Origin of the sequence: Polynucleobacter sp. MWH-Creno-3A4 (assembly GCF_018881885.1) — a bacterium.
In the GTDB taxonomy this organism is placed as follows: domain Bacteria; phylum Pseudomonadota; class Gammaproteobacteria; order Burkholderiales; family Burkholderiaceae; genus Polynucleobacter.
In genome coordinates this window covers 1,144,204-1,259,546 of record NZ_JACXSA010000001.1, presented here as the reverse complement: position 1 = coordinate 1,259,546, position 115,343 = coordinate 1,144,204, and the positions used below count along the sequence as shown (strand labels likewise).

The 115,343-nt window shown below is 46.2% G+C and carries 118 protein-coding genes and 1 tRNA gene (2 of these 119 only partly in view); 48 read left to right on the top strand and 71 right to left on the bottom strand.

Features of this window, described 5'->3' with window-relative positions:
* Positions 1-144 carry the 3' end of a selenide, water dikinase SelD gene (gene selD / locus IEN92_RS06480; protein WP_216161730.1) on the top strand. Its footprint begins 918 nt before the window's first position, so 144 of the gene's 1,062 nt are visible here — the last part of the coding sequence; its start codon lies beyond the left edge, outside the window; the stop codon is at positions 142-144.
* 14 nt (positions 145-158) lie between these two features.
* Here the strand turns inward: selD and mmsB are convergent, their stop codons facing one another.
* The 3 genes from mmsB to IEN92_RS06465 form a co-directional block, all read right to left on the bottom strand.
* The gene (gene mmsB / locus IEN92_RS06475; RefSeq protein ID WP_216161727.1) at positions 159-1,043 is read right to left on the bottom strand and encodes a 3-hydroxyisobutyrate dehydrogenase; all 885 of its coding nucleotides are present in this window, start codon (positions 1,041-1,043) and stop codon (positions 159-161) included.
* 100 nt (positions 1,044-1,143) lie between these two features.
* Entirely contained in the window at positions 1,144-1,332 is a 189-nt protein-coding gene (locus IEN92_RS06470; RefSeq protein WP_011903187.1) for a hypothetical protein, read from the bottom strand.
* 209 nt (positions 1,333-1,541) lie between these two features.
* The gene (locus tag IEN92_RS06465) at positions 1,542-2,591 is read right to left on the bottom strand and encodes a fumarylacetoacetate hydrolase family protein (RefSeq protein ID WP_216161725.1); all 1,050 of its coding nucleotides are present in this window, start codon (positions 2,589-2,591) and stop codon (positions 1,542-1,544) included.
* Between the two features lie 136 nt (positions 2,592-2,727).
* Between IEN92_RS06465 and IEN92_RS06460 the strand changes: the two genes are divergently transcribed.
* Together IEN92_RS06460 and IEN92_RS06455 are read left to right on the top strand one after the other, a co-directional pair.
* Positions 2,728-3,042, top strand: coding sequence for a hypothetical protein (locus IEN92_RS06460; RefSeq protein ID WP_216161722.1), 315 nt, complete (start codon positions 2,728-2,730; stop codon positions 3,040-3,042).
* 20 nt (positions 3,043-3,062) lie between these two features.
* Positions 3,063-3,284: a TIGR02450 family Trp-rich protein gene (locus IEN92_RS06455; protein ID WP_216162263.1), complete on the top strand. Its 222-nt coding sequence runs from the start codon at positions 3,063-3,065 to the stop codon at positions 3,282-3,284.
* Positions 3,285-3,335: 51 nt separating this feature from the next.
* Here IEN92_RS06455 and IEN92_RS06450 read toward each other — a convergent pair whose 3' ends face one another.
* Positions 3,336-3,878, bottom strand: a complete 543-nt coding sequence (locus IEN92_RS06450) for a hypothetical protein (RefSeq protein ID WP_216161719.1) — start codon at positions 3,876-3,878, stop codon at positions 3,336-3,338.
* A gap of 104 nt (positions 3,879-3,982) precedes the next feature.
* Between IEN92_RS06450 and IEN92_RS06445 the strand changes: the two genes are divergently transcribed.
* The gene (locus IEN92_RS06445) at positions 3,983-4,378 is read left to right on the top strand and encodes a group II truncated hemoglobin (RefSeq protein ID WP_215375996.1); all 396 of its coding nucleotides are present in this window, start codon (positions 3,983-3,985) and stop codon (positions 4,376-4,378) included.
* A 112-nt stretch (positions 4,379-4,490) separates the two neighbouring features.
* The gene (locus IEN92_RS06440) at positions 4,491-5,270 is read left to right on the top strand and encodes a TerC family protein (RefSeq protein ID WP_216161715.1); all 780 of its coding nucleotides are present in this window, start codon (positions 4,491-4,493) and stop codon (positions 5,268-5,270) included.
* A 1-nt stretch (position 5,271) separates the two neighbouring features.
* Here IEN92_RS06440 and IEN92_RS06435 read toward each other — a convergent pair whose 3' ends face one another.
* From IEN92_RS06435 to IEN92_RS06425, 3 genes are read right to left on the bottom strand one after another with little or no spacing between them, the layout of a single operon-like run.
* Positions 5,272-6,489 (bottom strand): aminoacetone oxidase family FAD-binding enzyme, encoded by a 1,218-nt coding sequence (locus IEN92_RS06435; RefSeq protein WP_216161711.1) that lies wholly within the window; start codon positions 6,487-6,489, stop codon positions 5,272-5,274.
* 14 nt (positions 6,490-6,503) lie between these two features.
* The gene (locus IEN92_RS06430) at positions 6,504-7,016 is read right to left on the bottom strand and encodes a hypothetical protein (protein WP_216161708.1); all 513 of its coding nucleotides are present in this window, start codon (positions 7,014-7,016) and stop codon (positions 6,504-6,506) included.
* A 40-nt stretch (positions 7,017-7,056) separates the two neighbouring features.
* Positions 7,057-7,914, bottom strand: a complete 858-nt coding sequence (locus IEN92_RS06425; RefSeq protein ID WP_216161706.1) for an LOG family protein — start codon at positions 7,912-7,914, stop codon at positions 7,057-7,059.
* Positions 7,915-8,122: 208 nt separating this feature from the next.
* Between IEN92_RS06425 and IEN92_RS06420 the strand changes: the two genes are divergently transcribed.
* From IEN92_RS06420 to IEN92_RS06410, 3 genes are read left to right on the top strand one after another with little or no spacing between them, the layout of a single operon-like run.
* A complete protein-coding gene (locus tag IEN92_RS06420; RefSeq protein WP_215375983.1) occupies positions 8,123-8,326 on the top strand; it encodes a hypothetical protein in 204 nt (67 codons plus the stop codon).
* A gap of 60 nt (positions 8,327-8,386) precedes the next feature.
* Positions 8,387-9,121 (top strand): ABC transporter substrate-binding protein, encoded by a 735-nt coding sequence (locus IEN92_RS06415; RefSeq protein ID WP_370623882.1) that lies wholly within the window; start codon positions 8,387-8,389, stop codon positions 9,119-9,121.
* Positions 9,122-9,164: 43 nt separating this feature from the next.
* Entirely contained in the window at positions 9,165-10,055 is an 891-nt protein-coding gene (locus IEN92_RS06410) for an NAD(P)H-hydrate dehydratase (protein WP_216161703.1), read from the top strand.
* A gap of 108 nt (positions 10,056-10,163) precedes the next feature.
* Here the strand turns inward: IEN92_RS06410 and IEN92_RS06405 are convergent, their stop codons facing one another.
* The 3 genes from IEN92_RS06405 to IEN92_RS06395 all read right to left on the bottom strand — a co-directional run bounded on the left by IEN92_RS06405 (position 10,164) and on the right by IEN92_RS06395 (position 12,720).
* Positions 10,164-10,430 carry a protein tyrosine phosphatase gene (locus tag IEN92_RS06405; protein ID WP_215375978.1) on the bottom strand — a complete coding sequence of 89 codons (267 nt, stop codon included), beginning with the start codon at positions 10,428-10,430 and terminating at the stop codon, positions 10,164-10,166.
* Between the two features lie 109 nt (positions 10,431-10,539).
* Positions 10,540-11,688: an aminotransferase class V-fold PLP-dependent enzyme gene (locus IEN92_RS06400; RefSeq protein WP_215375975.1), complete on the bottom strand. Its 1,149-nt coding sequence runs from the start codon at positions 11,686-11,688 to the stop codon at positions 10,540-10,542.
* 126 nt (positions 11,689-11,814) lie between these two features.
* On the bottom strand, positions 11,815-12,720 hold the full coding sequence (locus IEN92_RS06395; protein WP_216161700.1) for a DMT family transporter: 906 nt from the start codon (positions 12,718-12,720) through the stop codon (positions 11,815-11,817).
* 131 nt (positions 12,721-12,851) lie between these two features.
* Between IEN92_RS06395 and IEN92_RS06390 the strand changes: the two genes are divergently transcribed.
* The 5 genes from IEN92_RS06390 (at position 12,852) to IEN92_RS06370 (ending at position 15,823) form a co-directional block, all read left to right on the top strand.
* Positions 12,852-13,997, top strand: coding sequence for an alpha-hydroxy acid oxidase (locus IEN92_RS06390; protein ID WP_215375970.1), 1,146 nt, complete (start codon positions 12,852-12,854; stop codon positions 13,995-13,997).
* Between the two features lie 45 nt (positions 13,998-14,042).
* Positions 14,043-14,795, top strand: a complete 753-nt coding sequence (locus tag IEN92_RS06385; protein WP_216863908.1) for a hypothetical protein — start codon at positions 14,043-14,045, stop codon at positions 14,793-14,795.
* Positions 14,796-14,818: 23 nt separating this feature from the next.
* The gene (locus IEN92_RS06380) at positions 14,819-15,007 is read left to right on the top strand and encodes a hypothetical protein (RefSeq protein ID WP_216161697.1); all 189 of its coding nucleotides are present in this window, start codon (positions 14,819-14,821) and stop codon (positions 15,005-15,007) included.
* Between the two features lie 83 nt (positions 15,008-15,090).
* Entirely contained in the window at positions 15,091-15,633 is a 543-nt protein-coding gene (locus tag IEN92_RS06375; protein ID WP_216161694.1) for a cytochrome b, read from the top strand.
* Positions 15,634-15,646: 13 nt separating this feature from the next.
* Complete coding sequence (locus IEN92_RS06370; RefSeq protein WP_215375961.1) at positions 15,647-15,823, top strand: hypothetical protein; 177 nt, start codon at positions 15,647-15,649, stop codon at positions 15,821-15,823.
* Between the two features lie 45 nt (positions 15,824-15,868).
* Here IEN92_RS06370 and IEN92_RS06365 read toward each other — a convergent pair whose 3' ends face one another.
* Positions 15,869-16,969 carry an alkene reductase gene (locus IEN92_RS06365; protein ID WP_216161691.1) on the bottom strand — a complete coding sequence of 367 codons (1,101 nt, stop codon included), beginning with the start codon at positions 16,967-16,969 and terminating at the stop codon, positions 15,869-15,871.
* 153 nt (positions 16,970-17,122) lie between these two features.
* On the opposite strand from IEN92_RS06365, the gene IEN92_RS06360 reads away from it, so the two are divergent.
* Positions 17,123-17,290, top strand: coding sequence for a rubredoxin (locus tag IEN92_RS06360; RefSeq protein ID WP_215375956.1), 168 nt, complete (start codon positions 17,123-17,125; stop codon positions 17,288-17,290).
* A gap of 54 nt (positions 17,291-17,344) precedes the next feature.
* Positions 17,345-18,508, top strand: a complete 1,164-nt coding sequence (locus IEN92_RS06355) for an NAD(P)/FAD-dependent oxidoreductase (RefSeq protein ID WP_216161688.1) — start codon at positions 17,345-17,347, stop codon at positions 18,506-18,508.
* Positions 18,509-18,589: 81 nt separating this feature from the next.
* Here IEN92_RS06355 and IEN92_RS06350 read toward each other — a convergent pair whose 3' ends face one another.
* The 3 genes from IEN92_RS06350 to IEN92_RS06340 all read right to left on the bottom strand — a co-directional run bounded on the left by IEN92_RS06350 (position 18,590) and on the right by IEN92_RS06340 (position 20,625).
* Positions 18,590-19,183, bottom strand: a complete 594-nt coding sequence (locus IEN92_RS06350) for a urate hydroxylase PuuD (RefSeq protein ID WP_215375950.1) — start codon at positions 19,181-19,183, stop codon at positions 18,590-18,592.
* Between the two features lie 107 nt (positions 19,184-19,290).
* Positions 19,291-20,067 carry a 3-hydroxybutyrate dehydrogenase gene (locus IEN92_RS06345; protein WP_216161685.1) on the bottom strand — a complete coding sequence of 259 codons (777 nt, stop codon included), beginning with the start codon at positions 20,065-20,067 and terminating at the stop codon, positions 19,291-19,293.
* Positions 20,068-20,121: 54 nt separating this feature from the next.
* Positions 20,122-20,625 (bottom strand): YqaA family protein, encoded by a 504-nt coding sequence (locus tag IEN92_RS06340; protein WP_215375944.1) that lies wholly within the window; start codon positions 20,623-20,625, stop codon positions 20,122-20,124.
* Positions 20,626-20,830: 205 nt separating this feature from the next.
* Here IEN92_RS06340 and IEN92_RS06335 point away from each other — a divergent pair, with 205 nt between their 5' ends.
* Both IEN92_RS06335 and IEN92_RS06330 read left to right on the top strand, forming a co-directional pair.
* Complete coding sequence (locus tag IEN92_RS06335) at positions 20,831-22,000, top strand: acyl-CoA dehydrogenase family protein (RefSeq protein ID WP_216161682.1); 1,170 nt, start codon at positions 20,831-20,833, stop codon at positions 21,998-22,000.
* 9 nt (positions 22,001-22,009) lie between these two features.
* Positions 22,010-23,194, top strand: a complete 1,185-nt coding sequence (locus IEN92_RS06330; protein WP_216161680.1) for a CaiB/BaiF CoA-transferase family protein — start codon at positions 22,010-22,012, stop codon at positions 23,192-23,194.
* On the opposite strand, the gene cls is transcribed toward IEN92_RS06330, so the two are convergent.
* Genes cls through IEN92_RS06315 form a run of 3 tightly spaced genes read right to left on the bottom strand, consistent with a single transcriptional unit; the run spans position 23,191 to position 25,687 of the window.
* Positions 23,191-24,669 carry a cardiolipin synthase gene (gene cls / locus IEN92_RS06325; RefSeq protein WP_216161677.1) on the bottom strand — a complete coding sequence of 493 codons (1,479 nt, stop codon included), beginning with the start codon at positions 24,667-24,669 and terminating at the stop codon, positions 23,191-23,193. The two genes, IEN92_RS06330 and cls, sit on opposite strands and share 4 nt — an antisense overlap.
* The gene (locus tag IEN92_RS06320) at positions 24,666-25,418 is read right to left on the bottom strand and encodes an endonuclease/exonuclease/phosphatase family protein (RefSeq protein ID WP_215375929.1); all 753 of its coding nucleotides are present in this window, start codon (positions 25,416-25,418) and stop codon (positions 24,666-24,668) included. The genes cls and IEN92_RS06320 overlap by 4 nt, the downstream gene beginning before the upstream one ends.
* Positions 25,418-25,687 (bottom strand): hypothetical protein, encoded by a 270-nt coding sequence (locus IEN92_RS06315; protein WP_216161674.1) that lies wholly within the window; start codon positions 25,685-25,687, stop codon positions 25,418-25,420. Before IEN92_RS06315 ends, IEN92_RS06320 begins: the two co-directional genes overlap by 1 nt.
* On the opposite strand from IEN92_RS06315, the gene IEN92_RS06310 reads away from it, so the two are divergent.
* Both IEN92_RS06310 and IEN92_RS06305 read left to right on the top strand, forming a co-directional pair.
* Complete coding sequence (locus IEN92_RS06310) at positions 25,686-26,381, top strand: ABC transporter permease (protein WP_216161672.1); 696 nt, start codon at positions 25,686-25,688, stop codon at positions 26,379-26,381. The genes IEN92_RS06315 and IEN92_RS06310 overlap by 2 nt on opposite strands.
* Positions 26,374-27,081, top strand: a complete 708-nt coding sequence (locus IEN92_RS06305) for an ATP-binding cassette domain-containing protein (RefSeq protein ID WP_215375922.1) — start codon at positions 26,374-26,376, stop codon at positions 27,079-27,081. The genes IEN92_RS06310 and IEN92_RS06305 overlap by 8 nt, the downstream gene beginning before the upstream one ends.
* 8 nt (positions 27,082-27,089) lie before the next feature.
* Here the strand turns inward: IEN92_RS06305 and IEN92_RS06300 are convergent, their stop codons facing one another.
* The 12 genes from IEN92_RS06300 to IEN92_RS06245 form a co-directional block, all read right to left on the bottom strand.
* Positions 27,090-27,380, bottom strand: a complete 291-nt coding sequence (locus IEN92_RS06300) for a hypothetical protein (protein ID WP_216161669.1) — start codon at positions 27,378-27,380, stop codon at positions 27,090-27,092.
* Positions 27,381-27,389: 9 nt separating this feature from the next.
* Positions 27,390-28,445, bottom strand: coding sequence for a formate dehydrogenase subunit gamma (locus IEN92_RS06295; RefSeq protein ID WP_216161666.1), 1,056 nt, complete (start codon positions 28,443-28,445; stop codon positions 27,390-27,392).
* Positions 28,446-28,488: 43 nt separating this feature from the next.
* Positions 28,489-28,728, bottom strand: coding sequence for a hypothetical protein (locus IEN92_RS06290; RefSeq protein WP_216161662.1), 240 nt, complete (start codon positions 28,726-28,728; stop codon positions 28,489-28,491).
* Positions 28,728-29,384 carry a formate dehydrogenase FDH3 subunit beta gene (gene fdh3B / locus IEN92_RS06285; protein ID WP_215375912.1) on the bottom strand — a complete coding sequence of 219 codons (657 nt, stop codon included), beginning with the start codon at positions 29,382-29,384 and terminating at the stop codon, positions 28,728-28,730. Before fdh3B ends, IEN92_RS06290 begins: the two co-directional genes overlap by 1 nt.
* 27 nt (positions 29,385-29,411) lie before the next feature.
* The gene (locus tag IEN92_RS06280; RefSeq protein ID WP_215375910.1) at positions 29,412-32,390 is read right to left on the bottom strand and encodes a formate dehydrogenase subunit alpha; all 2,979 of its coding nucleotides are present in this window, start codon (positions 32,388-32,390) and stop codon (positions 29,412-29,414) included.
* Positions 32,391-32,446: 56 nt separating this feature from the next.
* Positions 32,447-32,668, bottom strand: a complete 222-nt coding sequence (locus IEN92_RS06275; RefSeq protein ID WP_215375907.1) for a twin-arginine translocation signal domain-containing protein — start codon at positions 32,666-32,668, stop codon at positions 32,447-32,449.
* Between the two features lie 114 nt (positions 32,669-32,782).
* Positions 32,783-33,427: a molecular chaperone gene (locus IEN92_RS06270; RefSeq protein WP_216161660.1), complete on the bottom strand. Its 645-nt coding sequence runs from the start codon at positions 33,425-33,427 to the stop codon at positions 32,783-32,785.
* Positions 33,424-35,514, bottom strand: coding sequence for a 4Fe-4S binding protein (locus IEN92_RS06265; protein ID WP_216161657.1), 2,091 nt, complete (start codon positions 35,512-35,514; stop codon positions 33,424-33,426). Before IEN92_RS06265 ends, IEN92_RS06270 begins: the two co-directional genes overlap by 4 nt.
* A gap of 11 nt (positions 35,515-35,525) precedes the next feature.
* The gene (locus IEN92_RS06260; RefSeq protein ID WP_216161654.1) at positions 35,526-36,038 is read right to left on the bottom strand and encodes a DUF3306 domain-containing protein; all 513 of its coding nucleotides are present in this window, start codon (positions 36,036-36,038) and stop codon (positions 35,526-35,528) included.
* Positions 36,038-36,559: a DUF3305 domain-containing protein gene (locus tag IEN92_RS06255; RefSeq protein ID WP_370623881.1), complete on the bottom strand. Its 522-nt coding sequence runs from the start codon at positions 36,557-36,559 to the stop codon at positions 36,038-36,040. The genes IEN92_RS06260 and IEN92_RS06255 overlap by 1 nt, the downstream gene beginning before the upstream one ends.
* A gap of 32 nt (positions 36,560-36,591) precedes the next feature.
* On the bottom strand, positions 36,592-37,680 hold the full coding sequence (apbC, locus tag IEN92_RS06250; RefSeq protein ID WP_216161648.1) for an iron-sulfur cluster carrier protein ApbC: 1,089 nt from the start codon (positions 37,678-37,680) through the stop codon (positions 36,592-36,594).
* Positions 37,681-37,796: 116 nt separating this feature from the next.
* The gene (locus IEN92_RS06245) at positions 37,797-37,991 is read right to left on the bottom strand and encodes a heavy-metal-associated domain-containing protein (protein ID WP_216161645.1); all 195 of its coding nucleotides are present in this window, start codon (positions 37,989-37,991) and stop codon (positions 37,797-37,799) included.
* A gap of 52 nt (positions 37,992-38,043) precedes the next feature.
* Here IEN92_RS06245 and IEN92_RS06240 point away from each other — a divergent pair, with 52 nt between their 5' ends.
* On the top strand, positions 38,044-40,326 hold the full coding sequence (locus IEN92_RS06240) for a cation-translocating P-type ATPase (RefSeq protein WP_216161642.1): 2,283 nt from the start codon (positions 38,044-38,046) through the stop codon (positions 40,324-40,326).
* A gap of 12 nt (positions 40,327-40,338) precedes the next feature.
* On the opposite strand, the gene IEN92_RS06235 is transcribed toward IEN92_RS06240, so the two are convergent.
* Entirely contained in the window at positions 40,339-41,136 is a 798-nt protein-coding gene (locus tag IEN92_RS06235) for a DUF3047 domain-containing protein (protein WP_216161639.1), read from the bottom strand.
* Between the two features lie 47 nt (positions 41,137-41,183).
* Between IEN92_RS06235 and IEN92_RS06230 the strand changes: the two genes are divergently transcribed.
* The 5 genes from IEN92_RS06230 to IEN92_RS06210 are packed head-to-tail and all read left to right on the top strand — an operon-like array spanning position 41,184 to position 46,723.
* Complete coding sequence (locus tag IEN92_RS06230) at positions 41,184-42,680, top strand: glycosyltransferase family 39 protein (RefSeq protein ID WP_216161637.1); 1,497 nt, start codon at positions 41,184-41,186, stop codon at positions 42,678-42,680.
* Positions 42,681-42,729: 49 nt separating this feature from the next.
* Positions 42,730-43,773: a lysylphosphatidylglycerol synthase transmembrane domain-containing protein gene (locus IEN92_RS06225; RefSeq protein WP_216161634.1), complete on the top strand. Its 1,044-nt coding sequence runs from the start codon at positions 42,730-42,732 to the stop codon at positions 43,771-43,773.
* A 17-nt stretch (positions 43,774-43,790) separates the two neighbouring features.
* Entirely contained in the window at positions 43,791-45,050 is a 1,260-nt protein-coding gene (locus tag IEN92_RS06220; protein WP_216161631.1) for a glycosyltransferase family 9 protein, read from the top strand.
* Positions 45,051-45,055: 5 nt separating this feature from the next.
* Positions 45,056-45,847, top strand: coding sequence for a phosphatase PAP2 family protein (locus IEN92_RS06215; RefSeq protein WP_216161628.1), 792 nt, complete (start codon positions 45,056-45,058; stop codon positions 45,845-45,847).
* Positions 45,848-45,853: 6 nt separating this feature from the next.
* On the top strand, positions 45,854-46,723 hold the full coding sequence (locus IEN92_RS06210) for a 23S rRNA (adenine(2030)-N(6))-methyltransferase RlmJ (protein ID WP_216161625.1): 870 nt from the start codon (positions 45,854-45,856) through the stop codon (positions 46,721-46,723).
* Between the two features lie 11 nt (positions 46,724-46,734).
* Here IEN92_RS06210 and IEN92_RS06205 read toward each other — a convergent pair whose 3' ends face one another.
* The 12 genes from IEN92_RS06205 to IEN92_RS06150 form a co-directional block, all read right to left on the bottom strand.
* Positions 46,735-47,301, bottom strand: a complete 567-nt coding sequence (locus IEN92_RS06205) for a heme-binding protein (RefSeq protein WP_215375873.1) — start codon at positions 47,299-47,301, stop codon at positions 46,735-46,737.
* Between the two features lie 69 nt (positions 47,302-47,370).
* A complete protein-coding gene (locus IEN92_RS06200) occupies positions 47,371-48,315 on the bottom strand; it encodes an LD-carboxypeptidase (protein WP_216161622.1) in 945 nt (314 codons plus the stop codon).
* Positions 48,312-48,770 (bottom strand): tRNA adenosine(34) deaminase TadA, encoded by a 459-nt coding sequence (gene tadA / locus IEN92_RS06195; protein WP_216161619.1) that lies wholly within the window; start codon positions 48,768-48,770, stop codon positions 48,312-48,314. The genes IEN92_RS06200 and tadA overlap by 4 nt, the downstream gene beginning before the upstream one ends.
* Positions 48,771-49,235: a 6-carboxytetrahydropterin synthase QueD gene (gene queD, locus IEN92_RS06190; RefSeq protein WP_215375864.1), complete on the bottom strand. Its 465-nt coding sequence runs from the start codon at positions 49,233-49,235 to the stop codon at positions 48,771-48,773.
* Positions 49,236-49,251: 16 nt separating this feature from the next.
* Complete coding sequence (queE, locus tag IEN92_RS06185; protein WP_216161617.1) at positions 49,252-49,905, bottom strand: 7-carboxy-7-deazaguanine synthase; 654 nt, start codon at positions 49,903-49,905, stop codon at positions 49,252-49,254.
* Between the two features lie 28 nt (positions 49,906-49,933).
* Positions 49,934-50,644, bottom strand: a complete 711-nt coding sequence (locus IEN92_RS06180; RefSeq protein ID WP_216161614.1) for a hypothetical protein — start codon at positions 50,642-50,644, stop codon at positions 49,934-49,936.
* Between the two features lie 5 nt (positions 50,645-50,649).
* Positions 50,650-51,351, bottom strand: coding sequence for a hypothetical protein (locus tag IEN92_RS06175; RefSeq protein ID WP_216161611.1), 702 nt, complete (start codon positions 51,349-51,351; stop codon positions 50,650-50,652).
* A 27-nt stretch (positions 51,352-51,378) separates the two neighbouring features.
* A complete protein-coding gene (locus IEN92_RS06170) occupies positions 51,379-52,176 on the bottom strand; it encodes a ferritin-like domain-containing protein (RefSeq protein ID WP_216161608.1) in 798 nt (265 codons plus the stop codon).
* Positions 52,177-52,200: 24 nt separating this feature from the next.
* Positions 52,201-53,808 (bottom strand): glutamine-hydrolyzing GMP synthase, encoded by a 1,608-nt coding sequence (gene guaA, locus IEN92_RS06165; protein WP_216161605.1) that lies wholly within the window; start codon positions 53,806-53,808, stop codon positions 52,201-52,203.
* A gap of 25 nt (positions 53,809-53,833) precedes the next feature.
* On the bottom strand, positions 53,834-55,297 hold the full coding sequence (gene guaB / locus IEN92_RS06160; RefSeq protein WP_216161602.1) for an IMP dehydrogenase: 1,464 nt from the start codon (positions 55,295-55,297) through the stop codon (positions 53,834-53,836).
* A gap of 26 nt (positions 55,298-55,323) precedes the next feature.
* A complete protein-coding gene (locus tag IEN92_RS06155; protein ID WP_215375825.1) occupies positions 55,324-55,674 on the bottom strand; it encodes an RnfH family protein in 351 nt (116 codons plus the stop codon).
* Positions 55,667-56,098: a type II toxin-antitoxin system RatA family toxin gene (locus IEN92_RS06150; RefSeq protein WP_215375822.1), complete on the bottom strand. Its 432-nt coding sequence runs from the start codon at positions 56,096-56,098 to the stop codon at positions 55,667-55,669. Before IEN92_RS06150 ends, IEN92_RS06155 begins: the two co-directional genes overlap by 8 nt.
* Positions 56,099-56,123: 25 nt before the next feature.
* On the opposite strand from IEN92_RS06150, the gene smpB reads away from it, so the two are divergent.
* The 5 genes from smpB (at position 56,124) to IEN92_RS06125 (ending at position 60,902) form a co-directional block, all read left to right on the top strand.
* The gene (smpB, locus tag IEN92_RS06145; protein ID WP_215375820.1) at positions 56,124-56,576 is read left to right on the top strand and encodes an SsrA-binding protein SmpB; all 453 of its coding nucleotides are present in this window, start codon (positions 56,124-56,126) and stop codon (positions 56,574-56,576) included.
* Between the two features lie 141 nt (positions 56,577-56,717).
* Positions 56,718-58,130: a circularly permuted type 2 ATP-grasp protein gene (locus IEN92_RS06140; RefSeq protein ID WP_215375817.1), complete on the top strand. Its 1,413-nt coding sequence runs from the start codon at positions 56,718-56,720 to the stop codon at positions 58,128-58,130.
* 17 nt (positions 58,131-58,147) lie between these two features.
* The gene (locus IEN92_RS06135; protein ID WP_216161600.1) at positions 58,148-59,125 is read left to right on the top strand and encodes an alpha-E domain-containing protein; all 978 of its coding nucleotides are present in this window, start codon (positions 58,148-58,150) and stop codon (positions 59,123-59,125) included.
* Positions 59,126-59,140: 15 nt separating this feature from the next.
* Entirely contained in the window at positions 59,141-59,941 is an 801-nt protein-coding gene (locus IEN92_RS06130; RefSeq protein WP_215375811.1) for a transglutaminase family protein, read from the top strand.
* A 61-nt stretch (positions 59,942-60,002) separates the two neighbouring features.
* Positions 60,003-60,902, top strand: coding sequence for a peptidase (locus tag IEN92_RS06125; protein ID WP_215375808.1), 900 nt, complete (start codon positions 60,003-60,005; stop codon positions 60,900-60,902).
* A gap of 59 nt (positions 60,903-60,961) precedes the next feature.
* Here the strand turns inward: IEN92_RS06125 and ppsA are convergent, their stop codons facing one another.
* Positions 60,962-63,367: a phosphoenolpyruvate synthase gene (gene ppsA / locus IEN92_RS06120; RefSeq protein ID WP_216161597.1), complete on the bottom strand. Its 2,406-nt coding sequence runs from the start codon at positions 63,365-63,367 to the stop codon at positions 60,962-60,964.
* A 106-nt stretch (positions 63,368-63,473) separates the two neighbouring features.
* On the opposite strand from ppsA, the gene IEN92_RS06115 reads away from it, so the two are divergent.
* Positions 63,474-64,301 (top strand): pyruvate, water dikinase regulatory protein, encoded by an 828-nt coding sequence (locus IEN92_RS06115; RefSeq protein WP_215375802.1) that lies wholly within the window; start codon positions 63,474-63,476, stop codon positions 64,299-64,301.
* Between the two features lie 16 nt (positions 64,302-64,317).
* Here the strand turns inward: IEN92_RS06115 and IEN92_RS06110 are convergent, their stop codons facing one another.
* The 16 genes from IEN92_RS06110 to rpsB form a co-directional block, all read right to left on the bottom strand.
* Positions 64,318-65,142 (bottom strand): RNA methyltransferase, encoded by an 825-nt coding sequence (locus IEN92_RS06110; protein ID WP_216161594.1) that lies wholly within the window; start codon positions 65,140-65,142, stop codon positions 64,318-64,320.
* A gap of 3 nt (positions 65,143-65,145) precedes the next feature.
* A complete protein-coding gene (gene rnhB, locus IEN92_RS06105; RefSeq protein WP_216161591.1) occupies positions 65,146-65,739 on the bottom strand; it encodes a ribonuclease HII in 594 nt (197 codons plus the stop codon).
* Positions 65,736-66,941 (bottom strand): lipid-A-disaccharide synthase, encoded by a 1,206-nt coding sequence (gene lpxB / locus IEN92_RS06100; protein WP_216161588.1) that lies wholly within the window; start codon positions 66,939-66,941, stop codon positions 65,736-65,738. The genes rnhB and lpxB overlap by 4 nt, the downstream gene beginning before the upstream one ends.
* Positions 66,942-66,949: 8 nt before the next feature.
* Positions 66,950-67,747: an acyl-ACP--UDP-N-acetylglucosamine O-acyltransferase gene (lpxA, locus tag IEN92_RS06095; protein WP_216162257.1), complete on the bottom strand. Its 798-nt coding sequence runs from the start codon at positions 67,745-67,747 to the stop codon at positions 66,950-66,952.
* Entirely contained in the window at positions 67,747-68,196 is a 450-nt protein-coding gene (fabZ, locus tag IEN92_RS06090) for a 3-hydroxyacyl-ACP dehydratase FabZ (RefSeq protein ID WP_215375791.1), read from the bottom strand. Before fabZ ends, lpxA begins: the two co-directional genes overlap by 1 nt.
* A gap of 48 nt (positions 68,197-68,244) precedes the next feature.
* Entirely contained in the window at positions 68,245-69,303 is a 1,059-nt protein-coding gene (gene lpxD, locus IEN92_RS06085; protein ID WP_216161585.1) for a UDP-3-O-(3-hydroxymyristoyl)glucosamine N-acyltransferase, read from the bottom strand.
* A gap of 5 nt (positions 69,304-69,308) precedes the next feature.
* Positions 69,309-69,836, bottom strand: coding sequence for an OmpH family outer membrane protein (locus IEN92_RS06080; protein WP_216161582.1), 528 nt, complete (start codon positions 69,834-69,836; stop codon positions 69,309-69,311).
* Between the two features lie 17 nt (positions 69,837-69,853).
* Entirely contained in the window at positions 69,854-72,196 is a 2,343-nt protein-coding gene (gene bamA, locus IEN92_RS06075) for an outer membrane protein assembly factor BamA (protein ID WP_370623905.1), read from the bottom strand.
* 5 nt (positions 72,197-72,201) lie between these two features.
* Positions 72,202-73,332: a site-2 protease family protein gene (locus IEN92_RS06070; protein ID WP_216161579.1), complete on the bottom strand. Its 1,131-nt coding sequence runs from the start codon at positions 73,330-73,332 to the stop codon at positions 72,202-72,204.
* An 8-nt stretch (positions 73,333-73,340) separates the two neighbouring features.
* Positions 73,341-74,531, bottom strand: a complete 1,191-nt coding sequence (gene ispC / locus IEN92_RS06065) for a 1-deoxy-D-xylulose-5-phosphate reductoisomerase (RefSeq protein WP_216162253.1) — start codon at positions 74,529-74,531, stop codon at positions 73,341-73,343.
* Positions 74,532-74,536: 5 nt separating this feature from the next.
* Complete coding sequence (locus tag IEN92_RS06060) at positions 74,537-75,364, bottom strand: phosphatidate cytidylyltransferase (RefSeq protein ID WP_216161576.1); 828 nt, start codon at positions 75,362-75,364, stop codon at positions 74,537-74,539.
* Positions 75,365-75,393: 29 nt separating this feature from the next.
* The gene (gene uppS, locus IEN92_RS06055) at positions 75,394-76,167 is read right to left on the bottom strand and encodes a polyprenyl diphosphate synthase (protein ID WP_215375775.1); all 774 of its coding nucleotides are present in this window, start codon (positions 76,165-76,167) and stop codon (positions 75,394-75,396) included.
* Positions 76,168-76,193: 26 nt separating this feature from the next.
* Positions 76,194-76,754 carry a ribosome recycling factor gene (frr, locus tag IEN92_RS06050; protein WP_215375772.1) on the bottom strand — a complete coding sequence of 187 codons (561 nt, stop codon included), beginning with the start codon at positions 76,752-76,754 and terminating at the stop codon, positions 76,194-76,196.
* Positions 76,755-76,765: 11 nt separating this feature from the next.
* The gene (pyrH, locus tag IEN92_RS06045) at positions 76,766-77,476 is read right to left on the bottom strand and encodes a UMP kinase (RefSeq protein WP_215375770.1); all 711 of its coding nucleotides are present in this window, start codon (positions 77,474-77,476) and stop codon (positions 76,766-76,768) included.
* Between the two features lie 186 nt (positions 77,477-77,662).
* Positions 77,663-78,547 carry a translation elongation factor Ts gene (gene tsf, locus IEN92_RS06040; RefSeq protein ID WP_215375767.1) on the bottom strand — a complete coding sequence of 295 codons (885 nt, stop codon included), beginning with the start codon at positions 78,545-78,547 and terminating at the stop codon, positions 77,663-77,665.
* Complete coding sequence (gene rpsB / locus IEN92_RS06035; protein WP_071467757.1) at positions 78,547-79,296, bottom strand: 30S ribosomal protein S2; 750 nt, start codon at positions 79,294-79,296, stop codon at positions 78,547-78,549. Before rpsB ends, tsf begins: the two co-directional genes overlap by 1 nt.
* 268 nt (positions 79,297-79,564) lie before the next feature.
* On the opposite strand from rpsB, the gene map reads away from it, so the two are divergent.
* Together map and IEN92_RS06025 are read left to right on the top strand one after the other, a co-directional pair.
* The gene (map, locus tag IEN92_RS06030; RefSeq protein WP_216161573.1) at positions 79,565-80,401 is read left to right on the top strand and encodes a type I methionyl aminopeptidase; all 837 of its coding nucleotides are present in this window, start codon (positions 79,565-79,567) and stop codon (positions 80,399-80,401) included.
* Positions 80,402-80,405: 4 nt separating this feature from the next.
* Positions 80,406-82,994 (top strand): [protein-PII] uridylyltransferase, encoded by a 2,589-nt coding sequence (locus IEN92_RS06025; RefSeq protein ID WP_216161570.1) that lies wholly within the window; start codon positions 80,406-80,408, stop codon positions 82,992-82,994.
* A 5-nt stretch (positions 82,995-82,999) separates the two neighbouring features.
* On the opposite strand, the gene ligA is transcribed toward IEN92_RS06025, so the two are convergent.
* From ligA to smc, 3 genes are read right to left on the bottom strand one after another with little or no spacing between them, the layout of a single operon-like run.
* Entirely contained in the window at positions 83,000-85,015 is a 2,016-nt protein-coding gene (gene ligA, locus IEN92_RS06020) for an NAD-dependent DNA ligase LigA (protein WP_216161567.1), read from the bottom strand.
* An 8-nt stretch (positions 85,016-85,023) separates the two neighbouring features.
* Entirely contained in the window at positions 85,024-86,091 is a 1,068-nt protein-coding gene (locus IEN92_RS06015) for a cell division protein ZipA C-terminal FtsZ-binding domain-containing protein (RefSeq protein WP_370623878.1), read from the bottom strand.
* Positions 86,092-89,613, bottom strand: coding sequence for a chromosome segregation protein SMC (gene smc / locus IEN92_RS06010; protein ID WP_216161566.1), 3,522 nt, complete (start codon positions 89,611-89,613; stop codon positions 86,092-86,094).
* Between the two features lie 173 nt (positions 89,614-89,786).
* Here smc and dapD point away from each other — a divergent pair, with 173 nt between their 5' ends.
* Genes dapD through prmB form a run of 3 tightly spaced genes read left to right on the top strand, consistent with a single transcriptional unit; the run spans position 89,787 to position 92,684 of the window.
* Entirely contained in the window at positions 89,787-90,614 is an 828-nt protein-coding gene (gene dapD / locus IEN92_RS06005; RefSeq protein ID WP_216161563.1) for a 2,3,4,5-tetrahydropyridine-2,6-dicarboxylate N-succinyltransferase, read from the top strand.
* Positions 90,615-90,619: 5 nt separating this feature from the next.
* A complete protein-coding gene (gene dapE, locus IEN92_RS06000; protein WP_215375751.1) occupies positions 90,620-91,771 on the top strand; it encodes a succinyl-diaminopimelate desuccinylase in 1,152 nt (383 codons plus the stop codon).
* A 16-nt stretch (positions 91,772-91,787) separates the two neighbouring features.
* Entirely contained in the window at positions 91,788-92,684 is an 897-nt protein-coding gene (gene prmB, locus IEN92_RS05995) for a 50S ribosomal protein L3 N(5)-glutamine methyltransferase (protein ID WP_216161560.1), read from the top strand.
* Between the two features lie 4 nt (positions 92,685-92,688).
* Here the strand turns inward: prmB and radA are convergent, their stop codons facing one another.
* The 3 genes from radA to IEN92_RS05980 are packed head-to-tail and all read right to left on the bottom strand — an operon-like array spanning position 92,689 to position 96,504.
* Positions 92,689-94,053: a DNA repair protein RadA gene (radA, locus tag IEN92_RS05990; protein WP_216161558.1), complete on the bottom strand. Its 1,365-nt coding sequence runs from the start codon at positions 94,051-94,053 to the stop codon at positions 92,689-92,691.
* Between the two features lie 7 nt (positions 94,054-94,060).
* Entirely contained in the window at positions 94,061-94,552 is a 492-nt protein-coding gene (locus IEN92_RS05985) for a hypothetical protein (protein WP_215375742.1), read from the bottom strand.
* A gap of 11 nt (positions 94,553-94,563) precedes the next feature.
* Positions 94,564-96,504 (bottom strand): potassium transporter Kup, encoded by a 1,941-nt coding sequence (locus tag IEN92_RS05980; RefSeq protein ID WP_215375739.1) that lies wholly within the window; start codon positions 96,502-96,504, stop codon positions 94,564-94,566.
* A 171-nt stretch (positions 96,505-96,675) separates the two neighbouring features.
* On the opposite strand from IEN92_RS05980, the gene IEN92_RS05975 reads away from it, so the two are divergent.
* Together IEN92_RS05975 and IEN92_RS05970 are read left to right on the top strand one after the other, a co-directional pair.
* Positions 96,676-96,752, top strand: a tRNA-Met gene (locus tag IEN92_RS05975).
* 131 nt (positions 96,753-96,883) lie between these two features.
* On the top strand, positions 96,884-98,872 hold the full coding sequence (locus IEN92_RS05970; RefSeq protein WP_216161555.1) for a tetratricopeptide repeat protein: 1,989 nt from the start codon (positions 96,884-96,886) through the stop codon (positions 98,870-98,872).
* 53 nt (positions 98,873-98,925) lie between these two features.
* Here IEN92_RS05970 and IEN92_RS05965 read toward each other — a convergent pair whose 3' ends face one another.
* From IEN92_RS05965 to IEN92_RS05945, 5 genes are read right to left on the bottom strand one after another with little or no spacing between them, the layout of a single operon-like run.
* Positions 98,926-99,465, bottom strand: coding sequence for a hypothetical protein (locus IEN92_RS05965; RefSeq protein ID WP_216161552.1), 540 nt, complete (start codon positions 99,463-99,465; stop codon positions 98,926-98,928).
* 58 nt (positions 99,466-99,523) lie between these two features.
* Entirely contained in the window at positions 99,524-101,965 is a 2,442-nt protein-coding gene (locus IEN92_RS05960) for a DNA internalization-related competence protein ComEC/Rec2 (RefSeq protein WP_216162248.1), read from the bottom strand.
* Between the two features lie 55 nt (positions 101,966-102,020).
* Complete coding sequence (locus IEN92_RS05955) at positions 102,021-102,857, bottom strand: TatD family hydrolase (protein ID WP_216162246.1); 837 nt, start codon at positions 102,855-102,857, stop codon at positions 102,021-102,023.
* A gap of 20 nt (positions 102,858-102,877) precedes the next feature.
* Positions 102,878-103,573 (bottom strand): ABC transporter ATP-binding protein, encoded by a 696-nt coding sequence (locus IEN92_RS05950; RefSeq protein WP_216161549.1) that lies wholly within the window; start codon positions 103,571-103,573, stop codon positions 102,878-102,880.
* Positions 103,566-104,828 carry a lipoprotein-releasing ABC transporter permease subunit gene (locus tag IEN92_RS05945; RefSeq protein ID WP_215375731.1) on the bottom strand — a complete coding sequence of 421 codons (1,263 nt, stop codon included), beginning with the start codon at positions 104,826-104,828 and terminating at the stop codon, positions 103,566-103,568. Before IEN92_RS05945 ends, IEN92_RS05950 begins: the two co-directional genes overlap by 8 nt.
* Positions 104,829-104,895: 67 nt before the next feature.
* On the opposite strand from IEN92_RS05945, the gene IEN92_RS05940 reads away from it, so the two are divergent.
* From IEN92_RS05940 to lysS, 4 genes are all read left to right on the top strand, one after another.
* Entirely contained in the window at positions 104,896-105,873 is a 978-nt protein-coding gene (locus tag IEN92_RS05940) for a hypothetical protein (protein ID WP_255539774.1), read from the top strand.
* Complete coding sequence (recJ, locus tag IEN92_RS05935; RefSeq protein WP_216161543.1) at positions 105,870-107,627, top strand: single-stranded-DNA-specific exonuclease RecJ; 1,758 nt, start codon at positions 105,870-105,872, stop codon at positions 107,625-107,627. The genes IEN92_RS05940 and recJ overlap by 4 nt, the downstream gene beginning before the upstream one ends.
* A 28-nt stretch (positions 107,628-107,655) precedes the next feature.
* A protein-coding gene (gene prfB / locus IEN92_RS05930) for a peptide chain release factor 2 (RefSeq protein ID WP_216161540.1) occupies positions 107,656-108,760 on the top strand; the annotation gives its coding sequence in 2 pieces (ribosomal slippage) (positions 107,656-107,727 and positions 107,729-108,760; 1,104 coding nt in all).
* Between the two features lie 12 nt (positions 108,761-108,772).
* Complete coding sequence (gene lysS, locus IEN92_RS05925; RefSeq protein ID WP_216161537.1) at positions 108,773-110,323, top strand: lysine--tRNA ligase; 1,551 nt, start codon at positions 108,773-108,775, stop codon at positions 110,321-110,323.
* Positions 110,324-110,403: 80 nt separating this feature from the next.
* Here lysS and IEN92_RS05920 read toward each other — a convergent pair whose 3' ends face one another.
* Complete coding sequence (locus tag IEN92_RS05920) at positions 110,404-110,880, bottom strand: disulfide bond formation protein B (protein WP_216161534.1); 477 nt, start codon at positions 110,878-110,880, stop codon at positions 110,404-110,406.
* Positions 110,881-111,047: 167 nt separating this feature from the next.
* Between IEN92_RS05920 and IEN92_RS05915 the strand changes: the two genes are divergently transcribed.
* The 6 genes from IEN92_RS05915 to IEN92_RS05890 form a co-directional block, all read left to right on the top strand.
* On the top strand, positions 111,048-111,824 hold the full coding sequence (locus IEN92_RS05915; protein ID WP_216161531.1) for a ferredoxin--NADP reductase: 777 nt from the start codon (positions 111,048-111,050) through the stop codon (positions 111,822-111,824).
* Between the two features lie 106 nt (positions 111,825-111,930).
* Complete coding sequence (locus IEN92_RS05910; RefSeq protein ID WP_215375708.1) at positions 111,931-112,095, top strand: hypothetical protein; 165 nt, start codon at positions 111,931-111,933, stop codon at positions 112,093-112,095.
* A gap of 15 nt (positions 112,096-112,110) precedes the next feature.
* Entirely contained in the window at positions 112,111-112,905 is a 795-nt protein-coding gene (locus IEN92_RS05905) for a sulfite exporter TauE/SafE family protein (RefSeq protein WP_215375706.1), read from the top strand.
* On the top strand, positions 112,902-113,630 hold the full coding sequence (locus tag IEN92_RS05900) for a phosphoadenylyl-sulfate reductase (RefSeq protein WP_216161528.1): 729 nt from the start codon (positions 112,902-112,904) through the stop codon (positions 113,628-113,630). Before IEN92_RS05905 ends, IEN92_RS05900 begins: the two co-directional genes overlap by 4 nt.
* Before the next feature lie 39 nt (positions 113,631-113,669).
* Positions 113,670-114,593 (top strand): sulfate adenylyltransferase subunit CysD, encoded by a 924-nt coding sequence (gene cysD / locus IEN92_RS05895; protein ID WP_216161526.1) that lies wholly within the window; start codon positions 113,670-113,672, stop codon positions 114,591-114,593.
* Positions 114,593-115,343, top strand: the 5' portion of a protein-coding gene (locus tag IEN92_RS05890) for a sulfate adenylyltransferase subunit 1 (protein ID WP_216161523.1). Its footprint extends 593 nt past the window's final position; only the first 751 of its 1,344 coding nucleotides appear in the window; its start codon is at positions 114,593-114,595; its stop codon lies beyond the right edge, outside the window. Before cysD ends, IEN92_RS05890 begins: the two co-directional genes overlap by 1 nt.

Genomic DNA, 115,343 nt, shown 5'->3' with positions numbered 1-115,343 from the left:
CAAACTAGTGGTGGCTTACTCGTTTCTTGTAGCCCTGATAGCGTTCAAGCGGTACTCGAGATCTTCAATCAACATCACTTCTTGGGTGCACGCGTGATTGGGCAAATGGGCAAAGCCCAAGAGAAACCGCTCGTCGTTTCCTAGAAATTCTCAAAAACTCAATTTACTTTTTTAAGATGAAAGACGCTCGAGAAATCGAGTTGTCCATTACCGGCTTTGCTGTGGGCTGCATACAATTCTTGAGCCAACTTCCCTAAAGGAATATTGGCATCGAGGGCATCAGCATTCTCAGCTGCGAGGCCTAAATCTTTGAGCATCAGATCGACCCCAAAGCCACCAGCATAGCCTTTTGAGGCAGGCGCATTTTCCATCACTCCAGGGCAAGGGTTGTAAAGCTCTAAAGCCCAATTACGGCCAGAGCTTTTAGCCATAATGTCAGACAACACTTTAGGGTCCATGCCATTAGCAATCCCTAAACGTAAGGCCTCACTAGTGCCAAGCATCTGAATCCCTAACAACATGTTGTTGCAGACCTTAACGGTCTGCCCTGCACCGCTAGCCCCCGCATGAAAAATATTCTTACCCATTGCCTCTAATAATGGGCGGGCTCGCTCTACAGCTTTTGCATCACCGCCCACCATAAAGGTCAAGGTGCCAGCTTGCGCACCTGCAGTTCCTCCAGAGACAGGTGCATCGATCATGGCAAAACCTGCTGCCCTTGCTTTTGCAGCGACTACTTGCGCAACTTTTGGAGAGATAGTTGAGCAATCAATAAGTAGGGTATTGGAATTGGTGCTCGCTAGCAAACCTGTCTGGCCAAGATACAAAGCTTCTACATGCTTTGAGGCCGGCAGCATACTAATGAGCACCTCGACATCTTTTGCCGCAGTAGCTGCATCAGGAGCTACCAGTCCACCAGCAGCAGCAAAGGCATCCAATTGGGTTTTTACTAAGTCAAATCCCAAGACTTGATGTCCCGCCTTCAATAAATTGAGGGCCATTGGTAAACCCATATTTCCTAAACCAATAAATCCGATTTTCATAACTTGACTATTCGTGTCTGTTGATTCATTTATACAGAGATTAAAAAGAAAAAAGCCTAGCTTGTGAAAGCTAGGCTTGCGAATCTATTTTTTGTAAGAATTACTTCTTTGCTTCCATTGCTTCTTTAGTAGCAGTAATTTCTTTACGACGCTCTTTACATGCGCCAGCAATCTCTTGCAAAGCCTTGCGAGCACGTGCAGCAGATGCCTTAATACCTTTTTCAATGAATTTTTCGTTTTCAGCTTTGTATGCTTCAAAAGCAGCCAACAATGTATCGTGTTGTGACATCTCGTCTCCCAATAATCGTATAAATATTTAAACTAACAACGGAGTCAGTATATCCCCATAAAAACACCAGAAAATGCACTATTTCATCAGGGATAACGCTTAAATTGGGGTGTAAATCAGCAAATAAATCCCAAAAACTACTGGTTTATCTTTTGCTGCTGTGCCACAAAAAACTGGGCTGCTATTAGCAGCCCACCCTACTTTTTTGCTTAAGCAATCTTGTTGCGAATAATGCCGACACCTGTAATTTCCGTTTCCACCATGTCGCCTGGCTTTAAAAACTCTGGAGGCTTTCTGCTGTAGCCGACACCTGATGGTGTTCCTGTAGCAATAATGTCGCCTGGTAATAATGTCAAACCACGTGATAGCTCGGCAATAATCGCGGGGATCTTGAAGTACATCTGCTTATAACTAGCATTCTGTTTTTCAACGCCGTTCACTCGACAGATGATGCGAGTGTCTTGCAAGTTCACTCCGCCAGCCGTCACAACCCACGGACCCATCGGACCATGCCCATCCAAACTCTTACCTTTGAACCATTGACCTGACTGGCGCTTTTGCTGAATATCGCGTGCAGTCGTGTCGTTATAGGCTGTGTAACCATACACGTAATCCATAGCGTTTTCTTCGGAGATATTCTTGCCCTTTTTACCAATCACGACAGCAAGCTCGGCCTCCCAGTCAATCATGGTTGAGATGCCAGCATCATAAGGAATGGGATCAAACGGACCATTCATGGTTTGCGTGCCTTTAGTAAAGAGTACGGGCACCTTTGGATACTCTTTCACTGTCTTGTCTTCGCGGTTTTGTAGGCCTTCTTCAAAATGGTCAAGATAGTTCCAGCCCACACAATAAATATTGCTCTGTGGCTTCGGGATGGGTGACAACAAGATGACTTGATTCACATTGGCAAGATTGGCGCTGCGGTTTTTAAAGATTGCAGCCAATTCCACCAAACCACGATTACCAGAAGCCGCTAAGGAAATCATCGAGGTGGGGTCAAATGACAGCTCCATTTTTTGACGAGCGGCTTCTGTAGGAATATCCACCACAAAACCATCATTGGTCACCAAGCCTAAACGAGAAGTGGCTCCCATTTTTGGTAGATAGTTGGCGATTCGCAATCCGGCCTTGCCAGTCATTGGCTCGACCACAATTTTTTGTTGATCGCCAGGGGCGGCCATCACATTTGAAATAAACATACTGCTCACAGCAGCTGATGCACCTAACTTCAGAGCATCTCTCCGATTTGTATCCACAGCGTCTCCTTTAAAGAATCTTGATTTCTAATTTTTATGCGTTGTTTAGGCAAACAATCTGTCATAAATAGTAATACCAAATTCAAAATGGGGATGAAGTTCTGCAGAATCGGTCAATTTTGACTATGCTTGACCCATGATCCAGCCTGCCTTCCAACTCACTCGCCTCACCCTGCTTGCCATTAGCCTCCTTGTCCTGACGGCCTGTGAGCGTGAGTCCTATACGACCTGGTCCTGTCACTCGGCGACTGAGGTAAAGGCTACGATGATTCTGCGGAAAGCAGTAATGGAATTTCAAGATCTGAAATTGGATTATTGCGGCAGTCTGGGCAATCAAAGCTACTTTGATGTGCGATGCCCTGGAGTCATTCAAGAATCTAATACGAGCTTTGCCCCTGCATCAGGCTCATTGATAAATCAGGGTCAACAATATCAATGCACTGCCCTGTGATTGAGAATCCATCCGCTTCAATGAATCTGCTGAGCCCTAAAAAATTACTACTCACTAAATGGACTGCAGTCAAACCCATTGCCAAGCAAAAACATTTTTTAGTCAGCAAGGTGATTCTGCCGGAGCCTCCAAATGAAAAGATTGAGTGGGTCGAGATTGAAGCAGTCATGACAAAAAAAGTTACTCGAATTGCGTGGCGGGATCTGACGAACAGCTCGCTTTGGATTCAGGGCTGGAAATAAAAAACCGCCTCAAACTCTGAGGCGGTTTTGGTTTGGCGCTGCTCTGAGGAATTATTCGTCAGCGGACTTAGCGCTTGATTTCTTAGAGCCCGAAGACTTCTTCACTAATTCATCAATATTCTTTTCGGCAGCATCTGCTACTTCATTCACAATACGACGCCCTTCTTTGAACATATTCTGACCAGTAGTCGACATTTCATTCACGACCTTAGAAAGTTTTTCTGCATGAGCAGGCATCTTATTTTCTGCATCCTCAAGCCATGTTACCAAGGAAGCGCGTACTTTCTCAAGCTGCTTCTCAGTTTCATCAGCGGCACCCTCACCCAACTCTTTGAGCACTGATTTCACTTTCTTTTGATACATCGCTGCACGTTTAGCAGCTTCTTTTGCAGCATCAGCTTGCAAGTCTTTCAACTTTGCAAGATCATTTTTAGCAGCAGACTTTGCACTCTCTAAGGCATTCTTCATGCCCCACTCCATCTCAGCAATATGGTGCTCGCTGAGTTTTTTCGCTGCTTCTAGCAAGGTATGGGAATAATCAAATAGCTCTTTGGCTTTTTCGCGTTGCCATTTCTGTAATTCTTTTGCATCCATTTTTAGCTCCTATCCAGTAGGTGTTAATCAAATCCTTCACATCCACTCTATACCGAAATAGCTAAACTGCCAATTCCCCTCATTTCCAGCATTAAAATCCACTGATGAGTGAAAAACAGACCCAGAGTATCTATGAGGCTATTGGTGGGATCGACAAGGTCGACGAGCTGGTGGACCGCTTCTATGATTTGATGGCTCTGGAGTCCAGTTTTACCGATCTTAGAGCCATGCATCCCCAAGATCTTTCCAACTCTCGGGAGAAGCTCAAATTCTTTCTGACTGGCTGGATGGGAGGTCCGGACATCTATTCACCTAAATATGGGCACCCGATGCTGCGGGCAAGACACCTCCCCTTCAAAATTGGCCTCAAAGAGCGCAATCAATGGCTCGCCTGTATGTACCAAGCACTAGAGGACTGCGGCATTGTAGGGAATGTCGCCAAGCAGCTAGAAGAGTCTTTTTTTAATACAGCCGACTGGATGAGAAATCAGCCTAACTGATCTCGTACTCGCTATTACCCTCAGTATTTCTGCGGGCATCTGCAGCCCCATGAATAGTTCGCCGCACTTCGATACACTTCTCTAGAACCCACTTTAAGAAAATATCATCGATATGGAAAGTTTTATAGTACTCCTGAGTGATCCCCACGCTTGGATAGCATTTTTAACACTTTCAGCTCTAGAAATTATTCTAGGGATCGATAACATCATTTTTATTAGCGTCATTGCGAACCGATTACCAATTGAGATTCGTGAACGAGTGCGGCGCTTTGGTCTAATGTTCGCTTTGGTGACTCGCATCTTGCTGCTCTTGAGTCTGTCTAGGGTCATGAGCCTAACCAACCCCCTATTTACCATTACAGATCATGCCATTAGTGGCAGAGATTTGATCCTACTATTAGGTGGCTTCTTCTTAATTTGGAAAGCCTCTAAGGAAATTTATAGTGAAGTAGAAATTGGTGGGCACGATGAAGCTGGCAGGGTGTCAGGAGTCAACGCTAATAAATCGATGTTCGCCCTCTTCCTGGGCTCTGTCGTGCAAATCGGCTTGCTCGATATCATTTTCTCGCTCGATAGCGTGATTACTGCAGTTGGAATGGTCGATCACATCAGCATCATGATTGCAGCAGTGTTGGCTTCCGTACTCATGATGTTGATTGCTGCCAAACCCATCGGCGACTTTGTGCACCATCACCCCTCAATCAAGGTTTTGGCACTTTCCTTTTTAACGGTAGTTGGCGTTGTGTTGATTGCTGAGGGTATGGGTGTGCATATTCCGAAAGGCTATGTTTATGTGGCTATGGCTTTCTCATTATTTGTCGAGTTACTCAATATCCGCTCTCGTGAAAAGAAGAAGCAAAAAAGCTGCAAAAACTCGATTAAGGATTATTAGCTTAGAGTGCCTGCGCGCAAGCAAAACCGCTGGCCCAGGCCCACTGGAAGTTGTGGCCTCCTAAATGGCCTGTGACATCGACACATTCACCGATAAAGAATAGACCTGTATGTTGGCGTGACATCATCGTTTGACCATCCAGATCTTTAGTGTCTACACCACCCAACATTACCTCGGCCTTTTTCCAACCTAAAGTACCTGCAGGTTTTACAGACCAGTTGGTTAATAACTCTTTCAGGGCTTGACGATCTTTTTTCGATACCTCAGCCCACTTACGTCCTAATAGATTTTTCTGTTCTGCAAACGCTTTAGCTAAGCGTTGCGGCAAGACAGAAGCAAGAATCGTCTCGGTGAGCTTAGTACGATTGTCCTCATCAGCAAAGAGTGCATCGCAATTGAATCCACCTGCCACCTCTACCGCTCCTAGCCAATCAATATGAATGGGCTCACCCTCTACCCAATAACTACTTGCTTGCAAAACAGCGGGGCCAGATAAGCCTTTGTGGGTTAGCAATACATCTTCATTGAAGCGACAAGCTCCATAACGGTGGCCCTTGGATCCTGAAGCAATTCTGACGGGAAGGCTAAGGCCAGCTAAGTCATAGAGATCCCCAAAGGTATCTGCAGTAAAAGATAGTGGTACTAATGCGGGCCTTGGATCAACTACCGATAATCCAAATTGCTTGGCAATATCCAATGAATATGCGGTAGCGCCAATCGCCGGAACAGGCAAGCCACCTGTTGCCATCACCACGGACTTGGTTTTTTCAGAGCCTGCATTGGTTTGCACCAACCAATGCTCTTGGTCTTGTGCAATGGATTCAATCACCACTGGGTTACGAATGGCGACCCTTCCTTTAGCGCATTCTGCCATGAGCAAATCAATAATCTGCTTAGCGGAATCATCGCAAAACAATTGTCCCTGGTGCTTCTCGTGATAGTTGATCCCATAGCTACTGACAAGCTTAATAAATTCTTTTGAAGGATATCGAGCTAGAGCGCTTTTAACAAAATGGGGATTCAAAGAGAGAAAGTTTGCAGGGCTGCTGTGCAAGTTTGTGAAATTGCAACGTCCTCCTCCGCTAATGCGGATTTTTTCACCCAGTATTTCAGCATGGTCCAAGACTAGAACCTGCTTGCCTAGCTGGCCTGCCACACCAGCGCAGAATAAGCCAGCGGCACCGCCACCAATAATGATGGCATCCCATATCTTACTCATGTCTGACTCATCACTTACTTAAATCGATCAATAATTTCAGAAGCAATATTGAGTTTTTCCATATGACTCTTGGTGTAGGCCTGACGGAAATTTTTGGTCATGGAAATCATTACTGATGCAGTCCATGCAAACGCAAACATGCCTGAGAAAGCGATGATGACTGCTAACATCTTCCAGCCATCGGGCAAAATATCCTCCATAAAGCCCATCGCGGTATAAGTACTACCGCCAAATAGAATGCTTTGGCCAAGATTGGGTAGTAAATTCAGTGCGTAAATAGAAATTCCCCAAAGAATAATCTCAGTGATGTGCATCAGAAACAAGCCAAAGATACTCACATAGAAGCACAGTGTTACTTCAGAGTATTTCTTTTCCGCTAAATAGAGAAACGTTTTTACTTCATAGCGCTTACTGATTTGCAGCAATACGATGCCATGAAACACCATGATCAATAACAGTATGGCGGTACCAACCGCATAACTGGGCAGATCTAGGGAGTTGGAAATGCTGGAGCTTGTGGGATTCATATCAGTCTTTTGCCCATTTTACAACTGCCTGGTCCGCAGCCTAGCTCAATTGATAGTGATTTTGGATAATGTTCCAAGCTTCTTCTGCGGTCTCTGCAAAATGAATCACTTGCATATCTAACTCATCGATCACGCCAAACTCCACCATCTGATCAAACTTCACCATCCCGGTCCAAAACTCCCTACCCACCAGAATGACTGGGAAGCGCACCACCTTTTTGGTCTGCATTAAGGTGAGGACCTCAAAAAGTTCGTCAAATGAGCCAAAGCCACCTGGAAAGGCAACAATTGCCCGTGCCCGTAACATGAAATGCATTTTGCGCAATGCAAAGTAATGAAAACGAAAGTTCAGTCCGGGGCTAATGTAAGGATTGGGATGCTGCTCACGAGGCAAGCTGATATTGAAACCAATGGTTTTATCCCCTGCTTCAAACGCGCCCCGATTGGCAGCCTCCATCACCCCGGGGCCGCCACCAGTGCAAATATGTAACTTGTTTGACTCTAACTCTTGTGTAGCGTTATATCGAGCAACTAGACCACCAAACTCTCGGGCGGATTCATAATAGTGACTGTGAAGCAAAGCTTGCTTAGCGATCTCTTGCTCTTCAAGGGTCTTCGCGCCCCTCTCCATTTCGAGGGCTTTGTCACGACTAACAAAACGGGTAGAGCCAAACACTGTGATGGTGTGATCGATACCGTGTTCGTGCAATAAAATTTCCGGCTTTAAGAGCTCGAGCTCAAAACGAATGCCAATAGTTTCTCGGCGCGATAAAAATGCTTCGTCATCAAACGCAAACTTAGAGGATTCTTCAGAAGTTTCTTCAGAGAGTTCATGCGGCGCAAGCGTCAAGAAGTCGCTAATGGTCTGCGCGTTATTCATGGGCAGCTTTGGGCTCATTTCATTACTTTCAAGATCGGTGTTAACCCATCTTACCCTTTGGATTTGACGCTAATGGGTCAGTGATTTGACCCCAATATGAGCAGCAAAAATTAGTGTTTATACCTAATGGATCTCTAATAACAAGGACTTAGGGCTTTACGGGATTTACCCATTGTCTTGCTAGGGTTAAGATAGCCTCAATTTCAACCAAACCGAAGGAAAAGCAATGAGCAACCGTTCAATCATCATCATGGTACTGGTATTAGTTGGTGCCACAGCCTATTTACTCCTCAAAGGCGACGGTAACGTTGATATGGGCGGCGAGAAGCATGGCGCAGAGGCAACCCATGTTGAAGAAGCGAAGAAAGATGCACCTGCAGCCGCTCCTGCTGCTCCAACTGCAGCTCCTGCAGCCGACGCTAAGAAATAATTTTTTCCTAGGCACACTGAAACCGCGGTCCGCCGCGGTTTTTTTTATCACATTCTCACTATGACAATGATGAACTCTAGCACCCTCAAATCTTTTGCTCCTAGCGGCACACTGCGTGTTGGTATCAATCTCGGAAATCCTTTGCTGGCCAATGAAGACGCCGCCGGTAAATTGAGCGGCGTGACGATTGATATTGCCAATGAGATTGCGCAACGCATCAAGCTGCCCTTACAACTGATTCCATTTAAGACTGCGGGTGCAACCGTCGATGGTATTAAAAGCGGCGATATTGATTTAGTGTTTGTGGCAATTGATCCTGTAAGGGGTGCGGATATTAGCTATACACCAGCCTATATTCAGATTGAGGGTGCTTATATGGTGAAAGCCTCTTCTCCCTTGCAAAGTAACGATCAGGTAGATGTGGCCGGTAGCGAAATCGTTGTGGGCAAAGGAAGTGCTTACGATCTTTACCTCACCCGAGAAATTCAACATGCCAGCCTATTCAGAGCGGTTAGCTCACAAGCTGTAGTGGATGATTTCATGTCAGGCATAGGCAATGTTGCTGCTGGTGTCAAACAACAATTAGAAAGTGATGCTAAACGTTACGATGGCTTACGCATGCTTCCTGGGCGCTTTATGGTGATCAACCAAGCAATTGGCATTCCAAAAGCCAGGCCAGGTTTTGAAGATATAACAGCATATTTAAGCGAACTGATTGCCGAGCTCAAGCAGTCTGGATTTGTGTCGGAAGCGATGCAACATCACCATATTCAAGGCGCTAAAGTGGCAGACTAAGCCTTGTATTTCCAGACGACGTAATCAGAGCGATACTAGAAGAATGAGTCTGCAAAGTAATCCACTCAACACGCTGTCATTAGCCAAAAATTTAAGGCGCCTTCCAGCCGAACATAAAGGCAATGCCGGTAAAGCTCTGCTCATTGGGGGAGCACCCGGAATGGCGGGCGCCCTTTTGCTTGCGGGTAATGCATGCCTGCATTTGGGTGCAGGTTGGACTATTCTCGAAATGCTCGATCCAGCCTCTGCTCACGCAATGGTAGAGTCTCCTGAGCTCATGATTCAGTTAGCAAACCCCGAACCTCAAGCGGCTCTGGTCAACCTTCAGCCAGACCTCATTGCAATTGGTCCTGGACTTGGAACATCTGCACAAGCATCGCAATGGTTAAAAGCCACTCTGGCTTACCCCAAGATCCCTTTAGTTATTGATGCTGATGCCATTAATCTCATTGCTCAGTCTCCTGAGCTCTTGAATGCGCTTCAAGCGCGCAATCAAATGTTCCCAGGCCAATCTGTACTGACGCCACACCCCGGCGAAGCAGCTAAGCTTCTCCATTGCACTGCTGAAATTATTCAGATTGATCGCCTGAGTGCTTTGGAAAAATTACTGTCTCTCACGCAGTCCATCATTGTCTTAAAGGGTCAACACACTTTGATAGCCTCCCCTGGCCACTCCTTCCAGGAGTGCCAGGCAGGCAACCCTGGCATGGGAACTGGTGGCATGGGAGATGCCCTGACTGGAACTATTGCAGCAATTGCGGTTCAAGGGGTTCGGCATCAACTCAATCTATCGCAATCTACTGAGCTCGCTGTTCAACTTCATGCCACAGCTGCTGATAGTCTGGTTGCCAAAGGTATTGGCCCGTTGGGCTTAACACCCTCTGAAACGATTTTAGAAATGCGTCGTTTACTCAACCAATGGGCGCAAGAGTAGCTACAAATCAAATACAGTAGTAACTAAAGAAAAAGTCATCAACCCCAAATAAGATTGATGACTCTGGTGAAACTACTGCCCCAAAGAGTTGAGGCTTAAAAACGAGAATTACTGTGCGGCTGGCTCTGCAGCAGCCTTAGCTTTTTTCTTAGACTTCTTCTTGGCTTTTTTCTCAGCTTTCTTTTCTTTCTTGGCTTTTTTCGCAGCCTTCTTCTCGGCAGCTTTGCTCATCGGTGCTTCAGCAGGAGCAGCGGCCGGGGCAGCCATTGGAGCTGGTGCTGGCGCAGGATCAGCAGCCATCACTGAAATTGGGGAAACACCAATCGCAGCAGCAATTAGGGTGGCCAAGCTAAAACGAGCAATACGAGAAATCATGTGATTCTCCAAGAGGGTTTGTACATGCTTCAATAATACCCAAAAATTTGTCAAAAAGGCCAAAAGAAAAAGGCCATCAAAGATGGCCCTTATTCCCATAGTGAAGTACTTACGCAGGTTGGGCTTCAGCCTCAGTAATTTTCTCTAGTGCCCCAGCCAAATGACCTACGGTTCGATCGACATGAGCCAACTTCTCTAGCCCAAATAGACCAATACGGAAGGTGCGGAAGTCCGGTCTTTCGTCGCACTGCAGAGGTACGCCGGCAGCAGTTTGCAAACCGAGGGCAATGAACTTTTTACCAGATTGAATATCGGGGTCCTTGGTATAACTCACCACAACACAAGGGGCCTGGAATCCTGCAGCAGCCACAGAGTGAAAACCTTTGGATACCAAGAGCTCACGAACCTTTAAGCCTAGCTCAACTTGCTTGGCTTTCAATGCAGCAAAGCCCAATGCTTGGGTTTCTTTCATCACATTGCGCAAGATCTTCAGTGCATCTGTCGCCATAGTGGTGTGATACACATGGCCACCCTTTTCATAAGCTTCCATAATCTGCAACCACTTCTTGAGATCCATAGAGAAGCTACTGCTTTGTGTGCTTTCAATTTTCTCACGCGCTCTATCACCTAAAGCAATCAATGCGCAGCATGGTGAACTACTCCAACCTTTTTGGGGTGCCGTAATCAAGACATCAACATTGCAGGCCTTCATGTCCACCCACATGGCACCGGAAGCGATACAATCCAAAACAAATAAGCCGCCAACGGAACGAACTGCCTCGCCGACTGCCTTGAGGTAATCATCAGGCAGGATGATGCCTGCAGAGGTTTCCACATGCGGCGCAAATACTACTGCTGGCTTTTCTTTTTGAATAAAGGCGATTACCTCTTCAATTGGGGCCGGAGCAAATACACCTTGAGTGGCTGCCTCTAATTGACGACCTTTAATGACTGTGACATCACTGGTGATATTGGCTAAGTCAAAAATTTGGGTCCAACGATAGCTAAACCAACCATTGCGTAGGACTAAGCATTTTTCATTGTTAGCAAATTGACGAGCAACAGCTTCCATGCCAAAAGTACCGCTACCGGGAACAATCACTGCAGAGCTGGCGTTATAGGCATCTTTCAGGACGCTGGAAATATCGACCATTACACGCTTGAACTCTTCAGACATGTGATTTAAGGAGCGATCGGTATAAACAACCGAGAACTCTAATAAACCGTCTGGATCAACGTTGGGGAGTAAACCTGGCATAGTAATTTCCTAGGGATTTCTGTGATTAGCCCTAAATGATAACGATTTGGCACGTTTTTTGGGCAATCTGCTCAAAACCCTGTGTCCAATGTCTATTTAGACCCCTTTCTGGGCCTTTTCCCAGAATTACTGCTTCCTGGCGGAAATCACAATCCCGCCTACGATCAATGCAAATGCCACACCATGAAATAACTGCGGGGGCTCTCCCAGCATGGCAGCCGACAAAATTGCCGTAAACAAAGGGATGAAGTTGGCAAAGAAAGCAGCAACCGTAGGCCCTGCTCCATTTACACCCAATCCCCAGCAGCGATATGCAATCAGTGATGGGCCTACCGCAACAAACAGAATTAAGGAGGCTGTCCAGAGATTCAAATGCAAATACGCATCGCCAGCAGCAATCTCAAAGCCATCAAAAAATCCCGTCCACAACAAACCAACAAAAACTTGTGCCATTAAAAATTGAGCCCACGGCCATTGGCGCTCGGTACTGGTTCCGGGGCGACTTAACATCCAGCTGTAGAAGGCCCACAAGATGGTGGCCAACATGATTAAGAGATCCCCAGCAACCATCTGCATTGATAGTAAGGTGCTTAATTCACCCCTAGTTAAAACAATTGCTACTCCCAACAAAGAAACTACTGCTCCCAGCAACTGCAACGCACTAGGTTTGGTTTGATAAAAAACCGTGCCGATAAATAACATCCAAATCGGCATACTGGCACCAATCAAAGTCACATTGATTGCGGTAGAAGTTTCTAGGGCGAGATATAAGAGAACGTTATAGCTTCCAACACCAAATAGTCCTAACAGTAAAAACCGTTTCTTGTTTTGCCATAAAGCACTTTGGGGAGCAAAAACACGCCAACCCAGAGGCAATAACAGTAATGCAGCTAAACCCCAGCGAACCGCACTCAAAGTCACCGGGGAAACTGCAGCGCTAGAGACCAAAATTCGTCCCGCAATCGCATTACCAGCCCATAGGGCGGTGGCAATCAATAAATTGGAGATAGTGGCAAGGTTCAGTTGGTGCATTCAGAAGGCGGGGCTGGGGCCCCAATTACGGGACAATCTCACATTGTAGAAACAAATCGTAGGTATTGCTAAGATAGAGCTTAACTTAGTAAAAAGCGTCAAATCAAAAGCAATTATTAGAAGGGTAGCTAGTGGCAATCATTACCAATATCGAAGATTTAAGAGTGCTCCACCAAAAGCGCACCCCAAAGATGTTCTACGACTATGCAGACTCTGGCTCTTGGACTGAGTCAACCTATCGGGCAAATGAGTCTGATTTTCAAAAGATTAAATTACGTCAACGCGTTGCTGTAGATATGACTAACCGCACGACCAAAACTACCATGGTCGGCCAAGAAGTCACGATGCCAGTAGCTCTTGCACCAACTGGTCTCACGGGGATGCAACACGCCGATGGTGAAATATTGGCAGCCAAAGCCGCGGAAAAATTCGGCGTACCTTTCTGCCTATCAACGATGAGTATCTGCTCTATTGAAGATGTAGCAGAACGGACAACTAAGCCTTTTTGGTTTCAGCTTTACGTCATGAAAGATCGTGGCTTTATTGAACGTCTCATTGAGCGCGCTAAAGCTGCTAAGTGCTCTGCTCTGGTACTGACACTAGATTTACAAATACTAGGTCAGCGCCATAAAGACCTTAAGAACGGCCTGAGCGCACCACCCAAACTGACTATCGCCAATATGATCAATATGGCTACAAAGCCACGTTGGTGCTTGGGAATGGCTATGACACCACGCAGAACCTTCCGCAATATTGTTGGTCACGCGACCGGGGTAGGAAACATGTCCTCCCTCTCCTCCTGGACAGCCGAACAATTTGATCCAGGCCTCAATTGGGGCGATGTGGAGTGGATTAAGAAACTCTGGGGCGGCAAGCTCATTATTAAAGGCATTTTGGACGAAGAGGATGCTCGTCTCGCAGCAAACTCCGGTGCTGATGCCCTCATTGTTTCAAACCACGGCGGTCGTCAATTAGATGGCGCTATTTCTAGTATTGCAGCACTCCCGGGTATCGTTGATGCCGTGGGTAAAGATATTGAAGTGTGGATGGATGGCGGGATTCGTTCTGGCCAGGATGTTCTCAAAGCTTGGGCATTAGGCGCACGCGGTACGATGATTGGCCGTCCATTCTTATATGGCTTAGGTGCAATGGGTGAAGCAGGCGTTACCAAATGCTTAGAGATCATCCAAAATGAATTGGATATCACCATGGCTTTTACTGGTCATCGCGATATTCAAAACGTGACTAAAGATATTTTGTATCCTGGAACCTTTTAAATTTTTAATCTCTTAAATCACCCGCTCGCATTCTTTGCAATTGCATTGCTTATCTTTGCTATTGCAGTTTGGATTGGCAATGCAGCGCTCAGCCCTTACCGCACCAAAGATACTGAAACCTCAGAGGATCTTGGCATCATCCAGACGGCTACCCTCACTTTGCTGGGTCTCATCATTGGCTTTACTTTTTCCATGGCGATTGATCGACATGATCAACGTGAGCGTCTCGAGGAAGGTGAGGCGAATGCGATTAGCACTGAATATTTAAGGGCCGACTTATTGCCTGGGCCATCTGCGGCAGCTACTAAAGAATTACTAAAACAATATTTGGATCAACGTATTCTGTTTTACACAGTTCAGGATCCAGAGAAAATCACTGCAATTGGTCAAAAAACGGATGAGCTACAAAGCGAACTTTGGAATGCTGTGCTACCAATGGCACGCTCCAATCCAACTGCAATGACTGCGCTCGTAACTTCCGGAATGAATGATGTTCTGAACTCACAGGGATATGTGCAAGCCGCTTGGTGGAACCGCATTCCCTATACTGCCTGGACCTTAATGGGCGCAATTGCCATCTGTGCAAATTTATTGGTTGGCTTTGGAGCCAGAAATTTCCAGAAGAACATTACCCTCTTCATGATTTTTCCTTTTGTCATTGCGGTATCGTTTTTCTTAATCGCAGATATTGATAGCCCTCGAGGTGGCGTCATTCGAATTGAGCCGCGCAACCTGATTACTCTGCAAAAGTTACTGAACCCCCAAAAATCATCGGCATCATCTACCAGCAGCAATTAAGCTTCACCCTAAAGGCGGTCAATATGAAACGTGTAGTAGATGTCTATAAGAATCGTGGCCGTGAGCTTGTTTGGACCTATGTGATTGACCTGCAAAATGATGATGAATTTCATCCTGGTCAGCTTGATTTTGAGGCAGAGGCGCTCAGACTCTCCCAAGTGGACAAACGGGGGGCCTCAAATGAGCTCAGTGCCAAGATGAGATTGAATTAAGCCTCAGCATTACCCACGGCCCCATTGGTGTTTAAAAGCTTGATTATGATGAAGGTCTATTAACGCTCTATTGATTGTTTTATATGTCCAGCACTCGTTATCACCCCGCCTCCATCTTCTTTCATTGGTTTGTTTTCCTGCTAGTGCTTGCAGCACTCGCTGTTATTGAACTCAAGGGCCAGTTTCCCAAAGGCAGCGAACCGCGAGAACTGTGCAAGACCATTCATGCCTTCTTTGGGCAACTAATCTTTGTAGCAATGATTGGACGATTGACTGTGCGCTGTATTTTCGGGGCCCCTGAGCCCACTGATCCCAATCGCATTCTGCTCACCCTTGCTAAATTGATGCACTGGGTTTTATATGCCCTACTCCTCGCACTCCCAATTATGGGTGTGATTTTTCTGCAGGCAGGCGGTAAAGAGGTTCACTTTCTGAGTTGGGTTTGGCCTCAAATGATTTCACCAAACCCTGAGGTAAAAGACTTATTTAAGGAAGCCCATGAATTTTTGGGTAACGCTATCTTCTTCTTGGTTGGTATCCATGCCCTCGCGGGTTTATGGCACCATTACGTCTTAAAGGATGACACCCTACGCCGCATGTTGAATAAAATTAAAGTAAATACCTAGGAAGAATATGTACATGAAACCACTATCCAAAAAAGGCAAGTTGGTCGTCGGCTGGACTGCACTGATGACTGTGATTGGGACAGCAATTTTGCATCAATGGCAATTTTTTGCTTTAGGCATCATCTCCATTGCCCTCATTTTGATTGCGAATCAATACGGCCTGATTAAAGACTCTGAAGACAAAAAATAAACCCCACTACCGAGGTGTGGGGTTTATCTGTGAACTCGAGTTCTTTTAAAGAGTTGGATAGTCGGTGTAGCCTGCCTCTTGACCGCCATAGAAAGTAGCGCGGTTATAGGGGTTTAGGGGCGCATTCTGTTTGAAGCGCTCCGCAAGATCCGGATTTGAAATATAGAGACGGCCATAAGCTACAGCGTCAGCCAAGCCCTCTTCCAAGACCTTCTCGCCCAAGGCTTGATCGTAACCACCAGCAGTGATGAACTTGCCCTGATAAGCGGCTCTGAAGAGCTCAGAGGTAATTGGTGCTTCTTCGTTGACTTGCTCACCGCCACCTGCGCTAGTAGCTCGTGGCTCAATCATGTGCACATAAGCCAAGTTATAAGCGTTGAGTTTTTGAATCGCCGCACTAAATAGTCCAACTGGATCGCTATCACCAATATCATTAAATGTTCCGTATGGAGACAAACGCACACCAATACGATCGCTAGCGAATACCTTACTGACCGCTTCAATTACCTCGCCCAACAAACGCAGACGATTTTCAACTGAGCCGCCGTATTGATCGGTACGTTGGTTGGTTTTATCTTGCAGGAACTGATCCAACAAATAACCATTCGCCGAATGGATTTCAATCCCATCAAAACCAGCAGCCTTGGCATTTTGCGCTGCAGCTTCAAACTCTTTTAGGAGACGCGCAATATCATCCAGAGTCATGGCTTTTGGAGTCTCATAGTCGTGCAACTTCCAATCGGCGCCATAAGTTTGTCCTGCAGGCGCAATTGCTGAAGGCGCTTCTGGCAGACCTTGCTCTGGGTGTAAAGAGGAATGAGAAATACGGCCAACGTGCCACAACTGCGCAACGATTGAACCGCCTTTTGTATGGACTGTCTCAACGATTTCTTTCCAAGCAGCAGTTTGCTCTGCAGAATAAATACCGGGGGTAGCTGGATAGCCCATGCCGAGCGGAGAAATTTGGGTTGCTTCAGTAATGATTAATCCTGCACTTGCGCGCTGCGCATAGTAAGTCTTTGCCAAAGGATTGGGCGCATCACCCGCAACTGCACGCATTCTGGTTAATGGCGCCATTACCAAACGATTCTTCAGTTGAATTGAGCCAAGGCTCACTGGGGTAAACATGATTTCTTTGCCGGACATTGAAAGACCTTTATTTGGGAAGTAGTTATTAAGGATATGGGAGGCTTACTGTAACAAGAATTAGGTAATTTTGCTGATGATGAGAAATCTACCCTCGCAAGAAAAAAACTGAGAATAAATTTAAAATTAAAAGATTGATAATAAGGATCCAATATGAAAATTTGGCAATGCATCGTATGCGGTTTCATCTATGACGAGGCTCAGGGACTACCTGATGACGGCATCGCCCCTGGTACCCCCTGGGCGGCCATTCCAGAGAGCTGGGAGTGCCCTGATTGTGGCGTGTCCAAATCTGACTTTGAAATGGTTCAGGTAAGCTAATACTTTCGCCTTTAGCCATCTTCATTTTTAGCAGTCTTACTACGGGATCCCTCCTTGACTCTACATACCAATCCATCCTCCGCCATCGTCATTATTGGCAGCGGTCTAGCTGGCTACACTCTTGTTCGTGAAATCCGCAAGCTTGATAAATCTGCACCAATCACTTTAATTACTCGTGAGCCAGGATACTTTTACTCCAAGCCGATGCTTTCGACTGCCCTTGCAGGAAAAAAAGATGCTCCGCAATTAATCTCGACTAGCGCGGAAGCAATGGCAACTCAGTTAGAAATCGGCCTGCTCTCAGAAACAGAAGTCAATGCAATAGATACCGCCAAGCAAGTTATTCAAACTAGCAAGGGTGAAATTGCTTATGGAAAATTAGTATTGGCATTAGGTGCAGATCAAATTCGGATTCCATTGGAAGGAAATGCGGTAAATGAAGTACTTACAGTGAATGACCTGGAAGATTATGTAAAGTTTCGAACAGCGATAGCAGGCAAACAGAAAGTCGCTATTCTGGGTGCAGGTTTAATAGGCTGTGAGTTTGCGAATGATTTAGTGCTCGGTGCTTACGCAGTAGATGTGATTGACTTAGCCCCACAAGTATTAGGCCGACTATTACCAGAGGCTGCCGCTAAAGCCTTGCAAGATAAACTTGGTCAAGCAGGCGTGAACTGGCACTTCTCGACAACCGTTCAAACCGTCAATCGGAATGGCACTGCACTGGAAATCACATTAACCAATGGTCATACGATTACTTGTGATGTTGTACTGTCTGCAGTTGGCCTAAAGCCTAGATTAGATTTAGCGAAAGCAGCTGGGATTCAGACTGGTGTTGGCATTGAAGTCAATCGTGACCTACAAACCAGCGCCAGTAATGTGTACTCCTTAGGCGATTGCGCAGAAGTTGAGGGATTAGTACTTCCTTATGTGATGCCCATCATGCAGGCAGCAAGAGCGCTAGCACCCACTTTAATTGGTCAGCCAACACCGGTCAGCTATCCAGCAATGCCAGTGATGGTAAAGACCCCTGCCCTTCCCACTGTTGTATCACCCCCGGCCAAAGCCGCTGTTGGTCAATGGACTACGACCGCAATTGAAGGTGGGGTTGAAGCACGTTTTGAGTCTGTCGATGGCAAGCTCTTAGGATTCGCCTTAATGGGAACAGCTACTGTACAACGCGCAGTACTGACAAAAGAGCTTCCCCCGCTTTTGTAGCGCTCAATATTCTTGTTTAAGCAAGCAAAAAGGCCCGCATTGCGGGCCTTTTTGTGTCTTTTGTTTAAAACGCGGCAATGATTATGAAACGATCACAAACCAAGTTGTATTGTGTGATTGAGCAACCATCAAGAACAACATTGGAATAGAGAGCAATGTATTGAGGCGGGATGTCAGCATAGCAATGCGAGCAGATTTGGCTTTTACATCAGCATCAACAGTCACAATACCTAGGGCACGCTTCTGGTTTGGCCAAATAATGAACCAAACGTTGAAAGCCATTACCAAGGCAATCCACATACCCAAACCAATTGCGCGGAATGGTGCTTGTAATGTAAATGCTTGATGAGCATAGCCATTCACTACTGCAAGGATCAAACCAGTCAATACTGTAAAGAGTGCTGCATAACGGAACCAGAACAAGGCTGCTGGTGCAATCACTTTACCAATCGCAGGCTTTTGCTCATCCGGAATCTTTGGCATAGAAGGAATTTGTACAAAGTTAAAGTACCAGAGCAAGCCAATCCACATCACACCAAACATCACGTGCAGCCAACGGAACATGAAAGGCAATTCAGCAGAACTAAAGTTGCCACCTAAAGCGAAGATGATGAGAATGAGAAGCACAAAACCAGCCAATACGGTGCGTCCCAAAGAGGTCAAGATTGATGCCATGAATGAATCTCCAATGTGTGATGATGGGTTTAACTATAAACGATTCTAGTGAATTTGTTTGATCCAGCAAATTTTCAGAAATCCTATTTAAAACAACGATTTAGCTCTTATTGCGCGGTCCAGCCACCATCCATATTCCAAGCAACACCGCGGACTTCGGAGGCATCTGGGCCACACAGGAATACTGCTAAAGCAGCCAATTGCTCAGGGGTGACAAACTCACCGGATGGCTGCTTTTCAGAAACCAGTGCTTTCTTAGCAGCTTCATTCGAAATACCTTCGCGAGCAGCACGAGCATCTACTTGCTGTTGCACAAGCGGCGTTAAGACCCAGCCTGGGCAGATCGCATTACAGGTCACGCCAGTGTGTGCATTCTCCAATGCAGTCACTTTAGTCAAACCAACAATACCGTGTTTCGCTGCAACATAGGCCGCTTTTTGCGTGGAAGCTACTAAGCCATGAACTGATGCAATGTTAATAATACGACCCCAGTTACGCTTCTTCATTCCAGGTAACGCATGATGACTCGTGTGAAATGCTGAGCTCAAGTTGATCGCAATAACGGCATCCCACTTTTCTGTTGGGAAATCTTCGATGTTTGCCGTGTACTGAATGCCAGCATTGTTGACCAAAATATCCAATGAACCAAAGCGCTTTTCAGTTTGCTTAATGAGATCTTCAATCTCCGCAGGTTTACTCATATCTGCACCGTGATAGTCCACCTCAACACCATGTGCCTTGATCGATGCAATGGCTGCATCCTTTTCACCGAAACCATTGACCATAATATTGACACCCTGTTTAGCCAAAGCAATTGCCATACCCAAACCAATACCACTCGTGGATCCGGTTACCAAAGCTGTTTTGCCTTTTAAATAAGTCATATCAATAGTCTCGCCAAGTTAGGGAATAAAAAACGTAGCATACAACGAATGTATTTAGATCAAATGTAACCAGCGCCCCAATTGATGCCAAACACTGTCAGGTACTAAAGTGAGGAGCCACGTCATTGTCAAATAGCGCAGTAATTTACCAATAAACATGTAGATCATGCAGGGGAACCAAGCTAGGCCAAGCCAGCCTGCGGCTACGCACAAAGGATCCCCAAAGCCAGGTAGCCAAGATAGCAGCAATAGCTTTGGCCCCCATTCTTTTAGCCAAAAACGTAGACGCCCTTCGGTACTTACTTTAATAGCCTGAATTTTCTTGCTAGCCACAAACCCCAACCACCAATCCAACATTCCACCTAAAGTATTGCCAACCGTAGCAAGCAAGATAGCCGCCCAATACATCTGTGGATTAATCGAGATATATCCAAACAGGATGGGCTCTGAACCCACTGGGAGCAAAGTTGCAGAAGCAAAGGCGCTAATAAAAACTGCCGGTAACCCAACGGAAGGTAAGCCGAACCACCCAAAAAAGTGATGAAGTGCTTGGTCCATTAAGCCAACGCTCCAAATTGTTGCAAATTGGTGAGCTGGGCTTGAAGAAGGTTGATGGAGATGGCCTGGTGATTGCTTTGCATGTCAATATCGATCTGAGCTAGTGTGTAGCCTATTTTCACCCTATTTTGCCTATTTTCCAGAAATTTCCATTCTTGCTTAAACTAGTATCCAAATAAGAAGATCACTATTAATCGAGACTGTCATGAATCACCCCATTCCCAAGCCTGACCAATATCAGGATATGCGTGAGGCCTTGCGAGACCTCTTCAGCCATTTTGATTCTGCCTACTGGCAAAAAATTGATTATGAGCGGGCTTACCCTGAAGCGTTTGTGAATGCCATGACTGAAGCGGGCTGGCTAGCTGCTTTAATTCCAGAGGAATATGGTGGTTCAGGGCTAGGTTTAGCAGAAGCCTCCGTGATCATGGAGGAGATTAATTTCTCCGGTGGTAATTCTGGTTCCTGCCATGGGCAGATGTACAACATGGGGACATTACTGCGTCATGGTTCTGAGGCACAGAAAACAATGTACCTCCCGAAAATTGCCAGCGGTGAATTACGACTACAAAGTATGGCGGTTACTGAGCCCTCTACCGGAACAGATACCACTAAGCTAAAAACGACAGCAGTCAAACAAGGTGACAAGTACATTGTGAATGGTCAGAAAGTTTGGATCTCTCGTATTCAACATTCTGATCTGATGATTTTATTGGCTCGCACCACGCCGATCAATGAAGTGAATCGCAAGTCTGAAGGCATGTCGATCTTTATCGTCAATCTCGCAGATGCGATTGGTAAAGGGATGGAAGTTCGACCCATCGCCAATATGGTGAATCACGAAACCAATGAAGTGTTTTTTGATCATCTAGAGATTCCAGCAGAAAACTTAATTGGCACTGAGGGTCAGGGATTCAAATACATTCTTGATGGGCTGAATGCAGAACGGGTATTGATTGCCGCAGAATGCATTGGGGATGCCTATTGGTTTATCGATCGTGCCCGGCGCTACGCTAATGACCGCGTGGTGTTTGATCGTCCTATTGGCAAGAATCAAGGGATTCAATTTCCGATTGCGGATAGCTATATTGAAACGGAAGCGGCAAATCTCATGCGTTTTAAAGCTTGCGAACTCTTTGATCAACATCTCCCCTGCGGTCCTGAGGCTAATATGGCGAAATTCTTGGCTGCTAAAGCCTCCTGGGAAGCCGCAAACGTTTGCCTACAAACACATGGTGGGTTTGGATTCGCAAATGAATATGATGTTGAACGCAAGTTTAGAGAAACACGCTTGTATCAAGTGGCTCCGATTTCAACCAACTTGATCTACTCTTACATAGCTGAGCATGTTCTTGGCTTACCAAGATCCTTCTAGTACATCCCCATGAGCATTCGTCCATTAGATGGCATTACCGTTGTTTCGCTGGAGCATGCGATTGCCGCGCCTTTTTGCACTCGCCAACTGGCTGACTTAGGTGCACGTGTTATTAAAGTAGAGCGCCCTGGTGGTGGTGACTTTGCCAGAGGCTATGACACGCAAGTAGAGGGACTCTCTTCTCACTTTGTTTGGGTCAATCGTTCTAAAGAAAGTCTCACTCTGGACTTAAAGCAAGCTCCAGCCATTACTGCCCTCAAGAAACTGCTTAAAACTGCAGATGTTTTGGTACAAAACCTAGCGCCCGGTGCAGCAGCACGAATGGGGCTGACTCCAGAGGCATTACATCAAGATAACCCAGGGCTTATTTTGTGTGACATCTCTGGATACGGCAACAATGGTCCTTATCGCGATAAAAAGGCCTACGATCTATTAATTCAGAGCGAAGCAGGCTTTTTATCTGTGACTGGCACTCCAGAAACCCCCAGTAAAGCCGGTAACTCCATCGCAGATATCGCTGCGGGTATGTATGCCTATACCAATATTCTGGCTGCGCTATTGCAAAGAGGCAAAACCGGCAAGGGTAGCGTGATTGATATCTCGATGTTGGAATCGCTGAGTGAATGGATGAGCTTTCCACTCTACTACGCCTATCGAGGTGCAAACCCACCCCCCAGAAACGGAGCGTCTCACGCCACCATCTATCCCTATGGTCCATTTAAAGCGGGAGATGGCAAGACTGTGATGCTAGGTCTTCAGAATGAACGTGAATGGGTTCAATTTTGCGAGGTCGTATTAGAGAATACTGCACTGGCCAAAGATGAACGCTTTGACAGAAACTTTAAGCGCAATGAAAAACGGGCGGAACTCTTGCAAATTATTGATGCCTGCTTTAGTAAGCTCACTTCCGAACAACTCATCGCCAGATTAGATCAAGCGCAAATTGCGAATGCGCATCTGAATGACATGGAAGGCTTGTGGAAACATGAGCAACTGAAGGCGCGTGAGCGATTTACAGAGGTAGCCACTCCCAATGGTCCCATTGCCGCCCTATTGCCTCCAGGATTAAACGACAGTTACGACTATCGCATGGATCCGATACCTGCTGTAGGTCAGCACACTGATGCCATTCTGAAAGAACTGGGTTTAGCCGACTCTGAGATTGCCACCATGCGCGCAAGTGGCGCAATTTAGAGTAGTGGCGAGCTTAAGTGGGCTGCATTTTCTAAATAGTGCATCCAGCGTGGTCGCTTAGCCCATTGAATTGGGTCTACATAATCTGATTGGGCTAGATAGGATTCAATTAATTTCTCAAGCTTGGTACAAAAATCTACGTTGTATACCATGAGGCTAATCTCAAAGTTCAAACGTAGACTGCGTTGATCAAAATTAACGGATCCAAAGATAGCTCCTTTTTTATCTACCAGCAAGCTCTTCGTATGCAGTAATCCACCATGAAATTCAGCAATCCTCACTCCTGAATCCATCAGATCAGCGTAGTAGCTTTTACTGCTCCAAGCAACCAAGGTGGAGTCATTGAGTTTTGGCACGATGAGAGTCACTTTGACGCCCCGTCTTGCAGAGGCCATCATGGCCTGCAACAAACCATCATCGGGGCCGAAATACGGTGTTGTGATAACCAACTCTTCACGAGCATCAATAATGGCCGATAGCATTACCTGATACAAAATATCGTCACGATAAACCGGCCCTGAGGCAAGCTGTTGAGCAGTTGCTGCGCCTGCAATTGGGGTTGCAGGTGGATTGCGATCATTAAAGTGAGTGACTTTGGGGTTATCTACGCTCCAGTCAAAAGAGAAAGTGAGCTCAAACTGCGAGGCAATCGGCCCCTCGACCCTCACCATGGCATCGACCCACTTACCTACGCCTGAATCTTGCTTAAATGTTCGTGGATCCACCATATTCATACTGCCAGTCCAAACAATGGCGCCATCCACTACAAATATTTTCCGATGCAAACGCAAGTCAGCACGGCGAAACTGGAAGCGTCCAACCTGAATAGGCATTGCCTCAGTAACCTGAATTCCGGCATTACGAAAACGGGCTGGCCATTTTGACTTGAACCAATCTTTACTACCCAATGAATCCAGTAGTACCTTGCAAACTACGCCCCGTTTTGCGGCAGCAATTAATGCCTCTCCAACCAGATCGGCGTCGCCTCCTAAAGCCCAAATATAAAACTCTAGATACAAACTTTTTTGGGCTTGATTGATCTCATCAATAAAGCACTGCAATATTTTTAATGAATCGGTATGCAGCTCCAGTAGATTTCCAGCAACGACTGGAGTACCGTTTTTTGATTCTGCTAGGAGACTAATGGCCCTACTCTCTGGCGGCAACTGCTCTCGATCGCCTGCATAGGCCTGTCGCATCTCTTCAGTGATCTGAGCGTATTCATGATTCATTCGCTTGATTTTTCGAGTAAGACTACGCCCTACTGGACGATCACCTATGAGTATGTAAAGACTAATACCCAACACTGGGAATGTCACGACAATAAAAATCCAGGCAAATGCCACACCCACCGGTCTGCGCACGGAAATAATCACACCAATAAATATGGTGACTAAAATAAAATGGATGAAAAGTATGAAATCTAAATTCAACTGCAGTGTTGAAGGTAGTAAAGCGATTAATAAATTGTTCATTCGATTTCCAGTTCCGCAGTAATGCCTAAATGATCTGATAATTGCATCCACTCATGCAAAATTTGGGCAGAGTGAATTTTTAAACCGCGCACATAAATTCGGTCCATCGCTAGAATCGGTTTCATGCTTGGAAACGTTTTCGCTGGCGCGCCAGTTAATGCCTCAAAGACCTCATCAAAACCGGCCGCCTTCATTGGGGCGCTCACTCGATTACGCCAATCATTAAAGTCACCAGCCACAATGGTTGGTCCATTTTGAGCCAATGCTTCAATATATCCAATAATTTGCTCTAGCTGGCGCTCTCTCCCCCGCTCAAATAAAGCAAGATGAACGCAAAAGCAATGTATTGGCTGATCCATGCCATTGAACTGGGTCACACTGTGTAGCAATCCCCGCCTCTCAAATCGATATGCAGAGATGTCGTAATTCAAGCCCTTGTGCAATGCATACTTTGAAAGAATTGCATTGCCATGATGACCCTCTGGATACTCCATATTTTTTCCATAGTGCCAGTCATGCCAAAAATCTTCAGAAAGAAAATGGGTTAACTCTGTCATAGGCCATTGGCCATAGCGCCGCACTCGGCCACGATGTTCTTGCTGCAACTCTTGAAGAAAAAGGAGATCTGGGTAGTGATTGCGCATTTTTTGGCGCAATTGATATATGGTCGAATGTCTGTGCAGGGCAGATACGCCCTTATGCACATTCATACTCATCACCGTAAAGCGAGTGCCGCTATATTCCATCATTAGAACTGTCCTGCTGCACGTTGTCGCCGGACACGTGCCAGATAGATTTCACCCTCAACCAAATCCTGGCATTGCATGCATTTATTGCAAATAGATGCTTGCTCCCGCAACTCTTCTATCGAGTCGATAGGATGGGTGTCGAGATACTCTCGCAAGTCAACATCGAGGACCTCATTACAGAGGCAAACTACTTCAGCCATTAGTCGGAAAATACGCCTAAAAATCTCATTAAAGCCATTTTGCCATTGACTTGATAGAATCAAGCGCATGTTGACCGCTTTTCAAGACGCCTTGAACTTACTTGCCAATTTAAATGCTGGAGTATTGGGCATCGTCTTGGTTTCCCTACAGGTTAGCTTGACTGCCTTATTGATTGGTACAGTCCTTGGTCTGCCCATTGGCGCCCTCTTGGCGACCGAAGAATTTAGTGGCAAACGATGGATTATTGTGGTCCTCAATACCCTCATGGGGGTTCCCACCGTCATTATTGGTGTCATTGTTTACCTAATGCTCTCTCGCACAGGGCCCCTAGGAGCCTGGGGATGGCTATTTACTGTGAAGGGCATGATCGTCGCCCAAATCCTGCTCACAACCCCCTTAATTGCAGCCCTAAGCCGCCAGATCCTAGAGGACTCTTGGAGAATCCATCGAGATACCTTCTTGAGCCTCAGATTACCTGCTCTTGCACGATTTAAGTGGCTTATTTGGGATTGCCGCTTCTCCCTAACGATTGCCATCCTTGCTGGACTTGCAAGAGCAATTTCTGAGGTGGGTGCCGTCATGATCGTTGGCGGAAATATTGATCACTCCACTAGAACCATGACAACTGCAATTGCACTAGAGACTAGCAAGGGGGATCTTCCATTAGCGCTTGCCTTAGGAATCGTTCTCCTTGGAATTGTGTTGTGTGCCAATTTATTTACTTACGCAGTGCGACAAGTAGCGGAGCGTCGCTATGGCTAATTCAAGCAATTCATTTGAGCGCTCCATTGAACTTCGAGATGTCACCGTCCAAAGCAATGGCCGAGTGATTCTCAATATCCCCCACGCCCTCATTCCAGCCGACCGGATCACTGCTTGCATCGGCCCCAATGGAGCGGGCAAAACCACTCTTCTCAAGCTATTAGATGGGCTAATCAAACCAGACACTGGCACGGTCAGCTTTTCATTTACTCGCAAAACTGCCTTAGTTTTACATCACACTCCATTAATTAAAGCATCAACTAAAACCAATCTGGCCATCGTGCGTGATGCAGATAGCAGCATTACGGAAGCTGATATTGATAAAGTCATTCGCCAAGTTGGACTTGGACAACTACAAGACAGCCCCGCACACAAACTCTCTGCCGGTGAAAGACAAAAGCTTTGTCTGGCAAGGGCCATCTTACAAAGGCCCAACTTAGTTTTACTAGATGAGCCAACAGCCAACCTTGATCCAAATGCCACTGAACAAGTAGAAGATATGATTCGTCAATTTAATCACCAGGGATCGGATGTCATTTTTTCTTCGCACCAACTTGCTCAAGTACAAAGACTTGCACAGCACATCATCTTTATTGATCAGGGCGAAATAAAAGAAAAGGGACCCGTAGGCCCCTTCTTTTCTGATCCGCAAACACAAGCCGCTAAACGCTTCCTACATCAAGAATTATTAAACGGCTAGCTTCGCTATTACTTCGCAGCGGTTGGAGCTGCGGGTGCAGCTTGAGCAGCAGCAACTGGCGGTACAAATGGTGGCGGCGCAGTACAAGCGGCTGGAGCAGCCGTTCCGGGAACCCGATATTGATCGGCAACTTTATTTTGCGCTAAACATAACTTATAGGCGCCCACTTTATCGCCATATGCCGTTTTGGCTTTTGCCAAATTAGCAGCTTCTTGCGCCTCAGGACTCAATGGCGGCAAGGTTGCGAAAACTGCGGCCGAAGCAAATGCGCAGAGTGTAAAAGCAATGATCTTTTTCATGGCTTGTCCTTATTTATTGAGTTTGTCGTACCAGAGCTCATGGTGCTCTTTAGCCCATGTTGCATCGACATAACCAGTCTTCATACCATCAATTGAGCCCTGCATACCAATCGTACCGATGTAGATATGGCCCATAGCCATCGTCGTCATCAGGATTGCAGCAGTGCTATGAATTACGTTCGCAATTTGCATCGTGCCACGTAAATATTCCATTTGCATAAACGGCACAATCATGTCGAGTACAAAGCCTGAAGCTGAAATTACCAAACCTAGAAAGGTCATACCAAACCAGAACCAGAACTTTTCACCCATATTGAAAAACCCAGCAGGCACATGCTTACCGCTAAGCATCCCACCAAAGGTTAGGAGCCAATTTAAATCGCCCTTTTCAGGAATATTTTTACCAGCAAAGAGTAAGAAGAAAATCACAATGCTCAAAGTAAATAGTGGGCCTGTGAAATTATGAATATTTTTGCAAACCATGAGGAATGAACCATAGGCGACACCACCCATGAGCGGCATCGCAAAGTATTTGCCGTACAAAATCATCAAGCCTGTAAACGCAAGGGCCAAGAAACTAAAAGCCATTACCCAGTGAGTAAAGCGATCAAAGGCGCTAAAACGCTTCACTTTGATACCTGACAATGGCTCGTGCAACTTAATAGAACCTTTTAGGGTGTACATCGCAACAATGCCAAAGAAAGCAATTGCCAATAGCCAACCACCGTAAACAGTAATAATGCCGTTACGAATCACACGCCACTCTTGACCAGCGCGCTGAATCAAAACACCTGCCTGTTTATCTGGGATGCTCACATAGTTTTGTGGATCACTATTTGGTGCAATAAAGATGGAAGGATTGGCAGGCTGGGACTGAGCCTGAGTACCATTCGCTAAAGCGCTGGGATCGGCAGGCACTGATCTAGGAGGCACGTCTACTCCACTTGGGGAAGGTAGGGGTGCCATCGGCGCACGCTCAGCAAAGCTCATTCCACTAGCTAATGTGAGTGACAACCCAGCCGCCACTACCAAAGTGCGTAGAACTTTAGAGAATGATCGTTTCATACACATGTCCTTAAACGTTTTCGTTTTATTTATTATTGTTTAGTTAATTCTTAATACGACTGTATTCGTTCTGATCTTGATTGCGCTTATCAATCGATTCAGTCCAGCTTGCCTGATTTCCAGGCGTCCAATTTTTTGTCATAAAGCCATTGTTTGCGCCCATATAAGGAGCAACGTCAGGACGCTTGGCTTTTTTAGCTGCAATTTCTGGAGGCTCAGAGCACGCAGCCAACAAAGCGACTGCTGCAAAACATAAACCCAAGGTTTTGAAAGTCAGTTTCATTATTGAGCTCCTGGAATTTTTGCAGCAGGCGTTGGGGTCGGCGCTGGAGTATCAGGTCCGCCGTAAGCAGTATTCCAGCCAAATGCTTTGGAGCCAGGATACTTGCCGTTTTTCTCACGAGTAGCTACACGATTATTAAAGATGCTGGAAATAATATCGCTATCACCACCAATCAACGCCTTGGTTGAACACATCTCTGCGCACAAAGGTAACTTACCTTCTGCCAAACGGTTACGACCATACTTTTCGAACTCAGCAACGCTACCATTCTCTTCAGGGCCACCGCTACAGAATGTGCACTTATCCATTTTGCTACGTGAGCCAAATGCTCCTTTACTCTGGAACTGAGGCGCACCAAATGGGCAAGCTAAGGAGCAATAGCCACAACCGATACAAATATCTTTGTCATGCAGAACTACACCTTCATCGGTACGATAAAAGCAGTCTACTGGACATACGGCCATGCAAGGCGCATCTGTACAGTGCATGCAAGCTACTGAAACAGATTTTTCTTGACCAATGATGCCGTCATTTACCGTAACAACGCGGCGGCGGTTCACGCCCCAAGGCACTTCATTATCATTTTTACAAGCAGTGACACAGCCATTGCATTCAATGCATCGCTCTGTGTCGCAGATAAATTTCATTCTTGCCATTGTGTTCTCCTGACTTTATTTTTTAACTTAGGCAAATTTTTCGATTTGGCACATGGTGGTCTTGGTCTCTTGCATCATTGTGACCATGTCATAACCATAAGTAGTGGCCGTATTGACCGCCTCACCCTGTACTACTGGTGCAGCACCCTCTGGGTAGTACTTACGAATATCCTCACCCTGCCACCAACCAGCGAAGTGGAATGGCACAAAAGCAGTTCCTTGATCTACGCGTTCAGTCACCAATGCACGCACTTTGATCTTGGCACCTGTAGGTGACTTCACCCAAACGTAATCCCAGTTCTTAATGCCGCGATCTGCAGCCGCTTTAGGATTAATTTCGACAAAGTTTTCTTGTTGCAACTCAGCCAACCATGGGTTAGACCGGGTTTCGTCTCCACCACCCTCATACTCAACCAAACGACCTGAGGTCAAAATAATTGGGAACTTCTCATACAACTTGTTATTCAAGTTCTGATTTTGAACAGTCTTATACAGAGTTGGTAGACGCCAGAAATTTTTCTTGTCGTCAATGGTTGGGTACTTACGCATCATTGGTGCGTTGGTACTGTAAAGGGCTTCACGGTGAATTGGAATTGGATCAGGGAAGTTCCACACAATCGCACGCGCTTTAGCGTTACCAAAAGGATGACAACCATTTTTCATCACAACCCGCTGAATACCGCCAGACAAGTCAGTCTTCCAGTTTTTACCTTCAGCGAGTTTTTTCTCATCGTCAGTCAACTGATCCCACCAACCCAGCTTCTTCATAAATACATGATCAAACTCTGGGTAACCAGTAGTGATCGCAGCGCCCTTAGAGCAAGAGCCGTCAGCAGCCAGCAAACTCACTCCGTCACGCTCAACACCAAAGTTGGCACGGAAGTTACCGCCGCCTTCCATGACACTCTTGCTCGTGTCATAGAGGTTTGGTGAACCAGGATGCTTAATTGCCGCTGTTCCATAGCAAGGCCAAGGCAATCCATAGTAGTCGCCTGTGGTGTCATAACCAGTTACTGGATCAACGCCTCCACGGGACTTCAGTGTCTTCGGATCGAATGTCGCAACCATTCTCATGTGCGCCTTCAAGCGCTCAGGAGTTTGACCGGTATAACCAATGGTCCAGCAAGAGCGATTAATCTCGCGCAAGATGTCTTCAATTTGTGGCTCTCTCCACTGCTTGCCAGCGAACTTAGAGCTCAACATCTTGTAATTCAAAGACAGCTCTTGGCCAAAACCAAGGCGGTCTGCAAACGCTTGCATGATCACATGGTCAGGGACAGATTCAAATAATGGATCGATGACTTTTTCGCGCCACTGCAACGAGCGGTTAGATGCGGTTGCTGTTCCACAAGTTTCAAACTGCGTAGCTGCGGGTAATAAATAAACGTTGCGATTCTTATTAACGGATTGACCTTCCGCTGGGGGCATCGCTGCCATTGCCGCAGTTGCACTTGGATATGGGTCTACAACCACTAAGAGATCCAACTTATCCATCGCACGCTTCATATCGAGGCCACGAGTTTGTGAGTTAGGCGCATGACCCCAGAAGAACAAACCTTTAACGTTAGTCTGCTGATCAATCATGTCGTTCTTTTCGAGGACAGCATCAACCCAACGAGATACTGTCGTACCAGATTTCTCCATCATGTCTGGTGCATAACGACCTTTAATCCACTCGTAGTCAACACCCCAAACTGTTGCAAAGTGTTTCCATGAACCCGCTGCTAAACCATAGTAACCAGGCAATGAGTCTGGGTTAGGACCAACGTCAGTCGCTCCTTGAACGTTATCGTGACCACGGAAAATATTCGTACCGCCGCCAGACTTACCAACGTTGCCCAAAGCCAGCTGCAAGATGCACGATGCACGAACCATGGCATTACCGATGGTGTGCTGGGTTTGACCCATACACCACACAACCGTGCTCGGACGATTCATGGCCATGGTTTTTGCTACTTGATAAACCTGTGCCTCTGGAACGCCGCAAGCCTCTTCAACAGCAGCAGGAGTCCACTTCTCCATGACTTCTTTGCGAATCTCTTCCATGCCATAAACACGGTCATTGATGTACTTCTTATCTTCCCAACCATTTTTAAAGATGTGATAAAGCACGCCAAACAAGAAAGGAATGTCAGTTCCTGAGCGGATACGCACGTACTGGTCTGACTTCGCAGCAGTGCGGGTGTAACGTGGATCCACCACAATCACTTTGCAACCATTCTCTTTTGCATGCAATAACATCAACATGGAAACTGGGTGAGCTTCAGCAGCATTGGAGCCAATGTACAAAGCTGCCTTAGCATTCATCATGTCGTTATAGCTATTGGTCATCGCACCATAGCCCCAGGTGTTTGCTACACCGGCCACTGTAGTTGAGTGACAAATACGAGCCTGATGGTCTGTATTGTTTGTTCCAAAGAAAGAGACCCACTTACGGAGCAAGTAGGCCTGTTCATTGTTGTGTTTTGATGATCCGATAAAGAACATCGCATCCGGAGAGTATTTCTCTCGAATGCTCTTCATCTGAGCGGTAATTTCAGTGAGAGCTTGATCCCAAGAAATGCGTTGGTACTTGCCATCGACCAACTTCATTGGGTAGCGCAAACGATAGTCTCCATGGCCATGCTCACGCAAAGCAGCGCCCTTGGCACAATGAGCGCCCATATTAATTGGGGAGTCGAACACCGGGTCTTGACGAACCCAAACGCCATTCTCAACAGTGGCATCAACCGCGCAACCTACTGAACAGTGAGTACAAATCGATCGTTTAACTTCAATCTTGCCCTTGCCATCAAGCATTGCCTTGCTTGGCTCAGCCGATGCTTTTTGCACCAAACTTAATTGGCTAGCAGCAATACCTGCACCAACACCAACACCAGAGCGCTTCAAGAATGTGCGACGGTCCATAGTAGGCACGGCAGCTTTTAAGCCGCGTGACAAACTACCAATCAGGCGTGTTGCGGAACGACTGCTTTGTGGGGTATTTGATTTACGAGTCAGACTCATATGTTGTCCCTGAGAAAGTTTTTTATCTATTTAGTTTTTTATCAATGTAGCAACAGTTAAATCATGGTGCTTTCGTAATACTTACGCATATGGGCTGTAATAGATTGCCCATCAGCCTTGCTCTTTACAGTACTGCCAATCTCTTGAATCACAGCTTTACCAATGGAAGTTTGTGAAGCGACGGCAACAGCACCGACTGCGGCACCTGCGCCTACAAAAAACTTGCGGCGTGACGGCTTGTTCTCTTCGCTTAAAGCAGCTTTGGATTTAGTGCTCATGGCTTGCTCCTAATAAATTATTCTTGATCTTGGTCAAGTGTAATAGGAATTCGCACTTTTGACATATAGGTGTAACACTATGACGTTATTGATATTTAATATTGCGCCGCAACATTAAATCATGTCAAAACTTTGTCCTTCAATTGCCATGAATTCTCTTGTTAAAACGGCAATTGGGCGGTAGAGATGCATCTCTGGAATATCTTCAATTGCATTACAAAGATCGTCATACCAAGGGCGAATATGCTCATTGAAAAAAACCCTTTGGTTAGCAAGGTTTGATACCTCCACGTCATCTCCAGCAATGAGATAGCGCATCACTTCACACAAGGCTGAGATATGGTCTTCAGTCTCAGTCACTTCTTCTGAGGCCTCAAGACCAAATTCCTCAAGCGCCCTCCGAATATTGACTAATGGCCGCTCATTCAAGTGTCCTGCCATATAAAAAGATCCATTAAGCACCACATTCGGCTTACCCACACTAACGAAGTTGAGGTCGAATTCATCGTGCCAGGCTTTGGCGGGGTTATTTTTGGCCACCTCGACAAGATCCATCCAAGCTTTCGCCAAAGGAGCGCTGTCGGCTGCATCTTGCTGATCAGCAGTGGCAGCAATTTGATCTAGAAGCGTTTGATCTGGCGGCAAATGAAACAATCTGGCAATCAATCCATATAGATCTGCTCTTGCTAGATCCTCCGGCAAACCCACCTCACCCACTTCAGTTACTGAATTTTCTTTTGCATTAGTTGAGTCTGTCATGTTTCTTTCTTCACCATATCTACCACTCGACAATCACCACACATCTTGAGTCTATCCATCGCCGCCCCTGCAAAAGCACCATGAGCGCCTAGCTTAGCAAGCATCAGATCAATCATCTTTGAGGTCCCAAATGGTTTACCGCAACTAATGCAATGAAACGCTTGGGCCTCATTCAGCACAGCCTTTTGTTTGCGTTGCTCTACTTTACGTAAACGTGGATCTAAGGCTAAGGCCTGCTCAGGACAAGTTTTTACGCAGATGCCACATTGCACGCATTGCTTTTCAATAAAAGACAGGATCGGCTCATCAGGGTTATCCAAGAGCGCGCCTTCAGGGCAACTACTTACACAAGACATACATAAAGTGCAAGATTCCGCATTCATCGCGAGACCACCGAGCAATGAAGTTTTTGGAAGTGGCGCTCCTGCTTCTGGCAATGCTGTCTTAGCCTGTTTTTCTAGATGCTCCAAAACCGCTTCTAGAGCCTCCCGTTTTTGATCAGACAAGCCAAAGCTAGCTGGAGTACAAATCGCCTTCAAAGCACCTCGCTGGCGCAGTGAACCCATTGCATTTGAAACGGTTTGCAAGTCATCTACAGAATTTGCCATCACCAGATGAACGCGATCATCAAAGCCATAAGCCTGCAAGATGGCATTGGCTAATTGGGATTGCTCCTCCAGTGCTAAGCGGTAAGCTGGATCTTCATCGCCACTTAATAAGAGCGCTACCTCAGAGAAGCCATAACTAAGTGCACCCAGCCATAAATCCAGCCCTGTGGATGCGATGTGTTCAATGGCGTATGGAATCACAAATGCAGGCAAGCCTTCAAATTGCTTTGGCATGACATGAGCAGATCGGCCAAGGGCATCAATCATCTGAGTGCCTGATGTCAAAGTATGCAAAAGTAAACTAGGCGCAGTGGTGAGATGAAGTTTCTTGGCCTCAGCACTAAATACACTGGCTAGGTTTTTTAACTCTTTACCTTGATGCGATACGCTGGGGTAGTTATAGCGCATCGCTCCTGATGGACAAACGGTTGCGCATGCCCCACAACCCATACACAGGTTGGGATTGACCTCAACACTACCTTGACCGTTTTTAAATACTGAAGCAATAGCACCAGTAGAGCAAACATCAATACAAGCGCTGCAACCCACTTTACCGTTACGGCCATGAGCACAGATCTTGTCCTGATAAACAAAATATTTTGGCTTCTCAAATTCGCCAACCATCTCTACCAATTGATTTACTAGTAAAGCCTGCTCAAGCGGATCATTACCTGGAGCAAAATACCCCTTTGGAGTCTGACTCATACGCATTTTGGGGTTTGTACGCAAATCGAGTATCAAATCAAATTCAGCATCACGTGCCCGTTCAGTACGATCAAAAGAAATAGCGCCAATACTTGCACATGCTGTGACACAAGCGCGGTGAGACTGGCATTTATCAAGGTCGATTTGATAAGAAAGATTGATTGCATTTTCTGGGCACGCTACCACGCATGCGCCACAACGAGTACACATCTCTGGATCGATGGGATTTTGTAAATCCCAAGCAACTAGGAAGTTCCCAAGATAACCATCTAACTTTGTCACCTCGCCGCTATAAATCGGATAGCTTCGCGCCAAAGGAAGGTCCCCAGGCTCTGTGCATAAAACCGATACATCTAAGGATTGGCTCAGCTTTTCTGCCCAAGGCAGAGCTTGAGAGCCTGCCCCAATAATGAGTAACCTACCCTGGCTTTCATAATTCACTACAGGTACGGGTTCAGCCTCAGCCATATCGGCTAAAGCAAGTAAAGCAGCCATCTTCGGTCCTGAAGATTTCGCTTCTTGAGTCCAACCGGCTACCTCACGAATGTTGACAAAACGTAAGGGTGCTACCAATGGTTTCTCTGATTGTTCTGCCAACTCAGTAAATAAAGCACCTTCTTGTGTACAGGCGACAACAATAGAATCCGCGCCATCTAGTGCTTTTAAAAATGAGCCGACCTCTTGCCTACACAAAGATTGGTGTACTGGAACACCCAAAGCCTTTTGATCTAGAGGCATAGTGCCATTGCAGTTACAAACTAATTTTTGACTCATTGAAGATCTTCTTATGTGTTTTTCTTTTGTACTGGCTCAGCTTGTGCAGCGTCAGGCTCTACAGTTGGAGTGGATGTTAAATCAGTTTGATCTTGGGAAGTCAGGTGCTGAGTACTCTTCTGCCCTTCAGACTCTGAGGGCTCAGCCTGCTTCTGAAAGAGCTTGAGCATATCACTTTGCGCCATTCTCTCTAGCATTCCCGGAGGCAAAGGATCTGGTTTGGAATAGTCGTCAATATAGATATCTAAACCATCCATGATGTTGAAGTGTGGATCCGTAAACATTTTCTTAAGAGCTGCCTGCTGTACCGCCGGATCAACATTAGGCTGCATAAATGCGGAGAAGTCGGGAGCAAAACGATCAATCTTTTCCACATCCCCGAGAGTTGCTAGTGGCGGCGTTTCTTCCTCTTCGGCCGGAGGGACTGACTTCTCAGCAAGCTCTTTGGCTGGCTGCATAGGCTCATCCGCTTTATCTGCTTGAACTTTGCGGCGCGACCAACGACTGAGAAAGCCATCTGCCATCATTCCTCCACTGGCCGTTCTGCGCCTTTGAATGAGGCTGGTTTATGACGCTTCTTGGGTTCAGGTCGATAGTGCTCATTGACATACTCTTGTAGCCAAGAAGCATGTTCATCACTCATCGCGATCGTATCTACAGATTCACCACCATCAAGCAAGCGAGCAGCTTCGTTATAGCTCACGCAAATGCGATGCGGTACTGCAATAGTGTTTTCCTCTTGAGCAACTGAGAGTGATTGCGGATCAATATAGCGGGCGATATCTTCCTCTAGGCGCCACATCACGAACCAGCAAGGAGTGGTTGCGGAAACGTTGAGGTAATAGCCCTCAGCTTCATCAAGAAAAAGATTTAGCTCAAATCCAGTAAATAACCAAGATTCACCATCTTTGTCACGCCCCAGAAATTGACCAGAGATCACATTGCTGGAATTATCCTGAGAATGAAATTGACCAAAATCAGGCAATACCTCCTGCGGAACCCAGCGATGTGACACCCACGGGTTATCCAAATTTTGCTTACGCATGATTACTGCAAAGCGCATAACGGCTCAGGACCTCAGGTATTTTGAACCACGATACTCGGGAATTTGCTGCTCATATCTTTCGATAGAGTAGCAATCCGAATAGCGACTTGTCTAGCAATGTTTTTATAAATACCGCTGATTGCTCCATCAGGGTCCGCTACTAAAGTCGGACGTCCAGCATCAGCTTGCTCACGAATGGACAGATTGAGTGGCAATGCGCCCAAGAAATCAACCTCATACTCTTGACACATTTTTTCACCGCCACCACTGCCAAAGATATGTTCTTCATGGCCGCACTGCGTACAAACATAAGTGCTCATGTTTTCAATAATGCCAACGATGGGTACTCCAACTTTTTCAAACATCTTTAGACCTTTGCGCGCATCGAGCAAAGCAATATCTTGCGGAGTGGTAACAATGACTGCACCCGTGACAGGAACTTTTTGCGAAAGCGTGAGTTGAATATCACCAGTGCCTGGTGGCATATCGACAATTAAATAATCTAAATCACGCCAGCGGGTTTGGCGAAGTAACTGCTCTAAAGCTGAAGTAACCATAGGGCCACGCCATACCATCGGTGCATCTTCCTCAATCAAGAAACCGATTGAACTGGCTTGCAGGCCATGACCTTCCATTGGTTCGATAGTATTTTCTTCAACAGACTCTGGTCTGCCAGTAATGCCCAGCATCATCGGCTGACTTGGGCCATAAATGTCCGCGTCCAAGATGCCAACTTGAGCGCCCTCAGCGGCGAGCGCCAAAGCCAAGTTCACTGCAGTAGTGGATTTACCAACACCACCTTTGCCACTAGCCACAGCAATAATATTCTTCACGCCCGGCAAAAGCTTTACGCCACGTTGCACAGCATGCGCCAAGATTTGACTGCTGACATTAACGCTGACATTTTTTACGCCAGGTAATTCACGGACGGCGTTAATGACAGACTTACGAATAGCATCAAACTGACTTTTGGCTGGATATCCTAAAACAATATCTAAAGAGATGTCGCCATCATCCACACGTAAATTTTTTAGGTTTTTAGCGCTTACAAAATCGACCTGAGTATTTGGATCAACCAAGCCTTTGATGGCACCTTGCACAGCTTCTACAGTAACGGACACTACCTTCTCCTTTGATACGCAAATCCAGGAGCGATCCCGGAACTGCTGAGTCTATTTTTATTGAATACCGCTTAGATTAACCGCACCCACGAAAAATTGCTGAGGCGGACTAGGATTTACTGGGAAACCGGGAAACCCGCTTCAGTGATCAATTCGCTAGCCTGTGCAGATGATAGGGATGTCTCCAAATTTACGATTTGAGATACCAAATCTGCTTGAACCTGGGCCTGTGGATCTTGAGCCTGAATTGCCCTAGTAATTGCGTTGATGCACCCACCGCAGGTCATGCCAGACACTTTTAAACTCAACATATAGGCCCTTTTGTAGTAAATGTAGGTCAATGCAGTAGATTATCTTCTATATATGAGTATCCCAAAAGAGCACTCCTCCGACTTATTCACCCTAGACATTGGCGGAATGACTTGTGCCTCTTGTGTCGGTCGCGTTGAAAAAGCCCTCAGCAAAATTTCCGGAGTAGAGGCGGCGAGTGTCAATCTGGCTACCGAACAAGCTAGAGTTCGCCTGAATACATCCTCTTTGAGCAAAATCGAGGATGTTATCGCTGCGGTGAAAAAAACAGGTTATGAGGCACATTTAAGCTCTCCCCATCAAAGTGCACAAGTAAAACCTGCGCAAACTTTTTGGGGTAGCGATGGTCTCGGCAGAGTATTACTCAGCTTTGCCTTTTCGACCCCATTATTTTTACCTATGCTTCTCATGCCATTTGGCATTCATTGGTCACTCTCTCCAAAATGGCAACTTCTATTGGCAAGTCCAGTGCAATTCTTTTTAGGTTGGCGCTTTTATAAGTCTGGCTTTAAAGCGCTTATGTCCGGCGTGGGCAATATGGATTTACTAGTTGCGCTAGGCACCAGCGCCGCTTATGGTTTAAGCGTATATGAAATGATCGCCAATCCCCTTACCAGCCATGAGTTGTATTTTGAAGGCTCTGCGGTGATCATTTGCATGGTGCTTCTAGGAAAGTGGTTAGAGGCCAGAGCAAAGCAGCAAACCAGTGAAGCAATTAGTGCATTACAAAAGCTATGGCCAGAACATGCCAAGGTGCTTCACCCGGAACTTGTTATTCAAGATGGAGTGGCCCTAGATCAATATCGCGATCTGCCCTTAGAACATGTATTTCCTCAAGATCGTATTTTGGTTTTACCAGGAGAGCGCATTCCCGTAGATGGCTTAATCCTTTTAGGCAGTAGTCACGTGGATGAATCTTTGCTTACTGGAGAAAGTATTCCACTTAAAAAATTGATCAACGACAAAGTAATAGGCGGCTCTTTAAACGGTGAAGGTCTATTAGTTATTGAGGCACAAGCTGTTGGCGTAGAAAGTGTTCTCTCAAAAATCATTTCTTTAGTTGAAGACACGCAAACCCAAAAAGCGCCAATCCAAAAGTTGGTAGATCAGGTAAGCGCTATTTTTGTTCCGAGCGTACTTGTTATTGCCCTGATCACCGGAATTGCAAACTGGCTGTATTGGGATTCAGCGGCGATTGGGATCTTACGCGCAGTATCAGTCCTAGTGATTGCCTGCCCTTGTGCTCTGGGTTTGGCAACGCCTGCTGCCATCATGGCAGGCACTGGAGTTGCGGCACGCTTTGGTATCCTGATTAAAGATCCTCAGGTATTAGAGCTAGCGCATCGCTTAAATATTGTGGCCTTTGATAAGACCGGCACGCTCACCATTGGCAAGCCACACTTACTCGAGCTTATTCCGCTTGATCAGATGATGAATAGCGCTGCTCGAGATGCCATTTTGGCCAGTGCAGCGGGCTTGCAGATGGGTAGCGAGCACCCATTAGCAAAGGCCTTATTGGATACAGCCAAACAAAAAGGGATTACCCCAATTTCACCTACTGAAAGCAAAGCAATTTCGGGTGTAGGCATCTGTGGCAAACCCAGCTCAGGACCCTGGGTTGGTCAAAACTTATGTCTACAAAGTCTTGCTTCTTTGGAATCTAATCCACACTACAAACTGATATTAGCTAAAGCGCAGTCCTGTCTTGAGAATGGACAAACCGTTTCTATTTTGATGAACGAACTCACTTCGTCACCAATTGCTATTTTGGGTTTTGGTGATGAACTCAAAAATCATGCTCAAGCTGCAATTACTTCTTTAAAACAAATGCAGATCCGTACAGTCATGATCTCGGGAGATAACACTGCTGCTGCAAATCGTGTAGGTCAATCCATTGGAATCAATGAAGTCTTTGCGCAGATCCTACCTAGCAACAAAGCTGACATCATTCGCAAATTGCAATCTCCTGGGATTGATGGAAAGCAAGCATGGGTAGCCATGATTGGCGATGGAATTAATGATGCTCCTGCGCTGGTTGCAGCGGATGTGGGAATGGCAATGTCTACTGGGACTGACGTAGCTATGCAAGCAGCTGGTATCACCTTGATGCGCGGTGATCCTACTTTAGTTGCAGATGCGATTGATATCTCTAAGAGAACTTGGAAAAAGATTCAGCAGAACTTATTCTGGGCATTTATCTTCAATGCAACTGGGATACCTTTAGCTGCTTTAGGCTACCTCTCTCCAATGCTTGCTGGAAGCGCAATGGCCCTCTCAAGCTTTTGTGTACTCAGCAATGCCTTATTGCTTAAGCGCTGGCATCCTACTCAACGTTAGACTTTGATGTGCTTATTTTGAGTTTTTACGGACCAGCTCTATATCACCATAAAAAGCACGGGTCTCTGATTTGGTATTGTCGGTATCAGTGAGTAATGCAATACCAATTACTTCGCCAGGTGCTTCACCATAAGCGCGCTTGTAATCAGCTGCAAGATCGCGTTGATGCTGATGCCATTGGCCCAGGCCATCCCAACCCGAGTCGACCACAATCATCTTGATGCGGCTGGTATGTGCATTGGTGATGATGGTATCAACTGGGGTTTTACCAGACCAGATATACATCAGGGTTGCGTATGGCATTTCTTGACCACTAATTAAATTGGCCATCTCAAAGTTCAGACGCTCTTTAAGTGAGAGCTTTGATTTGTTTCCATCAAAAGCCACTAAGATTCTCAAAGGCGCATCGTCACTTGGACCATCAGCATTGTCTGCATTAGGAATTGCATTGGTTGCCTTCCACTCCCATTGCAGCCATAAATTGCTTGCTGAACGTGGCCGCAGCTTTACCGCCAATCCAGAGGCAGATGTTTTAGAGTTAGCACTCAAGACCGTTCTGCCTTGATAGCTCTCCAGACGATAGACAGTATTCTTTTTGTAGGGGGCTATTCGGTAAAAATTCCAACCGTTTGGCATCCCTTCGCGGGCCGTCTCAGCAGAAAATTTAGGCAGCTCTTCCTGGGCCGGCAACTGATTGATATTCAATGCCTGACCTGACTCATCTTGAACGGAGCCCCCTCCAGGGCCTGCACAGCCAAGCAAGGTCGCGATAATACAAGTCAAGAAGAGATAACAAAGGGATTTCAGCATGACTCAATTGTCCCAAAGAATCGTCCAAGTAAGTCTAAAATCCAAGCATGCGCCATCAATCACCTACAAGCTGGGCTGCAATCTGCATCTGTTTAGCAGCGATTGTGCATTTTGGCTTAGGGTTTTCGATTGAATTCTCAGTCGACGAAGCGCACTATGCCCTGTATGCCGAACATCTGGCATGGAGTTATTTTGATCACCCACCCCTAGTCGGATGGATTCAGTGGCCATTAGTAGCTCTCACCTCAACAGAGGGCCTCATCCGTATTATTCCTGAGCTACTCTGGATCATCTCCTGTTTATTGGTTTATCAAGTCACACTGGAAATTCACCACTTTATTCAGGGGCGTAATTCGGGTTACCTCACCAGCGCACTCCCCTCAGCCAATACTTGTGGACTAATGGCAGTGCTTGCAATCATCGCTGCGCCAATGCCACATGTTCTAGCAATTGGTTTATTGCCCGATACCTTGCTTGCACCCCTGAGTCTTGGTCTCATGTATATGGCGCTGCGTTGGTTGATTCAAGACCACTTCACTATCGCAGACTGGCTATTGACTGGTGCTTTATTGGGCTTGGCAGGCTTAAGTAAATACACCGCCATCTTTACTGCTTTTGCTCTATTGCTTGTCTTTATTAGCGCCCGCAGAAAACCTTGGATAGGAAGACTTGGGTTGTGGTTGGCAATCCTGCTGGCACTATCGTTTATCACTCCGGTGCTGTACTGGAACTGGGTCAATGATTGGATTTCATTTAAATACCAAATTGCCCATGGAAGTGGTGGTACTTGGTTATGGCGTCGATTGGCAGCCTTCCTTGGCATTCAGATTATTGCTTTCGGCCCACTATTGATCGTAGGCAGCTACCTCTTTCTCAAAGATTGCATGCACGCAACAAAACTTTCTTTGCTGTCATTGCTGGGATTCTTTTTTATTCCCTTTGTGGTCTTTGCGAGTCTTTCTGGTGGTGGTGGCTTACCTCACTGGACAACACCAGCATGGTTTTGTCTAGCGCCCTTTGCCGGAATTGGTTTAGCTAAAGCATGGTCGGTGCAACACCGAAAAATCATTCGAGCTCTATTCATCTTTCAGATTGCACTATGCCTCATTGGCTTTGGATTTGTTTTGTCTGGTGGCATTTCCTCAACTGTCGTCAAAGCAAATCCTATTGCAGATTTGTATGGCTGGAAAATTGCCGGAAAAAAAGCTGCCAACTTAGTAGAAGCGAATAAAGCTGAGGGCATTGCCGTGCAGAATTGGACGCTCGGAAGTCGAGCTGCTTGGTATGCAAAACCTACGCCAGTATTTGTATTAGATGAAAGAAAAGATCAATTCGACCTCTGGTTCGGGGAGTTACCAAAGGGGGCAAATATCCTCTTAATCAACTGGTCTGGGATGGCCTTCCCACCCCCTGTTGGTAATCAGTCAGCCTTTGAGCGTTGCGAACCTTTAGAGGCCTTAGAAATCGAGCGCTTTGGCCAGGTATTGTCAAAATTTGACTTTAGCCTTTGTAGTAACTGGCAGGGACCCCCGGCGAGCAAGTAATTAGCCTAAATTCAGGACCTTAGGCGCCCAAACCATTATCCTTACGCCTATGAGTTCATCAGCCAATACCACCCCCAAAACCCCTTCCGGGTGGAAATCAATTCTGAAACGTGCATGGCCAACCGTCCGCATTCTGTTATCGATTGCCCTACTCTGGAAGGCAACTAGTGGAATTGATTGGCATACCCTGCTCCATTCAGAAATCAAGATGGAGCCAGCTTGGTTAATTGCTGCTGCAGTAGCAATCTGCTGCGCTTTTATTTGTGGCGGTCTTCGCTGGGGATTTTTAATGCGCAGTGTTGGCTTTCACGGAAGTCTAAAAAGTTATGTCGCTCTGTATTTTGCAGGCGGACTTATTAACCAAGGTTTGCCAAGTACTCTAGGGGGCGATAGTTATCGCGCAATCACAGCTACCCACTTTACGAATAGCGATAAGCTCGCCGAAACAAAAGCGTTAGATGAAGAATTGCATCATTCAGTAGATTTGGGGCATGCAACACCTAAACTACGCTTGAGTTTTGCAATGACGCTAGTAGACAGACTTCTTGGCCTGGCTGGAAATAATCTACTTGGTGGTTTAGGCCTGATTCTTGGAGGCGCTACTTTAGCCGCCTGGGGTCAAGATTTAGGTTATGCAGTCATGGCTGTCATGCTCTTCGCTGGAGTGATCATTGCCTTAGTATTAGCATGGACTCCGAGCCGACAATTTCTACAAAAACTTTTAGACCGATTACATATGAACAAAGCCATGCCAGGAATTCAGTTGGCATTTTCATGGCCAATGAATATTGCTCAGGCCCTGTTTGGAATTGGCATCCACAGTTTCATTATTCTGGCATTTAGTTTTTGTCTCAGAGCCTATGGTGCGGAAGCACCTATCTCCAGCTTAATGATTGGCCTACCAGCACTCAGCCTACTTCTGATGTTACCTATTAGTATTTCTGGCTGGGGATTACGTGAGGCCACCCTCTCTTCAGTGCTAGCCTTATGGGGCGTCAATCCTTCCCTCACTGTAATTGCATCCATTAGTTATGGCGCCATCACTGTTTTATCGGTATTACCTGGCGCATACTTTTTACTAAAACGAAAATAATTCTTCAGAATAAAAATATGACTATTAGCGTCAATACCATGCGTGCCATTGATCATTGGGTCGGCGTACCGCTTTGTGCGATCGCCACTCCGCTGGTAGCGCTCATGGATAGCGCCCGGAATCTTTTGAGTCGTGAGCCTCAGGCCCCAAAAAAACTACTGTTTATTGAGCTCTCAGAAATGGGAAGTGCTATTTTGGTTGATCCTGCGATGCGTAATGCCCAAGCGCGTGGAGCTGAACTGTTCTTTTTGATCTTCAAAAGCAATCGTGCGAGTCTGACTTTATTAAATACTGTTAAACCTGAGAATATTTTCACAATTGATTCATCTAGCTTAGGTGGCTTGATTAAAGATACTCTCCGCTTTCTAATCGTTGCTCGCCGTCATCGCATTGACACTGTGATTGATTTGGAGTTGTTCTCCCGATTTACCGCTTTACTCACTGGCTTATGCGGTGCAAGACGTCGCGTGGGATACCATATCTTTCATGGCGAAGGTTTGTGGCGTGGTTGCATGCTCACTCGGAAGGTACATTACAACCCACATATCCACATCACCAAGAACTTTTTATCCTTAATTCATGCGGCTTTTGCTGACAAGATTGAAGTGCCATTCAGCAAAATTCAGATTCCGGATTCTGAAGTACGTTTAGAGCAAGCTGTGATTAATCCAGTAGCACTAGAAAAGGTTCGTGAGCGGATTGAGAAATTGGCCAAAGAGGCTGGCATTGAATATGTTTATGGCAAGCATCGCTTGATTTTAATTAACCCTAATGCAAGCGATCTATTGCCTCAACGTCGCTGGGCACAGCAACGCTTCTCTGAATTAATTCAGGGGGTTCACGAGCAATACCCCCATGATTTGATTTTGATCACAGGCTCCCCTGCTGAATTGGCTTATGTTGAAAAGGTACGCGTGGTTGCCAATGTCAAAAATGCATTGAACTTTGCAGGACAAGTAAGCTTTGCAGAATTGCCCCCGCTTTACACCCTTTCTGATGTGATGGTCACCAATGATTCTGGTCCGGGTCACTTCTCAGCTGTTACAGCACTAAGAACAGTGGTCCTCTTTGGCCCAGAAACACCAGCCCTGTATGGCTCAATTGGTAACTCGATTGCAATCACTGCGAACTTGGCCTGTTCACCCTGCGTCAGTGCAGCCAATCATCGCAAAACCCCCTGTCACGATAATGTTTGCATGCAAGCAATTAGCGTGACTCAAGTTTTGGAGAAGGTGAATATTCAACTACAAGCGGCCGATCAGGCAAAAGGTCGTTAAACCGAATGCGCAATCGGGTCGTTTCTGTATATGCTTGGTTGATTCCGCTACTGCCATTGGCGCTTGCCTTGGCAATCTATTTGGGTGAGTTTCAGAGCGTCACTTTTCTATTTATCAACCACTACACCCAGTTTCTACCTGATACTCTGTGGGCATGGTTCACCTTTCTGGGTAATGGTTGGGGCACATTTGCCATTGCATTCCCATTGATATTGTTAGCGCCTCGCGCTTTAACAGCAGGCCTCATTGCTGGCGCGCTTTCTGCACTTGCAAGTACTTCGCTTAAAAACTTTTTTGATTTGCCAAGGCCTGCAGGAGTATTGCTAGATGGGAGTTTCCATCGCCTGGGTGAACCCCTGCTCCAAAAAGCCTTTCCATCAGGCCACACTCTCACAGCCTTTGCTATCGCTACTGCTCTGTATTTTTCTTGCGAAAAAGATAAGCGCAGACCGATGCTGATTTTATTTGTGATTGCAGCTTTAGTTGGTCTATCGCGCAATGCAGTGGGAGCACACTGGCTTACGGATGTGCTTGGTGGTGCAGGATTTGGTATGTGGTGCGGAATGCTTGGAGCAATTCTGACTAATTTAATACCCAACCGATACTTATTATTTAATGGGTTATGGCTTCGCCTAGTTGCCATCGGCGGTGTAGTTGCAATTTATGCGCATCTGACACAAATCATGGATCATGAATTAAATCTACCATTGCAATACGCATCGGTAGTCATTTTGCTCATCACGCTAGCCCTATTCATTAAAGCGCAATTGAATTTCACTTCCCCAAAGTCAAAGTAATTCAATATGTTTAGTTATCGACATGCTTTTCATGCTGGCAGTCATGCAGACATACTGAAGCATCTGACCCTAATTCATCTAGTTGAGTACCTGCAAGAAAAGCCTGGCGCACTCACCATTGTCGATACTCATGCTGGTGCTGGCGTATATAGCCTGAAGGATGGTTTTGCAGCGGTAAGCAAGGAAGCTGAAGGTGGAATTATTCGACTCCTCAAGTTCATTAAAGATGGCAACTCTATTCCTGAGGGTGTTCAGAGATATCTCGACCTCATTCAAGCAGAAAGCAGCGGGAATGCACTTGATATCTATCCAGGATCCCCTTTTATTTTGGCGCGAATACTCAGGCCGCAAGACAGACTCAAGCTGTTTGAACTACACCCAAAAGAAATTGATATTCTGCGTCACAATATTGGCCAACTAAAACAAGCCAAACAGATTGATGTTTATGCTGAAGATAGCTTTGCAAGACTTAAAGGTCTATTGCCGCCTCCCAGCAGACGCGGCTTGGTCTTGATTGATCCGTCTTATGAAGACAAACAAGACTATCGGTATCTCGAAACAGCGATGGAAGAAGCTCTGCAACGTTTTGCTACCGGTTGTTATGCTATTTGGTATCCGATTCTTTCCAGAAGAGAGTCGGCTGCGCTACCAGATCGTCTCAAAAAGATTGCAAGCAGCCATAAACGCTCATGGCTTCATACTGAATTACGGGTTGAAAATGCACCTGGTGAAAGGCGGCTACAAGCCAGTGGTATGTTCATTATTAACCCGCCGTGGACTCTAGAAAAACAATTAGCAGAAGCGCTACCCGTCTTGACTAAGGCCTTAGGTATCGGTGGTGGGGCTCAGTTCTTACTGAAGAGTTTTGAAGCTTAGAGCTGCTCATTTTAGTCACGAACATCAATCATGATCTCGTTACGACGCAGAAATGGCAAAGTCCAGGGCGGATTGTAGCGAGCAAATTTGGGGGCACTTATCGGCTGGAGATTTCTAGTTTTCATCCATTGCTCAAGCTCTAGAGTTCTTTCAGCAACCTTGTTCTCGTTGTAAAAACCAGAAAAATTGATTACAGCACGCTTTACTGCAGGTATCTGACGAATCTGAACCTTCGGGTTTAGCGGTTTTGGCAAACTTTCCATGGTGTACTCAGAAGGCATGACAAATGAAACAGTCCATTTCCCAGAATTGGCTTCGATATTGACTGGCGCAGTCATAGCAATCTTGGCACTTTTAGGTAATTGCTCTTCAACCGCTACTGGTGCAGTCATCGCAATTTTCTCGCTGACCTGATTCTGCCCAAAAATATAGGCTGCAATTAACCGAAAGCCCTGACTTGAGGCTTCATCTAAGTCGCCCTCGACCTGAACCTCGGCCAAGATCATTGGTGCATAAGATCTCAGCTCAAATGGGGCTGTTTTTTCCAAAACAGTAAATTGCGGCTCTTCAATTGCCATCACAGCTCCTGCAAATAGAATCACAATCAGAAATAGTGTACTTCTGATCAAGGGGCGCCAAAGAGCCATCTACCAATTGGCCTTAAGAGTAAATCCAGTAACACTGTAATTGAGGCTAGCGCTTGCACCAACGGGCAAAGTTACTTTATTGGCTTGATGACCAAACGGCAATTCCGTCAAGATGGGGATAGCGTCAGAGAGGCGGGCGCGAATCGCCTCGAATGCCCGCTCTAATGAGTAGCCCCGATCGTTATCGTACAAACGATAGGCAGAAAAGCCCCCCAATAGAATTGCAGATTGATTACTCAGCACACCTGCATCTAGCAATTGCATGAGCATCCGCTCAATCCGATAGGGGTGCTCGTTTACATCCTCTAAAAATAAAATGCCATTTTTTGTTTGCTGCTCAGATGGCAAATATTGGGTTCCGACCAAGCCAGCCAATACAGTGAGATTGCCGCCCCATAAGATCCCTGAAAAGGAACCAGAACTTGATTTTCCTAAAAAGGATTGGGGGGCAGATACAGTGCAATCCAGTTTTCGTTCCTGAATGGCACTTTGAAAGTGCTCCCACATGAATGTATCAGGAGCAATAGGATTAGCACTTTCGTCTAGCTTTCCAAAATCATAATTGAGCATTGGGCCAGCCAAAGTCATAGCACCAGTGTTTGCAAGCAAACCTAACTGAAAGACTGTGAAGTCACTATGTCCACAAACTTGTAAGCCATTTTCAATCGACTTGGCGATCCCGGCCCAATCAATTTTCGGAAGTAAACGATGAATGCCATAGCCTCCACGCATCGCCATCACAACTGACTTTGGATTTAATTTGGATAGGCCATTTAATTCATTTAAGCGTGCCTCGTCAGTTCCAGCAAAGCGCTCATGCACTCGCTTTACACACTCTGCATTCTCAATGGCTATACCTTGATGCTTCAGCCAGTCGATACCTGCTAAAGGACTTTTATCATCCAAGCTCGCTCCAGAAGGTGCAATCAAGTGAATCGCTTTCAACGCCGCTCCTTAAAGAAATCCCGCAATAATTGACCGCACTCTTCGCCCATCACTCCACCCTCTGCAGTAGTCTGATGATTGATTTGTTTTGATGAGAATACATCTAAAACGCTCCCAGCAGCACCGGTCTTGGGGTCAGTAGCCCCGAACACGATACGCTCAACCCGCGCATGCAAGATCGCACCAGCGCACATCACGCATGGCTCAAGAGTCACATATAGAGTGGTGCCAGGTAAGCGGTAATTTTTCTCAGATAAAGCTGCCTGTCTCAGAGCTAGCATTTCAGCATGGGCGCTAGGATCACGATGGGTAATGGGCTGATTAAACCCCTTGGAAATGACTTGACCATTACGCACAAGTACTGCGCCCACAGGCACTTCGCCTGCAAGAGCAGCTAAATTAGCTTGCTCTAGAGCCTGCTGCATAAACTGTCGATCGAGCTCAGCTTGACTCATTTAGGACCGATGTACATCAGCCCAGCAATTGGGTGTCTCATATAAACGAAGGGCAGAAAGTTCGAGGCGTCCGCCGAAAGCTTTTACAAAAACAGGTTTCAAAATAGCAAATGCAGTATTAGCTAGATTCTCAACAGTAGGCACATGTTCCATCACTACAGTTTTGTGATTAGGCAAGGTGGCCAAGAAGGCAACTAAGCCCTCATCTTCTTTTGCCACAAGAAATGCATGGTCCCAAACGTCAACAATATATTGATTGGTCAAACGCTTGATATCGCCAAAGTCGAGAACCATACCATCATCCGCTTTTCCAGGATGATCAGCCACCTCTCCCGTTAAAGTGACTTCAATAGCATAGCGATGTCCGTGCAAGTGTTTACACTGGCCGTCATGGTTAGGAATACGGTGACCCGAATCAAATTCAAGACGGCGGGTAATAGAAATTGCAGGTTGTTTACTGGTCATTAAGCTCAATCACGTTCTATCGAATACCTATTAGTTTATGGGATTGGAGACTCAGCCTCCAAAGGGGGCGCCTTTGACAGAGGCTAACCGCTAATTGCGTATTGCTTTTGAGGTTAGGTCCATCCATCGGCTGCAAGAATCGATTGCGATAATCCATCTTCTCAAAGCGCGCCATTAATTTTTCTAATGATTCTTCCGCTTCCTGTGGGACAACTAACTTGAGCTCATTTGCCTGCAACACAATCAAATCAGAACCCGCTTTGGGGCTAACACAAACCCAATCAATACCTTTAGGAACCTTAATGGTGCCATTAGTTTCTATCGCGATCTCAAAACCCTTGAGATGAAGCTGCGCAATCAACGCATCATCCAATTGCAGCAGTGGCTCGCCTCCAGTAAATACAACGTAGCGCTGCTGTGGTCCAGCTGAAGTGCTTTTCCAGGAAGCCTCTATTGCATCCGCTAAATCTTGGGCAGTCTCAAATTTGCCCCCACCAACACCATCGCTGCCTACAAAATCGGTATCGCAAAACTGACAAACTGCGGTCGCACGATCTTCTTCGCGTCCGCTCCATAAATTACAGCCAGCAAAACGACAAAATATTGCAGCACGCCCTGCTTGGGCGCCTTCACCTTGAAGTGTTGGGAAAAGTTCTTTAACGGTATACATAGCAATACCATTATTTTAAGCGCTTTAGCTACTTCCAGGAGACCAGATCCCACTCCAGATAATCTTCCCAGTAGGCGTTAGCCCAGGTTACACCAAGAGTAAGGTACCGCCCATAACCTCTTCGTATCACCCAGCGGCCAATTTCTGGGGAAAGCCAGACATCTTCTTGACGATAATTCGCGACTCTAAAAACATCGTTACTCTCAAAATAGGGTGCCTTGTTTTGATATTTGAGAGTGGTGAATTGTCCAGCTGGTACTGAAACTCGCTCCCATTCAATAGCATTGACATTGAGCCCCCAGTAGTAACTGGAGTCAGGGTAGCCAAGAGCCTGATAGCGAGTTCGGTAGAAACCCGACCATCCAGGGACTAACTGCTCCGGCCATAAAGGCATTGCCTGCTGAAATACCTGCGGTGGACTCCAATGTGGGTCCTGTAAAACATAACCCCAAGGAGGCTGAATTTCATCTGGCAGGCGTCCGGCTTTTTCTCCAGTGCGCTCTATGCGAACTTCTTTACCAACCGACACTACTCGTTCAGTTACGGTATCAACTACGGCTTGATTAAAAACATTCCTCACCGTATAAACCCATTCTTGACCAATCTTTGGAGCCCGAACTTTTGGAGGAGTTATTGGCGCAGGCAAGACTGCCCCCCCTGGATAGGGTTGAGAGGAGATGCAGGCCGTCAATAGAAACGGGAACAGTGCAACTAAAACTAAAGAGGTGAGTTTACGCATGAAGTTTACTTATAAGCGGTGAGCTGCCACTGATAACTCCCCTCCAATATTTCTGCACCTATCTGCCCCTGAATCATATAAGACCCAGATATCTCGCGTGCAACCCAGCGGCCAATATTTGGAGCAAACCAAACTGTTTCTTTGCGTATGCAATCTACTTTATTCGGATCAGAACTTTCATAATTGATGAGATTCTGAAAGCGAAGCGTAATAAAAGTACCTGCGGGAACAGTAATCTTCTCCCATCCATGAACGCTCATATACTCCTGCCAATTGAGCCTTGAATCAGGGTATCCGGCAATACTGTATTTCGTATTAAATTGCTTGCTCCAGCCAGTTGTTAACTCCTGAGGCCAAAGCGGCAAGGAGGGGTTAAAGTTGAGTAAACGAGGCCATTGTGTGTCTGTTGCAACCATTCCCCAAGAGGTTTGAATTTCACTTGGCAACATCCCGCCATCCTCAGCGCTCCGATCAATCACGATATTTGGGCCAATCTTTGAGATACGTTCAGTAATCAGCCCAAGTGTTTTGCCATTAAATACATCTTTTTTAATGTAAGTCCACTCCTGCCCAATTTGTGGTGGACGAATGGCAGGTATCGGTTGAGGAACTACGACTGGTATGCCGGTCTCATATGAAAGGGGAACTCCACAAGCTACAGGAGCTAAAGCAGCAGATGCAATAAATGTGCGACGCGATAGATTCATAAAACCTCCTCAATACGGATATTCATACTACGTACCCAGCAAACTTAATTCCTCTTGGGTGAAGCCCGCTTCTTTACGTGCTTCCAAATTAAAAGGACCCCTCAAACTCGGAGCTCGATAGGCAAGAGCTAATTCCTTATAAGCTTGAATTGGAGAAATATTTTCTTTTGCGCACAAGAAATTAAACCATTGATTGCCTATCAATACATGACCAACTTCATCCCTCAGGATGATTTCTAAAATTTCAACTACCTGGATATCTTTAATTTGCTTGAAGCGATCTCGGATCGCTGGAACCGCATCTAAACCTCTTGCCTCCATGGTTCTTGGAACAAGCGCCATCCTGGCAATGATTGCATCAGATGTTCTCTCAACCATCTCCCACAGACTGTTGTGAGCTGGGAAGTCGCCATAAGCAAAACCCAGCGACTGTAGGCGCCCCTCTATCAAACTAAAGTGATATGCCTCTTCCTTGGTAACTTTGAGCCAATCTGCATAGTATTGCGTTGGCATCTCAGGGAAGCGCCAAATCGCATCCAAAGCGAGATTCATCGCATTAAATTCAATATGGGCAAGGGAATGCAGTAAAGAAACTCTTCCCTCCGGAGTTGCCATCGATCGCTTAGGAACCTCTAAAGGAGGAATTAATTGAGGTTTTACTGGTCTGCCAGGAAGTTCAAGACCTTGGGCATTAAAAACTTCTGTTGTGTTGAGTTCTATCTTTTGCTGATGGTAATCAGCAAATAATTCCTGAACACCCGCCACTTTTCTTGCGGGGTCTGTGACAGCTAAAAGTTCAAGTGCGGTTTGACGTAATTCAGGCATATACCAGTACAAACCAAATCTGATTTATTCCCACTCAATGGTGGCAGGTGGCTTTCCGCTGATGTCATACACTACACGGTTGATACCGCGGACTTCATTGATGATTCTATTGGAAACTTTGCCCAGTAATTCATGTGGCAAATGGGCCCAATGTGCCGTCATAAAGTCCTGAGTCTGCACCGCTCTGAGTGCAACCACGTACTCATAGGTTCTGCCATCACCCATCACGCCAACAGACTTCACTGGCAAGAACACTGCAAATGCCTGACTGGTTAAGTCATACCAAGACTTCTGACTTGCCTCATCAATCGTATTGCGTAATTCTTCGATAAAGATTGCGTCAGCTCGCTGCAAAAGACTCGCAAATTCTGCTTTGACCTCGCCCAAGATACGAACCCCCAAACCTGGGCCTGGGAACGGATGGCGATACACCATTTCACGGGGTAAGCCCAATGCCACTCCAAGCTCACGCACCTCATCTTTGAACAATTCGCGCAAAGGTTCAAGCAACTTCAAATGCATATCCTCAGGCAAGCCACCAACGTTATGGTGACTCTTAATGGTATGAGCGCCCTTCTTGCCTTTGCCAGCAGACTCGATCACATCTGGGTAAATTGTCCCTTGAGCAAGCCATTGCGCATTTTTTATCTTGCCCGATTCGCTTTGGAAAATTTCTACAAATTCTTTACCGATGATTTTGCGCTTTGCCTCTGGGTCGGCAACGCCAGCCAGTTTTCCCATAAACGTGTCTTTGGCGTCAACTCGAATTACTTTCACACCGAGATTACGCGCAAACATCTCCATCACCATGTCACCTTCGTTTAAGCGAAGTAGGCCATGGTCAACAAACACACAAGTCAATTGATCGCCAATTGCACGGTGAATTAGAGCAGCGGCAACACTAGAATCTACACCGCCAGATAAACCCAGAATGACCTCTTCATCACCCACTTGTTTGCGAATATGTTCGACAGCTTCACTAATGTAGTCGCCCATCACCCAGTCTGGCTTGCAACGGCAGATCTCATGGACGAAACGTTCTAAGATTGCAGTACCTTGAATGGTATGAGTGACCTCTGGGTGAAACTGAAACGCGTAAAAGCGACGCTCTTCATCTGCCATGCCAGCAATAGGACAAGACTCCGTAGAAGCCATCAACTTAAATGATGGAGGCAGGTTCGTTACTGAGTCACCATGACTCATCCACACCTTGAGAATGCCATGGCCTTCGCTGTTAGAAAAATCTTCAATACCTTTAAGCAGATCAGTGTGGCCATGTGCACGCACTTCTGAGTAACCAAACTCGCGTGCTTTACCTAATGACTCCGCAGAAGCAACAGCGCCCCCCAATTGGGTTGCCATGGTTTGCATGCCATAGCAAATACCTAATACCGGCACACCTAATTCAAAAACAATTTGAGGAGCACGTGGACTTCCGTCCTCAGTGACAGAGCTAGGCCCTCCAGAGAGAATGATGCCTTTGCCACCCTGCTCTTGAATGAACTTACGGATAAATTCTGGATCACAGTCATAAGGATGGATCTCTGAATACACCCGTGCATCACGTACACGTCTAGCAATTAGTTGAGTTACTTGTGAACCAAAGTCGAGAATCAGTATTTTGTCGTGCACGAAAGAAGCAACCCTAATTTCAGTCTTAATCAATGTGGTAATTCGGTGCTTCCTTAGTGATCTTCACATCATGAACGTGAGACTCGCGCACGCCTGCAGAGGTGATTTCCACAAAATTGGCTTTTTCATGTAACTCGGCAATGGTTTTGCAACCAAGGTAACCCATTGAAGAGCGAATGCCGCCTGTGAGCTGATGCAAGATTGCTAGGACACTACCTTTATAGGGAACTTGCCCTTCAATGCCTTCCGGGACCAGCTTTTCAGCATTAGCCACAATATCATTCTGGAAATAACGATCGGCAGAACCATCAGCCATCGCACCCAATGAACCCATGCCACGATAACTCTTATAGGAGCGTCCTTGATATAAGAATACTTCGCCAGGAGCTTCTTCTGTGCCAGCAAAAAGACCACCCATCATCACAGCGCTTGCACCAGCCGCCAACGCTTTGGCAACGTCACCAGAGTAACGCACGCCACCATCAGCAATGAGTGGAATACCTGTGCCTTTCAGTGCAGTAGCAACATTCACAATCGCAGTAATTTGCGGAACACCAACACCCGCAACAATTCGGGTAGTACAAATAGAGCCCGGACCGATACCAACCTTCACACCATCGGCACCATGATCAGCCAAAGCCTTGGCTGCATCACCGGTGGCGATGTTTCCACCAATCACCTGTACCTGAGGATAATTTTTCTTGACCCACTTAACGCGATCTAATACACCTTGGCTGTGGCCATGTGCAGTGTCGACCACAATCACATCCACGCCTGCTTTCACTAAGAGCTCAATGCGCTCGTCATTATCAGGGCCAACACCCACCGCCGCGCCCACGCGCAGCTTACCTTCGCCATCTTTACACGCATTTGGATGTTCGGTAGCTTTCAGAATATCTTTAACCGTGATCAAGCCACGGAGTTCAAATTTGTCATTAACGACCAAGACACGCTCTAAGCGGTGTTGACTCATTAAGCGTTTGGCCTCATCAAGAGTACAGCCTTCTTTCACAGTCACCAAACGCTCACGGGGAGTCATTTTGGTTTTTACTGGTGCATCTAAGTCTTCTTCAAAGCGCAAGTCACGGTTAGTAATGATTCCCACTACTTCTTTGCCGACTAAAACTGGGAAGCCAGAGAAGCCATGTTCGCGAGAAAGCTGAATGACTTGGCGCAGAGTAAAGTCTGGGCCTATCGTAATCGGGTCACGTAAGACACCAGATTCATAGCGTTTGACTTTGGCAACTTCTCGCGCTTGCTCAGCGGGAGTTAAATTTTTATGAATGATGCCAATACCACCTTCACTAGCCATGGCAATTGCCAAACGACCTTCCGTGACGGTATCCATCGCAGCAGATACCAGTGGTGTATTGAGTGAAATATCTCGAGTTAATTTACTAGCCAGACTGGCATCTCGAGGAAGTACCGAAGAATAGGCCGGTACGAGGAGCACATCGTCAAAAGTGAGTGCTTTTTGAATGAGTCGCATGCAAAACCCCTAGTCGCAAAAACAGATTATAGCCTCCTAGCCTTTCTTTTGGCTGCGGCAGCCTGGAATTTGGCATCCTGACTCTGATTCGCCTTCTTCCGCCGGACGGTCTTTGGGTCTATTAGCAGCGGAGAATAGAGCTCCAAGCGATCTCCAGAGTAAATGGGGCTATCCCAATCCTTGCGCTTGCCAAAGACCCCAAAACTGCCCTTTCTGGATAAGACTGGATCATCCTCACCTGTCGCAATTCCTGCATGAACGAGCGCAAGCCCCACAGTAGGCAACTCATCCTCATTCATTTGCAGTTGAATTGGCCTCATGACAGGCTCACCCTGCCTTGCATCACATAGCAAGAGATCCAAGGTTTGCTTAGCCATAGAGCTCTTCAGCGCGCTTCACAAAGCAATCGACAAAGGTGCCGGCAATATGGCCAAAGACAGGGCCAATGATCTTATCCAGAATGGCGCTCTTGAATTCCCAATGGAGCTTAAATTCCACCTTACAGGCATCCTCCCTTAAGGGGATGAAATTCCACTGTCCTGAAAAATGCTTGAAAGGGCCGTCTACAAAGACCATATCGATTGTTTCTGGGCGGTGATTGATGTTGCGAGTATGAAAAAACTGGGTAATACCCTTGAACTGAATATTAATTTTGGCGTCCAGAACAGTCTCAGTCTGCTCAAAGATTTCTACACCGCCGCACCAAGGCAAAAACTCGGGGTAACGCGCCACATCGGTCACCAAGCCATACATGCGGTCGGCTGATTGGCCAATTAAAACGGTCTTATAGACGTCTGCCATAATCGATCTTGGAAGCTAAATAACTATGAGTATCGTCGATAACAAAAAAGCCTTCTTCGATTATTTTATCGAGGAGCGATTCGAGGCAGGGCTTGTGCTGGAAGGCTGGGAAGTCAAAGCCATCCGTGCAGGTCGCGTGCACGTCAAAGAAGCGTATGTCGTCATTCGCCAGGCGGAGCTTTTCCTGATTGGCTGCCACATTACCCCACTGCTCTCAGCCTCCACCCATATTGTTCCGGACAGTACCCGTACACGAAAATTACTCCTGAATGCAATTGAGATTCGCAAACTCATCGGCAAGGTTGAACAAAAGGGCTATACCCTGGTACCACTCAATCTGCACTTCTCGAAGGGTAATGTGAAGTGCGAAATTGGGCTGGCCAGGGGCAAGAAGCAACATGACAAACGTGCCGCCACCAAAGAACGGGAATGGGAAGTTCAAAAAGGACGTATCGCCAGAGGTGATCTCAACGGTTAAATCTGCCAAAAGTGCAGTAGACTGAGCGCCAAGGGAAATTTCTGACTCCCTGAGCATTTATGCACTAATAAGGTGCAATATAGCACCAAGCTGCTTCAAATCCGCCCAACAGAATGTTTTAAAGGCTTTAGTTTTATAGCTATGAAATTGCCTTTTGACGAAATGCTCGACGCCGCAGGCAAAGCGCGTCCCCACTACAAAATTTTCCATGAGTGGCTTAAGCAGCAAAGCGACACCCTCATGGGTCTCAAGCGTGCCGAAGCCGATCTTATTTTTAGGCGAGTGGGCATTACCTTCGCTGTTTATGGAGATGACCTTGGCTCCGAAAGAACTATTCCATTTGATCAGGTGCCGCGCATTTTCACTGCGAAAGAATGGGAGCAATTAGAGGCTGGCTTACGTCAACGCGTTAAAGCACTGAACTGCTTTATTTATGACGTGTACCACGATGAAAATATTATCAAGGCAGGTATTGTTCCTGCTGAGCAAATTTTTAACAATGCGCAATATCGACCAGAGATGCGTAACGTCAGCGTGCCACGTGACATCTATGCACAAATTGCTGGTATTGATATTGTGCGAGCAGGTGAAGGTGAGTTCTACGTTCTAGAAGATAACTTGCGGGTTCCCTCAGGTGTGTCATACATGGTAGAAGACCGTAAGATGATGATGCGTCTCTTTCCGGATCTATTTCAAAAATATAGAATTGCTCCCGTAGAGCATTACCCAGATCTTCTTTTGGAATGTTTAAAGTCCGTTAAGCCGGATGATGTTAAGAAGCCCAATGTAGTGGTACTCACACCAGGCATGTATAACTCAGCCTACTTTGAGCATAGCTATCTAGCCCAGCAAATGGGCGTTGAACTTGTTGAAGGCAAGGACTTGTTTGTGAAGAACGAGCAGGTCTTCATGCGCACCACTCAAGGTCCTGAGCGAGTAGATGTAATCTATCGCCGCGTTGATGATGACTTCTTGGATCCATTGGCATTCCGCTCGGATTCCACTTTAGGAGTAGCAGGCTTGCTGTCCGCATATCGTGCGGGCAATGTGACTTTAGCCAATGCCATAGGTACAGGCATTGCCGATGACAAATCTATCTATCCATACGTACCTGAGATGATTGAGTTCTATCTTGGTGAAAAGCCGATTCTGAATAACGTTCCCACTTTCCAGTGTCGCAAGGCAGATGATTTAGCTTACACCCTAGCAAACTTAGAAAAGCTTGTTGTGAAATTAACGCATGGTGCTGGTGGCTACGGGATGCTAGTTGGCCCAGCCTCCACCAAAGCAGAGATAGAAGAATTTAGGGTGCATCTGATTGCAAATCCAGATAAATACATCGCTCAACCGACCTTGGCTCTCTCTACTTGCCCAACATTTGTAGAGTCCGGCGTAGCTCCAAGACATATCGATTTACGACCTTTTGTACTTTCTGGAAAAACCATCAAGATGGTGCCGGGCGGTTTAACAAGGGTAGCCCTCAAAGAAGGTTCTTTAGTAGTGAACTCCTCACAAGGTGGCGGCACTAAAGACACCTGGGTATTAGAAGAGTAAGAGGAATAAGAGCAAACATGTTAAGTCGCACCGCTGATTGTCTTTATTGGATGGCTCGTTACACAGAGCGCGCAGAAAATACTGCGCGCATGTTGGACGTCAACCATCAAACCTCCCTACTTCCTCAGCCTGCTGAGTTCTTAGAACAAAGCTGGAAAAAATTGCTGACGATTTCTAAGTTAGAAGATGCGTTTAACAGTCAATACGATATCGTCAATCGTGAAAATGTCTTAGATTTCATGATCTATGAGACCAGCAATCCTTCCAGCATCGTCTCTTGTCTATTCGCCGCCCGTGAAAATGCGCGCGTTATTCGGGGCAAGATCACCTCTGAAGTATGGGAAACCCAAAATACTACTTGGCTAGAATTGCAACGCATTCTAGAGGCTAGACATCAATCTGATCCCAGTAGATTACTGGAGTGGGTTAAGCACCGTTGCCACCTCTTCAGAGGCGTTCTACATGGCACCATGCTCAAAAATGAAGCTTTCTACTTCATTAATGTGGGCACACTGCTTGAGCGCGCCGACAACACGGCACGTATTTTGGAAACAAAGTACGAAGACCCAGCAACACTGAAAGTTCTCAACCCCGCAAAAGTCTTGGAGGAAGGAACCCATGGAGAGTTCTTTGACTTTTATCACTGGGCAGCATTGTTACGTTCAGTGTCTGCATTCGAGATCTATCGGCAAATCTATTCAGATCAAGTCACGCCTAAACAGGTTGCACAACTCCTGATCTTCAATAAACAAATGCCAAGGTCTTTGGTGTGCTGTGTCAATGAGCTGATTCCTCTGCTCTCTGAAGTGAAAAATCAACAATCTAAAGAGATTGAGCGCCTGCTTGGAAAGCTCAAGGCAAGCCTAGATTTTTCTGACATTGATGAAGTATTTGAACAAGGTTTAGAAGAGTTCATAGAGTCATTCTTAGAGCGCATTAACTATATTGCCGATGAGTTCAGTAGCGCTTACCTCATTCCATTAGCAACTAACTGAGATTTAGCAAAGAATATGCACTTAAAAATTCGGCATCGCACTGAATATCGTTATGAAACCCCTGTCCGCTACTCTATTCAGGAGCTGCGCCTCACTCCGCCCTCCGTAGTGGGCCAGGAGATTAATCGATGGAAAATCAGCACCCCCATTAAAGCTAGCAATTCAACAGATGCCTTTGGTAATCAGTGCAATGTTTTTGTCCAAGAAAGCCCTTACACCTCGATGATGATCGAGGCAGAAGGCGAAGTACATACCCAAGATGCTTTTGAGTTCATTGATGATCCTAAAGCCATATCGCCGTATTACCTGCTTCAGCAAACCCATCTCACTGAACCTACCGAAGAAATGCTGGATTATTTTTCATACAGTCTTCCGAAAAAAAATTCAGTTGATCAAGTACTAAAATTAGCTGAAGCTATTCAGGGGTTGATTACGTATTCACCTGGTCAAACCAACTTTGCAACTACAGCTGCCCAGTCTTTTGCCATGAAATCTGGCGTATGCCAAGATCATGCTCACATCATGCTTGGGTTGTGTCGCGCCTCTAATATTCCAGCCCGCTATGTCAGCGGTTATTTCTTTGCTGAAGAGTCGCCCAATCTAGCGAGTCACGCTTGGATCGACTTTTGCAGTGATCTGGATAAAGGTGTTTGGATTAGCGTAGACATTACCCATGCCTGCCTCATCGATGCTCGCCATATTCGCTTGGCTATTGGTCGGGACTACTACTCAGCAGCCCCAGTAAAAGGGGTGCGTTCTGGCGGTGGCGGTGAAGAACTCAGCGCCAGTATCTCTATTCAACAACTGCCTTCATAGCCGTTTTCGATAATTAAGAGATAATTCCAAGAAATTATTCAAGGCTCTAGGGGATTTTAGTATGACGTATTGCGTTGGACTCTGTTTAAAAGACGGCTTGGTGTTTCTATCGGATACCCGAACAAATGCAGGTGTTGATCAGATCGGCACCTTCAGAAAAATGACTGTCTTCCAAAAAAACAATGATCGTTTTTTTGCATTCATGAGTTCTGGAAATCTAGCAATTACGCAATCTGTCAAAGAAATTCTTCAACAAGGTGAGCTCATTAACGGCAAAAACCTCTGGACCTCCAAGAGCTGCTATGAGGCTGCTGTTGTTGTTGGGGATGCCATTAAAAAAGTCTATGAGCGTGATCACTTGGCTCTTGAACAATCTGGGTTGGAATTCAATTGCAATATGATTTTTGGCGGCCAAGTCAAAGGTGAGAAGCCGCGTCTTTTTAATATCTACTCCGCAGGGAACTTTATTGAAGCGACGCCCGAGACTTGCTACTTTCAGATTGGTGAATCTAAATACGGTAAACCGATTTTGGATCGTGTCTTAAACTTCAGCACCCCCCTTAACTTGGCAACAAAATGTGCCTTGATCTCCATGGACTCGACGCTCAAGAGTAATATTTCTGTGGGCCTACCTTTGGATATGCTGGTCTATGAGAAGAACTCTTTTGTAGCAAGCAAGTTAGTTACCATTGATGACTCCAATCCCTATTTTGCGATGATTCATCGCTCGTGGGGAGAAAAGCTTCGAGAGGCTTTCAATTCGATTGCTGAGCCAAGCTGGAGCGGCGCCAATAAGTCGAGCGACATCTCTATTCCAGCCAAGAAAATGGGGGCCGTACCCATCAATCATCCACCAAGCAAAACCACTCTTGCCAAATCTCGGTTATCTACTAAAACAAGCAAGCCCGCTCAGAAAGTCATAACCAAAAAAGCAACTCCCAAGAAAAAAGTGGGGAAGTAAAACAAAAGGCCTAGATTGAATCTAGGCCTTTTTACATACTGCACTACTGAATGACTTGCTTAGGCCTTTAAGTTCTTACCCAACATTTCCCAGGTTTCTACTACGCTATCTGGGTTCAATGAGATTGATGTAATACCCTTCTCGACTAACCAACGCGCAAAGTCTGGGTGGTCTGATGGGCCTTGGCCACAGATGCCAACATACTTGTTCTGCTTGCGGCAGGCATCAATCGAACGTGCAATCATGAACTCAACTGCAGGATCGCGCTCATCAAAGTCAATAGCCAGCAATTCCATGCCGGAGTCTCGATCTAAGCCCAGGGTTAATTGGGTCATATCGTTAGATCCAATGGAGAAGCCATCAAAGTACTCCAGAAATTGATCGGCCAAGATAGCATTCGACGGAATCTCACACATCATGATGAGGCGAAGACCATTAACGCCACGCTTGAGACCAAACTTCTCCATCATATCGATGACACGTTTCGCCTGATTAATAGTGCGTACGAATGGCACCATAATCTCGACATTATCCAAGCCCATGTCCTCACGAACACGCTTCATTGCGGCACACTCCAGAGCAAAAGCCTCACCAAAATCCTCAGAAACGTAGCGTGATGCACCACGGAAACCAAGCATTGGGTTCTCTTCATCCGGCTCATAGCGTGATCCACCAATCAATTTCTTGTATTCGTTGGATTTGAAGTCAGACAAACGCACGATCACAGGCTTTGGATAGAAAGCGGCAGCAATTGTTGCCACGCCCTCAACCAGCTTATCTTCATAAAACTGTCGTGGGCTTGCATAACCGCGAGCAACACTCTCAACAGCACGTTTGAGGTCTGGATCAATATTCGGATATTCCAACACAGCACGTGGATGCACGCCAATGTAGTTATTGATAATGAACTCAAGACGAGCAAGACCAACACCTGCATTCGGAATTTGACAGAAATCAAAAGCCAGCTGAGGATTGCCAATATTCATAGTGATCTTTACCGGAATCTCAGGCAATACACCACGAGATACTTCGGTTACCTCCATCTCGATCAGACCATCATAAATATGACCCTCATCACCCTCCGCACAAGAAACCGTCACCATCATGCCATCTTGCAATTGATCAGTAGCGTCACCGCAGCCGACTACCGCAGGTACGCCTAATTCACGAGCAATAATCGCTGCATGACAAGTGCGGCCACCACGATTAGTCACAATCGCAGAAGCACGCTTCATAACTGGCTCCCAGTTCGGATCTGTCATATCAGCTACCAATACATCGCCGGGCTGAACTCGATCCATCTCGCTTGGATCACGAATAATGCGCACTGGACCTGCACCAATTTTTTGACCAATTGCGCGGCCCTTAGCTAGCACCTTAGAGCTACCCTTAAGCTTGTAACGCATCTCCGCTTGACCAGCCGCTTGACTCTTTACCGTCTCAGGACGAGCTTGAAGAATATAAATACGGCCATCTTGACCATCCTTACCCCACTCGATATCCATTGGACGACCATAGTGTTTTTCGATAATGACAGCGTACTTAGCTAACTCAGTGATATCTGCATCTTCCAAAGAAAAGCGATTGCGTTTTTCTGGGGTGACGTCTACTGTTTGCACTTTCTCAGCAGAACCTTTGGGCGCAAATTGCATTTGAATGAGCTTAGAACCCAATGAGCGGCGAATAATGGCCTTCTTATCTTGCGCTAATGTTGTTTTGAATACATAAAACTCATCCGGATTTACGGCACCCTGCACTACAGTCTCACCCAAGCCATAGCTAGAGGTGATGAAAACTACATCGTCGAAACCAGATTCAGTATCCAAGGTGAACATTACCCCTGCGGCGCCCAGATCAGAGCGCACCATTCGCTGAATACCGGCCGATAAAGCAACTTCAGCATGGGCAAAACCCTTGTGTACGCGGTAGGAGATGGCGCGATCGTTATATAGCGATGCGAAGACTTCACGAATCTTCTTCAGGACATCCTCAATACCTTCCACATTCAGGAAGGTCTCCTGCTGTCCAGCAAATGAAGCGTCTGGCAAGTCTTCTGCGGTAGCAGACGAACGTACAGCAAAAGAACCTTTACCGGAATCATCCAATACAGCAAATGCTTTACGAATTTCTTCTTCTAATTTAGGTTGAAACGGTGCAGTCTCAATCCAATGACGAATCTCGGCACCAGCCTCAGCAAGTGCACGCACGTCATCAATATTTAAACCCTCTAAACGCTGTTGAATGCGCTCAGTGAGATTGTTGTGCTGTAGAAAATCACGGAATGCCAATGCTGTTGTAGCAAAACCCGTTGGCACCCGAACTCCTGTAGAAGCCAACTGAGAAATCATTTCACCTAGTGATGCATTCTTACCGCCGACTGACTCTACATCTGTCATCCGAAGCTGCTCAAACGGTAAAACATAGGCATCTGCCATGCTGCTATTTTGTTGCTGTTGGTTGGACATAAAATACTCTCAAAAGATAAAGAAACTGGTCAAGCGGCCGCTCAAAATGGGGCATACTTCAATAAACCCTATTGTAGTGCTGACCCTGACCCTTTAGGCCAAATCCATGTCTACCGAAACCCGCATTGTTTTTATTGTTTCTGATGGTACCGGCATCACCGCCGAGAACTTCAGCCAGTCAATTTTGGCCCAATTTGAGGCCAGTTTTAAGCATATTCGGATCCCGTTTGTCGATAGCGTCGATAAGGCCCATGAGGCCGTGAGTAGCATCAACCAGGCCTTCAGTAAATATGGGGTACAACCGATTGTTTTCACCACTTTGGTGAACGTTGAACTCAATTCCATCGTTGCCAAAGCCAATGGGCTGATCCTGGATATGTTCCAGACTTTTGTGGCGCCCCTCGAGGCCGCCCTGGGCATGAAATCAACCCATGCCATGAACCGCCTGCACCACAATGCAGATACCAAGGCCTATAAAAACCGGATTGAGGCCATTAATTATTCCCTAGCCCACGATGACGGGCAGTCAAACCAAAACCTAGCCGAGGCTGACGTCATTCTGATTGGGATCTCACGGGTTGGTAAAACTCCAACTAGCCTGTACTTGGCAATGCAATACGGCTTGAAAGCGGCGAACTATCCGCTGATTCCAGAGGACTTCGAGCGTGGCCAACTACCAAAAGATCTGGTTCCCTACCGCCAAAAGATCTTTGGCTTGATGATTGATGCCGAGCGGCTATCAGAAATTCGGAATGAGCGGCGCCCAGGGAGCAATTACGCCAAGCTCGAGAACTGTCGCTATGAAATTAATGAAGCTACAGCAATGATGAAAAAACAATCTATTCCTTGGGTCTTAACCACCAGCAAATCGATTGAAGAAATCGCCACCACTGTTTTGCAGGCGATTAAATCGGATAGAACGATTCTGGGTTAAATCAGGTCAGGGGGATTTAGCTACGTCTGACCCTCATCGTCTCAAATAAGCAGACCGCTGCTGCAGTTGAAACATTGAGAGACTCTACTCTAGGGTCAATCGGAATCGATACCCCCTTAGCTTGAGCAAGTAGGTCTAGTGATACGCCCTGCCCCTCACTACCCATGATCCATGCAACCGGATGAAGCAGCTCTTTCTTGAGGGAAAAAAGGTCTTGCTCTGCATCAGCTGTTGCCGCAAGTAAAGGTGCAGTTACCGCACTCAACACTTGCTGATTTGACCAGCCCTCATATAAATCTAGTAAGCGATGCGCCCCCATACCAGCACGTAACACCTTGCTTGACCAGATATGCGCGCAACCCGATAAGGCTATCACTTGAGTAAAACCCGCAGCTGCGGCAGTTCGTAGAATAGAACCCAGATTTCCTGCATCTTGGATGCGATCTAAGATCACAACATCACCGCTAAAAGTGTTAACCGATTGTGGAGGCGTTAAACATGATTTAGGCAAATCCAATAAGCCAGCAATATGCGGGGCATTGACTAAATCGCTCAGTAAATCCCAAAGCGCGCTATCCAATTGATATACCTTAGTATCGGGACAAATTTCTAAATGCTCATAGACCGCTACGGAGATCTCGGTATTTTGCAAGCCCACTTCAGAAGTCAGTAAAGTTTTCAGGGCTGGGTCACCAACCCAGGTTTGCACCAAATGAATGCCTTCTAATAAGGCTTGTCCGCTAGCTATCCTGGTCTTCTGACCTTTTGCTCCAGTAGCTTGTAAGAGTCGAATCTCCTTCAATAAAGGATTCTCTTTGGAGGTGATTAGATCGAAGTTCATTACTTAGTGGGTTTGTAACTCAAGCACTTTTCTTACAGGAGAAAAACTTTTACGATGCTCTTCGCAAGCGCCATATTCTTTTAATGCAGCAAAGTGGGCTTCAGTTGGATAACCCATATGCTGGGCAAAGCCATAATGGGGATGACGTTCATGCAAGATTTGCATTTGACGATCGCGCGTCACTTTGGCCAAGATAGAGGCTGCGGAAATTGCCGGCTCCTTTGCATCTCCTTTGATAATTGCTTCTGCAGCAATCGGCAGTTCGGGGCAACGATTACCATCAATCAGCGCTTTATTTGGCCAACTACCCATACGGGTTGCAAGATCTTCAACTGCTCTTCGCATAGCCAGCATAGTGGCCTGCAAAATATTCATATGATCAATTTCTGCTGGGCTGGCTTGACCGATACCCCAAGCTTTTGCCTTCTCCATGATTTGTTCATAGAGGTATTCTCGGCGTGCGGCTGATAATTTTTTAGAATCCCTCAGGCCCTCGATAGGATTTTCTGGATCAAGCACTACCGCGCCAGCTACTACAGCGCCAACGAGCGGACCACGCCCTGCCTCATCTACCCCGCAAACCCAAATAATGCTCATGGATTTACTCGCTGTTTCCGATGATTGCTAATCGTCTGCGCAACTGCTTGGGCAACCAATATGCCTGTTGGTCGGCGTAAGGTTTCATGCATTTGAGTAAAACGGGATTTCAGCTCAGCAACCTGATTCGGATGCTCTAGCCAATCTTGTATTGCATTAGCCAATTTTTCGGGTGTAGCGTCATCTTGCAATAACTCGGGTACAACAAACTCACCACACAGAATATTAGGCAAGCCCACATACGGTAAATAACCTTGACGTTTCATAATTTGAGCAGTGAGCCAAGGTACCTTATAGGAAATCACCATGGGTTTTTTCCATAAGGCCGCTTGTAAGGTTGCCGTACCGCTGGCAATCAAAACAACGTCGGATGCCTCCAAAACCTCATCTGCCATGCCATCGAGCAAATGAATGTCAATATCAGGATTATGCATTTTGGCTTTAAGGAGCAGACTCTCAAGTGGTGCACGCAGTCTTGGCGTTGCAATTGGAATGAGAAAGTGTAGCTTTTGCCCTTTGAGCTTCTTGCAAAGTAATTGCATGGTGTCAAAAAAAACAGGTGCAATAAGCTCAATCTCAGAGCTACGACTACCTGGCAATACGGCAATCACTACTCCGTCAAAAGAATGCCTAGGAATCTTTAATTGTTGTTCGAGTTTTTCTCTAGCTTGATTAGCATTGGGCTCAAGCGGAATATCACTGGCCAACGGATGGCCTACATATGTAGAGGCGATTCCTGCACGATCGTAGATTTCAGTTTCGAAAGGGAAAATACACAGCACTCGATCAACTGCTTGCGCAATTTTCTTGATGCGGTTTCCCCGCCAAGCCCAAATCGATGGTGATACTAGATGCAAAGTAGGAATACCCGCCTTACGCAGATGATGCTCTACCCCTAAATTGAAATCTGGCGCATCAATTCCCAAGTAAACATCAGGGCGACCTTCGTGCGTCAGATTTTGAATGAGTTCTTTACGAAGTTTTAGGATTGCAGGCAGTTGCTGGATTGCTTCAACGTAGCCCCGAACACTCAAAGTTTCCATCGGCCAATTCGAGCGCATACCTTCAGCCTGCATTCTGGGCCCACCAATGCCGTAGACCTCGAGACCTGCCATATCTGGGATTTGATTTAAGGCGCTTAGGACCGGTGCCGCAAGCAAATCGCCAGAGGGTTCACCAGCAACACACGCTAACTTAGGCAAAGCAGACCTTAGCGAATAATGCCGCGTGTAGAGGCGGCAATAAAGTCATGAAACTGTGTCAGTTTTTCTACTGTCATGGCATCTGCTGCGCTTGCCACAATCATGTTTTGGATTTCTACTTTAGCCTCTTCAAAACTCAGGCCGTCTTTGTAGAGAACCTTATAAGCCTGACGCAAAGCGGTAATGGTTTCACTGGAGAAACCCCTGCGTTTGAGGCCTTCCACATTAATTCCATGGGGAGAAGCTTTGTCACCTGCCGCAATCACAAATGGGGGAATGTCTTGCACCAGTGCAGAAGCACCGCCAAGCATTGCATGCTGTCCAATACGCACAAATTGATGCACGCCCGACATACCACCCATAATCGCCCAATCATTGACTTCAACATGTCCAGCAATTTGTGCGTTACTAGAAAAAATCGTGTGACTACCAACCTGACAGTCGTGCGCAATATGAACGTAAGCCATGATCCAGTTGTCATTACCTATGCGGGTAATGCCTTCGTCTTGAGCCGTGCCCGTATGGATCGTTGTGAACTCTCGAATGGTATTGCGATCGCCAATAATGAGTTGCGTTGGCTCGCCACGGTATTTCATATCCTGGGGAGCACCGCCAATTGCAGCAAAATGCGCAAAGTTGTTTTCCTTCCCAATAGTTGTATGGCCTTCGATTACGGTATGCGAGCCAACTTTGGAGCCAGCACCAATTTTGACATTCGGTCCAATGACTGAATAAGGGCCAATCTCAACATCACTAGCTAACTCAGCTTTGCTATCAACTACTGCAGATGCATGAATTCGAGTCATCATGCCCCTTTCGTACGCACCGCACAGGTGATATTTGCTTCAGCAGCTATCTCGCCATCAACAGTTGCTTGTACTGCAAACTTATAGATACCTGCGCGCCCACGCTCCAAAGTCGCAGTCATGATGAGCTGATCGCCAGGCAGTACCGGTTTTTTAAAACGTGCGCCATCAATACCTGCAAAGTAATAGATTGACCCTTCAGGACGCTCTTCTGAAAAAGTCAGCAAGGCCGCTGTTTGAGCCAAAGCTTCAATAATGAGAACGCCAGGCATGACTGGAAAATCTGGAAAATGGCCCTGAAAAAATGGCTCGTTCATTGTGACATTCTTCAAGGCGGTGATACTGACTTGTGGCGTGATCTCAAGCACACGATCTACCAACAAAAATGGGTAGCGATGGGGCAATAATTTCAGAATCTTATTGATATCAATCGCATTGGCTGTACTCATAAATTACCCACTAAAAAATTGTTATTTAATTACCAAAGAGCCTTAGGCTCAGCTCTTGTTCTTATCCAATAAACGCAAGCGCTGACGTATTTTATCTAGGCCACGCAAAATAGCGGCATTTTTCTCCCAAGCGCTATGGAGCATAGAGGGATAGACCCCCGTGAAGTGTTGGCCAGGCTCGGTAATGGAGCGAATAATCGAGGTATTACCGGAAACGGTAGTTCTATCGGCAATCGTCAGGTGACCTGCAAAATTGGCTGCGCCACCGATGATGCAAAAGTTACCGATCTTAGTGCTGCCCGAGATGGCCGCACATCCAGCAATCACACAGCAATGACCAACCGTAACGTTATGTGCAATTTGCACTTGATTATCAATTTTGGTCCCAGAACCAATCACAGTATTACTCATCGCACCCCGATCGATCGAAGTGGACGCACCAACTTCTACATCATCGCCAATCACCACTGCGCCAGTTTGCGGAATCTTCACCCACTCACCACCGGCTGCAGAAAAGTCAGGTGCAAAACCGAATCCATCAGCACCAATCACTGCTCCACTATGAATAATGCAGCGCTCTCCTATTTGCGTGCCGTGGTAAATCGAGACATTCGGATAAATCAAAGTATCACTTGCAATCTTAGCGCCTGAAGCAACACTAGTATTTCCCAAAATTGCTACGCGCTCACCCAACTGGACGCCTGCACTGATTTGTACAAAGGGACCAATATGACAAGTAACAGGTACTTTCACACTGGGGTCAATGACTGCGCTCGGATGAATGCCTGGCGCATAAATGGGTGCACTTACTTTTGCAAAATACTGAGCCATTCTGGCAAAAGTTGCATAGGGATTTTTGGCAACAAAATAAACGCGTTTAATGGCGCTGGCGCTTGGATTTTGATTGAGATGGTCAAGGTCCGCTTGACTCAGGATTAAGGCGCCAGCAGAACTCTCACTAGCCTGTAAGCGATAAAGCGGATTGGATAAAAAGGAGATTTGATTGGCTTGCGCTTGCTCTAGGGGCGCAAGACCCGAAAAAACGGAGGAAGCCTCCCCCACCAAGCTTGCTTGAAACTGTTCGGCCAGCTCGATGGCGGTGGGCATAAAACTTACTTGAGACTATTCAAAGCCTTGATGACATCATCAGTTACATCAGCTTTAGGGCTAACATAAGCCGCTTCTTGCACAATGACATCAATTTTTCTTTGTTCAGCTATTTGACGTAACACTAAGTTTGCTTTTTCAGCAATCTTAGCGCGCTCTTCAAATGTACGCTGATTTAGATCTTCGGTAAATTCACGTTGTTTGCGTTGCAGTTCGCGATCTTGGTCAGCCAATTCACGTTGGCGACGAACTCGTTCAGCCTCATTCATCACCGCAGCATCACGATCCAATTTTTCTGCAGCTGTCTTAATTTTTAGAGCGCTGTCACGCAAATCATTTTGTCGCTTAGTAAATTCGTTCTGCAAACGTGTCTGCATTGCTTTGGCGAGGTTGGACTCATTAAAAACTTTTTCAGAGTTGACAACTGCTACCCGAGTTCCTGCATCTTGAGCAAATGCTTGAGTTGCGGAAAAAGTTGCAAGCACTGCAACTAAGCTTAACTGAATCCATTTTGAAGATAGAGAGCACTTCATAAACATTCCTTCTGTAATTAAAACGCAGTACCCACTTGGAACTGTAACCGCTGAACGTTAGCTGTTGGAGCCGCATTGTACGGAATACCATAGCTAAATTTCAGTGGCCCCAATGGTGATATCCATGATATACCCAAACCATATGAGTAATTTAATACAAGATTCATATTCTGTCCGAAAGCATTACCGCCATCGATAAAGGCAAAGGTACGCAAGGTCTTATCAACGCCTGAGCCTGGAACTGGCACGGTGTACTCTACGTTAGCTACGATTTTTGACTGACCACCTGTAGGCTGGTAAGAACCAGTATTGGTATTGTAATAATTTGGGCCCAGTGATCCAGGAGCATAGCCGCGTACGGAGCCAATACCACCTACGTAGTAGTTTTTGGTAATTGGGAAGGGATTATTTCCATAGGCCTGCCCATACCCCACCTCTCCATTAAAAGACAAGATGTTCCCTTTGGAGAAGGAATGATATTTTTGGTACTGACCATATAGGCGATAGAAGGTCATATTCCCAGCAGGTGTCCCTACCTCACCTGACAATTGTTCCAAGGAACCTTCCGATGGAATCAAAGTGCTATCACGACCATCCCGCGCCCAACCCACAGTTAAGGGTACGTTATAAGTAGTTAGCGTGCCAGGATAACCTGGGGCTGCAATACCATAGCTTTGGGCATAATTTAGATAAGGTATCGGAGTGTTGGAAGTGGTTTGAATTTGATAAGCCTCAACTCCCGTTCCAAAGAAAACTCGATCAACCTCGGTGTAGGGCACACCAAATTTAATATTCGAGCCTACAGACTTGATTTGATAGGCAGGATCGCCGACGTAATACAGCGGTTTAGATGAGCGATAGAAAAGATCGGTGTAGCGACTAATCCCATCTTCCGTAAAATATGGATCGTAATTCGAAAGGGCTAAACTCTGATTTACCTTACCCAAAGAAAAATTCAGACCCACTGAAGTGCCCGTTCCAAATGCATTATCTTGGTTGATACCGGCAGATAAAATAAGTTTTTCAGTTGAAGAATATCCGGCGCCAATTGTTAATGCGCCCGTGGGTTTTTCTTTAACTTGTACCTTCACATCCACTTGATCCGGGGATCCAGGCACATCTTCAGTAGTGATATCGGTTTCAGTAAAGTAACCCATTCGACCCAAACGCTTTTTGGAAAGCTCAATCTTATCGCTATCAAACCATGAGCTCTCAAACTGACGGATTTCGCGACGAATCACAATGTCTCGAGTTTTCGCATTCCCAGAAATAGCTACGTTACGTACATAAATACGGCGCCCTGGGTCAATCACAAGGGTAAGATCTACCTCAGCCAAATCACGGCGCACGTCAGGCTGTGGATTGATTGTGGCAAAGGCATAGCCATAAGTTCCTAAGACCTCTGCAATTGCCATGGTACTTTCAGTTAACCGAGCCGAAGAAAAGGTGTCGCCAGATTTCAAAGTTATCAGCTGCATGAACTCAGCCTCTTTACCTAACGTATCGCCAGCTAGGCGTACGTCCTTAACTGTGAACTTCTTGCCTTCGCGGATGCTGATGGTTAGATATACGCCTTTTTTATCGGGAGTAATCGATACTTGCGTGGATTCAATTACAAATTCTAGATAACCGCGGTTTAGGTAGTAGGATCGAATAGTCTCTAAATCCGCTGTCAGCTTTTGTTTGGAATACAAATTATCTTTGCTGTACCAAGACAGCCAGCCGCCAGTCTTCAATTGCATTTCGCCTCTAAGGGTACTCTCGCTGTATACCTCATTACCTATGAAGTTAATCTCTTGAATTTTGGCAACAGGGCCCTCATCCACATTGAAATAAACAGCAACTTGATTTCGCTCTAATGGAGTGACAGTTGCAACCACCTCAGCAGCATAAAGACCCTTACCTACATATTGACGCTTTAATTCTTGCTCTGCTTTATCTATTAAAGCCTTGTCATAGAAGCGAGCCTCGGCAACACCAACCGCCTTCAAAGACTTTCGAACGATTTCTTGGTCAAACTCTTTCATACCCGTAAATTCGATACGAGAAATCGTTGGGCGCTCTTCAATAATCACAATAAGGACATCGCCCTGCGCCTGAATTTGCACGTCTCTAAAAAACCCAGTGCTATATAGGGCCTTAATTGCTTCAGCACCTTTTTCTTCTGTAAAGGTATCGCCAACTTGCACAGGTAAGTAGCTAAATACGGTTCCCGGCTCGACACGCTGTAATCCCTCAACCCGAATATCTTTCACCACAAAGGATTCAGCAGCATAGGAATTCACGCTGCCAAGAACTGCAGCAACAATCAATAAAAGCTGTGCAATTAGGCGAAGGGAGATGCGAGAAGAGGAAGTCAGAAAATTCAAGGCGAAAAATAACGTTGTAAATCATTAAACAAGGCCAGAAGCGATAAAGAAATCAATAACAAAAATCCCCATTTCTGGAACTGTTCCTGCATCGAAATCGATATCCGCTTTCCAGCGACCAACTCCCATGCATCATACAGGAGCTGACCCCCATCGAGCATTGGAAAAGGGAGTAAATTAAGTAAGCCGATGCTAATGCTTATAAGTGCTAAAAAGGCAAAAAATGGCTGCCAGCCCACCTGGACGGATTTACCTGCCATATCAGCAATACTTAAAGGGCCGCCCAGCTGTTTTAGGGAGGTGCTCCCCGTCAATATTCCAGCCATTAGCCTCAAAGAGACCTTGGTTATTAGCCATACCCTTTTAGCCGCAAACTCCGCTGCTTGAATCGGGCCCAATTTGAGCTCAGTCCATTCTGCCAAGGGGGTTGATTTAGGTAAGATGCCCAGACCTAGCATTGGATCTTGCTCGGGGGTGGCATGGGGCAAGTCTGAGGCTTGGAAGCGCATCACAAAATGATCGCCATTTGGGGCTTCCATTTCTAGAGCAAATCCATCACCCCCTGTTAAAGAATCCAGGAGCGTCCAGCGCAGAGTATTCCAGCTAAGAACAGGCTCAAATTCACCAGAAAGGGGCACAGAATTCGATTTAGATAGAGCCTGCCACCCGATAACGCGATCCCCCTCTTTCACCCCCAAACTGGCAGCTACTGAGTTATCTGGTGGGGCCTTAAGGACCGCAGGTAATTGCGGCGCTCCTGAAACATAAATCACGGCAAACAAAATAACTGCCAAGAAAAAGTTTGCAAAGGGGCCGGCGGCCACAATCACAGAACGCTGCCAAAGCGGCTTCTGATCAAAGGCCTCTGACTCATCTGCAGGTGCAATCGTTTGCTGGCGATCTCGACCATCCAATAATTTGACATAGCCCCCTAGAGGGATAGCAGCAATGATCCACTCTGTTTTATTTCGAGCAGTGTATGTGAACAAGGGCTTGCCAAAACCAATTACAAACTTCAAAACGCGGACACCGCATAAGCGAGCCGCGAGGAAATGTCCAAACTCATGAAAGCTCACAAGCACACCTAAGGTAACTAAAAATGCAGCAAGAGTAATTAAAGCCTGCACATTAATTCCTAATGGTTCTTAATGGAGGCTTGCGCATGCTCGCGAGCTACTGCCCTGGCTTGCTCATCAATATCCAAAATCAACTCAATCGAGTCGGCATTTACAGCGGGTATCGCATGCAACACTTTTTCGACGATGGCCGGAATTTGTAAATAAGGTAAGCCCTCATCCAAGAATGCTGCTACCGCAATCTCATTGGCAGCATTGAGTACTGTGGCTGCAGTACCCCCAGCTTTTGCTGCCTCAAATGCTAAAGCTAAACAGGGAAAGCGCTCTAAATCGGGCTCTGCAAAACTCAAAGAAGCCAGTTGGGTCAAACTTAAAGGCGCCACACCGGCATCAATCCGGTCAGGCCAGGCCAGGCCATAAGCAATTGGAGTGCGCATATCGGGTTGACCCAATTGCGCAATCACAGATCCATCGCGATATCGAACCATCGAGTGCACCACACTTTGCGGATGAATCAAAACCTTGATCTTTTCAAGCGGTAAACCAAACAACCAAAATGCTTCAATCAGCTCAAGGCCTTTATTCATCATTGTTGCTGAGTCAACTGAAATCTTTCGACCCATTACCCAGTTTGGATGTGCACAGGCCTGCTCTGGCGTAATCGTATTTAGCTGTTCAAGCGGCGTATTTCTAAAAGGCCCACCTGAGGCGGTTAACCAAAGCTCTTCAACACCTAAATTAGAGTGCGGCGTTTTTGTAAATTGAACTGGAAGGCATTGAAAGATTGCATTGTGCTCGCTGTCAATTGGTAGGAGTTCTCCGCCACCAAGTTTCATGGCTTCCATAAATAAATTGCCAGACATCACCAAAGCTTCTTTATTTGCTAGCAATACTCTTTTGCCAGCCTTAGCTGCAGCCAATGTAGGCACCAGGCCTGCTGCCCCAACAATAGCAGCCATCACCGTATCGCAACCAGACTCTGTAACTGCACTCACCAATGCCTGAGGGCCATACATCACTTGTGTATCAATATTTTGATCGCACAATAACTTTTCGAAACGAGCTGCATCTTCTGCATCAGAAACCACCGCAATCGCAGGACGAAATTCAGCGCATTGCTCGGCCAAACGATCTACTTGTTTACCAGCAGTAAGAGCAACCACTTGAAAGCGGTCAGGATGTGCACGAATGACATCAAGGGTATTAACGCCGATAGATCCGGTCGATCCAAGAATTGCTACCTGACGCACTGACATTAAATAAATCCCGCTAGTAATGCTGCGATGGGCATTGTTGGAATCAAGGCATCCACGCGATCTAAAACACCCCCATGTCCAGGCAATAAGTGGCTACTATCTTTCACACCAGCCAAGCGTTTGAGTTGAGATTCAAATAGGTCGCCAAAGATGCTAAAAGATACTAGCGCAGTGACCATTAAAAACATGGGTACCCAACCAAAGCGAATGGCCCAAGCGCCAAATAAAGTGGAGTCAACTGGTAAATAGATCACGCAAAGTAAAGCGTAGAGATAGCAAAGCAACAGTCCACCAATCGCACCCTCTACTGATTTACCAGGACTAATTTGCACCGCTAACTTACGCTTGCCAAAAGCCTTGCCAACAAAATAGGCGCCAATATCAGCAATCCAAACTAAGGCCATAGAGCTCAATAAAAATACTAAGCCCAGTTCACGTAAAAATACCAACGCAAACCAAGTTGCGGGCAATATGATTAAGCCGAGGACGACGTAGAAAGGACGCAGTCTTTCCAATGAAAGATTCATGCCCCGCGCCAACAGAAAAGGGGCAATAAAAAACCAAAAAAGGACTGCCAAGAGCAACAAGGCAAACTGCCAAGCAGTGTTTTGCATGCCCAATAAAAATAAAATGATCGCTAAACAGAATAAGGCGTAAAGCCAAGCTGCGCGGCTCGCCTCAGGGGCAAGCAATCGACTCCACTCCCATGCGGCAGCTAAGAGAGCAAACAAAAAGAAGGCGCCGATGTACACCGGCGGCAATAAAAATAGTACCGGTAAGAGCACTGCCAATAGAACAAGAGCAGTAATAACTCGGGTTTTTAGCATGGCTGGATACTTTTAATGAGCAACTTGCATCAAACTGCGTCACTCATGACCTGCGATGCAAGTTGAGCACTGGTACGACCAAAACGACGCTCGCGCTGACTAAACCAATCAAACGCCTTATGTAATTCAGCCTCATCAAAATCGGGCCAGAGCACGTCTGTGAAATACAGCTCGGTATACGCTAACTGCCACAGCAAGAAATTACTCACGCGCTGCTCTCCACCGGTCCGAATAAATAAATCCGGCTCTGGAGCATACGCCATCGAAAGATAAGGCTGTAAAAGCTCCTCGGATACCTGTTCTGGCATTAAATTGGGGTTAGCCTCCATGCAGCGACGCATGGCCTGTAGGATATCCCAGCGACCACCATAGTTTGCAGCGATCGTAAAAGTTAAGGCTTTGCATCCTGCAGTCTTTTCTTCAGAAAACTGCACCATCTCTTGAATGGCAGAATCAAAACGGCTCAGATCCCCAATCAAGCGCAAGCAAATATCATTCTCAGCAAGACGTGAAACTTCACCCTTGAGCGATTTCAAAAATAGCTTCATTAAGAAACCAACTTCTTCTGGCGGGCGACGCCAGTTCTCAGAACTGAATGCAAACACCGTTAGATACTCAACGCCAATGCTGCGGCACTCTTGCACAATCTTGCGAACCGCACCCAAACCTTCAGAATGGCCAGCAACCCGAGGCATCATGCGCTTACTTGCCCAGCGACCATTGCCATCCATGATGATTGCCACATGGCGAGGAATAGCGCTGACCTCTGGAATATCCTTAGTGGAACTAATGTGCTGGGTCATAAGAGGCTAAACATTCAATCGGGCGCTTAAACCGTCATGATCTCTTTTTCTTTTTCAGAAATAATCTTATCGATATCGATCACTGCTTTATCTGTCATCTTCTGAATTTCATCCGTTGCACGACGCTCTTCATCCTCAGAAATTTCTTTATCTTTGGTTAAGCGCTTGAGATGCTCATTGGCATCGCGACGTAAATTGCGTACCGCAATCTTAGTATCTTCACCCTCACTCTTCACAACCTTAGTCAATTCACGGCGACGCTCCTCAGTCAGAGCAGGCATTGGCACACGAATGACAGTACCCTGTGATGCGGGGTTCAAACCTAGATCGGAATCGCGAATGGCTTTTTCAACAGCAGCAACCATGGTCTTTTCAAATGGTTGAACGTTAATAGTACGAGCATCTGCGAGACCCAAACTGGCAACTTGGCTCAATGGTGTTGGGTTGCCGTAGTACTCCACCTGAATGTGTTCCAAAATTCCAGGGTTAGCACGTCCAGAACGAATCTTGGCCAAATTGGTTTTCAAAGCCTCAAGAGACTTTTGCATCTTTTGATCGGTATTGTTTTTAATTTCTGCTGCAGACATCAGGCCTCCTATTAAACGTGCACCAAAGTACCTTCAGGCTCACCTTGCACTACGCGCATCAATGCACCAGGCTTGAGAATTGAAAATACTTTGATTGGTAATTTGCGGTCACGGCAAAGAGCAAAGGCTGTGGCATCCATGACCTGTAAGTTTTTAATTAATGCTTCATCAAATGTGATGGTCTTGTATAAAGTGGCAGTTGGATCCTTCACTGGATCTGCACTATAGATACCATCAACCTTGGTTGCTTTGAGCATCACCTCTACGCCCATCTCTGCACCACGCAAGGCAGCTGCGGTATCGGTTGTAAAGAATGGGTTACCAGTTCCCGCAGCAAAGATCACTACCTTGCCTTCACCCATTGCCCGAATTGCACGTGGGCGGATGTAGGGCTCAACCACTTGATCCATTCTGAGAGCGGATTGCACGCGTGCCTCTACCCCTTTTTGACGCAAAGCATCTTGCAAGGCAAGTGAGTTCATCATGGTTGCTAACATTCCCATGTAGTCAGCAGTAGCGCGATCCATCCCTGCAGCACCACCAGCAACACCGCGGAATATATTTCCACCGCCAATAACGATGGCAAGCTCTACGCCACTATTGACCACTTGGGCGATCTCAGCAACCATGGCATCGATCGTGACCGGATTAATACCAAAAGAATCATCGCCCATCAGGGCTTCACCGGATAATTTAAGGAGAACGCGTTTATAGGCTGGCATGTTTTTAGTTTTCCGTAATTTGCCAAGTATTTTGCGTACTTAGCTTATTGATCTTTAAGCACTTTTTAATATCTTGGGCAAATTATAAAGGGCTCTTGGGGGATCAAAGAAAAGGGCATAAAAACTCCCGTTTCTATGCCCTTTTGAGTACTGCTGACTTACTGGGGCAAGCCCCAAGCCAGGGTATTACGCTGTTGCTTTAGAGGCGGCGGCAACTTGGGCAGCTACTTCAGCTGCAAAGTCGTCTTGACGCTTCTCAATGCCCTCGCCCACAACAAACATCGTGAAACCCTTGACGTTTGTATTGGCAGCTTTGAGCATTTGCTCAACAGTTTGCTTGTCGTTCTTGACGAAGGTCTGATTCAGCAAGGAAACCTCTTTGAGGTACTTCTGAATGGAGCCTTCAACCATTTTTTCAACGATTTCTGGTGGTTTGCCAGATTCAGCAGCTTTTTGCACAGCAACGCTACGCTCAATCGCAATCGATTCAGCAGGAACATCGGCTGTAGACAAAGCTACTGGCTTCATCGCAGCAATATGCATTGCCACATCTTTTGCTGCAGTCTCGTCACCTTCATACTCAACCATCACACCAATACGGGTGCCATGGAGATATGAAACCAACTTATTGCTACCAGCAAAACGCTTGAAGCGACGTGGCATGATGTTCTCGCCGATTTTACCGATCAATGCGCTACGAACCTCATCAACCGTTTGACCATTCAAGGGCAATGCTAGTAAAGCAGCAACGTCAGCCGGATTCTTTTCAGCGATTAACTTTGCACACTCATTTGTAAATGCCAAGAAATCATCGTTCTTAGAAACGAAGTCAGTCTCGCAGTTCACCTCAAGCAATGCACCGGTAGTGCCGTTAATAGAGGAAGCAACAATACCTTCAGCAGTCACACGAGATGCTGCTTTACCAGCCTTGCTACCGAGCTTTACACGCAGAATTTCTTCTGCACGAGCCATATCACCATCAGCCTCAGTCAAAGCTTTTTTACACTCCATCATCGGAGCATCAGTTTTGGCGCGTAACTCGCCAACCATTGCAGCGGTAATAGCGGCCATTATTCAGCTTTCCCTTCTTCAACAAACTCTTCTTCGCCTTCTTTAACAGCGGTCAAGATTTCTTGTACAGAATTTGCTTTGCCTTCTAGGATTGCATCAGCAATACCGCGCGCATAGAGGGTTACAGCCTTGCTGGAGTCATCATTTCCAGGGATGATGTAATCAACACCTTCTGGTGAGTGGTTAGTATCTACCACCGCGATCACTGGAATACCAAGCTTGTTAGCTTCGGTAATAGCAATCTTATGGTAGCCAACGTCCACTACGAAAATGGCGTCAGGAACACCGTTCAAATCTTTGATACCACCAAGCGCTTTTTGCAATTTGTCGAGATCGCGATCATTCGTCAAAGCTTCTTTCTTAGAAAGCTTTTCCCAGTCGCCAGCTTCTTTGGCAACTTCCATATCCTTCAAACGCTTGAGGGAACCTTTAACAGTTTTGAAATTGGTGAGCGTACCACCCAACCAACGGCTGTCGATATAAGGCATGCCTGCACGAGCAGCTTCTTCAGCAATAATCTCGCGTGATTGACGCTTAGTACCAACGAATAAAATCGTGCCACGATTAGCAGCAACTTGTTTTGCAAATTTCAGGGCGTCCTGAAACATTGGCAAAGTTTTTTCCAAGTTGATGATGTGGATTTTGTTGCGATGACCGAAAATAAATGGGGCCATCTTTGGGGACCAGAAGCGCGTTTGGTGACCAAAATGGCAACCGGCTTCCAGCATTTGACGCATGGTTACTGACATAACTTCTCCTAAGGGTTGGTTCTAAAGTTGAGTCCTAGCTGCGCTAAAAAGCGCCACCCTGGAAGGCTCAACTTGCGATTTCAAGTCCAAAATTAGACCCGAGACCAAAATTATAGCTTAAATATCAAGGATCTAGCTAGTCCAACCCTGGCGACAAATGAGTCTGCAGCCTACTCAACCCTGTTTAATGCCCTAAAAAAGGGATGGGTGCCTATTTTTTAAGCAATTTCAATCTGCTGAATTTATCCAAGTCGTTGATAATCAAGGCATGAATAGTGTATTTACAGCAGAAAAAGACATTCTTGGGATGCGCGAAGCTGGCCGCTTAGCTAGTGAAGTTCTCGATCATGTGGCACCACACGTGAAGGCTGGCATTACTACCGGCGAACTAGATCGCATTTGTCATGAATACATGCGTGATGTCCAGAAGACGATTCCCGCGCCGCTCAATTATCAGCCCCCAGGCTATCCACCCTTCCCAGCATCGATCTGCACCTCAGTGAACGATGTCATTTGTCATGGTATCCCGGGAGATAAAGTTTTGAAGAGTGGTGACGTGGTTAATTTGGATATCACTGTCATTACCCCTGATGGTTACTACGGTGATACCAGTCGAATGTTTATGGTGGGTGAAGCTTCAGTCATGGCGAAGCGCCTCACGCAAATTACTTTTGAATGTATGTGGCTTGGCATAGCTCAAGTAAAACCTGGCGCATCACTTGGTGACATTGGTCACGTCATTCAAACGCATGCAGAAAATGCTGGTTACTCTGTAGTCCGCGAATATTGTGGCCACGGTATTGGCAAAGTGTTTCATCAAGATCCACAAATTCTGCACTACGGCAAACCGGGTACTGGCGAAAAATTGGTTGCCGGCATGACATTCACCATCGAGCCGATGATCAATGCTGGTAAACGAGATATTCGTACCATGCCGGATCAGTGGACTGTTAAAACCAAAGACCGTAGTCTCTCGGCGCAATGGGAACACACTCTTTTGGTGACCCAAAATGGTGTTGAAGTACTCACTTGGTCGGAGGGTAGCAATCCTCCACCCGACTGTGTCAAAGGGCTCACTTTTAGACCCTCTCTAGCCAGCGCTTAAATCCATGGGCAATTCTCAGCAGATTACCGATGCAGCAAGCCTGCGTGCTGCTCGAGAAATCGCCTATACCCAGTTTCGAGAAACACAAGCTGTTGGCAAACTGACCAAACAGCTTTGCAAACTCAGCGATCAATTGCTAATCCATTTATGGAATAGCGTTGGCCTCAATACCGAAGCATCCCTCATAGCCGTTGGTGGTTTTGGTAGGGGCGCCTTATTTCCATACTCCGATATTGATATCTTGATTCTGCTTCCAGCAGATGAGAAAAAATCTGCTGCGCTCTCTAAACAGGTTGAGCAGTTTGTCGCAAGTTGTTGGGACACGGGCTTAGAGATTGGCTCATCCGTGAGAACTGTGGGTGAATGCATCTCTGAATCTGAGCAAGACATTACTGTTCGTACCTCATTACTTGAGTCACGCCTGTTGTGCGGAAATAAATCCCTCTTCAATGAATTTGTGAGCGCTTTTGAATCCGCAATGGATCCCAAAGCATTTTTTCAAGCAAAGCTCGCAGAACAAATTCAGCGTCACTATAAGTACCAAAATACGCCCTACTCACTTGAGCCTAATTGCAAAGAGAGCCCCGGCGGCTTGCGCGACCTTCAGGTGATCTCTTGGGTAAGTAAAGCCGCGCTACTCGGGAATACCTTCAAAGACCTCAATCAAGCAGGCCTTATTACTCAACGCGAATTAACCGAACTGAATCGCAATCAACGCTTCTTGGAAACCTTACGAGCAAATCTGCATTTGTTGGCTGGGCGTAGACAGGATGTTTTAGCTTTTGACTTACAAACTTCTCTAGCAAAAGTTATGGGGATTGAATCTGAGTCTTCGCGTCAAGCCAGTGAAGCCATCATGCGACGCTATTACTGGGCTGCAAAAGCGGTAAATCAATTAAATGATGTTCTATTGCAGAACATTGAAGCGCTGCTCTTCCCACAAGAATCCAAAACAACCCACTCCATTCCAGGCGAAGGCAACGAGCACTTTATTGAGAGGCAGGGTGTCTTGGATATTACAGATCCGCAGCTCTATCAAAAACACCCCGAACAAATTCTGCGAACATTTTTGGTTTTTGCCCAAGCCTCAAATGTAAAAAGTCTCTCTGCGACGATTTTCAGAGCTCTCTATAACGCCCGCCAGAAAATGGGTAGTCAGTGGCGTAAAGATCCGGCCAACCGGGCGCTCTTTATGGAGCTCCTAAAGCAACCCGAAGGCGTTAGTCGCGCATTCCAGCTCATGAATCGCAGCAGCGTCTTAGGTAGATACCTCCCAGCATTTAGAAGAATCGTCGGACAAATGCAGCATGATCTCTTTCACATCTATACCGTTGATCAACATATCTTGATGGTGCTGCGCAATGTAAGACGCTTCATGGTGGTTGAGCACACGCATGAGTTTCCATTTTGCAGCAGCCTCATTGCCCATTTTGAAAAACCGTGGCTACTGGTTATTGCCGCGCTGTTTCATGACATTGCTAAGGGTCGCGGGGGTGATCACTCGCAACTAGGCAAAGCCGACATGCGCAAGTTTGCTAAAGAGCATGGCCTAGATAAAAAAGATACTGAGCTATTGGTATGGTTAGTGGCCGAGCATCTCAACATGAGTCAAGTAGCGCAGAAACAAGATATTACCGATCCTGATGTTGTGAAGGCATTTGCAAAGAAGATGGGGGATGAGCGCCATCTCACCGCCCTTTACTTATTAACGGTGGCTGATGTTCGTGGCACCAGCCATAAAGTTTGGAACGCCTGGAAAGGCAAACTATTGGAAGACCTCTACCGTGCCACCCTCAGAGTGCTTGGCGGTGCCAAGCCGGATGCCTTCTCCGAGTTAGCACATCATCAAGAAGAATCTAGATCCAAATTGCGCCTCTATGGCATTAATGATGATTCCTATCAGGATTTTTGGAAGCAATTGGATGTGGCTTTTTTCTTGAGACAAGATTCTTCTGATATTGCGTGGCTTACTCGCCATCTCTATAACAAAGTGAATAGTGAGCAACCGATTGTGCGCGCCCGCCTTTCACCCATTGGTGAAGGTCTTCAGGTGGCAGTCTATGTCAAAGACCAAGAAGATCTCTTTGCGCGAATCTGCGCCTATTTTGAAAGACATGGTTTCTCGATTTGGGATGCACGCATTCATACAACGCGCCATGGCTACGCTTTAGATAGTTTCCAAATCTCTGGCAGTAATTTGGTTGATGAGGGTGGCAGCTATCGTGATCTCATTCAACTAGTGGAGTTTGAATTAACGCAAGCTTTAAGTAAGAGTGAGCCTCTGCCAAACCCCAGTATGGGTCGATTGTCTAGACAATCCCGCACCTTTCCGATTCAGCCCCGAGTACATATGGTCCCCGATGACCGCGGTAGGTACTACACGCTAGCGTTATCTGCAAGCGACCGTACTGGCTTGCTTTACACCATTTCAAGAGTCCTAGCTAAACATCAGGTATCTATTCACACTGCCAGAATTAATACGCTGGGAGAGCGAGTTGAAGATATCTTGCTGCTGGATGCTGCCAATCTTGGCAAGAACCCCAAACTCCAAATTCAATTAGAAACAGAGTTGCTCGAAGCCTTGGGGGCTTAATAGAATTACTTCAGCAGCTCCAGCATCGCCACTTCATCAATTACCGGAACACCCAATTCTTTAGCTTTTGTGAGTTTGCTACCAGCATCAGCTCCAGCAACAACATAGTCCGTTTTCTTTGAGACTGAACCAGCAACCTTAGCTCCAGCCTTTTCTAGCAGATCTTTAGCTTCATCTCTAGTCATCGTTGGGAAGGTGCCAGTAAGAACAAAAGTTTTGCCTGCCACTGCCGCGCTAATGACTTTTTCTTCCACAGCAAGTTGCATTCCTGATGCAAGCAGTTGTTCAATGACCTCTCGGTTATGAGCCTCTTGCATAAAGCTGGTGATCGAGTCAGCAACAACCGGGCCCACATCTTTTACTGTGAGTAGGTCTTCGAGACTTGCATCCATCAAGGCGTGCATCGACTGATAGTGATTTGCCAAATCTTTGGCTGTCGTCTCACCAACATGACGAATACCCAATGCAAAGATAAATCTGGCTAGGGTGGTATTTCTGGATTGATTAATTGCCTGGATCAAATTATCAGCCGACTTTTCGCCCATACGCTCTAGGTTGGCTAAAGCTGTGAAGCCTAATTTATAGAGATCTGCTGGAGTTCTAACTAAATTATGATCGACCAATTGATCGACAATTTTCTCACCTAGACCTTCGATATCCAGCGCTCTTCTATGGGCGAAATGGATTAAGGCTTGTTTGCGCTGCGCACCACAAAATAAACCACCACTACAGCGCGCTACTGCCTCATCCGCCAGTCGCTCAATATGGGAATCACATACTGGACAGTTTGTGGGCATTACAAATTCCGTTGCATCAGCTGGACGACGATCCTTAATCACTGAAACCACTTCAGGAATCACATCCCCAGCCCTACGCACGGATACGGTATCACCAATTCTGACATCTTTGCGCTTCACTTCGTCTTCATTGTGAAGTGTGGCATTAGTAACCGTCACACCACCCACTTCAACTGGGGCCAATCGAGCGACCGGAGTAATTGCTCCTGTACGCCCTACTTGCACATCAATTCCCAGAACAGTGGTGAGCGCTTCTTGCGCTGGATATTTGTGTGCCAATGCAAATCGCGGAGCTCTTGATACAAAGCCAAGCTTGGCTTGCTCTGCAAATGAGTTGACTTTATAAACTACGCCATCAATGTCATAGGGGAGAGAATCGCGTTTGGCGCCAATTTCGTTATAGAAGGCAAGAATCTCTTCTACTGAGTGCAGCACTCTGCGCTCAGAACATACTGGCAAGCCTAATTCCACATAAGCGTTCAGTAATTCTTCATGGGTTTTGGGTAGCCATGACTGAGGCTCTAGTGCGCCTAGGCCATATGCAAAGAAAGATAGCGGTCTTTTTGCAGTAATTTTGGAATCCAACTGACGCAAACTACCTGCTGCAGCATTGCGAGGATTGGCAAATTCTTTCTCGCCCAATTCAGCTGCCTGTCGATTCATTTTCTCGAAGTCTTTGAGATACATAAAGACTTCGCCACGCACTTCAAGTACTTTCGGAATATTCTTGCCTGTGAGCTTAAGTGGGATGGCCCGAATCGTTTTAATGTTGGCAGTGACATCCTCACCGCTGGCGCCATCGCCTCGTGTTGCTGCAGTGACTAAGGAGCCATTTTCATAACGCAAGGAGATGGCTAAGCCATCAAACTTTAGTTCGCCTGCATAAGCGACGTGATCGAGATGCAAACCTTCTCTACAGCGACGATCAAAGGCAATCAACTCAGCCTCTTCAAAAGCATTATTGAGCGAGAGCATCGGCACTTCATGAGTCACTGAATCAAACTCTTTTAATGCGGCACCCCCAACTCTTTGTGAAAGAGACTCTGGTGTAACCCACTCTGGATGAGTAGCCTCAATCTCTAACAGCTCGCGATAGAGTCGATCGTATTCAATATCAGGTAGTAAAGGATTATCGAGAACGTAGTAAGCATGTTCTAAGCGGGCTAGCTCTTCCTGCAAGAATGCGTAACGCCCCGCTAAATTTGTCGGACTATTGGTCGACAAGGTAATTCCTAGCTAAAGAGTCTACTAGCTGCTGAAGATCCAGCCGGAACGCCGGACTTCTCAAGATTGGCATAGAGCACATCGAGATGCTGACGAATACTCATGACCGCAGCTTCACTTAAATTAATACCGTTGTCATCAACCAAGCGGCCATGGGCAGCCTGGGAAATTTCAAAGCCTTCGCCTAACATTCTTTCAAAGGCGCGCTCATCTTGCGACACCAAGGGAACTTCTAGTAATAAGGTTAACTGCGAGACTGGCTTGTTTGGATCCAAGTCCGCACTATTAAAGATCATAGCGCCATTACTATAGAACTCGTATTGCCTGCCATTGCGAGCTAATTTAAATCCACGTTGACGCATGAGAGCATCGAAATTGCCCCATGGGCAAGGCTCATCGAACTGCACATTAATACTCAATTGAATATCACTGTCTGCCGCCATCACATCAAGCTCTTTAGCACTCTCAAGCATCGCATTCACACTTGGCATATCTATTTGAGAGCCTAGGGTATCAGCAAGCGCCTGGGCACGAGAACAAAAATCAGATAACTCCAAGACGCCAATAGCGCCACGACGGCTCGCTAACTGAATCGCAAGCTGCAACTCTGAATAAGAAGCTTCAGGCTTAAGTGCTTCCCAGTCTTCTGCAGCATCTTGGTCTGCGTTTAATCCTTCACATATCCATCTAGCATTATTTTGCCCTTGTAAATCAGACCAATCATCCAGTTCAGCCAAAATCTCTGCGCCAGCAATAGCTTCGTCGAAACGCAGTGTGATCACGCAATCAATTCGAGGATCAATAGTAAAAGCTACTGATTCAAGAGCTACTGGCGCAGGAATACTGAAGCTTGGTTCAGCCCGCTCTACATTGGGATCTGCAAAACCAGAAGCAAAACTGGGCTCACGACCAAAGCGATCATCAATTAACTGATCTTGCTCTCTTGCTTTGCGACGTGCGCGGGCGTATTTAAAATTCAGAGCCGCTACTAATATCAAAAGGAGTAGTCCAATTGCAGCCAAAGCGAATTGCAAATCAGACAAGCCCAGCATCGTCATGATTTGTTCTACGTACACTTAGGCGGCCTCCACCATCGATACAGCAGATGCGATATCTACTGCCACAATTCTGGAAACACCCTGCTCTTGCATGGTGACACCAATCAGTTGATGGGCAATTTCCATAGTGATCTTGTTATGTGAGATAAACAAAAACTGTGTCTTATCTGACATTTTGGCTACTAGCTGAGCATAGCGCAAGGTATTTGCATCATCCAATGGCGCATCCACCTCATCAAGTAAGCAGAATGGGGCTGGATTCAAAAGGAAGAGCGAGAAGACCAGCGCAATCGCAGTCAAGGCTTTCTCACCACCTGAGAGCAAGTAGATTGAGCTATTTTTCTTACCAGGAGGTTGCGCCATGACTTGCACGCCTGAATCCAAAATCTCTTCGCCTGTCATTACTAATTCAGCATGACCACCGCCAAATAATTCAGGGAAGAGTTTTCCGAAATGACTATTAACCTGATCAAAGGTTCCTTGCAGCAAATCACGTGTCTCAGCATCAATCTTCGCAATCGCGTCAGTCAACGTTTGCATTGCTTCATTTAAGTCAGCGGATTGCGCATCTAAGAACTGTTTACGCTCACGTGAGCTTGCCAACTCATCAAGCGCAGCCATATTGACTGGCCCTAGTGACTGAATCTCAGTATTGAGACGATTCACTTCAGTTTGCAAAGCCCCTACTTTTAGATCAGCGCTAAAACTCGCCTCGAGGGCAGTTAAGTCAGCCTCTGCGTCTGCTAGCAAGGTTGCAAATTGCTCAAAGTTCAAACGTGCAGCTTGTTCACGCAATTGCAAATCCACTACTTTGTCACGCATAGGTTGTAAGCCACGTTCAATCTGCATCCGAGCTTCATCAGCCTCACGCAACTGATGCAACAAAGCATCTTGTTCCGTGCGCGCATTAGCGAGAGCCGCTTCACGTGCACTGCGTGCTAACAATAAACCTTGTAATTTATCTTGTGCCTCTTCGTCACTCAAACTTGCTAGCTCTTGGGTAGCTAAGTCATGCTTATCTTGGATCTCCATGATCTGAGTACGAGCCGTACTTTGATCACGTTGTAAGTCTGCAATCCGTTGCTGCAAGGAGCGGGTAGCAAACGCCGCTTCTTGGGCAGCCATTTCTGCTACGCGTAGCGATTCACGTAAACGATCGCGCTCGTGTGTAGAGTTCTCAAGCTTTGCTTGAGCAGCTTGCAGGCTTTCTTGGAGACCTTGCTTAGATTCTTCTGCTTGGGTCAAGTCTGAAGCTGATTGCTCTTGATTTGCACTGGTTTGAGTCATTTGCTGACGCAACTCAAGCAACTCATTCTGAATTTGTGCAGCACGTTGACTGTACTGCTCTTCCGCCTGAGTCAACTGCATTCTTTCCACTTCAAAGCCATGCGCCTCTTGAACAGCATGCTCTGCATTTATACGTGCTTGCTCAGCAGCCTGATGTGCAGCCTGGTAATTTGCTACGCACTGATCTAACTCGCCCTTGAGCTCGCTTTGCATGAGTTGTTGTGCGCGCAATTGCTTTTCGAGACTCTCCATCTCTTGAGCACGAGCCAACATACCCGCTTGCTCAGAATCAGCAGCATACAGCTGGACGCTCACGCGACTTACTAAATGGCCTTGTTGGGTTACAAAGGCACCACCAGCAGGTAATTTTTCACGGCGATGCAGAGCATCTTCGAGGCTGCTCGATATATAGATATTGTCTAACCATTCTTGCAGCACAGAGGTCAAGCGTGCAGGGCCTGCACTTTGTACGCGAGTGAGTAATGGTGTGAAATCTGCCGGCACTGCCGTATGTGCAGGAGTAATGTCTTCAGTAAGCAAAATTGCCAAACGGCTCGGAGGAGCATCATTTGCCAAGTCCAAAGTTTCTTGAACACTTTTTGCAGTCACTGCAGCCAAACGCTCACGTAATACAGATTCTAAGGCGGCTTCCCAGCCACTCTCTACTTTGAGCTCTTGCCAGAGACGCTTGCTTTCCTTGAGGCCCTTACTTTCTAGCCAAGGACCAATCTTGCCTTGCGCTTGTACGCTTGCCTGTAAGGCCGTTAGGGCCGTGAGCTTTGCCTCAGTTTGGGCCAATTCTTGGTTTGCAATCTGAATTTGTTGTTGAGCCGCGTTTCGCGCCTCATCTGCTGCTGGTACACGTAGCTGGGTTTCACCAGCACGCTGCTTTGCCTCATCTACTTTACGCGCAGCCATTGCCTGACGATCAATTGCCATTTGCAGGGCCTGAGCATCGGGTCTACGCATACCCTCTAATTCACTGGTAAGACGGGTCTCGCGACCCTTCAATTCATCTGCTTGTGCGGACATGGCGCGCATACGCTCGCCCAAACTTGCAAGGCGCTGCTCAATTGTAGCCAAAGCATCACGCGCGCTATTGAGTTCACGTGCAGATGTTTGATAGGCCTCTTCAAGGCTTGGCATTTTTTCTTGCAAGCCGCTTAAATCAGCTAATAAGCTTTGCTCTTTATCAGCTGCTATTGATAACTCATGTTCAGTTGTGCGTTGCGCTTGAGCAGCATCTGTTTCTTGCACGGTCCAGCGTTGTAATTGCGCCTGTAAATCTTGTGTCTGCTGTTGCAAACGCTGACGCGCCTCTTGAACATAATGAATCTGAGATTCAACCTGACTCACATCGGAGTTCGTTTGATACAAATCACCTTGTGCTTGGGAAACTTTATCTTGCAGAGCGTACTGTTGGGTACGCATAGTTTCTAGCTCAGCTTCGGCATGGCGCAATTTAGCAGTTTGCTCTTCTAAATTCACTTGTGTATCGCGAATGCCATTAGCATGGCGCTCCTGCTCTTTACCGGCTTCAGTCTGACGAACGAACCACAACAGCTGTTGTTGCGATTTCATTTGGGCAGAAAGTTCAGCATGGCGCTCAGCAACGGTAGCTTGCTTCTCCAAGCGTGTTAACTGTTGATCTAGCTCTCGCAAGATATCTTCAACACGAGTTAAGTTTTCTACAGTGTCTTCTAAACGTGAAGCAGTTTCTTTGCGACGCTCTTTATATTTGGAAACACCAGCAGCCTCCTCCAAGAAGACACGCAACTCTTCTGGCTTCGATTCCAAGATACGATTGATCGTGCCTTGGCCAATAATGGCATAACCCCTAGGACCCATACCAGTGCCCAAGAAAATATCTTGAATATCTTTACGACGTACAACTTGGTTATTGACGTAGTAACTAGAATTACCATCACGCGTTAATACACGTTTGATGCCTAATTCTGTAAAAGCACTCCACTGACCCTGTGCGCGTCCTTCTGTGTTATCAAAAATGAGTTCTACGCTAGCTCGACCAGAAGGCTTGCGCAAACCAGAGCCATTAAAAATGACATCCTGCATTGATTCACCGCGTAATTCACTTGCGCGCGACTCACCCAAAACCCAACGAACAGCATCAATAATGTTCGACTTTCCGCAACCGTTAGGGCCTACAACACCAATTAATTGGCCAGGCATTTCAAAATGGGTTGGGTCAACAAAAGACTTAAAGCCGGAAAGTTTGATGGATTTCAGTTGCACGGCGTATTTTCAGGAGGAAAGGAGGGTTAAATAAAGGGGTCAAAATTCACACTAAAGTGGGAAGATGATAGCAAGCTTGGGGCTACTCAGACGTGTTTTTGCCCCATCTATATAATGATAAATCTACCTTTGGGGACAAAATCCCTTAACAATCTGATAGTTAACTGAAAAGCATGAGCCAATCACCACAAAGCATCATCGAACAAGCCTGGGAAAACCGCGCAAACCTCTCTCCAGACAGCGCCCCTAGCGATGTCCGCGGCGCAGTTAATGCCGTCCTGGAAGGCCTCAATTCAGGCACCATTCGGGTTGCTGAACGTCGTGACGTGGGCAAGTGGGAAGTAAACCAGTGGGTTAAGAAAGCAGTTTTACTGTCTTTCCGCCTAGAAGATAACGTTCCGATGGGCGCTGGTGGCTATACCCAGTTTTATGACAAAGTTCCTAGTAAGTTCCAGAACTACACGGCTGCCGATTTTGCTACTGGCGGTTTTCGCGTTGTACCCCCTGCTATGGCACGCCGTGGCTCATTCATTGGCAAAAACGCCGTGCTCATGCCTTCTTACGTCAATATTGGTGCTTATGTAGGTGAAGGCACCATGGTCGACACTTGGGCAACAGTCGGTTCTTGTGCCCAGATCGGCAAAAATGTTCATCTTTCCGGTGGTGTTGGCATTGGCGGTGTTTTGGAGCCAATCCAAGCCGGCCCGGTAATCATCGAAGATAACTGCTTTATTGGTGCCCGCTCCGAAGTGGTTGAAGGTGTTGTCATTGAAGAGAATGCTGTGCTCTCTATGGGCGTCTACATTGGCCAAAGCACCAAAATTTACGATCGCGAAACTGGTGAAGTGCATTACGGTCGCGTTCCTGCTGGCTCAGTGGTAGTTCCTGGCTCGCTTCCTTCAGCCTGCGGAAAGTACAGTCTATATGCAGCCATCATCGTTAAAAAAGTGGATGCTCAAACCAGAGCAAAGACAGCTATTAACGAATTACTGCGCGACTAAATTTTATGAGTGCCGCCCTTGAGCTAGCCGAAGCTCTCATTGCCTGCCATTCCGTTACGCCAGCTGATGGTGGATGCCAAGAATTGATTGCTAAACGATTGCAAGCAGCTGGCTTTCATACAGAAAGTGTTGTGAGTGGTCCCGATAACTTTCAGGTAACTAATCTGTGGGCAATCAAAAAAGGTAAAGCGGGCGATCAAGGCAAGGTCTTGATGTTTGCTGGCCATACCGATGTGGTCCCTACTGGCCCCCTCGAAAAATGGACTAGCAATCCCTTCACGCCAACTATTCGTGACGGCATGCTCTATGGTCGTGGCGCTGCGGATATGAAAACTTCCTTGGCGGGCTTTGTTGTTGCAACTGAGGAGTTTGTTACTACCCATCCCGATCATCAAGGCTCGATCGCTTTTCTAATCACCAGCGATGAAGAGGGGCCAGCGAACGATGGCACAGTCATCATGTGTGAACGCTTACAAAAGCACGGTCAGCGCTTAGATTATTGCGTCATTGGTGAACCTACTTCAGTCGACCAACTAGGCGACATGATTAAAAATGGTCGTCGTGGTTCTTTATCAGGCAAGCTTAGGGTAAAAGGCATACAAGCGCATATCGCCTACCCTCACTTAGGTCAAAACCCTATTCATCTTTCTGCACCAGCAATTGCAGCCTTGGTAGAAACAGAGTGGGATAAAGGGAATCAATACTTCCAGCCGACCAGTTTTCAGATTTCCAATATCCACGCAGGTACTGGTGCAAACAACGTCATTCCTGGTGAGCTAGTCATTGATTTTAATTTCCGCTTTTCCACTGAGAGCAAGCCAGAACAATTGCGCGAGCGCCTAGAAAAGATCTTAAGCAATGCTGGCATTGATTTTGAGATTGATTGGGTCTTGGGTGGCAGTCCATTTATTACTGGTGATGGCGACCTAGCAGGCGCCTTACGCCAAGCTATCAAAGCAGAAACAAATATTGAGACTGAGTTATCAACAACTGGCGGGACTAGCGATGGCCGCTTCATTGCCAAGATCTGCAAAGAGGTAGTGGAATTTGGGCCTATCAATGCGACGAGTCATAAAATTGATGAGTGCGTCAATGTTGATGATGTTGAGCCGCTAAAGAATATTTATCGCAAGACTCTTGAGCAGCTTATTGCCTAATCTAAGATAGCCCATCATGGACCCTGAGCCTCAACCACCCCTTACAGTCAATCAGTGTATTGAGCTAATCTCTCAAAAACTAGCAGCAGCAAACTTGCATTATGGGCATGGCGCGATTGATGCCCATAGCGAAGCTTTATGGATTACCAGCAAGCAAATTCATTTAAGTCCTGCAGAGACCCTGGATCACCTTGGAGATTCCATCTCAGATGAGCAGTATAAAAAAGCCTTTGCAGTTGCCGACGAAAGAATCTCCACTCGCAATCCTCTGGCCTATATCCTAGGTGAAGCATGGCTGATGGGTGTGCCATTTTTCTGTAGCGAACAAAGTATTGTTCCTCGCTCATGGATTGCTGAACTCATTGCAGATGGCTCATTAGAGCCTTGGTTACCAGCAGATGGTAAAGCTTTAGACCTTTGTACTGGCAATGGTTCATTAGCTATTTTATTAGCCCTTTCCTGCCCCGATATTCGGGTGAGTGCTTGTGACATCAGCATGCCGGCACTTTCGGTGGCAGCTCGTAATGTTGATCGTCATAGTTTGAATTCTCAAATCGAACTACTCAATGGTGACTTATGGGATGCATTGCCAGAGCCCAATGAAGATAACCTGTTCGACCTCATTATTTGCAATCCCCCTTATGTGAATGCAAATTCAATGAGCGTACTTCCGGCTGAGTATCATGCCGAGCCTGCCTTGGCTTTAGCGGGTGGTGAAGATGGCATGGATTTAATCAGAAGAATCATCGCTCATGCGCCAGATTACTTATCTGAGCGCGGTGCCATCCTGCTAGAAATTGGCAATGAGTATGAGAACTTTAAGAAAGCTTTCCCACAAATTCCAGCAATTTGGATGGAGGTTTCCGCTGGAGAAGAGCAAGTACTCCTCATACAAGCAGAAGACCTACGTTAATAAATTAACTGAGTTCAGCTGCTGCTGCTATCGCTTGATCAATCCGCTCTACTGGTATTACTTTTAAGCCTGGAATCTTCGTCTTAGGCATATTTGCCTTGGGAATAATGGCAACCGTAAAACCCAGTTTGGCAGCCTCTTTAAGACGTTCTTGACCCCGTGGGCATGGACGGATTTCGCCAGCCAAGCCCACCTCACCAAAGACGATCAGCTCTTTGGGCAGAGCCTTATTGCGAATCGATGACTGGATCGCCAAGAGCACTGCTAGGTCAGCCGCGGGCTCAGAAATTTTTACTCCACCCACCGCGTTTAAGAAAACATCCTGATCAAAACATGCGATACCTGCATGGCGATGCAAGACGGCCAAGAGCATAGCAAGGCGGGCTTGCTCTAAGCCAACAGCCAAGCGCCGTGGATTAGGAACATGCGCGGTATCAACCAATGCCTGAATTTCAACCAATAATGGTCTACTGCCCTCTTGCGTTACTAAGACGCAAGCTCCTGGCACCATTTGTTCATGTTGCGATAAGAAAATTGCAGAAGGATTAGTGACGCCACGCAGACCCTTTTCAGTCATGGCGAAAACACCTAATTCATTCACGGCGCCGAAACGATTCTTGATTGAACGTACCAATCGAAACGAGGAATGCGTGTCGCCCTCAAAATACAAAACCGTATCCACGATGTGCTCCAGAACTCTAGGGCCTGCAAGATGGCCGTCTTTCGTCACATGACCCACCATCAAAACGCAAATGCCACTCGATTTTGCTGCCCTGGTTAACTGCGCAGCGCACTCACGTACTTGCGCGACAGAGCCAGGGGCCGAACTGAGCACTTCTGAATATAAGGTCTGAATAGAGTCCACCACCAATACTTGTGGTTTGACGGTATCCATAATCGCAATCAACTTCTCCAACTGAATTTCTGCCAAGACCTCTAATTGAGGTGCATCCAAAGCAATCCGTTTAGCCCGCAATGCAATTTGCGCGGCAGATTCTTCACCGCTGCTATAGAGCACATTCATACCAGATGCACTCATTTCGGCCAAAGCTTGCAACAAGAGTGTCGACTTACCAATACCAGGGTCACCGCCTAAAAGCACAACACCACCTGGAACCAGTCCACCACCTAAAACACGATCGAACTCTTCTACGCCCGTACTAAATCTTGGCAGATCTTCAGCTGCAATAGCAGAAAGCTTTTGTCTTGGTAGTGATTGTGCCAAGCCCTGAAAGCGAGCATTCGAGGTGGTCTCAGGTAAACCCTCCTCCATCGTATTCCATGCCTGACAAGATGGGCATTGACCCGACCACTTCGCAGAAGTCCCACCACATGACTGGCAGACATAAACCGTTTTAACTTTAGCCAAAATTTACCTAGTCGAGTTGTGTGCCGGCTTTATTTTCTTGAGCGCGCTTTGGAGCATCTTTACGGCGCTGCTCTAGATCAGCAGCCCTTTGCGCGGCTGCTTTTTGCTTCTCTTCAAACTCTTTTTGATTATCAGCGCGCTCAGCAGCTTTTTCAGGAGAAGCACGCTCTGCAGCACGCTTAATATCGTCCTGATCCTTTAGGCTTTTACGAAGTTTGCGCTGAACCTCATGCAAAGCAATTTCTTGTTCTGTAATCGGATCAATCTCTTTGCGATATTGCGCGCGAGCATCTCTAATGCAGGAATTCACCCAGTAGTTTTGATAGCACTCGGAAGAGGCTTTACCCCAACGATATTTGGCCCAATCTCGTTGTAGCTCTAGCTCCTGCTCAATCTTATCGAGCTGCTCAAGTTCAGCCTCTTCTGCGGGAGTCGCCAAGACTAGACTACTAAGCGAACAAGCTACCAAAAAAATTCCAAGGAATACTTTTGAGCGCATGAGCAAACTTCTCAAATCTCCACCTTTGCGCCCAATTCAACTAGACGATTTGCAGGAATCTTAAAGAAGTCAGATTGGCGACCAGCATTTTGGTACATCCAAGCAAATATGCGCTCGCGCCACATCGCCATACCCGGCAATGTAGTTGGAACAATAGTGTCTCGCGAAAGAAAAAATGATGTGTTCATCAAATCAAATTTCAGGCCAAACTGACTCTCGAGCAAAGCCAAAATTTGATTGCTATCTGGAGTTTCTTTAAATCCATAAACTGCGCGCACTACATAAATATTGGGGCCAAGCTCTTTGATCGTCAGTCGCTGGTCGTCGCTGACATAGGGTACATCCCAAATGCTGCATTTTAAGAAAAAGACGCGATCATGCAGGACATGGTTATGTTTGAGATTATGAAGAAAGGAGACCGGCAAATAATCGACGTGAGCAGTTAAAAAGATAGCAGTGCCTTCCACACGATGTGGTGGATTCTGCAACAAGCTGGTGATAAAAGTATCTAGCCGAATACCTTCATCCAGAACACGTTTACGCACAATTTGACGGCCTTGATACCAAGTCATCATGAGTAAAAAGCAGATCGATGCAATGACTACGGGAAACCAACCGCCCTCGAATAACTTCACGAGATTGGCAGTGAAGAATCCGATGTCGATAATCAAAAAGCAACTAATGATGATGGCCACTAAGAAAGCATTCCATTTCCACAATGCCTTCATGACTACTGCAGCCAGCAGGGTTGTTAATAGCATTGTTGTAGAAACTGCAACACCATAAGCATTTGCTAGGTTCTCAGACTTCTTGAATGCTAAGACAATTCCAATCACAACAAAACATAGTATCCAGTTGATGAAAGGAACATAGATCTGCCCCTTTTCTTTATCTGAAGTAAACGCAATTTTCATGCGTGGCAAGAAGCCAAGCAAAATAGCTTCACTCGTCATTGAGTAGGCTCCAGAAATACAAGCCTGTGAAGCAATTACAGTAGCCAAAGTTGCAAGCACAACCAAAGCAAATGTATAAGACTCTGGGACCATCAAAAAGAATGGATTTGAAACGGTTTCAGGTTGGGTTAGCAGCATCGCACCCTGCCCAAAGTAGTTAATTAAAAGGCAAGGCATCACTAGTAAAAACCAAGCAAACTTAATCGGGCGTATGCCAAAATGGCCCATGTCAGCATACAAAGCCTCTGCACCAGTGAGCACCAAAAAGATGGAACCAGTCACTGCAAAGGCAATCCCAGCGTCCTGGATCATAAATCTAAAAGCGTATATTGGATTTAGAGCATTAATGATTTCAGGCGCATCCTGAATCTGATAAAAACCCATGACCGCTAAGGAGCCAAACCAAACTAACATGACCGGTCCAAATAATGCACCGACTACTGAGGTACCCTTTTTCTCCAATAGAAATAAGAGCAATAAAATCCCAATGGTGATTGGCAATACGTAAGGTATGAAGCTATCTGATACAACGGTAGTACCTTCAATAGCTGATAAAACTGAAATTGCCGGTGTAATGACCGCATCGCCATAAAAGAGGCAAGCCCCTAAAACACCCACAATCATGATGACAACTGATCGCTTTGAGTTGGTTTTGGCTGTACGCAAAGCAAGCGCCATCAGAGACAGAATGCCTCCCTCGCCATGGTTATTTGCGCGCATGACAAACAATAAATACTTTAGCGATACCACCATAACAAAAGACCAGAAGATCATCGAAATCACACCAAAAATAGACTCTGGTGTCATGGGTATACCGTTGGTAGGGTCGAAGCAAACTTTTAACGCGTAGAGTGGGCTTGTACCAATATCGCCAAACACAACCCCAATTGCGCCAAGAGCTAAAGTAGTCAAACCACCCTTTTGGTGATGATCTGAGCCTTGGATTTGAACAGGCCGCAATATTTCTGAGTGAGAAAATTCGGGATTGCTAACTGACATGAATCATCCTTTTTATAGGCCAAATATTCAACATAACGCGTGGCAGTATGTTACTCCTTCTGGAAGACTCGTTAATTTCGAATTTATGAGAAAAAAACCGCTCTAATATGCTTCTTTTGAAGGAATAGCTCGACAGGGACGTCCAAAAAATGCTAGAATCTAAGACTCAGACGCGGGGTGGAGCAGTCTGGCAGCTCGTCGGGCTCATAACCCGAAGGTCGTAGGTTCAAATCCTGCCCCCGCAACCAAGAATTACGTACTAAGCCCTTAATCTTTAAGGGCTTTTTGCTTTTTTGGGTCAGAATTATCAACTCCAGCCCGGGGGCTAAAATTAGCTTTAGTAAGCAAACTTTAAAGCCAAAACAAAGAACTCAAGCACGTGGACACATTTCAAAAAGCCAAAGACCACTTTTTAGCAGGCATTCAGAAGCTAGAAAGCGGGGCACTTGAAGAGGCAGAAAGAGAGTTTCTGGCTTCTCTTGACCTAGCCCCTGGCAGACCCTCTACGTTGACAAATCTTGGCGCAACGCAAATTAAGCTTAAAAAATTTAGTGCAGCGAAATCTACATGCAAGGAAGCGCTTGCTAGCGACAAGAATAATTCTGAGGCTTTGTTGAACTTAGGGTTAGCCTATAAGGAAACTGGGGATTTAATAACCGCTCTTGACAGTTTTAAGCAAGCGTTAATGCTTGACCCAAAATCTTCTAAGGCCTGGTCAAACAAAGGAAGTGCACTTCGTGATTTGCATCGATATGAAGAAGCGCTGATCTCATTTGATAGGGCGCTTGATTTAGATGAGAAATACTATGAAGCTTGGACAAACAGAGGCCTTACTCTCAATGATTTAGGCCGACATAACGAGTCTATCCAATCTTATGCAGAAGCAATATCGATCAATAGGAATTATGTTGATGCTTGGTTCAATAAGGGTTCAATATATTTGGCCCTGAAAGAATTTTCTCAAGCATTGGCCTGCTTTGAAACTGCTTTTGAAATCAATCCTGATTATGAATATCTTCTCGGGGATCTTGTCCACAGTAAGCTCCTAATAGGTGACTGGAAGGATTTGGACGAAAAGCTGTTAAGACTTGTTAAACAGATTGAGTATCAAGAACCCGTTTCGACACCATTTCCTATGCTTTCCGCAGTAGATAAACCTGAACTGCACTTAGCAACTGCAAAACTTTGGGCTAATAAGCAATATCCAAGGAATACTTCCCTTCCGGTCATTCCCAAAAAGAATCACTCCAAAATCCGAATTGGATATTTTTCACCAGACTTTAAAGATCATCCCGTTTCTTTTTTAATGGCAGAGCTTTTTGAATTACACCACCGAGATGAATTTGAGATATTTGCGTTTTCCCTAAAAGCAGATAACGCTGGTGGTGTAGTTCGCAAAAGACTCATTGCAGGATTTGATCAATTTCTAGATGTTGAAAACAAATCCGACCAAGAAGTGACACAACTATCTAGGGATAACGAGATAGATATCGCTATAGATTTATCTGGATATACCCAATTTAGTCGAACGGGGATTTTTGCGCATAGGGCTGCGCCAATTCAAGTGAACTACCTCGGATACCCCGGCACCCTTGGAACAGGTTACTTTGACTACATCATTGCTGACCCCACCTTAATACCCCCTACCCATCAATGCTTTTATGCAGAAAAAGTGGCTTATCTACCTTATAGCTATATGGTGGATGACTCAAAGAGAATTGCATCCGAAAAGATCTTGGAGAAAAAAGATTTCGGTCTTCCTGACAATACATTTGTTTTCTGCTGCTTTAATAATAGCTACAAATTTAACGCTGAACTAATAACTAGTTGGGCCAAGATAATGCTAAAAGTTCCTAATAGCGTGTTATGGCTGTCGGAGAACAACAAAGACTTCAAGAGTAATTTATTAATTGCATTCTCAAGTCGGGGCGTAGATCCTACTCGCCTCATTTTCGCTCCAAGAGTTGAGCTTATGGAAGATCACCTCGCGCGCTATCGAATGGCCGACTTGTTTTTAGATACTCTGCCATTCAATGCGCATACAACAGCACTTGATGCGTTAAAAGCTGGGGTTCCAATCCTTGCATTAACTGGGGAGGCATTTGCTGGAAGGGTTACTACAAGCCTACTTAAGGCAATAAACCTACCTGATCTCATAACCAACTCACGTGAAGAGTATGAGTCGCTTGCAGTTGAATTAGTCAAAACTCCGAATAAATTAGATGAAATTAAAAAGAGGCTTCAAATCAATCTAGTTGAGTCGCCGCTATTCAACACCCAAATCTTTGTAAAAAATATTGAAACTCTTTACAAAAAAATGTACGAACAATATCAAGAAGGGCTCGCCCCTGAACATCTAACCATCTAAACAATTAGATCAAAAAATGGGCCCCAAAAAGGCTCAAGGCAGTCATTCAGATATTAGTTTTTTGTACCATCAACAACCTTCAAGTAACCCTGTAAATACTGAGCAGGAACAAATAAATCACTTGATACCCCCGTCTTTGACGATATCGTCACTTGGAACCCCTTGTCCATGCGTTCATGTAGAAAAGCATCGGTCATCTCAATAGTCATTGACTCTTTGAAAATACATCCCTGTGGCTCACATGCACCAGCCTCCCGTGCAACGACATTAAAAGTACTTGCAGGTTTATTCAGCAAGTTTGCAGATTCGTAATAGCGCCAAGGTGAGAAGTAAGTTAGCGTTACCCAAAGTTGGTAAGTCTTGACGCCTTGCTGTGATTGTTCAGCTCTTAAGCTAAACATCTCATAGGTATTAGCAGCGTCCATTGTGTTGATGGGCGGCCCTTGGAAAGTTTTCATACCATTACTTGGATTGACGCTAACCGTGGTCGAGTTATACACATCGTTAATTTCCCACTTACTCACAACTTTATCGTTATTAGCGCAGGCCGTTAGACCAATAGCCACTATCAGCAAAGCAATAAATCTGAACATTTAAATCCCCTTTATTTCTTAAAAGGATACTAGCACGCGGCCAAAGTAAGCCCCATGTTTAGCTCCCTTCATCAACTTTTCGGTGCCACAGGCGCCGAATTTCATGTCTCCAAAATTGCACTAAAGGCCCAGTCTTAGCTTTAAAGACCCAAGTCTGAGCTCCCGTAGTCGGGGTTTGGTAAAAGGGGATCGTTAGACCCCTGTAGCGTTCCGTCACGACTGGATGAGGGTGACCATAACGATTGCGATAACCATTTTGGGCAAAAGCAAAATTGGGTTCCAGCGTTCGAAGTAAGTCTATTGAAGAAGATGTTTTGCTGCCATGGTGTGGGGCCATAAAAATTAAATTTCGGTTAGCAGAGCTACTGAATCCAACTGCATTCAAGCGCGCAGTAATTTCGGCCTCACCCTGCTTCTCCACATCACCAGTTAACCAAAGAGAGTGTTCCTGATTACGTATCTCAAGTACGCAACTCATTTCATTCGGTTTTCTAGAGTATTGATCCGTAAAGAGGGTCTCTTCATGCGGATGCCAAACGATGAACTCCACCTCATCCCATGCCCAGCGCTGCCCAAAACGACAAGGTAGGCTAGGAATTTTCCTCGCATGGAAATTTTCCAGCAAAGAATTGTTAGAAGGTAGCGACCCCATCATTGAATCAAATCGAATATGTTTTAACAAAGTAGCTCCACCCCCAACATGATCACTATCACTGTGACTAATGACCATTCGGTCAATGTGATCAATGCCTCTACCGCGAAAATAAGGAAGGATGACTCGCTGTCCAGCATCATCTTTCTTGCCTTGAATAGGGCCCGTATCGTATAGCAGCTTTTTATTCCGGGTCTCAATCAAAACTGCAGTACCTTGACCGATATCTAGCACTGTTGCTCTGAATTCGCCTGCAGCTAGCGAGCTATTGGTCCACCACTGAGAAATTGGAGTAAACAAAGGCATAGATAAGCACAAGGCCAAGGTACGTGATTTCCAACTACTCATTAAATCCCCTGGACGAATGGCATAAACGATTCCCAACCCTGAAATGATTAATGCCCACCACCCAGGCTGCTTTGCCCATACTACCGAGCAAGACCACCCCGCCATCCAATCCAGAGTGATAGCCAAATATTCCATGGCAGCATGCGCTGGTAGCAATAGCCAACGACCAATAAAGTCGGGCAAAAATGCTCCAGCAATAGCTAAAGGAGTCACAACATAGCTTACTAGAGGTATAGCAAATGCATTAGCCAATGGCGAGACCACCGATACCTGATAAAACCAATACAAAGTAAACGGTAGTAATGCGATAGTGACCACTGCTTGCACTCTAGAAGCTTCATGAAGAGCCTGAATCATGCGATGAGCCCAATGAATCTGCAGCTCTTTTCCGGTAGGAATTCCTAACAAACCTGCTGAATCCCCCATCGCAAATAAGATTGCGGCAACAGCACCAAACGAGAGCCAAAAACCGGGGGTATATGGCGCCATAGGATCAATCAGCAAAACTAAAGCGAGCGCCCACCACCAAATATCAAAGGATCGCGGATTTCTGCCAGACCAAAGCGCAAATGCGACGACTCCAACCATATACATCGTTCTCTGTGCAGGAATCTGAAACCCTGCCAACCAAGCATAGACAAATGCAGTCAGAAATCCTGCGATAGCAGCGACCTTGGCAACAGGAAGTAACAGTGGCCAAGAACGGCGTCGCCAAATAAATCCAGCGATCGATGCACCCACTCCAGCCAACATCGTCACATGTAAACCTGAGATGGAGATAAGATGCCCAATCCCTGTTGCATTAAACACCTGCCAGTCTTCCTGATTGATGGCATTTTGATCCCCCATCACTAAAGCAATAATGACACCGGCATAGCGTGCATCCGCAGGCAGAAGTGATTGGATCTTTTTGCGCAATTCCCATCGTGCTAACTCCATCTGCATGGAAAACTCAGTAAGCCCAATGTCACTAAACAGAATTAACTTTCCAAAACGAATAGAACCGTTGGCCCCAAAGTCCTGATGGAATGCCCAGCGCTCAAAATCAAAGGTAAAAGGATTTAAAGAACCATAAGGTCTTTTTAACTTGACCTTAAATTTCCAGCGTTGTCCCGGAATCACTGCCGGAATGGCCTCTGGATTTCTCCAAGCGGGTTGCCAGCTTAAATAAACCTGCCTCGGAAATTGATCCTGATATTCGCCATTAAAAAGAAGACGCTCAATTTCAAATGCAAACTTTGCACCATCAGCATTACCTTGGGGCAAACCTACTACGCGCCCTTCTACCATTAATTCTTTACCCTCCAACTCCACCGCAAGAATATTGTTAAGTCGATTCTCTGCATATCGAGCATTCCACGCAAACCCGAAGACAAACATGAGGGCAATTACTAGCATGCGACGCAATAAGGGTTTTGATCTAGGAATACAAATGAAACCAAATAGGATTCCCCCGAGAAGGGAACATCCAAATGCCCAGTTTGCGGGAACATGCGGCAAAAATAATAGGAGCGATCCCCCGGCGATAAACGCCGTAATAGCTAAGCGCAAGAAATTAAGAGGCTAGTTTGGGGTTTGCAAAGCCAGTACATAGTGCCGACCAGCGTGGTAAAACTTGCATGGCATTGCGCCACACAGCTAATGCAAATTCATCATCGCTCAGACCACGAATAGATGCCAACTCTCTTCCAATACGCGGTAGAAAAGCCGGCTCATTAAATGCAACACCCTCTTCTCGCAACCATGCAGGCGGAATATCGGGTGCATCGGTCTCAGTCACAATACTTTCAATTGGTAGTTCTGCTAAGAGTCTTCTAATTTGTAAAGCACGCTCGTAAGTTGCAGCGCCACCAAATCCCAACTTAAAACCTAATTCAATAAATTGCTCTGCCTGCTGAAAGCTACCATTAAATGCATGAGCAATACCGCTTGGTATATTGCGACGACGTAGACCTTTAAGGATGGCATCCTGGGAGCGACGAACATGCAAAATTACTGGCAATTGGAACTGTTGCGCTAAATCGAGTTGTGCATTGAAAAAATATTCTTGTTTGTGAGGATCCAGGCCCTCTACAAAATAATCCAGACCTATCTCACCAATACCTACAAACCGCGGATCCCCAAGCGATTGCGTAATTTGCTCCTCCAGAATGGCAATGTCATTCTCATGAGCTTGATTGGTATACAAGGGATGGATGCCTAAGGTGTACACCAATCCAGGTAGCTCAACTCCAAATTCAGCTGCCAAGCTTCTCACGCGTTGACAGTCAGCAGCTTTAACTGCTGGCAAGAGAATGGCTTGAACATTCTTATTTTTTGCTGCAGAAATAATCGATGGTAGTGAGCCTGAAAATTCTGGCGCATCTAAGTGGCAGTGAGTATCAATCCACATTAGCTGATTGACTGTCGCCATCACTGGGAGAATGGCTTTAATACTCCGCGCTCTAGATGCAAAATACGATCACAACATTTAGCGCGAACTGGATCATGCGTCACGATCACAAAGGCAGTGCCCTGATCGCGAGCGATATTTAACATCAAGTCAAATACTCCATCAGCTGTTTCAGTATCTAAATTACCTGTTGGCTCATCCGCTAACACGCAAGCAGGATTCCCGACTAAAGCTCTTGCAACAGCCACTCGTTGACGCTCCCCACCAGAGAGTTCGCCTGGGGTATGAAGTTCTCGGGCTGCCAATCCAACTGCTTTAAGCATCTTACTAGCTCGCTCCATAGACTCGTCATTACCCAAGCCCCGAATCCGCAAAGGCAAAGCTACGTTCTCCACCGCACTAAATTCATCTAGGAGGTGGTGGAACTGATAAATAAAACCGAGACTGTGATTACGCAATTGGTCTAATTTTTTCACTGATAACTGATTTAAATGAGAGCCAGCAAGCACCACGGAGCCTGTGCTAGGAGTATCTAAACCACCCAAGAGGTGTAATAACGTGCTTTTGCCTGAACCTGAAGAGCCTACGATAGCCACCTTCTCCGAAGGTGCAACATCTAAGTCAATCGCTTTGAGCACCTCAACTGCAGTGGGGCCTTGACCATAGGTCTTGGCAAGCCCCCTGGCGACAAGAACTAATTGATTTTGATCACTCATAACGAAGTGCCTCCGCAGGTTGAACTTTGGCAGCACGACGACTTGGATAGAGAGTGGCTAAAACCGATAATCCAAAAGCCATTAATCCCACAGTAAGCACATCACCCATTCTCACATCCGATGGCAACTCACTAATGAAATACACCTCACGAGGCAAGAAGCGAACGCGGAAGATTGCTTCGATAGCCGGAACAATCACATCGATATTAAGTGCTATTAATAAACCTAAGGCCACGCCGGCTAATGAACCCATAATGCCAATAGCAAGACCTTGAATTAAAAAGATTCTTTGAATCAATCCTGGACTAGCGCCCATTGTTCTGAGAATCGCAATGTCTGCTTGCTTTTCATTGACTGTCATTACTAGCGTTGAGACTAAATTAAAAGCCGCCACCGCAATAATCAAAGTCAGAATGATGAACATCATCTTCTTCTCAGTTTGAACTGCAGCAAACCAATTGCGGTTGGAGCGTGACCAATCAGTGACCCATAGCGCTTGTGGAACTATCGCAGCCAATTGAGTAGCTATCTCAGGAGCACGTTGCATATCGTCTACCTTAATACGCAAACCTGATGGGTCATGTAAGCGCAATAAGGCGGCAGCATCTTTCCAGTGCATGATCGCTAAGGAGCTGTCGTACTCGTAATGGCCGCTATCCACAATACCCACTACTTGCAGAGTACGCATCCGTGGCATTGCACCTGCCGGGGTTAAATCACTCTCCGGAACGATTAGATTCACGCGATCACCAACGTGAGCACCTACTAAAGCTGCAAGTTGTGCGCCTAATGCAACACCAAATCCACCTGCTTGCAGATCATTAATACTGCCAGCAACAAATTGTTTTGGTAGATCCGAAACCTTTCCCTCTTCGCTAGGCAAAATTCCACGAATGGCAACGCCTCGCATCACGTTATCGCGACTGAGTAATCCCTGTGAACTCACCATTGGGGCTACGCCAACCACATGAGGCTGAGCAGCAACTTTAAGGGCGATGGGTTGCCAATCTGCCAAGCCTTCTGGCGCAGTAATTTCTACATGGGACAGAACGGAGAGCATGCGATCACGAACTTCTTTTTGAAAGCCATTCATGACCGAGAGGACAACAATGAGGGAAGCTACCCCTAAGGCGATACCGGCGGTTGATATTCCCGAAATAAAGGACAGGAAGCCATCGCGCTTACCTACCGTCTTACGACGTTTAGATCGGGTGTAACGCAGGCCAATTTCTAGCTCAATAGGAAGTCTCAACATAGCCACAGTTTAGACAATTACACGGGCAAACCAATGGAATACCTAAATGCCACCTAAAATCAGGGGAATGACTGCAAATTCCACCTCCCCTCAAAGCGCCCAAAGCAAACCACGGCGCTTTACCCTGATGTTGCCAGGGGAGGATGCCTATGACATCGATGAAGAGTCTACGTTAGAGGATCGTCCGGTCAAAGGACTGCCACATGAGCGTTTCTTACTGGGGAATCTAGTGCCGATCGCACCAGTCCTGCTTTTAGGGCAAAGTACAGAAACCATTAATCCAGATGAAGTCATTGCTTGCTTGCAGCCCGTTCATTTACACCCTACACGCGATCACCTGATTTTGATGGGACAAAACCAGATAGATCTGACAGCAACTGAATCATCTGAGCTCCTCAAAGCTGCCTTACCTTTTATTGAAGAAGATTTTGAAAATCCGATTCTATTTAAAGGGCAGAACTACTGGTTTATTCCAGCAGGTCCGTTTGCCAGTTTGGATAGTTACAGCGTTGATCAAGCCCACGGTCGCAATATTGATTGGTGGATGCCACGAGATACGAATGAGACGGGCATCGCAAAGCGCTGGCGCAAACTCCAAAATGAAATCCAAATGCTTTGGCATATTGGCTCAGTAAATGAAGAACGTGAACAGCGCGGCATGCCGAGTATTAATTCTTTATGGATTAGCGGTATTGGTAAATTGAATGATGTGCAAACCCCCGAAGTGCTCAAAGCATCATGTCATCTCTATGGGCCACACCCTCTGCTTGCTGGTCTGGCAAGGATATTAAACATTCCCCACTCAAATCAATTGAGCGGTCATGATCTGGCGGGTGCGTTTGCCTGGCTAGAGCAAGCAGAAACAATCTGGCCATCATTAAGCTCAGCATTACTCAATAACGAATTAGATGAGCTGCTGATCATCGATTTTCCCAATGGAAAAGTTCGTCAACGTCGCTTCACCATCAAAGACCTGAATAAAAAATCTTGGGCATTCTGGAAAAAAGCAGAACCTCTGACTTGGCAAGAGATCATTTCCTCATGAGTCTTTTCTCACAACGACCATTCTCAGAGCGTACGGCAAGCTGGTTAGAGCAAAGCGGTTTGCATCCACTACTCGCCAGACTTTATGCGGCTCGAGGCCTGGAGTCTCCTGAGGAGCTCTCGCTCGAATTAAAAAACCTCATCTCTCCCACCGAGCTCAAGAATTGCCTCAACACAGCGAGCTTATTAGCAGATATCCTGGAGCGTAAAGAGCCTATGCTCATCGTTGCAGACTATGACTGTGACGGTGCTACTGCTTGCGCAGTAGGTCTGCGTGGCCTACGGATGCTTGGTGGAGCAGAAACTCCCATTCAGTTTCTGGTACCGAATCGCTTTACGATGGGTTATGGCTTAACACCTGAAGTAGTTGAGCTTGCCGCACAACAAATCCCCAAACCCAAATATCTGATTACTGTTGATAACGGCATTGCTAGTGAAGCTGGTGTCGACCGTGCTCGCGCGCTTGGTATGGAAGTGATTGTGACTGATCATCATCTACCCGGTGATCGCCTTCCAAATGCGACCGCTATCGTCAATCCCAACCAACCTGGCTGTAGTTTTCCAAGCAAGGCACTTGCTGGGGTTGGCGTGATGTTTTATCTCTTAGTTGCTTTGCGTGCCGAACTACGTCAGCGTGGAAAATTTACCAACGAAACACAACCTAAAGTTGAAAACTTATTAGATCTCGTTGCCTTAGGCACTGTTGCCGACGTTGCCCAACTAGATCGCAATAATCGCGTGTTGGTCTCTAATGGCTTAAAACGAATACGGGCCGGAGTTTCACAGCCCGGTATACAAGCCTTATTCCAGGCTGCAGGACGAGATCCTCGTAAGGCCAATGCCTTTGACTTGGGCTTTGCCATTGGCCCCCGCCTTAATGCTGCTGGGCGCTTAGCGGATATGACTTTAGGGATACGTTTACTACTGACAGATAACGCTGAAGAAGCGATGACGCTGGCCCAAGAACTAGATCGCATTAATCGCGAACGGCGGGTCATTGAAACCGGTATGCAAGAAGCAGCACTTGCGCACCTTGCTGAAGATCAATTGGCTGGAACCATTGCACAGCGCACCAGCATCTGCCTTTGGAATCCAGAATGGCATCAAGGGGTGGTTGGCATTGTGGCCTCACGCCTAAAAGAGCGCTTCAATCGCCCTGCCATTGTCTTTGCTCCAGCTGATGGCAATACAGGTGAGGAGCTACGTGGGTCAGGCAGATCATTAACAGGATTTCATTTGCGCGATGCTTTAGATTTAGTTTCTAAACGTGAACCTGGTCTCATTTTGAAGTTTGGTGGCCACGCAATGGCAGCCGGCTTAACTATACGCAAAAGTGATTTTGATAAGTTTGATGCTTGTTTTCAGGAAGTAGCAAGCAGCCTCTTGAATGATGAATTACTAGAGCGGCGCCATGCTCATGATGGCGCCCTAGAAGCTTCTGAGTTCACTCCTGAAATTGCCGATCTTCTTGCCGAAGAAATCTGGGGCCAAGGCTTTCCGCAGCCAGTGTTTTATGGAGAGTTTGAGATTGCCCAACAAAGCCTCATGAAAGAAAAGCACCTGCGTCTGATGCTCCGGCCAATTGGCGGGAATCCTGGCAACAAGCCAATCACCGGGGTTTGGTTCAATCGTACCCAAAGCCTGCCAGCTAAAGCCAAACTGGCTTATCGGCTAGTGACCGATCGCTACCAAGGACAGGCCCGTATCCAACTCATGATTGAGGCACATGACGAGAGCCCCGCAATCTCCAAGTAGAGTGCAATAACCCCCTTATAATTAGGGGATGGAAGCTGAACAACTAAACACTATTTCAAATACCTTGTCCGATCTGCTCACCCGTGAGCAAGCTCTTCGGGGGTATCTTTGACTTCGACGTAAAGTCACGTCGCCTTACTGAAGTCAACTCGATACTAGAAGATCCCACTATTTGGGATGATCAAAAGAAAGCGCAAGCCCTCGGCAAAGAAAAGAAATTGCTTGATGGCGTGGTTGCTACTCTCACTGATTTAAATACTAATATCACCAGCGCTCTCGAGCTCTTTGATATGGCTAAAGAAGAAGGTGATTTCGATACGATTGCTGCGATTGAGTTAGATGTTGAAACCTACAGCAAGATCATTAACGATCTTGAGTTCCGCCGCATGTTTCACAATGAGATGGACTCCTGTAATTGCTTTATTGATATTCAAGCAGGTGCTGGCGGTACAGAAGCCTGCGATTGGGCTAGCATGCTGTATCGCCAATATCTCAAGTATTGCGAACGTAAGGGCTACAAAACTGAAATCCTAGAAGAATCTGATGGTGATGTTGCAGGTATCAAGAGCGCTACCATCAAAGTAGATGGTGAATATGCTTACGGACACCTTCGCTCCGAGACTGGCGTACATCGCTTGGTGCGCAAATCCCCGTTTGATTCCTCTAATGGTCGCCACACCTCTTTTGCATCGATCTATGTTTATCCAGAGATTGATGACTCGATTGAAATTGAAGTCAATCCTGCCGATATCCGCACCGATACCTATCGCGCTTCAGGTGCTGGTGGTCAGCACATCAACAAAACTGACTCAGCAGTACGTCTCACCCACATCCCAACAGGTATTGTGGTGCAGTGTCAAAACGACCGTAGCCAACACCGTAACCGTGCAGAAGCCATGACCATGCTCAAGTCACGCTTATACGAACATGAGATGCAAAAGCGTCGTGCCGAACAAGACAAATTAGAAGCAAGCAAAACGGATGTAGGCTGGGGTCATCAAATCCGTTCTTATGTTTTAGATCAAAGTCGCATTAAAGATTTACGTACCAACGTCGAGATCTCGAATACCCAAAAAGTATTGGATGGAGATCTCGATGCCTTTATCGAAGCCAGCCTGAAGCAAGGCGTTTAATTACCTATCTATATGAACGATAAAATCAATTTAGGCACTACACCAGCTACAGAAGCGGTGGATGAAAATCACATCATTGCAGAGCGTCGTGAAAAACTGGCCAAGTTACGCGAGAACGGGGTTGCCTTTCCGAATGATTTTGTGCCGACCCATTTAGCAGCAGATTTGCATACGCACTTTGACAGCCTCACCAAAGAAGAACTGGCTGCGAAGAAAGTTCATGTAAAGGTGGCTGGCCGTATGGTACTCAAACGCGTGATGGGTAAGGCAAGCTTTGCCACCATTCAAGATCGCAGTGGTCAAATTCAGTTCTACATCAGCGATGAACTTAGTGGTGCCGATACCCACGGTGCATTTAAGCACTGGGATATGGGCGACTTTATTTCGGCCGAAGGTAATCTCTTTAAGACCAATAAAGGCGAGCTCTCCGTTGAGTGCAGCAATTTGCGTTTGTTGAGTAAGTCGTTGCGTCCTTTGCCAGATAAATTCCATGGCCTATCTGATCTTGAGACGAAATATCGTCAGCGTTATGTAGACCTCATTGTGAATCCAGAGAGTCGCAATACTTTTAAAGCCCGCAGCAATGCCATCGCTTCATTACGTCGCCATATGCTTGACGCCGACTTCATGGAAGTCGAAACCCCCATGCTCCACCCCATTCCAGGTGGCGCAGCAGCTAAGCCGTTCATTACCCACCACAACGCACTCGACATGCAAATGTTCTTGCGTATCGCGCCGGAACTCTACCTCAAGCGTTTGGTAGTCGGTGGTTTTGAACGCGTCTTTGAAATCAACCGCAACTTCCGCAACGAAGGTGTGAGCCCACGTCACAATCCAGAATTCACCATGATGGAATTCTATGCAGCCTATACAGATTACCGTTGGTTGATGGACTTCACAGAAGGTTTGATTCGTGCAGCAGCGATTGATGCGCAAGGTACCGCAGTGTTGACCCATCAAGGTCGTGAACTGGATTTAAGCAAGCCATTCCAGCGCCTAACGATTAATGAAGCAATTCTCAAGTATTGCGGTCAGTCCGGCAAGAACTACGAAGTGGCTCAATTAGATGATGCTAACTTCATTCGCGCTGAATTGAAAAAAGGTGGCGAGAATCCAGATGCCCCAACACTCAAGAACGCAGGTATCGGTGCCCTGCAACTTGCTTTATTTGAATTGGTTGCTGAAGAGCATCTTTGGGAGCCAACCTACATCATTGACTATCCAATTGAAGTGAGCCCACTTGCTAGAGAGTCAGATACCCGCCCTGGTATTACAGAGCGCTTCGAATTATTTATCACAGGTCGCGAGATTGCCAATGGCTTCTCAGAACTTAATGATGCAGAAGATCAAGCCAATCGCTTTCGCAAACAGGTAGAGCAAAAAGAAGCTGGTGACGAAGAAGCAATGTACTTTGATCATGACTTCATCCGTGCCCTCGAGTACGGCATGCCTCCAACCGGTGGTTGCGGTATTGGTATTGATCGCTTAGTGATGCTGCTGACCGATGCCCCTAATATTCGTGATGTCATCCTCTTCCCTCACTTACGTCGCGAAGAAGAATAAAAATAAAAGCACCCTAGGGTGCTTTTTTATTGATCCGAAATTGAGGGCAGTCGTTTGCCGAGAATCAAATCTTTTATAAGCTAAGGCTTCCTAAAGAAGGTAACCAACAATACCAATAAGAAAACAGCAAACCACAACAATGACCACTCAGGTACCTGCAGGCCTAAAATGGCTGGGAGCTGTGCAGAACATAAACCATCCGCTTTAAATAACCATGGCAAGTTTTGCACTAACTGAAATTGATTAATCCAAGTTTCCAGCGGATCAACACCGCAAGAGCTCTCTGGGTGAGATAAAAGCCAAACTTGACGAGCTGCTAGCAAGAGCCCACCTGCCGCCGACAAAGCAGCAAGACTATGAAAAAGCTTTCTTAAAGGAGTGATCCCGGCTGCCAACAAGCAAGAAAATGCAATCCCAAGATAGCCAACCCTTTGCAAAATACATAGAGGGCAAGGCAAAAAACTGACTCCTTGATAGCCAGTCTGCTGCAAGATCAAAGCGAAAACCACCAAGCCGAAGCTAAAAATAGAGAGCAATAGGTACTGGATTCTTGTCATATCTAGATGATAGCCAAAGAACAAGCCATCTTTTCTAAATCCTCTCTTTATTACTAAAAGTCTGATCTATATCACTACAGAGTCCTATTTTTCAGGGGATTAGTCCTGAAATCACTCCCTAAGAATGGGATAATCACGGTTTTGCCTTTCTTAACTCATACGCATTTATGGCCGCATATCACACCGAAACCGTTCTGACTGTTCACCACTGGAATGACACCCTCTTTAGCTTTACCACCACCCGTAATAAAGGGCTGCGTTTTCGTAGTGGCCACTTCTTGATGATTGGTCTTGAAGTTGACGGCAAACCATTAGTGCGCGCCTATAGCGTTGCCAGCCCTAACTATGAAGAACATTTGGAATTCTTGAGCATTAAGGTTCAAGACGGTCCACTGACATCTCGTCTCCAGAAGATTCAAGTTGGCGACCCTATCTTGGTAAGCGAAAAGTCTGTTGGCACATTGGTATTGGATGATTTAAATCCAGGAAAGCATCTCTACCTATTTAGTACTGGCACTGGCTTGGCGCCTTTCATGAGCATCATCCGCGATCCGGAGACTTATGAGAAATTTGAAAAGGTAGTTTTGATTCATGGCGTGCGCTTAGTAAGCGAATTGGCTTATGCCGACTACATCAGAGATGAACTTACTCAAGATGAGTATCTTGGTGAACTCATTCGTGAAAAACTGATCTACTACCCAACGGTGACACGCGAAGCCTTCAAACACACCGGCCGACTCACTACTGCGATTGAAACTGGTCAACTCTTTAAAGATATTGGCTTGCCACCACTTGATCCAGCAGTGGACCGTGCAATGATCTGTGGCAGCCCATCCATGCTTAAAGAAACCTCTGAAATGCTCGATGCCAAGGGCTTTAAGGTCTCTCCAAGCCTTGGTCACTTGGGTGACTACGTCTTTGAACGAGCCTTTGTAGAGAAGTAATTACCTTATATACCTTAAAGTAATTTAGATATCGCTATATATTCCTTGTGGATATATAGACCCCTTGGTACATTGATCCTAACAAGATAATTACCAAGGAATTTCAATGTCCCCGGTCCGTGAGCATTACAACCCTGTCATTACCCAACTATTAAGGGAGCATGATCGTCTGCCTCATGACAAAGTCGCAGAACGCAAAAACTTTCAACGCCAAATTCTTTTTCTGATGAATGCCATCAAGCTCGAAGAATTCGAACAGTCATTCGCATAAACAGGAAAAAAGATCATGATTCAATTTTTTATAGACTCCTCTCAATTCATTATTTCTGGCGCGCTTGTTGGCCTCTTGGTTGGCATGACTGGTGTTGGGGGTGGATCCCTGATGACGCCATTGCTGACCATTATTTTTGGAGTTGCGCCGACTACTGCGGTTGGCACTGATTTGGCATTTGCTGCAATTACCAAAGGTTTTGGTACAGCAGCACATCGGCTTCATGGAAATGTTCGCTGGGATATTGTTCGTCTGCTTTGCATGGGTAGCCTAACAACCGCAATCATCTCTATCGTGGCTTTGAAATTTATAGGCCCCGTTTCTAAGAATTTCAATCACATCATTAGCATTTCCATTGGTATCTCTGTATTACTCACTGCAGGCTCCCTACTTTTCAGAGCAAAAATTTTGAAATGGGTGCAAGAAAATCCTAGTTTTTTACCAAGCGGCACAAACTTGAAAGCAGCGACCATTATTGTTGGGGCGGTGATTGGTGTCTTGGTAACAGTTTCCTCCATTGGCGCAGGTGCAATTGGTGCAACCTTGATATTAGTCCTCTATCCTTACTTAAAACCTGCGCAAGTTGCTGGCACTGATATTGCCTATGCGGTTCCTCTCACTGCATTAGCTGGATTGGGACACTGGTGGCTCGGAAATGTTCACTTTGATTTACTGTTTGGTTTATTAATTGGATCGGTACCAGCAATCTGGCTTGGCGCGAAACTCTCAAGCACGCTTTCAGAAAAAGTGACCAGAACAACACTGGCTGCAACCTTATTTTTAGTTGGAATTAAGTTAGTTTCCTCATGATTACCCCAGAATTTTGGTCAATTCCACCAAGCACCCTAACGCCAGATCAGCTTGCGGAAAAGTCTGCCGTTTTAAAGCAGCGTTTAGCTGACATTTCCTCACGCTTCTCTGATGTTCGCTTTGCAACCAGTCTCGCTGCAGAAGACATGGTGATTACCGATGCTATTGCTAAGGCTAGCGCCAAGATTAAGTTATTCACATTAGCGACCGGCCGCCTTCATCAAGAAACTGTGGATATGGTTAGAACGACTGAAAATCATTATGGCGTCAGCATTGAAAAAGTTTATCCTCAAGATTCCGATGTACAAGCCTTTGTAGATCAATATGGCATGAATGGTTTTTATGATGGTGAAGAAGCTAAGAAAGCATGCTGTGGTGCACGCAAGATCAAACCACTGAATGCAGCGTTACTTGGTGCCGATGCCTGGATCACTGGCCAACGCCGCGAGCAATCAACCACTCGCACCGAACTCAATTTAGAAGAATTAGATGATGCTAGAGGAATAGCGAAGTTCAATCCTTTATTTGATTGGAGTGAGGCCGATATTTGGGCCTATATCCAACAAGAAGATGTGCCGATCCATCCGCTGCACTTGAAGGGTTATCCCAGCATTGGCTGTGAGCCCTGCACTCGTCAGGTGAAGAAGGATGAAGATATTCGTGCTGGCCGCTGGTGGTGGCTACAAAGCGATAGCAAAGAATGTGGCTTGCACGTCAATCAATAATTCATTCACCATTAAAACTTAGCAGAAACTATTTACAGAATGTCAGAACAAAAATTACTGGATGATCATTTAGATTGGCTTGAATCTGAGTCGATCTATATCATTCGTGAAGTAGTAGCACAGTGCTCCAACCCAGCCATGCTCTTCTCGGGTGGCAAAGACTCTATCGTCATGTTTCATCTAGCACGTAAGGCTTTTCAATTTGGTGATCGGCCTGTGAAGCTGCCATTTCCAATATTGCATATCGATACTGGTCATAACTACCCTGAAGTCATCGCTTATCGCGATGCCGTAGTTGAAAAGACCGGTGTAAAGCTGATTGTTGGTCACGTTGAGGGCTCCATCAAAAAGGGTACTGTGCGATTACGCAAAGAAACTGACTCACGCAATGCCGCACAAGCAGTGACTTTGCTAGAAGCCATTGCCGAACATGAATTTGATGCTCTGATGGGTGGTGCTCGTCGCGATGAAGAAAAAGCTCGCGCCAAAGAGCGCATCTTCTCCTTCCGCGATGAATTTGGTCAATGGGATCCTAAGGCACAGCGCCCTGAACTCTGGAATCTTTACAACGCTCGCATCGCCAAAGGCGAGAACATGCGTGTATTCCCAATCTCCAATTGGACAGAACTCGATATCTGGCAATACATTGCCCGAGAAAAGCTTGAACTTCCAAGCATCTACTACACCCATCAACGTGAAGTCGTGAAGAAGAACAATCTTTTAGTGCCTGTGACCGATGTGACACCAAAAGCCCCTGGCGATATTAGCGAGATTCTCAGTGTGCGCTTCCGGACTGTTGGGGATATTAGCTGCACCTGCCCGGTATTGAGCACTGCAGCCAACCCACTCGAAATTATTGCCGAGACTGCAATTACTGAAATTACCGAACGTGGCGCAACCCGCATGGATGACCAAACGAATGAGGCCTCCATGGAGCGCCGCAAGAAAGAAGGTTACTTCTGATGACTACCAATCAAAATCAAAACGTTGTGCGCTTCATTACTGCTGGTAGCGTCGATGATGGCAAAAGTACACTCATCGGCCGCTTACTGTATGACACTAAGTCTATTTTGGTAGATCAACTGGAATCTCTTTCCAAAACCAAGCATGCTCGTGTAACGTCATCTGACGCCGGCGTTGATTTAGCCCTCTTGACGGATGGTCTTGAGGCTGAGCGCGAGCAAGGTATCACCATTGATGTGGCTTACCGCTATTTCTCAACCCCAAAGCGTAAATTTATTGTTGCTGATGCCCCAGGCCATGAGCAATATACCCGCAACCTGGTTACTGGCGCATCGCAATCCGATGTGGCTGTGATCTTGGTTGACGCAACCCGCGTTGACCTTAATACCACTCCAGCAACCTTGTTAGCGCAAACTAAACGTCATGCAGCGATTGTTCATCTATTGGGACTCCGTCATGTAGTCTTTGCCATCAACAAGATGGACTTATTTGATTTTGATGAAAAAGTCTTTAACACCATCAAGACTTCAATTGAAGATCTCACCCAAAAGATTGGCTTACCTAAACCAAGTTTGATTCCGATTTCTGCATTGCTTGGCGCTAATGTCGTTACTGCCAGTAAAAATACTCCTTGGTATAAAGGCCCAACCCTGCTTGAGTGGTTGGAAAGTCTTGATACTAGCCCTGAATCTGAAAAACTCGCTCTCCGTTTCCCCGTGCAATATGTAGCCCGTCAAGACGGCAGTGCGT

Excerpts from the sequence above, each read along its gene's own strand:
- mmsB (WP_216161727.1), bottom strand. The coding sequence starts at position 1,043 with ATGAAAATCGGATTTATTGGTTTAGGAAATATGGGTTTACCAATGGCC.
- IEN92_RS06470 (WP_011903187.1), bottom strand. The coding sequence starts at position 1,332 with ATGTCACAACACGATACATTGTTGGCTGCTTTTGAAGCATACAAAGCT.
- IEN92_RS06460 (WP_216161722.1), top strand. The coding sequence starts at position 2,728 with ATGATCCAGCCTGCCTTCCAACTCACTCGCCTCACCCTGCTTGCCATT.
- IEN92_RS06455 (WP_216162263.1), top strand. The coding sequence starts at position 3,063 with ATGAATCTGCTGAGCCCTAAAAAATTACTACTCACTAAATGGACTGCA.
- IEN92_RS06450 (WP_216161719.1), bottom strand. The coding sequence starts at position 3,878 with ATGGATGCAAAAGAATTACAGAAATGGCAACGCGAAAAAGCCAAAGAG.
- IEN92_RS06445 (WP_215375996.1), top strand. The coding sequence starts at position 3,983 with ATGAGTGAAAAACAGACCCAGAGTATCTATGAGGCTATTGGTGGGATC.
- IEN92_RS06440 (WP_216161715.1), top strand. The coding sequence starts at position 4,491 with ATGGAAAGTTTTATAGTACTCCTGAGTGATCCCCACGCTTGGATAGCA.
- IEN92_RS06435 (WP_216161711.1), bottom strand. The coding sequence starts at position 6,489 with ATGAGTAAGATATGGGATGCCATCATTATTGGTGGCGGTGCCGCTGGC.
- IEN92_RS06430 (WP_216161708.1), bottom strand. The coding sequence starts at position 7,016 with ATGAATCCCACAAGCTCCAGCATTTCCAACTCCCTAGATCTGCCCAGT.
- IEN92_RS06425 (WP_216161706.1), bottom strand. The coding sequence starts at position 7,914 with ATGAGCCCAAAGCTGCCCATGAATAACGCGCAGACCATTAGCGACTTC.
- IEN92_RS06420 (WP_215375983.1), top strand. The coding sequence starts at position 8,123 with ATGAGCAACCGTTCAATCATCATCATGGTACTGGTATTAGTTGGTGCC.
- IEN92_RS06415 (WP_370623882.1), top strand. The coding sequence starts at position 8,387 with ATGACAATGATGAACTCTAGCACCCTCAAATCTTTTGCTCCTAGCGGC.
- IEN92_RS06410 (WP_216161703.1), top strand. The coding sequence starts at position 9,165 with ATGAGTCTGCAAAGTAATCCACTCAACACGCTGTCATTAGCCAAAAAT.
- IEN92_RS06405 (WP_215375978.1), bottom strand. The coding sequence starts at position 10,430 with ATGATTTCTCGTATTGCTCGTTTTAGCTTGGCCACCCTAATTGCTGCT.
- IEN92_RS06400 (WP_215375975.1), bottom strand. The coding sequence starts at position 11,688 with ATGCCAGGTTTACTCCCCAACGTTGATCCAGACGGTTTATTAGAGTTC.
- IEN92_RS06395 (WP_216161700.1), bottom strand. The coding sequence starts at position 12,720 with ATGCACCAACTGAACCTTGCCACTATCTCCAATTTATTGATTGCCACC.
- IEN92_RS06380 (WP_216161697.1), top strand. The coding sequence starts at position 14,819 with ATGAAACGTGTAGTAGATGTCTATAAGAATCGTGGCCGTGAGCTTGTT.
- IEN92_RS06375 (WP_216161694.1), top strand. The coding sequence starts at position 15,091 with ATGTCCAGCACTCGTTATCACCCCGCCTCCATCTTCTTTCATTGGTTT.
- IEN92_RS06370 (WP_215375961.1), top strand. The coding sequence starts at position 15,647 with ATGAAACCACTATCCAAAAAAGGCAAGTTGGTCGTCGGCTGGACTGCA.
- IEN92_RS06365 (WP_216161691.1), bottom strand. The coding sequence starts at position 16,969 with ATGTCCGGCAAAGAAATCATGTTTACCCCAGTGAGCCTTGGCTCAATT.
- IEN92_RS06360 (WP_215375956.1), top strand. The coding sequence starts at position 17,123 with ATGAAAATTTGGCAATGCATCGTATGCGGTTTCATCTATGACGAGGCT.
- IEN92_RS06350 (WP_215375950.1), bottom strand. The coding sequence starts at position 19,183 with ATGGCATCAATCTTGACCTCTTTGGGACGCACCGTATTGGCTGGTTTT.
- IEN92_RS06345 (WP_216161685.1), bottom strand. The coding sequence starts at position 20,067 with ATGACTTATTTAAAAGGCAAAACAGCTTTGGTAACCGGATCCACGAGT.
- IEN92_RS06340 (WP_215375944.1), bottom strand. The coding sequence starts at position 20,625 with ATGGACCAAGCACTTCATCACTTTTTTGGGTGGTTCGGCTTACCTTCC.
- IEN92_RS06335 (WP_216161682.1), top strand. The coding sequence starts at position 20,831 with ATGAATCACCCCATTCCCAAGCCTGACCAATATCAGGATATGCGTGAG.
- IEN92_RS06330 (WP_216161680.1), top strand. The coding sequence starts at position 22,010 with ATGAGCATTCGTCCATTAGATGGCATTACCGTTGTTTCGCTGGAGCAT.
- cls (WP_216161677.1), bottom strand. The coding sequence starts at position 24,669 with ATGAACAATTTATTAATCGCTTTACTACCTTCAACACTGCAGTTGAAT.
- IEN92_RS06320 (WP_215375929.1), bottom strand. The coding sequence starts at position 25,418 with ATGATGGAATATAGCGGCACTCGCTTTACGGTGATGAGTATGAATGTG.
- IEN92_RS06310 (WP_216161672.1), top strand. The coding sequence starts at position 25,686 with ATGTTGACCGCTTTTCAAGACGCCTTGAACTTACTTGCCAATTTAAAT.
- IEN92_RS06315 (WP_216161674.1), bottom strand. The coding sequence starts at position 25,687 with ATGCGCTTGATTCTATCAAGTCAATGGCAAAATGGCTTTAATGAGATT.
- IEN92_RS06305 (WP_215375922.1), top strand. The coding sequence starts at position 26,374 with ATGGCTAATTCAAGCAATTCATTTGAGCGCTCCATTGAACTTCGAGAT.
- IEN92_RS06300 (WP_216161669.1), bottom strand. The coding sequence starts at position 27,380 with ATGAAAAAGATCATTGCTTTTACACTCTGCGCATTTGCTTCGGCCGCA.
- IEN92_RS06295 (WP_216161666.1), bottom strand. The coding sequence starts at position 28,445 with ATGAAACGATCATTCTCTAAAGTTCTACGCACTTTGGTAGTGGCGGCT.
- IEN92_RS06290 (WP_216161662.1), bottom strand. The coding sequence starts at position 28,728 with ATGAAACTGACTTTCAAAACCTTGGGTTTATGTTTTGCAGCAGTCGCT.
- fdh3B (WP_215375912.1), bottom strand. The coding sequence starts at position 29,384 with ATGGCAAGAATGAAATTTATCTGCGACACAGAGCGATGCATTGAATGC.
- IEN92_RS06280 (WP_215375910.1), bottom strand. The coding sequence starts at position 32,390 with ATGAGTCTGACTCGTAAATCAAATACCCCACAAAGCAGTCGTTCCGCA.
- IEN92_RS06275 (WP_215375907.1), bottom strand. The coding sequence starts at position 32,668 with ATGAGCACTAAATCCAAAGCTGCTTTAAGCGAAGAGAACAAGCCGTCA.
- IEN92_RS06270 (WP_216161660.1), bottom strand. The coding sequence starts at position 33,427 with ATGACAGACTCAACTAATGCAAAAGAAAATTCAGTAACTGAAGTGGGT.
- IEN92_RS06265 (WP_216161657.1), bottom strand. The coding sequence starts at position 35,514 with ATGAGTCAAAAATTAGTTTGTAACTGCAATGGCACTATGCCTCTAGAT.
- IEN92_RS06260 (WP_216161654.1), bottom strand. The coding sequence starts at position 36,038 with ATGGCAGATGGCTTTCTCAGTCGTTGGTCGCGCCGCAAAGTTCAAGCA.
- IEN92_RS06255 (WP_370623881.1), bottom strand. The coding sequence starts at position 36,559 with ATGCGTAAGCAAAATTTGGATAACCCGTGGGTGTCACATCGCTGGGTT.
- IEN92_RS06245 (WP_216161645.1), bottom strand. The coding sequence starts at position 37,991 with ATGTTGAGTTTAAAAGTGTCTGGCATGACCTGCGGTGGGTGCATCAAC.
- IEN92_RS06240 (WP_216161642.1), top strand. The coding sequence starts at position 38,044 with ATGAGTATCCCAAAAGAGCACTCCTCCGACTTATTCACCCTAGACATT.
- IEN92_RS06235 (WP_216161639.1), bottom strand. The coding sequence starts at position 41,136 with ATGCTGAAATCCCTTTGTTATCTCTTCTTGACTTGTATTATCGCGACC.
- IEN92_RS06230 (WP_216161637.1), top strand. The coding sequence starts at position 41,184 with ATGCGCCATCAATCACCTACAAGCTGGGCTGCAATCTGCATCTGTTTA.
- IEN92_RS06225 (WP_216161634.1), top strand. The coding sequence starts at position 42,730 with ATGAGTTCATCAGCCAATACCACCCCCAAAACCCCTTCCGGGTGGAAA.
- IEN92_RS06220 (WP_216161631.1), top strand. The coding sequence starts at position 43,791 with ATGACTATTAGCGTCAATACCATGCGTGCCATTGATCATTGGGTCGGC.
- IEN92_RS06215 (WP_216161628.1), top strand. The coding sequence starts at position 45,056 with ATGCGCAATCGGGTCGTTTCTGTATATGCTTGGTTGATTCCGCTACTG.
- IEN92_RS06210 (WP_216161625.1), top strand. The coding sequence starts at position 45,854 with ATGTTTAGTTATCGACATGCTTTTCATGCTGGCAGTCATGCAGACATA.
- IEN92_RS06205 (WP_215375873.1), bottom strand. The coding sequence starts at position 47,301 with ATGGCAATTGAAGAGCCGCAATTTACTGTTTTGGAAAAAACAGCCCCA.
- tadA (WP_216161619.1), bottom strand. The coding sequence starts at position 48,770 with ATGAGTCAAGCTGAGCTCGATCGACAGTTTATGCAGCAGGCTCTAGAG.
- queD (WP_215375864.1), bottom strand. The coding sequence starts at position 49,235 with ATGACCAGTAAACAACCTGCAATTTCTATTACCCGCCGTCTTGAATTT.
- queE (WP_216161617.1), bottom strand. The coding sequence starts at position 49,905 with ATGTATACCGTTAAAGAACTTTTCCCAACACTTCAAGGTGAAGGCGCC.
- IEN92_RS06180 (WP_216161614.1), bottom strand. The coding sequence starts at position 50,644 with ATGCGTAAACTCACCTCTTTAGTTTTAGTTGCACTGTTCCCGTTTCTA.
- IEN92_RS06175 (WP_216161611.1), bottom strand. The coding sequence starts at position 51,351 with ATGAATCTATCGCGTCGCACATTTATTGCATCTGCTGCTTTAGCTCCT.
- IEN92_RS06170 (WP_216161608.1), bottom strand. The coding sequence starts at position 52,176 with ATGCCTGAATTACGTCAAACCGCACTTGAACTTTTAGCTGTCACAGAC.
- guaB (WP_216161602.1), bottom strand. The coding sequence starts at position 55,297 with ATGCGACTCATTCAAAAAGCACTCACTTTTGACGATGTGCTCCTCGTA.
- IEN92_RS06155 (WP_215375825.1), bottom strand. The coding sequence starts at position 55,674 with ATGGCTAAGCAAACCTTGGATCTCTTGCTATGTGATGCAAGGCAGGGT.
- IEN92_RS06150 (WP_215375822.1), bottom strand. The coding sequence starts at position 56,098 with ATGGCAGACGTCTATAAGACCGTTTTAATTGGCCAATCAGCCGACCGC.
- smpB (WP_215375820.1), top strand. The coding sequence starts at position 56,124 with ATGAGTATCGTCGATAACAAAAAAGCCTTCTTCGATTATTTTATCGAG.
- IEN92_RS06140 (WP_215375817.1), top strand. The coding sequence starts at position 56,718 with ATGAAATTGCCTTTTGACGAAATGCTCGACGCCGCAGGCAAAGCGCGT.
- IEN92_RS06135 (WP_216161600.1), top strand. The coding sequence starts at position 58,148 with ATGTTAAGTCGCACCGCTGATTGTCTTTATTGGATGGCTCGTTACACA.
- IEN92_RS06130 (WP_215375811.1), top strand. The coding sequence starts at position 59,141 with ATGCACTTAAAAATTCGGCATCGCACTGAATATCGTTATGAAACCCCT.
- IEN92_RS06125 (WP_215375808.1), top strand. The coding sequence starts at position 60,003 with ATGACGTATTGCGTTGGACTCTGTTTAAAAGACGGCTTGGTGTTTCTA.
- ppsA (WP_216161597.1), bottom strand. The coding sequence starts at position 63,367 with ATGTCCAACCAACAGCAACAAAATAGCAGCATGGCAGATGCCTATGTT.
- IEN92_RS06115 (WP_215375802.1), top strand. The coding sequence starts at position 63,474 with ATGTCTACCGAAACCCGCATTGTTTTTATTGTTTCTGATGGTACCGGC.
- IEN92_RS06110 (WP_216161594.1), bottom strand. The coding sequence starts at position 65,142 with ATGAACTTCGATCTAATCACCTCCAAAGAGAATCCTTTATTGAAGGAG.
- rnhB (WP_216161591.1), bottom strand. The coding sequence starts at position 65,739 with ATGAGCATTATTTGGGTTTGCGGGGTAGATGAGGCAGGGCGTGGTCCG.
- lpxA (WP_216162257.1), bottom strand. The coding sequence starts at position 67,747 with ATGACTCGAATTCATGCATCTGCAGTAGTTGATAGCAAAGCTGAGTTA.
- fabZ (WP_215375791.1), bottom strand. The coding sequence starts at position 68,196 with ATGAGTACAGCCAATGCGATTGATATCAATAAGATTCTGAAATTATTG.
- lpxD (WP_216161585.1), bottom strand. The coding sequence starts at position 69,303 with ATGCCCACCGCCATCGAGCTGGCCGAACAGTTTCAAGCAAGCTTGGTG.
- IEN92_RS06080 (WP_216161582.1), bottom strand. The coding sequence starts at position 69,836 with ATGAAGTGCTCTCTATCTTCAAAATGGATTCAGTTAAGCTTAGTTGCA.
- IEN92_RS06060 (WP_216161576.1), bottom strand. The coding sequence starts at position 75,364 with ATGCTAAAAACCCGAGTTATTACTGCTCTTGTTCTATTGGCAGTGCTC.
- uppS (WP_215375775.1), bottom strand. The coding sequence starts at position 76,167 with ATGACCCAGCACATTAGTTCCACTAAGGATATTCCAGAGGTCAGCGCT.
- frr (WP_215375772.1), bottom strand. The coding sequence starts at position 76,754 with ATGTCTGCAGCAGAAATTAAAAACAATACCGATCAAAAGATGCAAAAG.
- pyrH (WP_215375770.1), bottom strand. The coding sequence starts at position 77,476 with ATGCCAGCCTATAAACGCGTTCTCCTTAAATTATCCGGTGAAGCCCTG.
- tsf (WP_215375767.1), bottom strand. The coding sequence starts at position 78,547 with ATGGCCGCTATTACCGCTGCAATGGTTGGCGAGTTACGCGCCAAAACT.
- rpsB (WP_071467757.1), bottom strand. The coding sequence starts at position 79,296 with ATGTCAGTAACCATGCGTCAAATGCTGGAAGCCGGTTGCCATTTTGGT.
- map (WP_216161573.1), top strand. The coding sequence starts at position 79,565 with ATGAATAGTGTATTTACAGCAGAAAAAGACATTCTTGGGATGCGCGAA.
- IEN92_RS06025 (WP_216161570.1), top strand. The coding sequence starts at position 80,406 with ATGGGCAATTCTCAGCAGATTACCGATGCAGCAAGCCTGCGTGCTGCT.
- dapD (WP_216161563.1), top strand. The coding sequence starts at position 89,787 with ATGAGCCAATCACCACAAAGCATCATCGAACAAGCCTGGGAAAACCGC.
- dapE (WP_215375751.1), top strand. The coding sequence starts at position 90,620 with ATGAGTGCCGCCCTTGAGCTAGCCGAAGCTCTCATTGCCTGCCATTCC.
- prmB (WP_216161560.1), top strand. The coding sequence starts at position 91,788 with ATGGACCCTGAGCCTCAACCACCCCTTACAGTCAATCAGTGTATTGAG.
- IEN92_RS05985 (WP_215375742.1), bottom strand. The coding sequence starts at position 94,552 with ATGCGCTCAAAAGTATTCCTTGGAATTTTTTTGGTAGCTTGTTCGCTT.
- IEN92_RS05980 (WP_215375739.1), bottom strand. The coding sequence starts at position 96,504 with ATGTCAGTTAGCAATCCCGAATTTTCTCACTCAGAAATATTGCGGCCT.
- IEN92_RS05965 (WP_216161552.1), bottom strand. The coding sequence starts at position 99,465 with ATGTTCAGATTTATTGCTTTGCTGATAGTGGCTATTGGTCTAACGGCC.
- IEN92_RS05955 (WP_216162246.1), bottom strand. The coding sequence starts at position 102,857 with ATGTGGATTGATACTCACTGCCACTTAGATGCGCCAGAATTTTCAGGC.
- IEN92_RS05950 (WP_216161549.1), bottom strand. The coding sequence starts at position 103,573 with ATGAGTGATCAAAATCAATTAGTTCTTGTCGCCAGGGGGCTTGCCAAG.
- IEN92_RS05945 (WP_215375731.1), bottom strand. The coding sequence starts at position 104,828 with ATGTTGAGACTTCCTATTGAGCTAGAAATTGGCCTGCGTTACACCCGA.
- IEN92_RS05940 (WP_255539774.1), top strand. The coding sequence starts at position 104,896 with ATGACTGCAAATTCCACCTCCCCTCAAAGCGCCCAAAGCAAACCACGG.
- recJ (WP_216161543.1), top strand. The coding sequence starts at position 105,870 with ATGAGTCTTTTCTCACAACGACCATTCTCAGAGCGTACGGCAAGCTGG.
- lysS (WP_216161537.1), top strand. The coding sequence starts at position 108,773 with ATGAACGATAAAATCAATTTAGGCACTACACCAGCTACAGAAGCGGTG.
- IEN92_RS05920 (WP_216161534.1), bottom strand. The coding sequence starts at position 110,880 with ATGACAAGAATCCAGTACCTATTGCTCTCTATTTTTAGCTTCGGCTTG.
- IEN92_RS05915 (WP_216161531.1), top strand. The coding sequence starts at position 111,048 with ATGGCCGCATATCACACCGAAACCGTTCTGACTGTTCACCACTGGAAT.
- IEN92_RS05910 (WP_215375708.1), top strand. The coding sequence starts at position 111,931 with ATGTCCCCGGTCCGTGAGCATTACAACCCTGTCATTACCCAACTATTA.
- IEN92_RS05905 (WP_215375706.1), top strand. The coding sequence starts at position 112,111 with ATGATTCAATTTTTTATAGACTCCTCTCAATTCATTATTTCTGGCGCG.
- IEN92_RS05900 (WP_216161528.1), top strand. The coding sequence starts at position 112,902 with ATGATTACCCCAGAATTTTGGTCAATTCCACCAAGCACCCTAACGCCA.
- cysD (WP_216161526.1), top strand. The coding sequence starts at position 113,670 with ATGTCAGAACAAAAATTACTGGATGATCATTTAGATTGGCTTGAATCT.